Raw genomic sequence first — 87,834 nt, forward strand, 5'->3', positions numbered from 1 at the left:
TGCAAAAACTTATGGCAAATATAGCAGAAATATTCTCACCACTTATTCCTGCTATCATTGTTGGAGGTCTAATTTTAGGTTTTAGAAACATTATTGGTGACATGAAATTATTAGAAGGCGGAACTAAATCGTTAGTTGAAGTATCTCAATTTTGGGCTGGTACAAATAGTTTCTTATGGTTAATTGGAGAAGCAATATTCCACTTCTTGCCAGTAGGTATAACATGGTCAATTACAAAGAAAATGGGGACAACCCAAATTCTAGGTATTGTACTTGGTATTACATTAGTTTCACCACAGTTATTAAATGCTTATGCAGTTGCAGGAACAAGCCCTGATAAAATTCCTTTCTGGGATTTTGGCTTTGCTCAAGTAAGAATGATAGGATATCAAGCTCAAGTTATTCCAGCAATAATGGCAGGTTTCACATTAGTATTCCTAGAAAGAAGTGTTAGAAAAATAAGTCCTGCTTCAATATCAATGATATTAGTACCATTCCTTTCATTAGTGCCAGCAGTTTTAATTGCACATATTGTAATAGGGCCTATAGGCTGGGCAATTGGTTCTGCTATTTCAAAAGTAGTATATGGTGGTTTAACTTCTTCATTTGGAATGATTTTTGCAGCGATTTTTGGATTCCTTTATGCACCACTTGTTATTACTGGACTTCATCACATGACAAATGCAATAGACCTACAATTAATGGCTCAATTTGGAGGAACATCGCTTTGGCCAATGATAGCTTTATCTAATATTGCTCAAGGTTCAGCAGTACTCGCTATGATATATTTACAAAGAAAGAATCAAGAAGCCCAGGAAGTAAATGTACCAGCATGTATATCAGCTTACCTTGGAGTAACTGAACCAGCAATGTTCGGTGTTAATTTAAAACATGGTTTCCCATTCTTCTGTGGAATGACAGGTTCAGCCATAGCTGCAATTATTTCAGTTGGTAGTGGAGTAATGGCTAACTCAATTGGTGTTGGTGGTTTACCTGGTATTTTATCAATTAAACCTGCATTTATGGTGATATTTGCAATAGCAATGCTGGTTGCTGTAGTAGTTCCGTTTGTACTTACAGTAATAGTTGGAAAAAGAAAATCAATTAGCTAGGCGAGAAAGGATATAATATCATGAAGGATTTTAAGAAAAGTACTGTCTATCAAATATATCCTAAGTCGTTTTACGATACTAACGGTGATGGAATTGGAGATTTAAATGGAGTAATAGAGAAACTAGATTATCTAAAAACTTTAGGTATAGATTATATATGGCTTACTCCTTTTTATCCTTCGCCTCAAGTAGATAATGGATATGATATTGCTGATTATTATAATATAGATCCAAGCTTCGGTACCTTGGAGGATTTCGAAAAATTAGTACAAGAAGCCAAGAAAAGAGAAATATATTTAATGTTAGACATGGTTCTTAATCATACATCTACAGAGCATAATTGGTTTAAGAGAGCATTAAATGGTGAAAAGAAATACAAAGATTTTTATATCTTTAAAAAATCAGTTAACCAAGAGTCGCCTACAAATTGGCAATCTAAATTTGGTGGTAATGCATGGGAATATGTAGAGAAATTCGATGAATATTACTTACATCTTTTTGATAGAACTCAAGCCGATTTAAATTGGGACAACGAAGAGGTAAGAAAAGAGATTTACTCTATAGTCAACTTTTGGATAGAAAAGGGAGTAAAAGGATTAAGATTTGATGTGATAAATTTAATATCAAAGCCAGAGAAGTTTGAGAGTGATTTAGAGGGTGATGGAAGAAGATTTTACACTGATGGTCCGAGGATTCATGATTATCTTAGAGAACTTAATGAAAATACCTATGGAAAACAAAAGGATATAGTGACAGTAGGAGAGATGTCTTCAACTTCCCTTGAAAATTGTATAAAATATTCTAATCCTGAGGAGAAGGAATTATCAATGGTATTTAATTTTCATCATTTAAAAGTTGATTACTACAATGGTGATAAATGGACAGTTATGGACTTCGATTTTGTGAGGTTAAAAGAACTTTTTAAAACCTGGCAAGAGGGAATTCAAAATGGAAACGGCTGGAACGCACTTTTTTGGTGTAATCACGACCAGCCAAGAATAGTATCTAGATTTGGTAATGACAAGGAATACTTAAATGAAAGCGCAAAAATGCTTGCAACAACTATCCATATGATGAGGGGAACTCCGTATATTTATCAAGGAGAAGAGTTTGGAATGACTAATCCATACTTTAATTCAATAGATGAGTATAGAGATGTTGAATCAATTAATTACTACAACATCTTAAAGGAACAAGGAAAAGCTGAGGAAGAAATTCTAGAAATCCTAAGAGAAAAATCTAGGGATAATTCAAGAACACCAATCCAATGGAATGCTGAAGAAAATGCCGGATTTACTAAAGGAACGCCATGGATTCCTATTTGTAATAAATATAAGGTGATAAATGCACAAAATGCATTAGAAAATAAAGATTCAATTTTTTTTCACTATGAAAAATTAATACAATTAAGAAAAAATTATGATATAATTTCAGAGGGAAAGATAAAATTTATTCTTGAAGATAATGAAAGAGTATTATCATATGTAAGAACTCTGAATAATAAGACGTTAATTGTAGTAAATAATTTTTTTAGTGAGGAAGTTATGATAGAATTACCAGAGGAGTATTTAAGGAAACCTTTAAATAGTAAAATTTTAATTTCAAATTATAAGAATAGCTGTAATTTGGATAAAAATATAACTTTAAGAGCATATGAATCAATTGTATATTATATAGAAAATTAGAGAAATAGTAGCCCTTTTTATAGAAAAGGGTTACTATTTTTAATTATCTATTATAATATCATACATTTTACTAGTAGTTTTTTTGAAAGAAATCACAAATAAATACAAGAAAAAATAATGTAAACGTATTAAAAAAAATACTAATAACTAAAAAAAGTACAAATATTAATTATGATAACATAAAAATAGTACAAATTCATACCAAGATAGCAATAACGTTTACTATATTATAGATGCTATAATGTAAACAAATACATAACTAATATTAAACAGAAAAAGTTACTTATGTATGAAATTATTTTTAAGGGGGATTCATTTATGAAATTTAAAAAAATTATGGCAGCAGTTGTAACTGGTATGATGGCATTTAGCTTGATGGCATGTGGTTCATCTTCAAGCAGCAGCAGTAGTACTTCATCATCAAGTAAAGGAAAAGATGATAAAACAATCACTATTTGGGCTTGGGATGATACCTTCAATATCAAAGCTGCAAACATGGCAAAGGAAAGATATTTAAAGAATCATCCAGATGTAACAATTAATGTTGTAAGTATGGCACAAGATGACGTAGTACAAAAATTAAATACAAGTCTTTCTTCAGGAACATATGACGGACTTCCAAATGTAGTATTAATTGAAGATTATAGGATTCAAAATTACCTACAATCATATCCGGGTGAAATAAAAGATTTAAGTGGTAAGGTAGATAAAACTAAATTTGCAGACTATAAATTAAATGTAATGTCTGATGGAAGTAAATTCTATGGAGTGCCATTTGATAGTGGTGTAGCAGCATTGTTTTATAGAACAGACTTAATAGAACAAGCAGGATATAAGAAAGAGGATATGAACGATCTTACTTGGGAAAAATTTATTGAAATTGGTAAAGCGGTAAAAGCTAAAACTGGAAAAGCAATGTTAACAATCGATCCAAGCGATTTAAATCAATTAAGAATCATGATGCAATCAGCAGGTTCATGGTATGTAAAAGAAGATGGTAAAACAGTAAATATCTCTGGTAACCAAGCATTAAAAGATGCTATCAACATATATAAACAAATGGTTGATGCAGGCATTACAAAACAAGTTTCTGGATGGGACGCATTTTTAGCAGCATTCCAAAAAGGTGACGTTGCATCAGTACCAAGTGGATGTTGGATTTCTTCTTCAATACAAAAATCAGAAGATCAAAAAGGAAAATGGGCAGTAACAGCTATTCCAAAATTAGGGGCTAATTCAAAATCAGTAAATGCATCTAATAGCGGTGGTAGCAGCTGGTATGTTCTTGATAAGGTTGGTAATTCAGATTTAGCTGCTGACTTTTTAGCAAGCACTTTTGCTTCAGATAAAGATTTAATGAATGATCTAGTGCCAGCAATCGGATTAGTAAGTACATTAAAAGAAGCAAGCACAAGTGACAATTATAGCAAACCTGTAGATTTCTATGGCGGTCAAGAAGTATTTAAAGATATGGCAAATTGGACTACAAAAGTTCCAGCTGTAAACTATGGTCTTTACACATATCAATTAGAAAGCGTTATGTCAGAAGGAATGCAAGCTATAGTTGCAGGGGCTAATGTAGATGAAACCCTTCAAAAGACTCAAGCACAAGCAGAGGCTGCTGTAAGTAAATAGTTAGAATATTAAATTAAAAAATTATAAGCACTATTTGTTAAAAATTTAAATAGACATTTAGGTTTATGAAAGGAAATAGCAAGTCAAAAATGCGATGTATATTTTGTATTAAGACTAGGTGCACCTGAGGGTACATTGTGCCCCTTGAGGGTACATTGTACCCCTTGGGGGTATAAGTTTAACTAGCTTTAGGCGGAATGTTAATTCTACTTGGAAAGTTTCACTTTATGTCAGGTGAGGAGGTAATGCTAACCTTAGAAATATTAGGTTAAATTACAGACGCAGTATCACGCAAAATAGACATGTAGATGATGACTTGCTATTTTTTGAATATACCTTAGCCATAGTCTTTATAAATCTTAAAGGAGATGAGAAAATGAAGCGTAAAAGTGTGGCAGGCCTTAATAGTAAGGAAAATTTATGGGGATGGATTTTCGTATCATTAGGTACATTTTTAATTGGATTATTTGTATTTTATCCCATGATAGAATCTTTAATAATGTCACTTCAATCAGGTAAAGGAAATAATTTAAAGTTTAGTGGTGTAGATAATTATATTAGAATGTTCTCGGATGCAACTTTGATAAAATCAATAGGAAATACTTTTATATATTTATTAGTTCAAGTTCCAGTAATGATTATTTTAGCACTTATTATTGCCTCTGTTCTTAATGATAGGACTTTAAAATTTAGTGGATTTTTTAGAACAGCAATTTTCTTACCTTGCGTGGCATCTTTGGTTGGATATTCAGTTATTATTAAAAGTATATTTGCATCAGATGGATTAGTAAATAAAATGCTTATGGGCATTCACTTAATTTCAGCACCAATTGAATGGGTTACACATCCAATTTGGGCTAAAGTACTTATTATAATTGCAATTACTTGGAGATGGACAGGCTATAACATGATATTTTATTTATCAGGTTTGCAAAATATAGACCATTCAATTTATGAAGCAGCAGAAATTGATGGGGCATCACCATTAAAGAAATTTACATCCATAACAGTACCATTATTAAAACCTATAATACTATTTACAACTATTACTTCAACAATCGGTACACTTCAATTATTCGATGAAGTCGTAAACATCACAAAAGGTGGTCCTGCTAATGCAACAACTACTATTTCAAAATATATTTATGATTTATGCTTCACATATACACCAGATTTTGGATATGCAACAGCAGTAGCTTATCTAATTGTTGTTATAGTAGTAATATTAGCTATAATCCAATTTAAAATAGGAGGCGACAAGAATGACTAATAAATTTTATAAAGTAATTAAGTATATATTTTTAAGTGTAGCATCCTTTGTTTCTATATTTCCGTTTTTTTGGATGATAATTAGTGCTACTAATAAATCAGTAGATGTAACAAGAGGAAAGTTGCTTCCAGGAAGTAGTTTTATGGAAAATTTGAATAATCTTTTCAAACCAGATTTAGGCTTTGTCACTTCATTGATTAATTCAGCAGAAATTGCAATTATAACTACCGTACTTGCATTACTTGTGTCATCTATATCAGGTTATGGTTTTGAAATATTTAGAACAAAAGCTAGAGATAGGGTATTTAATATTTTACTTTTATCTATGATGGTTCCATTTTCAGCAATAATGATTCCATTATTCAAATTCTTTTCAGGTTTGAAAAATTCACCTTTAAGCTTTTTGGGGGTAAACACATTGGCAGCTGTATTTTTACCAAGTGTATGTACTGCATTCCTAATTTTTTTCTTTAGGCAAAATACAAAGTCATTTCCTAAAGAAATTTTAGAAGCAGCAAGGATAGATGGATTGGGGGAATTTGGGATTTTCTTTAAAGTATTTTTCCCAACAATGAGAACAACTTATGCAGCAGCGGCAATTATTACATTTATGGGTGCATGGAATGCTTACTTGTGGCCATTAATTGCACTTCAATCACCAGAAAAGAAAACTGTTTTGCTTATAATTTCAAAATTAGCATCAAGTTATTCACCTGATTATGGCTTAATTATGATGGCTATAGTAATTACAACATTGCCAACTGCATTTGTATTCTTTGTAATGCAAAAGCATTTCGTTGCAGGTATGACAGGTTCAATTAAATAAAAATAATGTGTGAGAATGTTGGAGGAAAGCTTATGGATAAAGAATTTCCAGTACTAAATAGTAAGATAAAGGGTTTTTTACATGGAGGTGATTATAATCCGGATCAGTGGTTAAATTATCCTGAAGTTTTAAAAGAAGATGTACGACTTATGAAGCTGGCAAATTGTAATTGTGTTTCTATTAATATATTTGGATGGAGCGCAATAGAGCCAGAAGAAGGAAAGTATACTTTTGAATGGTTGGATAAAATTATGAATGATATGGCAGCAAATAATATCTATGTAATTTTGTCAACACCAAGCGGTGCAAGACCTGCATGGATGTCAGAAAAATATCCAGAAGTCTTAAGAGTAAATAGTGATAGAACGAAAAACCTACACGGTCAAAGACACAATCATTGTTTTACTTCGCCTGTATATAGAAAAAAGACATATGAAATAAATAAAATTCTTGCTGAAAGATATAAAGATCATTCTGCATTAATAATGTGGCATGTTTCAAATGAATATGGTGGAGATTGTCACTGTGAATATTGTCAAGAAGCATTTAGGAACTGGCTTAAGAAAAAATATGATAATGATTTGGAAAAACTAAATGAAGCTTGGTGGACTGGTTTTTGGAGTCACAGATTCAATAGCTGGTCACAAATCGAAAGCCCGTCTGAAAAGGGTGAGATGTTTGTACATGGACATAATTTAGATTGGAAGAGGTTTGTTACAGACCAAACAATCGATTTCTACAAAAATGAAATTGTACCTATTAGAGAAATAACTCCAAACATTCCTGTAACAGCTAACTTCATGGGAAATTATCCACGTATGGGTTTATTCATAGGCTTGGATTATTGGAAATTCGCAAAGGAAGTTGATGTTGCAACTTGGGATAACTATCCTGCATGGCATAATGATTTTGAAAGTACAGCAGACTTAGCTTCTAATGTAAGCTTTGTCCATGATATCTATAGACCATTAAAAGGTGGACAGCCGTTTTTAGTAATGGAAAGCACTCCAAGTCTAGTAAATTGGCATGATACAAATAAATTAAAGCGTCCTGGAATGCATCTATTAGCATCAATGCAAGGATTAGCTCATGGAGCAGACTCGGTCTTATATTTCCAATGGAGAAAAGGAAGGGGAGCTTCAGAAAAATTCCATGGAGCAGTGGTGGATCACTGTGGACATGAAAACACTAGAGTATTTAGAGAGGTAACGGAAGTTGGAGAAACTCTAAATAAAGTAAAAGAAATTCAAGGCTCAATTAAAGAATCCAAAGTAGCAATAATATTTGATGTTGAAAATTTATGGGCAATTGATGATGCACAAGGCTTAAAGAAATATAAAAAATGTTATGAAGAAAGCTGCCAAGATGCATATAAAGTTTTTTGGCAAAATGGAATATCAGTAGATGTTATTAATATGGACTGCGATCTATCAAGTTACAAACTTGTAATAGCTCCAATGCTTTATATGATTCGTCCAAATGTTGCTGAAAGAATTAATGAGTTTGTAAAAAATGGTGGTACTTTTGTAACTACTTATTTTAGTGGAATTGTTGATGAAAATGATCTCTGCTTCTTAGGCGGATTCCCAGGACCACTTCGTGAAGTTACTGGAATTTGGTCAGAAGAAATAGATTCTCTATATGATGATGAAGTAAATTATATTGAATTTAAAGATAAAGAAATTGATGGATTTAAGAAATGTTATGCAACAAAAGATTACTGTGATTTAATTCATGTAGAAACAGCAGAGGTTCTTGGAGTATATAAAAATGATTTTTATGCTAATATGCCTGCACTAACAGTTAATAACTATGGAAATGGAAAAGCATATTATATTGCAGCAAGAACTGGAGAAGATTTTAATAGGGATTTCTACTCAAAACTTACTAAGGATTTAAATATTAAGGGTGTTATAGACGGATGCTTACCGCAAGGTGTTACCGCCCAAATGCGTTTTAATAAAAATAATAAGTATATCTTTATTATGAATTTTACTGATGAGGAAAAGAAAGTAGATTTAGGTAAAGAAGAGTATGTTGATATGATCTCAGGTGAAAAAATAGGTAAAGAAATTATATTAAAGAAATATGGATTGAAAATATTAAAACAATAGCATTAATTAATAAAAAAGGGATTAAAATGGATAAGTATATAGCCAAAATATAAGTAGTAAGATCACTATAAATCTATTAGATTTATAGTGATTATTTTAAATAAGAAAAAGACATATCCTAAAACAACTTTTACATAGTAAGGAGTGGATATTTATGAAAATTAAGGCGAAATTGGTCTTAGCATTCATTATAATTGTAAGTATTATATCTATGAGTACATTTGTTGTAATTAATACTAATATTAATAAAATAGCTTATGCTAATTATGAAAAGAATGCAACAACAACAAGCAGGCTTGGATATATATTTTTAGATACTAAATATACCGGCAACTGGAAAGTCACTGATGGAAAGCTTTATAAAGGGGATATGGAAATCAGTAATAATAATCAAATAGTAGATTCAATAAAAAATGATAGTGGAGTTAATATTATTAGTATATTTCTAGGTGACACGAGAGTTGCTACAAATGCTGTGAATGAAAGCGGTAACAGAGCAATAGGCACAAAGGCGCCTGATGAAGTTGTAGATATGGTAATAAAGCAAGGAAAACCATATATCGGGAGAGTTAATGTTTTAGGTAAAGATACTTTATGCCAGTATACTCCTATTAGAGATAATTTTAATAAAGTTATAGGAATATGGGCTGTAGGTATAGATTACAGTATTATTTCTCAATATATATTTAACATAATTTCAGTTATAGCTATTATTATGTTAATACTTACGATTATTGGAGTAATTATATTTAGTAAAATAGGATCTATTATTGTTAAGTCAATTCACAAGTTTAACGATCATTTGCTGGGGATCTCTAATGGTGATTTTACAAATAGTATTGATAATAAATTATTAAATGCAAAAGATGAAACTGGAAGTATGTTTAAAAATTTAATGCTTATGCAAAATAACATAAAAACAATACTTAAAAATGTGGAAGGGCAAATAGGTTCGACTTCTAATACAAGTAAAGAACTTTTAGAAACAGTTAATGAATTAAGAATAGTTGTAGAAGAAGTAAGCATTGCTGCGGAACAAATTGTAGCTGGACTAGAAGAAACAGCCGCATCAACTGAGGAAATAAGTTCTACAACTAATGAAATGGAAAGTTCTGTTGAAAAAATAACTGATACAACTAAAAAAGCATATATGCATTCAGAAGAAATTAAGAATAGAGCTGATAACTTTAAAAATGATTCTGTAAATTTGAAAAATGAGACCATTAAATTATGCAATGATAATAGTAGTAAGCTTAAAGAGGCTATAGGAAAATCAGCTAAAGTTAATGAAATAAGTAATCTACTTGATGCAATTTCTAGTATTACTAGTCAAACAAATCTTCTTTCACTAAATGCAGCCATTGAAGCTAGCAGAGCAGGCGAGGCAGGAAAAGGATTTGCAGTTGTTGCAGCAGAAATTAAAAAATTAGCAGAGGAATCAGATATTACTACAGAAAGGATTAAAAATATAATTACTCATGTAATACAAGCAGTAGATTATTTAGTAAATACATCTAATGATATATTAAAGTTTATTGATGAAACGGTTATGGAAAATTATAAACAATTTTATGAAATGAGTAATTCTTATAGCAGCGATGCAAATTACTATAACACAATATCCAAGGAAATTGAGGATGCAGCTAGACAACTATTATTAGCAACAAGAGATATTACCTCTGCTATTAGTAATGTTGGTATTGCTTCCTCCAACGGTGCTAATGATGCAATAAGTATTGCAAATAAAATTAGCTTATTATCAGATAAATCACAAGATATAGTAAGAAATTCAAAGCAATGCGAGGAAGTATCCATAGAACTAGGTAAATCAGTAAGTGAATTGAAAATATAATATCTTATCTTATAGATAAACATATGTAGTAGCTTACCGAAATAATAAATATTTTATAACTTTAAGGGTCACAATGTTTTGATGGAATATGAAAATATCGATAAAGGTTATAAGTTGTAAGTTGCACTAATTTAGCATGCTCCTGCTTTCAGATTGGCAAGCTAAATCAGAGTAACTTTCAACTAAATAAGAACTTTAACAGCTTATTATCAATATAAATTATATTTTTACGTAGCTAATATTCTAAAAATTCCTTTTGGGCTGGAATTACTACTTTTACTGTGGTTCCTTTATTTGGCTCACTAGTGATTGTAATTCCATACTCATCTCCATAAAGAAGCTTGATTCTATCGTTAACATTGTTGATTCCAATGCTAGTAAAATGTTCATGTTTTTTAGATGGTTTTCTAAGGATTCTTCTAATATCTTCATTTGTCATTCCTACACCATTATCGATAATTTCACAAATTAAATTTTGATTTTGTTCATTTATAAATATATGAATGGAGCCATTTGTCTTATCAGTAAAACCGTGAAAAAATGCATTTTCAATAAATGGTTGAAGTATTAATTTAGGTATAATATATCCTTCACAATTTGGCATTATGAAAAAATTCACGTTGATATTATCGCCATATCGCGTATGATTAATTAAAACATAATTCTTTAAATTTTGGATTTCCTCTTGAATTGTTATCATTTCATTGTTATTGCTAATTGTATTTCTAAGCAGACATATAAACGCATCAATGGTCTGAGTAGATTTTTCGACGTTTCCCTGCCACATTAGCCACTTAATTGAAGCAAGAGTGTTATAGATAAAATGAGGATTTATCTGCATTTGTAAAGCATGTATTTCAGCTTTTCTCTTTTCTCTTTGCATTTTAATCTGCTCTTTAACATAATTATTTAAACCGTCCAACATGTAGTTAAATGCAGCAGATAATTCACGGACTTCATAGCTCCCCGCAATAGGAATATGATTATTAAAATCACCGTAAATTATTTTTGGCATTGTTCTTGCAAGAGCCGAGATTGGTTTTGTTGTTCTACGTATTACAAAAAATGTTATAAGAATAAATACAAGGGCAATTACTATGCTTGTTCCTAAGATTTCATTAGAGTCATAAATTTCATTTAAAACTATATTTTTATCAATAGTACCTACTATATTGAAATTATAAGTAGGTAAATGTTTTGATAACACTGTAACATCAGATGAATTTAATTTTGTATTAATATATTTTAAATTATTACTTATCATAGCACTGGAGATGTTGTATAGATCTATATTCTTAGAGCCAATTGTAGAAGTATTACTAGAAGAAACAATAGTACCGTCACTTGACATAATTGCTATATTATTGCCATTACCTACAAAATAATCATAATATTTATGTAAATTATTTTCATTAATGAGGACATAAACAAAACCATAAGGCTGTCTTGTGAGTGTATCACATAATACTTTTATAGCTACAAGTGTACTGGAATTTTGCGTTAATTTCGTAAAACCATGATCTAGATATTGATAAAAAATAGTATTCTTATTAGCTAGTGCCTTCTTTGTAAAATCGCTATTTAAGATCTCATCCGAATTTGGAAGAATATGATCATAATTACTTGCTGCATAGGTATTTCCATTAAGTCCTATAGCTATAACAGTAATATCATAAAAATCTTTATCGGGAATCATTTTCTTTAAGCCTTCATGCATATTATAGATTGTTTTGTAATTTTGCTGAGGAGTTAATTCTTTTTCTGTAAAATATCTTTGAAAATCTGGAATATAGTCAATTGCATTCATAATATTAATTATATTATCATTTAAAGTATTTAGATTATTTGTAATTTGCGTTAGAACCTTATAATTTGATTTACTAAAAGTATCAGCTAATATATCTTTGGAAATTTTTATTGTAATAATGCCTATAGAAATAGATACTAAAATAACGCTTATAAGAACAACCGAAGCAACTCTAAAGAACAATGTAGTAGAATGAATAAATTTTGGTGGTTTAAACATATATTTTGTTCCTTTCTTAATCTAGGATTTTAATACCGCTTTTCCTAAAATTGCTTGGTGTAAGGCCAGTGAATTTTTTGAATACCTTACAAAAATAACTATGATCAGAATATCCAACCATACTGCTAATATCGGAAATAGGAATATCTTGTTTTAAGAAATCGCAAGCTTTTTTTATTCTTATTTTATTAAGAAATTCATTAAAGCCCTCTTCATTGTGAGAGCTGAAGTAAGCAGATAAATAAGAATAATTAAAATTAAATAATTTAGACACTTCAGCTAAAGTAAGCTGTTCATCATAGTGATCATGGATATACTGAATTATTTTATTAATCATGTGAGAATTTATTCTATTTTCGTGTTTATCTATTATCTCATTTAAATGACTCAATAAAGATTCATAGGCTTTTATTAAATCCTCAGCATATTTAATACTATCAATTTTATGAAAACAATCCTGCTTTAAAGAATTTAATGCATTTGAATCAAAATTTAAATATTCTAAAGATGTAATTACATTATAGAAGGAATTCTGAATTAATGTCTTAAGTTCGAATTCAGTCAGTGCCGTATTATTAATTGCGTCTTGTATATATCTAGTTAACATTTCAAAAGCGTTTTGAAACTGCATAATTGAAACAAATTCTGAAAAGCGCTTAAAGTTAAATTTATCTATTTGCGGAGGCGCCTTGAAATCTTGAGAACATAATAAAGGAGTACTTCTATGGTAAAAATATTGCTGTGTTAATAACAAAAATTCTTTTTCATATATAGACTTAACATTATTAATAGAATCAAAATTATTAGTCATGACAAAAAATGTTTCATAAAAACTATTAGAAACTAATTGTGAAATTTTGTTTATTTTATTCAGGATATCTCTATAAGAGTTATTATCAAAATTAATAACTGTAACGATGATTTCGTTTTCAATATTGGCCGTTTGAATACAGTAGCTTATATCTAGTTTATTTAAGGAAAATTCATTATTTATTACTGAATCAGTATAACTAATAATATCTTGACGTTTCTCATAATTATCATATATTTTTTTTGCATTTAAGCCAAATAAACAAAAGTTTGAATAAACAAATAAATTGTTTAAATAATCAATATCAATATTAGTATCGAAACCTAGAATAAGTCTGCTTAAAATATTATTTGTGTTTCCTTTGTTACTTTTGGTAGAAGTATTACTCTTAAGTTTATTAGATAGTTTTTTTAATGTTTTTAGTATTTCTGTTGGATTTAAAGAAGGTTTTAATATATAATCAACAGCACCGTTTTGAAAAGATGATTTTACATATTCAAAATCACTATAGCTACTCAAAATAATTATTTTAATTTGAGGATATTTATCCTGTAGGAATTTAGCTAATTCAATTCCATTTATTTGAGGCATTACTACATCAGAAATTATAATATCAGGTATATTTTCTTTTATCATATCAATAGCTTCTTGGCCATTAGAAGCCTGACCGATAATTTGAAAACCTTCCTTTTCCCAATCAATCATATGAGTTATACCTTGTCTCATGATGAATTCATCATCAACTACTAAAATTTTACTATATTCGTTCAATAGCCAGCACCCCTATTCTAAAATTACCCTTTATAAAAAATTTATCTCAATACTGATTATACCTTAAAAATTAAAGGTTTTCAATGCGTAAGGAAATTTGCTAGTAAAGTTTAGTAAAATAATATTGATTTTTTAGTAAAATAAGAATAAAATATAAATAAAGATTTTACTTAATCATATAGGTAAGCATCAAAGATTAAGTTAATTATAATATTATATGTAATTGATTACGATTATACTATGTTCTATTTAGTTCAGCCCATAATTATTTATCTCATAATTCTCATACAAAGTATTGGCTAAGAACATTTTGGTTAAATGAATGTACTTAGCCAATATAATTAAATTAAATCTAATCAAACATTAACTTTATATAATAATGAAAGTGAGGGAATATGATGAGTAATATTAAACCATCATTAGATTGGCTAGAAAATCCAGAAATATTTAGAGTGAATAGAATTGATGCTCATTCAGATCATTGGTTCTATGAAAAAATAGAGGATATTAAATTAGAAGATAACATGCCTCTTAAACAAAGTTTAAATGGAAAATGGAGATTTTCATATAGTGAAAATCCAGCGTTAAGAATTAAGGATTTTTATAAAGACGATTTTGATATTAGTGAATTCGATTATATTAAAGTGCCGGGCCATATTCAGCTTCAAGGTTATGATAAATGCCAGTATATTAATACCATGTATCCTTGGGAAGGCCATGATGAATTAAGGCCACCATATATTTCAAAGAATTACAATCCAGTTGGAAGCTATGTGACATTTTTTGAAGTAAAAGATGAACTTAAAAATAAGCAGACTTTTATTTCTTTTCAAGGTGTAGAAACGGCATTTTATGTGTGGATTAATGGAGAATTTGTTGGGTTTAGTGAAGATACCTTTACTCCATCAGAATTTGATATTACTAATTACTTAAAAGTTGGAGAAAATAAACTTGCTGTTGCGGTTTATAAGAGAAGTAGTGCGAGTTGGATAGAAGATCAGGATTTTTGGAGATTTTCAGGCATATTTAGAGATGTGTATTTATATGCAGTCCCAGAAACTCATGTAAATGATATATTTGTAAAGACAGATTTACATGATGAATTTAAAAATGCAAAGTTAAATGCAGATCTTAAAATGATAGGGAATTCTGAAACTACAATTGAAACATATTTAGAAGACAAAGAAGGAAATAAAATAGCTGCTTCTGAAAAAGTTCAGTTTTTAAATGAATTGACTTTATCTTTAGATGTACAAAATGTGGAATTATGGAGTGCTGAAGAGCCAAATCTATATACATTATATATCTTAGTAAAGAAAAAAGATGGTACTTTAGTGGAGATTGTAACTCAAAAGGTAGGTTTTAGACATTTTGAAATGAAGGATAAGATTATGTGTCTTAATGGAAAAAGAATTGTCTTTAAAGGTGTAAACCGTCACGAATTTAGCGCAAGAAGTGGACGATCAATTACAAAAGAGGACATGTTGTGGGATATTAAGTTCTTGAAACAACATAATATTAACGCTGTTAGAACCTCACATTATCCAAATCAAAGTTTATGGTACAGGCTTTGTGATGAATATGGAATCTATTTAATAGATGAAGCAAATTTAGAAAGTCATGGTTCATGGCAAAAGATGGGACAGATTGAACCATCATGGAATGTGCCAGGAAGTCTTCAAGAATGGCAAGCTGCAGTTTTAGATCGTGCATCATCAATGTTAGAAAGAGATAAAAATCATCCATCCGTTCTTATTTGGTCATGTGGTAATGAATCTTATGCAGGTGAAGATATTTATCAAATGTCAGAATATTATAGAAAAAAAGACCCTTCTCGTTTAGTGCATTATGAAGGAGTAACTAGATGTAGAGAATTTGACGATACAAGTGATATGGAAAGTAGAATGTATGCAAAAGCAGCCGAAATAGAAGAGTATCTTAATGATAATCCAAAGAAGCCATATATTAGCTGTGAATATATGCATTCAATGGGCAATTCTACTGGAGGAATGATGAAATATACTGAACTTGAAGATAAATATTTAATGTATCAAGGCGGTTTCATTTGGGATTACGGCGATCAAGCATTATATAGAAAGCTTCCAAATGGAAAGGAAGTTTTAGCTTATGGAGGAGACTTTACTGATAGGCCAACAGATTATAATTTTTCAGGAAATGGTTTAATATATGCGGATAGAACTATATCCCCAAAAGCCCAAGAAGTTAAGTATTTATATCAAAATGTAAAATTAAAGCCAGATGCAAAAGGTGTAACTATTAAGAACCAAAATCTTTTTGTAAATACAGATGAATTTGAATTATTCTATGTAGTTGAAAAAGAAGGAAATTTACTTAAACAAGGAAGGCTAAAAGTATCTGTGGCTCCAGGTGAAGAAAAATATGTAGAACTTCCATTAGAAAAATATGACTGCTCAGAAGAAATTGTACTTACAGTTTCATTAAGATTAGCGCAAGCTACACTTTGGGCAGATAAGGGCCATGAAATTGCATTTGGACAAAAAGTTATTAAAGAAAAAGAAGAAGTAAATAAATTCAGTTCAGATTTTAAAATGAAGGTTGTTCACGGAGATGTAAACATAGGTATTCACGGAAAAGATTTTAAGGTTATATTTTCTAAACAAGAAGGTGGAATTGTGTCCTTAAGGTATAATAATAAAGAATTTATTACAAGAACACCAAAAACCTTTTATTGGAGAGCAACAACAGACAACGATAGAGGAAACAAGCATGAATTTAGATGTAGTCAATGGCTTGCGGCTACTTTAGGACAAAAGTGCGTTGATTTTTCTATGGAGGAATTTGAAAATAGAATAGTTTTATACTATACTTACGAATTACCAACAATTCCATCTACAAAAGTTAATATAACCTATGAAGTAGCTGAAGATGGAGTAATCAAGGTGGATGTAAAATATAACAGAGTTACAGGACTTCCTGAGCTTCCAGTGCTAGGTATGAATTTTAAATTGCTAGCTGAATTTGATTCATTTAGTTGGTATGGAATGGGACCAGAAGAAAATTATATTGATAGATGTGAAGGTGCAAAGCTTGGAATATTTGAAAGCACATCGATAGACAACCTATCAAGATATTTAGTTCCACAAGAATGTGGTAATAGGACAGGAACTAGATGGGTAATTGTTAAGAATGCTAAAAATGAAGGTCTTAAATTTACTTATGATAAAGCACCATTTGAGTTTAGTGTTTTACCATATTCAAATATGGAATTAGAAAATGCCTTCCACGTAGAAGAACTGCCACCTGTTAATTTTACACACGTAAATATAATAGGAAAACAAATGGGTGTTGGTGGAGATGACAGCTGGGGTGCACCAGTATTACCAGAGTTTTGCATAGATTCAAGCAAAGATTTAGAATTTAGTTTCCAAATTTGTGGAGGGAATTATATATCATAAACTTAAATTAATAAAAGAAACTATAGATTACTAATTCAAGTTTAAGAAATTTGCAATTAGTAATCTATTATGTTGTATAATCATAGAAGACTACATAGAAGCTATTGGCTATTCTTGATAGTAAAAGATTAGAGGTTAGGGAGTAGCAATAATTTGGATTTAACGGGGGGGGAAAATGCAAAATATATTTCTTTTTATTTCAACTTTAGTAGCTTATTTAGTTAAAGCTATAACTGGATTTGGAAACACACTTGTTATGGGATCATTATTTTCGTTTGTAGTACCAAATAGATTAACTACACCAATTGATTTAATTTTTAGTATTCCAACTAATATTTATATAGTATGGAGGGAACGAAAAAATATTTCACTTAAAGTTGTTATTCCATTATCACTAATGCTGTTAGCTGGTATTGTACCAGGGACACTTTTATTAAAGATAGGATATGACTGGATATTAAAATCAATTTTAGGAATAGTAATAGTTGGCATGGCAGTAGAAATGCTTACACGAAAGTCAAATCAAAATATTAGTAAGAAAAGCAATCCTGTGTTTCTTACAGCAATTGGGATAACTTCAGGTGTTTTAGCAGGGCTTTATGGAATTGGTGCTCTTTTAGTTGCATATATCAGCAGAACATCAGATAATAAGAGCCAATTTCGAGGAAACATATGCTGTGTTTTCTTAGTGGACAATATTTTTAGATTCTTTTTATATTTGTTTACTGGAATTTTAAACAAAGAGGTTTTTACATTAACACTTCTTCTTTCACCAGCAGTGTTGATTGGGATGGTTGTAGGAGTTAAAGTTGACTCTAAAATGAAAGAAGAAACAGTAAAAAAGGTTGTAATAGCATTGCTTATAATAAGCGGAACAATTTTATTTGGAAAAAGTATTTTGAGTTATTAATATATTGTACATAGCTATACAAAAGCTTAGTATATTTCAATAAGTAAGTACATAATGGAGAGTTATATCTAGTAAAAGTTATGAATTATATAATATAACATATTTATTAAAAAAATCTTACAATAAACAAATACAAATAAAATCCATATATAATAAATTTATGAATAAAATTATTAAATTTGAAATAACAAAAATAAATTTTAGGGGAAATGAGTTTGAAGAAATTTTGTGATATTATATTGGGTATATTGTTGATTTTTTATGTAATAGCTATAGATATGATGAGTGGTTTAATAGTTGCGTTTAGTTTTCCAGTTCTAATTTTAGGAATACTGTTAATTATATATCACTTTGTAAAACATAAGATGAAAAATAGTCCATTTTTTCCTAAAGGATTAAATATTATAAAAATATTTTTATGCATTGGTCTTATAGTTTTTTTAGGAATTGAGACTGTAATAATAAGTTACCCCAAACATAATGAAAAAAAAGATGATTACATTCTTGTTTTAGGAGCTGGACTTACAGATAGAACAATTCCAAGTGCAATTCTTAAGGCAAGGCTTGATACAGCATTAGAATGCTTTAAGCAAAATAATACAGCATATATTGTACTTTCTGGGGGACAAGGGAATGATGAAGACATTCCAGAATCCCATGCAATGAGTAAATATTTACAGGAAAAGGGTATAGATAAGAATAGAATAATACTTGAGGATAAGTCAAGAAATACAAATGAAAACTTTAAATATTCTAAGGAGAAAATAGAAGAAAATGGTCACAAATCCTTGGATAAAGTTAATGTTAAAATAGTAACAACAGATTTTCATGCCTTTAGAAGCAGTATTCTGGCTAAGAAAAATGGGTATATTAATTTTGATAATTATTCTAGTCCTACAATCTGGTATTTAATTCCTATAACATATACTCGTGAAGCATTTGCCGTTATAAAAAGCATATTGTTTGATAAATAAATTTGAGTTATTATATATTTCTAGAAAACTATCAAAGAGCATAGAACTTATGAGGAAGAAGGTACTACCAAATGGGTAAAGAAACATTATTCTCAAGCTGTTTTAATGAAATGAAAATAATATTAGATAATGTATTAAATGAGGTAATTGCAGTTGATCCTGAAAATAAGGTGATTTTTGTTAATAAGGCTGCAAGCATTCTTTTTGGGATAGATAGCAAAGATAGTTTAGGCAAGTATGTTAATAAATTAATGTATAGTTTTGAATTAACTCGCTTTTTAGCTTCCAAAAAAGAGGAACTAAAGAAACCTATAGTCATTAATAATTTAAATTTAATTTTAAGCATTATACCTTTATATGAGGGTAAAGTTGCGGCAGGTTCAGTGTTGATTTTTAGTAATATACCAAATTACAATGAATTGCTTCATAAGCTTGATGAAGAAAGAAACAGCAGTGAAATTTTAAATACTGTAATTGAGACAGCTTATGATGGTATGGTGATTATTGACAAGATGGGGATAATTACTATGATGAGTAAGGCATATACTGATTTTTTAGGAATAAAAAGAGAGGATGCTGTGGGTAAACATGTAACTGAAGTTATTGAAAATACAAGAATGCCAATAGTACTTGAAACAGGTAAGGAAGAAGTAGCTCAGCTTCATAAGATTAAAGGGAATTATATGATAGCCTCGAGAATACCTATTATAAAAAATGGCGAAATCATCGGAGTTGTGGGAAAGGTATTATTTAGAAATGTAAAGGAATTAAATAGTCTTTATAAAAAAATTAGTGTTATTGAAAAAGAATTAGAGAACTATAAATCAAAACTTAAAGAATTTAATAGAGCCAGCTATTCTCTTGAAAATATTATAGGTGAAAGTGATTCGATTATTTCGGCTAAGGAAATAGTAAAAAAGGCTGCTCATACCAGCTCAAATGTACTTATTTTAGGAGAAAGCGGTACTGGAAAAGAAATTTTTGCACATGCAATACATTCAGAGAGTAACCGTTACGAAGGTCCTTTTGTCAAAGTTAATTGCGCAGCTATTCCAAGCGATTTACTTGAATCAGAATTATTTGGTTATGAGGCAGGAGCTTTTACAGGCGCAAGAAAAGAAGGGAAAATCGGAAAATTTGAGATTGCAAATGAAGGCACGATATTTTTAGATGAGATAGGAGATATGCCTCTTCATATGCAAGTAAAGCTTTTAAGAGTTATTCAAGAAAGAGAATTAGAGAAGGTTGGAGGAGTTGCAACTAAAAAGATTAATATTAGAATAATTGCTGCAACAAATAGAAATCTTGAAAAATTAGTTTCAGAAGGTAAATTCCGAGAAGATCTTTATTATAGGCTTAATGTTGTAACAATTGAAATTCCGCCTTTAAGAGAAAGGGGCAATGATATTATACTTATTTCTAATCATCTTATTAAGAAGCTATCAATTGATTTAGATAAGAAAGTTAGAGGAGTATCAAAGGAGGCTGAACAATATCTTAAAAGCTATGAATGGAAAGGCAATGTAAGGGAATTAGAGAATATCTTAGAGAGGGCAATTAATATTATGGGAGATAGTGAAATAATTGAAGTAGATGATTTGCCAAAAGAAATTACAGGTAAAAAGGCTTCAATAGTTCCTAAAAGACTTCAGGATATTCTTGAAGAAAGCGAAAAAAATGCTATTATTCTTGCCCTTAGAGCAACAGATGGAAATAAAACAAAAGCAGCAAAAATTTTAGATATTGGACGTACTAGTTTATATGAAAAAATTGAAAAATATAAAATTCAAATATAGTTGTTCGCATTAGCGTACAACTACTTTTTTTATCTAAAATAATTGTGCGGAAATTCGTACAACGTGTAAATGTTTACTTGAAATTATGTACGAAAATCCGTACATAATTTTAAAATATTGCAGGATTTATTTATTATTTACAATGGACAAAGCCCCAATTCTACGTTTATATTATCTCTAAAATTTTGGCATGAGTCTTGCTTATATAAATAAGTGTAAACGAAATCATTATTAATTATTACACTCTTGCTTTATGGAGTATGTAAAAAGGAGGACAAAATATGAGCAAGATAATGTCAGTTGAACAAGCGATTTCCTTAATAAAAAGTGGATACACAGTAGCAGTTGGAGGATTTATTGGTGCTGGACATCCTGAGGCGATTACTAGGAAGCTTAAGGAAATATACCTTGAGAAAGGTAGTCCAAATAATTTAACTCTTGTTTATGCAGCTGGTCAAGGAGATGGAAAAGAAAAAGGCTTAAATCATTTAGGTCAGGAAGGTCTACTTTCAAAAGTAATAGGAGGACATTGGGGGTTAGCTCCTAAGGTTCAAAAGCTGGCAATCGAGAACAAGATAAAAGCTTATAATCTTCCTCAAGGAGTAATATCAAGTCTTTACAGAGATATTGCAGCAGGAAAGCCAGGAACAATTACTCATGTGGGTTTAAAAACTTTTGTAGATCCAAGGGTTGAAGGAGGAAAATTAAATAATTGTACTACTGAGGATATTGTAAAGGTAATTGAAATTGATGATAAAGAGTATCTCTACTATAAAGCTTTCCCTATAAATGTGGCTATAATTAGAGCTACCTATGCAGATGAAGAAGGAAATGCAAGCCTTCAAAAGGAAGCTGCAACTCTTGATGGCCTTGCAATGGCTCAGGCAGCCAAGAATTCTGGTGGAAAAGTTATTCTTCAAGTTGAGAAAATAGTTTCAAAAGGAAGTTTAGATCCAAAGCTAGTAAAAATTCCAGGAATACTTGTTGACGCTGTAGTTGTAGCTAATGCTGAAGATCACATGCAGACTTTTGCTGAAGCATTTAATCCAGCTTTCTGCGGAGAAATAAAAATGCCTGTAAATTCTATTAAATGTCTTCCAATGGATGAAAGAAAAATAATAGCAAGGCGATGTGCAATGGAGCTTGTGCCCAATGCAATCACTAATCTAGGAATTGGAATGCCTGAGGGAATTTCAATAGTAGCAAATGAAGAGGGAATAGGAGATACTATGAGACTCACAATTGAATCTGGTCCAATTGGAGGAATACCAGCAGGCGGCTTGAGTTTTGGAGCGGCTATTAATCCAGACAGTATAATAGATCAATCATCTCAATTTGATTTTTATGATGGTGGAGGCTTAGATGTAGCATTTTTAGGACTTGCCCAATGTGATGAAAAAGGAAATATTAATGTAAGTAAATTTGGTCCTAAGATAGCAGGATGTGGAGGATTTATAAATATAACTCAAAATGCAAAGAAGGTTATTTTTTGTGGAACCTTTACTGCAGGAGGACTTAAAATTAATGTTTCTGATGGTAAGCTTTTTATTGAAAATGAAGGTAAGTCAAAGAAATTTATAAGAAATGTTGAGCAGATTACTTTTAGTGGAGATTATGCAAGAGACGTTAATCAGCCAGTTCTTTATATAACTGAAAGAGCAGTTTTTAGATTAACTAATGCTGGGGTGGAACTAGAAGAAATAGCTCCAGGAGTGGATTTACAAAGAGACATTTTAGATCAAATGGATTTTAAGCCAATAATATCTGAAAAATTAAAGATAATGGATAAAAGAATCTTTGAAGATAAATTTATGAATCTAAAGTAATGTATTAACTCAAATAAAAATTAGACATGGATAAAGCGGTTAATAAAGAAAAAATAAAATAATGGAGGTTTTGTATATGGCAGTTATAGGAATTTTATTAAGTTTAGCGTTATTAATGATTATGGCTTATAGAGGGTTCTCAGTTATTGTTTTTGCACCTATATTTGCAATTGCAGCAGCTATATTTTCTGGAATGGCAGTTATGCCAACTTATACAGAAATATTTCTACCTAACTTGGGGAACTATGTAAAAGTTTACTTTCCATTCTTCTTGCTAGGTGCTGTATTTGGTAAAGTTATGGAACAATCTGGTGCAGCAAAATCTATTGCAAAATTTATAGTTGAAAAATTAGGCAAAAAGCGTGCAATGTTATCTGTAATTTTGTCAGCTGCTATTTTAACTTATGGTGGTGTAAGTCTTTTCGTTGTTGCATTTGCAGTATACCCATTTGCAGCATCTATATTTAAAGAAGCAGATATTCCAAAGAGACTTGTTCCTGCGACCATTGCTGTTGGTGCTTTCACATTTACTATGGATGCACTTCCAGGAACACCTCAAATTCAAAATTCTATTCCAATGAAGTTTTTCAATACAGACCTTTATGCAGCTCCTGTATTTGGAACATTAGGTGCAATTCTGGTTTTAGTTTGTGGTGTATCTTATCTTGAGTGGCGTAAACGTAAAGCTCAAGCAAATGGGGAAGGTTATGGAGAAAATCATAAAAATGAACCAGTACTTGTTGAAGATGGAAGTTTACCAAATCCGTTTATATCTGCATTGCCACTAATATCTGTACTTGGAGTGACTTTAATATTACAAAAATTAATATTTCCTAAATGGGATATTGTTTCTTGGGTTACTAAAGCTCCTTATAATATTCCTGAAGCAAGTGTTGTAGGTTCAATGAATAACTGGGCTTTAATGATTGCACTTGTATTTGGTATTCTTCTTGCAGTTTGTATTAATCCAAAGCGTATGAAAGGTAACTTGGCTTCAGCAATTAATGCTGGTGCAATAGGATCATTATTAGCTGTTATGAATACTGCATCAGAAGTAGGCTTTGGTAATGTTATAAAAACTTTACCAGGATTTCAATCTATAGCTCATGCATTAACAAACATTAATCCAAATGGAAGTCCATTACTTTCAGAAGCAGTAACAGTAAATACTCTTGCTGGGGTTACAGGTTCTGCATCAGGTGGAATGAGTATTGCACTTGATACTTTTGGTAAGGAATATTTAAGCTGGGCAAACAGTGTCGGAATAGATCCACAATTGCTTCACCGTGTTGCTGCAATGGCATCAGGTGGAATGGATACATTACCTCATAATGGAGCTGTTATAACTTTACTTGGAATTGCAGGCTTAACCCATAAACAATCATATAAAGATATATTCGTAATTACTTGTATTAAGACAGGAACAGTATTTACATTAATAGCATTGCAAAGTATATTCCACTTTGTTTAATAGAGATTTAAAAGCACATTAAATTATTTTGGTTATATGCATTATAAAAGGAGGAATAGCAAGTGAAAGGCTTAACTATAAAAGAATTAAATATTGGTGATAAAGCATCTTTTCAAAAGACCATTACTGAAACTGATGTATACTTATATGCTGGTATAACAGGAGATTTGAATCCAGCACATATTAATCAAGTTGAGGCAGAAAAAACAATGTTTCAAGGAAGAATTGCTCATGGTATGTTAACAGCTGGTTTAGTGTCAGCGGTACTTGGAATGCAATTGCCAGGTCCAGGTTCAATATATCTTGGACAAGAACTTAAATTTATGGCTCCTGTGAGAATTGGTGATACAATTAAAGCAGAAGTTGAGGTTATAGAAAAGTTTGAAGATAAGAATAGAATAAAATTAAGTACTATATGTACAAATCAAAATGGTGTTGAAGTACTAGTAGGTGTTGCAACTATAATGCCGCCAAAATGAAGACAAGCCTTCTGATAAATAGTGTAAATTTCATTTGTTTGAGATTTACACTACTTTTTTATGTGTATCCGCATGTTAATTAAAAATATAGAAATCAGATATATTTGTAGCTAGAGTAAGAGGAAAAACAAAATGTAATTTTTAAAATGTGAATAATTTATATTCCAAGTTCAAACAATAACTAAAAAATTGTTATCGTTTTAAGGGGAGTTTTATTTATGAAAAAAATATTCACTTTTATTGTTATTATAAGTCTTATTGTAATAATAATTGGATGTGATACGCATAACAGTAAGATTACAACAACAAATATTGCACCAAGTAAGGATAGATTGGAAACAATAAAAGAAAAAGGAGTATTAACTTTTGCCTCAGCGAATGACCCACCTTTTGTCTATATAAATACTGAAGCAAATAAGCTTAGTGGAATTGATGCTGATATCATAGCTGAAATTACAAAGCGCCTTGGAATTAATAAAGTTGAGCTAAAGGAAATACCATTTGCAGACCTATTAAATCAACTAAATGCTGATGAGAGTATAGATCTAGCTGCAGATGGAATATATATAACTCCCGAGCGCCAAGAGATAGTATCATTTACTCAACCACGATATAAGGAGACAGAAGCTGTTATTGTTCCAAAAGCCTCAAAAATTAATTTTAAGGATGATTTGAAAAATGCAGTAGTTGGAGCTAGAAGAGGCACAAAATTTGCAGATTTGGTAGAAAATTGGAGAAAAAATAACTTAATAAAAGATGTAGTGATTTTCGAAGATACTCCTAAATTACTGAATGCTTTAAATAATGGAGAAATTGATGCAGGAGTATCTGATTCTACTTTGGTAAAATATTCTTTAAAAAACAAAAGCTTTAATTTAAAGACGTTAAGAGATTATACTCCTGAACTGGAATAGCAGTTAAGAAAAGCGATATTACATTATTAAATGCTCTAAATGAAAAAATTAATGAGATGAAAGCTGATGATACGTTGTATGCTATTCTTATAGAGAACGGCTTAGATAAAAATGATATGGTTTGAAGCTAGTGACACAAGAATATACAAAAATAATGTTCTTAGAAAATTGAATAGTGTGATATCTATATGTATATTATAATTATTAATAAATGAGTACTTTTTTTAAAGTTTGAAGGAGGAAAATAAGTGCGAATAGGATGGATAATTATAATTGCAGTTTTAATACTTGTTATATTTAGAGCATTAAAAACTCATTTTGTGTGCCCTAAATGCGGTGAAAATTTTAAGATAAGCATTTTTAAATATATATTTACCATACATTTACTGGGTAAACGTATGGCCAAATGTCCTAACTGCGGACATATTGAATTTTTTATCCCGAAGTGGGATAAAAAATAGCAAACCATATATTGGCATTATTTAAATGCAGAAAGGATTTATGCAAAGTATACTTATTTGAAAATTGAGTAATGAGATATTTACTAAATATGTTATAATTAATATAGGATAGTAACTATAAGATCAACTATTAATTGAGTAGTTGTATGTTTTATGAAAGGAATGATGAGAATGGCAGAAGTAACAATGTGTCAAAGTTGTGGGTTGCCGTTTAACGAAGAACACGCGCATTTCATAGCAACAGAACAAGATGGGAGTAAGAGTATTTACTGTACAAATTGCTATAAAGGCGGGAAATTTATTGAACCTGATATATCCATGGAAGAAATGATTGAGATAATTGTGCCTATTTTAGGAAGAGCACTAGGCGAAGAAGAAGCAAGAAAAGAAATGACAACTTTATTGCCAACTCTTAAGCGTTGGAGATAAGCATAATCCAAGAAAAACTTAATACATAATATTCATTTATATTATAAATAAATATTAATAGTAATTGTAAAGTCGCATTGTTCAAAAGATTGGATTTGCGATTTTTACTGTGCAATTTATTAAATGTTTTATATAGGGGTGATGAGATGAAATCAATACCTAATTGCATATCAGCCAGTAGAATAATTTTCTCTTTTGCTCTTATTTTGGTTAAACCATTGAGTGTAGATTTTTATATAATATATATCATTTGTGGATTTAGTGATATCATGGATGGACTTATTGCTAGAAAAACTGGTACAACAAGTAAAGTTGGAGCAAAACTTGATTCTATAGCTGATATGATTATGATTGGTATATTATTGTTTTTGCTTTATCCGATTATAAATCCCAAAATTGAAATTATTATTTGGGTTATTTTAATTGGCATTATTAGACTAATAGGGATTAGTGTGGCTCTAAAAAAATATAAGACATTTGCAAGTATTCATACCTATGGAAATAAAATCACTGGTATGATTTTATTCATATTTCCAATTTTATTTCCATATATTCATACAAGTATTTTAATTTATATAATTTGCGTTGTGGCAAGCGCATCAGCAATTGAGGAATTAATTATTCAGCTGACATCATGTGAGCTGAAATTGAATAGACAAAGTATATTCAAGAAATAAGTATAAGCTATTACTTAAATCATATATATTCCTCTTTCTTACTAAATGATTTATTTAAAAGGAGAAATAGCTACTTCTCCAGTACCGAGCACTACCCCAATATCTCCTTCGTGAAGAGTTCCTAGTTTTAAAATTTCATCCGTTTCATCTAAGTGTATAAATTGCATAAGCTTACCGCTACTATCAACTGTTATTAAAGTAGCAGTAGTATTTGGATTTACAAGTTTAGCATTGACTCTATACCCATCAAATAAAGAAAGTGAATAGATACCTTGTTTATAAGTAGTTGAAATAGGGAATATTTGTTGTTCCGAAACTTCAGCAATCGGAGATGGTTGTATTTCTGAAATTATAGTAAAGGTGAATACATATATTAAAAATACCATTAAAAGTTTCTTTGTTTTCATAACACATACCTCCGTTTATTATTATTTTGCTTTTTTATCAAAATATACACTCCATGAACAGATAAATTATTAAAACTGTGATTAGTTAATATCAACATAATATTTTAGAAGTATAGCTTTAGGTATAGTAATTTGTCATATTTTTTATACGCAGTTCTACTGTGCGACAAGAAGTCGCTAAATAATAGCGTTTCCATAGGAAACTATGCTAGTCATTGAGCACATTCCCGCTCAAAACTGCGTTTCGAGTAATTGAAATGTGGGTTGCATGAGAGTTAAATGCCTAATGTAGAACATAGTCACATTGAACTACAGGGTTAGGGAAAGAATGAGAATGTGTAAACAGTTGTTGAACCTTTGTAATTTTCGTAATGCGTAAATAGGCCAAAGTGACTGATAGGCTTATATTATGGATAGGAAAGGGTGAATAGTAGTTCAACCATGTAATGACCCATATATCCATCGGAATATAGAAGGACACTTAACTCATTCGTATCTATTATTAGTGGAACTTGGTAAGCCCTATGTGCTCCTTTACTAGGTAGGACAATCGCAAGAAAGTCACAATGTGCAGAGGGTATGGGAGTGTGGAGAAAGCGAACGCCGACAGGACGAAAGTCCAGAGAAATAAATAACTCGTTGGATAGGAGTTCAAAATTTGCTCTAACTTGAAAGAGTGCAGACTTCCACATGGTCGTCAACATGATAAAAAAAACGGAAAGTAATTAATTTAAAATGAGGAGTTTAGTTATGGAAACTTATATAAAATTTAATAAGTCGGCTACTGCTCCACAGGTTTACGATTGGAACTCTATTAACTGGAGGAAAATCTATAAGTATGTGAAGAAATTGCGACAACGGATTTTTCATGCCGAACAGTTAGGACAAAAAAGGAAAGTCAGAAAACTTCAAAGATTAATGATTAGAAGTAAAGCGAATTTACTTCTTTCGATTAAAAGGGTAACTCAAATAAACAAGGGTAAACGAACCGCTGGAATTGATAAGATGATAATAATTAATGATAATGAAAGAATTAAACTATACAATCTAATTAAAAATTATAACGTTAAATCTATAAAAGTCAAACCAGCAAAAAGAACTTACATACCTAAGAAGAATGGGAGATTAAGACCATTAGGGATACCAATAATCAAAGATAGGATATATCAAAATATTGTTAAAAATGCACTGGAACCACAATGGGAAAGTAGATTCGAATCTATTTCTTATGGCTTCAGACCGAAACGAAGTGCACAAGATGCAAGACAGCAACTTTTTATCAAACTTCGTGCCGGAACGAAAAGGCAATGGATATTTGAAGGAGATTTCAAAGGGTGTTTTGACAATCTAAATCATGAGTACATAATATCATGTTTAGACAAGTTCCCATGCAAAGAAACCATTTTAGAATGGCTTAAAGCTGGATATATCGATAATGATGTATTTAATGAGACAATAGCCGGAACGCCTCAAGGCGGAATAATATCACCATTACTTGCAAATATAGCATTGCATGGAATGGAGGAAGAATTAGGGGTAAGTTATAAGCACAGTACAAATGGATATTACTTAGAACCGAATTCCATAGGAATAGTGAAATATGCTGATGACTTTATAATACTATGCAAAACTGAAAAAGATGCTAAATCAATGTATGAGAAATTAAAGCCCTATTTAGAAAAGAGAGGTTTGACTTTAGCTGATGATAAAACTAAAGTTACTCATATAAATGAAGGTTTTGATTTTCTTAGTTTTAATGTAAAGAAATATAAAACAATGCGAGGAACGATATTATTGATTAAGCCATCCAAGGCAAGTATTAAAAAGGCAAAACAAAAAATCAAAGAAGTATTTGATAGATACAAGGGTAATCCGGTTGGAGTTATTATAACTAAACTAAACCCAATCATAAGAGGTATAGGAAACTACTGGTCAAGCTTTGTATCAAAAGAAGCATTTAAAAAGATAGACTATTACATATGGATTAAAGTAAGAAAATATCTGAAGTTCATGCACCCTAAAAAACCGTGGAAATGGATTATTAAAAAATATTTCAGCAATGATATACATGGCGTAAGCACTGCAAAATGGTTATTAACAGATAAAAGCATGAAAAATTGCCAACTGATGAAAATGCAATGGATACCTATAATAAGACATCAATTGATTAAATATAAGAATAGTCCGGATGATGGAACATTGAAAGAATACTTCATGAAAAGAGATGAAAAAGAATTTAGTAGAAACAATATTTTGAGTAGGCAAAAATTAGCAAAAAAATGCAGACATCAATGTAGGATTTGCAATCAATCATTATTCAGCGAAGAAAATTTAAAAATCAATCAAATCGTACCCAAGGTACTTGGCGGAAAGGATGTTTACAGAAACTTTGAGATATTACATGAAAGTTGTCATGCCCAACATCAAAAATTATTGAAAAAATATGGTGGAAACAAACAACTTAGTAAAATCAAGAAATTTTTTAAGGATAGACAGATAGAGCCATCAAGTAAAGAAGGTATGAAATTGATGAGAGAACAATTTAAGCGTTTTGAATATAACTGTTAGGATAAATGATGGCTTGAGCCGTATGTGGTGAAAGTCACAAGTACGGTTCTTAGGGGGGAAAGAAACCGAGAGGTTTCCGACCTACCCGACATGGCTAGTAGTTTGTAGATTAGATGCAAAAATTCACAAAAGTGTTCTTTGAAAATTAACTAATGGGATGTTTACAATATATGCTATAATTTTATTATAATGGATGATGTTATAAATTAATAAAATGATAGGGGGAATACTTAAAATGGATATTGAAAGACACTTCATTCAAGGTAATGGGTTTGAAATACCAAGTATTATATTAAAACCAAAAAATTCAATAGGTTCAGCTGTTATTGTACATGGATACGGTGGTTGCAAAGAAGAACAACTTGGCTTAGCGTTGAGAGTAGCTGAAATCGGAATGACAACATGTGTCATAGATCTTAGAGGTCATGGGGAAAACGAACTTCCTTTAAATGAAAATGTACCTTTAGATGTTGAAACTGCAATTAAATACTGCCGTTGTTTTGGAAAAGTAGTTGCAATAGGTCATTCTTTGGGAGGACGTCTTTCACTTTTGAGTGGCGCAAATTATGTTATTGGTGTATCACCTGCATTAAATAAAACGTTTAGCAATCAAACAAAAGAAATATTAAAATCATTAAGAAGTTATAGAGTAACAGAAATAAATCCTAATATAAATTGGGATATTCTAAACAAACTTGCTGAATGGAAATATGATAGTAATAAGCATGTTCAAATTATTTTTGGTTCTCGTGATGTTCCAGATATAATATCTACATGCAATAAGTTAAAAGAAAAAGGAGTTCCAATAGTACAAATAGATAAGGCATTGCATAATGATATTTTTTTATTAAATGAGACTTTTGACAATATAGTTAATCAATTAAAAGAATGGTTTCAATAAAATAAATATTAGACTATAAAATTGCATATCAAGATTTGCGACTTTTTATTGCGAAATTCTAAAATGTTGAGTAGTTTGTAGATTTGGTGTAGTAGTTTTAACTTAAATTAATTACACTTTATTTGAAATATGTTATTTATGAGCTAATAATCACTTAAAAGAACTTCAATATTAATAAGTTAAAGGGGGATTCAATATGAAAAAGTTAGGAGTTTTATTGATTATAATTATATTAACATCAATGATTGGATTTGGATGTAGTAGAGCAAGTAATTTGTCTTCAGATGATACTTCAAGCAAACCTTCGACAGAATTAAAAGAAGGTAATGATTCAACTGAAAAAATAGTTGATGAGAACCTAGATAAGTATTTCGAGGGGTTTGATGGCTGTTTTGTTTTATTTGATCAAAAGAAAAATGAATATTCCATTTATAACAAAGAAAAAAGTGAAAAGCAAATTTCTCCTTGCTCGACGTTTAAAATCGTTAATTCCTTAATAGGACTTGAAACTAATGTTTTACAAGATGAGAATACCACCTTTAAATGGGATGGAACAAAATATCCAATCGATACGTGGAATAAAGACCAGACATTACAATCAGCAGTTTCAAATTCAGTTGTATGGTATTTTCAAGAGGTTGCATCAAAAGTTGGAGAAGAGAAAATGAAAAGTTATCTTGATAAATTAAACTATGGTAATAAGGATATATCTGGCGGCATAACAAAGTTTTGGTTGCAATCATCTTTGAAGATTTCTCCAAAGGAACAAGTTGATATGTTAAGAGAATTATATAATAACAAGCTTCCTTTTTCAGATAAAAATATTAATGTTGTTAAAAAGGTTTTAATACTTTCAAACCAAGATGGTGTAATTTTTTCTGGTAAAACTGGTTCAGGTACCTTTGATAAGAAAGGCATAAATGGATGGTTTGTAGGTTATGTTGAACGAGATAATAATGTATTCTTTTTTGCAACCAATATAGAAGGTAAAGATAATGCATCTGGTGCTAAAGCGCAACAGATAACTACGCAAATATTAAAAGATAAAAATATCTTATCATAGATTTACAGACAGGGCATAAAACGAAAGGTTGCAATAACAGTTTTTTCAGCTTAGGGTTGAATGAAAACAAGAAATATTTGACAATGGAACGTATGTTTGCTAAAATTATTTTGAAAGTATAATAATATATTTCATACTATCTATGAAGTTAAATATAAATAGTTAGGAGAATAAGAATGTCAATTATTAAAGTAAATGGAATAAATTTAAACGTTGAAGTTCAAGGTTACGGACAACCTTTAATACTTATACATGGGCTTGGCTGCGATAATACTCAATGGGAGCGCGAAATAAAAAGACTTTCTAAAAATTTTAAAACTATTGCATTAGACTGTAGAGGGCATGGGAAATCAGATAAACCTACGAGTTATACATTAAATGATCATATTCAAGATATTTTATCTATAATGGATACTTTTGAATTTTCAACTGTAAATCTTTATGGAGTTTCAATGGGAAGTTATATAGCTCAAGGTGTAGCAATCTCACAGCCTAATAGAGTAAAAAAGCTTATTTTGACAGTTCCTAAGTCAAATGGATTAACATCATCAACTCAGAGGCTGATACAAGAGCATGAAGATGAATTAAAGAAATTAGATGAGCTAGAAAAATTAAAGTTTTTTTATAAGTTTATATCATATAATCCAGATGACATATTTTCAAAATACCCTAATATTCTCTCAAGTACATTGACCCCTGAACAAACTTCAGCAGCAAATAAAGCATTAGCTGGATTTGATTTTAGGAATAAATTACATTATATAAAGGCAAAAACGCTCGTTATAAGTGGCAAATATGATTGTTTGAATCCACCTTCTGAAGGAAAGTTATGTGCATCATTGATACCAAATGCAACCTTTATAGAGATGCAATATTCAGGTCATATACCTATGATTGAGGAACCAGAAAAATATATTAAAATTATTGAAAAATTTCTAAGTAAATAAATAAGGAGTGAATAGAATATTATGAAAGTTATGGACTAATTGCTTTGGAAATGTTATAATAGTTTTGGACTAATCGTTCCAAAAATGTCACAATTTATTTAAGAAGGTGGAAAACAAATGGCAAGACCAAGAGAATTCAACAAAGAAGAAGCTTTGAAACAAGCTATGAAAGTATTTTGGAGAAAAGGCTATGATAGTACTAGTGTTTCCGATTTAACTAAAGCCATGGGGATAAGTCGTTCAAGCATGTATGAAACTTTTATAGATAAACAAAACTTATTTATTGAAACAATGAACTATTACTCTCAGTTAGTTGGTTCGAGAAGAACTGTTATTTTTAATACTGTCAAATCGGTAAAGCAAGGCGTGAAGGACTACCTTGATGAACGAATCAATATGGCTTTAGATGAAGAATATCCAGGAGGATGTTTTATCACCAATACTGCTACATCTCTTGAAACTGCTGATGAGAGAGTTAAAACTGCAATTAAACTTAGTACAGAAAAAATAGAAAACGAATTTTTTGCTTTTCTGGAACTGGGAAAAACTAAAGGCGAAATTGGAGGAGACAAAGATACACGCGCCCTTGCAAGATTTCTCTTAGGATTGACAAGCGGAATTAATGTTGTTGCTCGGGTGCAAAAAAACCGTAAGGTATTGGAAGATATGGTAAAATGCTCATTGGATATATTGGGGTAATTTTTTATACATTATGGAATGATTGGTCCAAAATTATTTTATAATCAAAAAAGGAGGTCTCTAGATGAGTTTTCTTTATGTTGATAAAAAAGATGTAACAAGATGGAATATGTACTTTAGGTTGTCCGTATGGGGTTATCTATTTAAGTGAAAAGAGTGGGTATCCTAAGCAAGCAGATGATGCAGAAGAATGGTGTATGGCATGTGGTCATTGTGTTACCACATGTCCCACAGGAGCCTTGTCAATTTCAAAACTTTCTAAGGAAAACTGTTCTGAAACTAAAGACGAATTAGATATTTCAAAGGATGCAGCATTGCAGTTTCTAAAGTCCCGGCGTTCAGTTCGAGCATATAAAGAAAAAGCTATAAACAATGATATTCTTTTTAAAGTTTTAGACACAACGCGATGGGCAGCTTCTGCTGGTAACTTTCATTCTGTTCACTGGTTGATGATTGAAGACACAAATGAAGCACGAAAATTGGCAGCTCTAGTTATAGAATACCTGCGAAAAGAGGAGCCGAATCATAAATTCATACGTGCATGGGAAGAAGGGCATGACATGGTTTTTCGAGGAGCACCACATATAGTTGTTGCTCATGCTTCAAAAGATAATCGTTATGCTGCAGTAGAATGTATCATAGCTACCACTTATATGGAATTGGCAGCTCATGCATTTGGACTTGGTGCGTGTTGGTCTAGTACTCTTCAGCGAGCTTTTAACGGTTCAATAGCTGTACGGGAATTTTTTGATCTTCCACTTGAACATAGTGTGTATGGTACTCTTATGATTGGATATCCAAAAGTTAAATATCGAATGATTCCTGAGCGCAGCCCAATTAATGTAAAGTGGAGATAAGATTACTTTTAAGGAATAGCCTGCTAATTATTTATAACTTTTGAATTTAAGCTAATATAATCCACATCAAAATACGAAAATTTTATTGGGGGAATGTATAATGAATATTAACCGACAATTAATCCAGGGTAATGGGTTTACAGTTCCTAGTATTCTAATAACACCTTTAAATTCTATAGGTGCTGCAGTAATAATTCATGGAATTGGTAGTTGCAAAGAAGAACATCTTGGGTTTGCTTGGAGAATGGCAGAATCAGGATTTACTACTTGTGTTATTGACCTTCGTGGTCATGGTGAACATAAACTTGAATTTGACGAAAATATTGTTTTAGATGTGGAGGCTGCAATTGAGTATTGCCGACGTTTCGGGAAGGTAGTTTCCATTGGTCATTCTTTAGGTGGGCGTCTTTCGCTCATATGCAATGCTGATTATTCTATTGGAATATCTCCTGCGATTTATAAAACTATATGCGATCAAACGATAGAAAACCTGAAAATATTTAGAAACCATAGAATACGCCAGACTTTTTCTAATGTTGAGATCTTTAATAAAATTCCAATGTGGCAGGTAAGTGAAAATAAACCCACAATGATATTTTTTGGCTCACGCGATTCCCAAGATATTTTATTGGCATGTGATAACTTAAAATCCACAAATGTATCGGCTATTAAAATAAACGGGGCATTACACAGCGATATTTTTTTACTTGAAGAAACTTTCGATAAGGTAATAAAGAAGTTGAAAAAATGGTTTTGAAAATTTACTTGCTGTAGCGAGACAATTAGGAAAAATGCTTGCTTGTTGTTAAGTTTTCTGATTAATGTAATACAAATCTTAAATACAATTGCTGGATTTCTATTAATTTGTTTGGGTATTAAAATGTGTAAAGTTATTATATTAATTTGTAATACTTTTATTCATAATATTATCATGGTAAGTATTTTGTGGATTTGATAAAGTAAATTAAAATAAAGTCTTTTAAAACGGAACAGTATGAAATTTACAAAATATTCTATAATTAACTGGAAGATAAGTGGTGATTTATGCTGCAAAATTTTGAAAAGAATATTTATATATTATGAAATATGAAGAGGAATATTATTGTGAAAGAATTATCTGAAATGACATTAGAAGAACTACAGAGGTTATTGCCTATCATTCTTAAAGAACATAATTTTGACTATAAAGTTTGGTATGAAATAGAAAAGAGACAATTAATCGATAAATCTGGTGAATTGATATTAAGGATAAATCATATTGGAAGTACTGCAGTAGAAGGACTGATAGCAAAGCCAACAGTTGATATACTAATGGAGATTTCCCGAGATAGTAATATTGATGAATTAAAAGAAAAACTTTTATCTATGGATTGGCTATTAATGAATTCAGCAATTTCTTCTAAATTTAAACAAACATATAATAAAGGGTATACTAAAATGGGGTTCGCAGAAAAAGTGTACCACCTACATGTTAGATATCAGGATGATTGGAATGAACTATATTTTAGAGATTACTTAATTGAATATCCAGAAGTAGCAAAAGAGTATGGCAAATTAAAACTTGGATTTTGGAAAAAGTTTGAGCATGATAGAGATGGATATACGGAGGCAAAGAGTGATTTTATTTCAAGTGTTACTGATAAAGCAAGAAAAAAATATGGAGATAGATATGCTTAACAAATTTTATTGTGCAATTGAACAATATCCAGGTTGCGATGAACTAATATAGTGGATATCAACAGTATTAAGAATACATTTATTGGGGCATCAAATTAAAGAAAAAGAGAAGTATGAAAGAAAAATTATAGCATGGCTTGAACTTGTGACAGCAGGCACTAAAGAAAAGACTGCTTCAATGGCAAAATTAGATTTAGCATCAATGTATAGGGAGAAAAAAGAGTATGAAAAGGCCCAGGAAGTATTAGATAAAATTCCGGAAATAAAAGTAGATAAAAAACTCAACAAGCATTATTACTTGAAAGTAGAGGTGAAATTGATGAAGCTTATGGCATTTGGGAAAGCAAATTATGGGGAAATGCTCATGAAACATTGATTACATTATCTTTTATAATAAAGCTGCTATATAAAGAAAAGAAATTTAGTGAGGAATACATAGAGCGTGCTAAAAAGGCTGCTGAAGTATTTGATTTTGGAGCATATCATAAATATGAATTAGATTTATGGAGTGCAATAGAAAAACGTGATGAAGAAAAAACTATAGAAATGATTATAAATATGGTAAATGAAGCGGGTACCATGGATGATTCTATGAAATCAAAACTATATAAGCATATGAAATTTGATGTGGCTCATAATATAAGTAAAGATAAATATAAAAAGTTAGTAAAAGGGGCATTAAAAAAAGAAAGGATATTGATTTTGTCAAAGATGATTCTAGGATAAAATTTCTATTGGAATAGCGCTAATGAACTTATTAATTCAAAATCAAATAAATTTATTAATTAATAAGAAATTGTGATGAAGTCTACAGTATACTCACCTGGTTTATTATATTACAAATAGAAACTAACAAATTAATTAGATAAATTGCATACTTTAAGGAGGAACTAAGAGTAAGATATTTTTTATTGGAGATACTCATTTTGGACATAGTCAAATTATTGATTGTGAGAAAAGACCTTTTGTTAATGTTGAAGAGATGGATAAAGAATTAATTATTAGATGGAATTCTGTTGTAATGGATGAGGATACGGTTTTTATGGTAGGAGACTTTTCTTTTCATGATAAGGAAAAGACAACAGAGATATGTAGTAGTTTAAAAGGAAGAATGATATTAATTATGGGTAATCATGATGATAAGCAAGAAGAGCATTACACAGATTGCGGTTTTCATAAGGTATATGAATATCCAATAATTTTAGAAGGATTTTGGATGGTTTCTCATGAGCCATTATATTTAAATAAGAATATGCCTTATGCTAATATTTATGGTCACGTGCATGGAAATGAGATGAATGTAGATTATTCAAAACACTCATTTTGTGCATGTGTGGAACGTATTAATTATACTCCTATTGAATGGGGCGAAATAAAGGCAAGAATTTCTAGCATTAAATAAAATAATAAAATTCAATGCAGCTTTAGCTGAAAAACTGGGGTATCATTTTGATAAAGAGTATATAGCATATGAAATCGCGAACTATACGGTACAAGAATTTTGTTACGTCCTCATAAATTTAATAATAGCTTGCACTTTCATGGTATTTGTTGACTATGTTTACATATTGTATTATATTAAAAATAAATGAAAAACTTTGCGAAATTCTTAATAAATATTTAAAAATATTAAGAATTTAATTACTGGGGGGCTATAAATGAAAGAGATTAATATGAAATATGGACAAGGGAAGATGAAGGCTTTTATTAATGAGAATAATATTCTTGAAGTAATTGAAAGCAATGCTTTTAAACAAGATAAGACTGAAAATGAAATTATTTCTGAAGCATTGGATAATCCTATTGATAGCGATAAACTAAGAAATATAGTACATGAAGGTGAAACAGTTTGTATAATAATTTCGGATATTACAAGAAGTTGGCAAAAACCACATGAATTTTTATATAAAATTGTTGAGGAGTTAAATGCTGGTGGAATTAAGGATGAGGATATTTTATTCCTATCTTCGCTGGGGACTCACAGAAAGCATACTAGGGAAGAACACGAAATACTTTTAGGGGAAAAGCTATCAAAAAGATTTGAAGTTTATGATCACGATTGCTTTGATGAAGAAAGCATGGTTTATCTAGGTGATACAAGTCATGGAACACCAGTTATAGTAAACAAAAAAGCCGTTGAATGCGATCATATTGTTATTACAGGAGCTATTATTTATCATTTCCTTGTTGGCTGGTCTGGAGGGAAAAAATCAATACTACCTGGTATTGCGTCATTTAAAACAATATCAATAAATCATTCACTTTCTTTAAACGATGGCTTTGGAAGTGGGACAAGGGCCAGCGTATGTTCAGGTAATATTATAGAAAATCCTGTGCATGATGATATGATGCAGGCAGCTGCCATGGTAAAACCAAGCTTCATGTTTAATGTAGTAATGGGACCAGATGGAAGTATTGCTGGTGCAGTAGCTGGAGATTACATAACAGCTCATGAAGCAGGAAGAAAATTAGTTGATAGTATCGATGGTGTTAATATAAAAAAGAAATCAGATATAGTTATTGCCAGCGCGGGAGGAGCACCAAAGGATATAAATCTTTATCAATCTATAAAAACTTTAATAAATGCAAAGGAAGCAGTAGTTGACGGAGGTACAATTATAATACTTGCTGAATGCAGTGAAGGTATTGGAGAAGTTAAAGATATTAATGATATGATATTGAATTTTAATAATATGCTTGATAGAGAAAAAGAACTTAGAGAAAATTATACTATCTCAAAATACGTTGGATACTTTTTTTGCGAGACTGGTGAAAAGTACAAACTAATTTTAGTTTCAAAAATTGATCCTTCATTGCTTAAAAATACAAAGATTATTTTGACTGAAACATTAGAACAGGCACTTGAAATTGCTTATAAAGATCAAAATAAAAATCTTACAATTAACCTTATGCCTCACGGAGCTAGTACACTTCCAAAATTAGCTTCAAAATAATTTTATTATTATAGAAAAAAAGGGATACCAGCTTAATATATAGGTATCCCTTTATAATATATACTTAATAATAAAGTTAAATTATGCATGTCCAAAATTAGTTAGCTGGATATACTAAATTTTCTTCTTTTATGTTTAATAAAACTTCGTTAAGGAACTTATTTGCTAAATATTTTGCCATTGGTAAGTTCATGTCTAAATAATTGCCGCAATCTCTAGCGGAAGCGCCAGGAATGTCTCCTTCAAATTCAGCCATAAATTTATATAGTTCTGTAAGTAGAGGAACTATATCTTTAGATTTATAATCTCCATGTAAAATTAAATAAAAACCTGTTCTGCATCCCATTGGTCCAAAGTAAACAGTTTTATCTGCAAACTCTTTGTGATTTCTTAAGAATGTTGCAGCTAAATGTTCAATTGCATGCATTTCTGCAGTATTCATAGTTGGCTCATAATTAGGCCTAGTCATTCTTATATCAAAAGTTGTAAGAACTGTTTCACCAAACTTATCTTGTCTTGATACATATACACCTGGAATTAGTTCTAGGTGGTTGATTGTAAAACTTGCTATTTTTTCCATTAATCTCACTCCTATATACTAGTTATCAATAATAAACTATTTAATTGTAGTTATTGAAACCTTATTTAGATTTCTATTATTAAATTTTAGCATTTGTAATTTCCTTTATCAATATATTGTTTACGAAAAAAATTTAAAGTTATTACAGTATCATAAGATATAAGGGAAGATTTGTAAGAATTATAGTATAATAAGAAGAGGTTATTTTTAATTACAAGGGAGTAAATTCACATGGAAAGAATGACAAAACATTTGATTGTAATATCCTTTGATGGATTATCAACTTTAGATTTTGAATATATAAGTTCTTTATTTAATTTTAAAGAGTTTATTAAAGATTCATCCTATTGTAAAAAAGTTTACAGCGTGTATCCTTCACTTACTTATCCAGCTCATGCCACAATAGTTACTGGAAAATATCCTAAAAATCATGAAATAATAAATAACACATTGCTTCAGCCTGGCCGAAAATCTCCTGATTGGTATTGGCAAAGGAAATATATTAAGGGAGAAACTTTTTATGATACTGCAATTAATAATGGAATGAAAGTTGCAGCACTTCTTTGGCCTGTAACAGCTAAGTCAAGAATACAATATAATCTGCCTGAAATATTTGCAAACAGACCTTGGCAAAATCAAATTATGGTTTCTATTTTAAATGGAAGTCCATTATATCAAATTAAACTTAACAATATGTTTGGTGGCTTGAGGGATGGAATAAAGCAGCCAAATCTTGATAACTTTACCCATCAATCTCTTTTGTACACAATAAAAACGAAAAAACCAGATATAACATTAGTTCATTACACAGATTTGGATACTATCCGTCATAAGTATGGATTTTATTCTAGGGAGGCAAAGGAAGCACTTATAAGGCATGATAGCAGGCTGGGAGATATTGTTGAAACCTTAGTGAAAAATAATATGTATGATCAGTCAACAATAATAGTTTTAGGAGATCACAGCAGTTTAGATGAAGATATGGTAATTAATTTGAATGTACTTCTTAAAGACAATGATTATATAAAGGTTGATGATTCAGGAAATATAATAGATTATAAAGCAATCGTAAAAAATTGTGATGGTTCAGCTTATTTATATGTGAAAGATAGATCAAATCAAAAGCTTATTTCTGAAATTAAAGATTTAATTAATAATTTTAATAAAGAACATGAATGCATAGAAGCAATTTTTACAAGTAATGAAGCTAAGGACTTTGGTGCAGACCCTAATTGCGCATTAATGCTTGAGGCAAATAAAGGATATTATTTTTTAGATAATTTAAACGGTGAGGTAATAAAGAAAATTCAGCCTCATGAATCTGAAAGTGAACATGATATTACAAGTTCAACTCATGGATATTCTCCATTTAAAGAGGATTACACAACAGTTTTCATGGCTAAAGGTTGTGGAATCAAAAAGGGAACTGTTATTGAAAAAATGAATTTAATTGATGAGGCACCAACTATAGCAAAGTTATTAGGTTTCGAATTAAAAAATATTGATGGAAGAGTTATTGAAGAGATTTTAGAGTAAGTGAATGCCTGAATTTTTAAAAAAGTAAATTTATTCCAGGTTTGTAATATACAATTAACATATGTATGATAGAATAAAAAATTATGGGAGGAGGGAAATAATATGATTAAGCTAAATAAAACTGAGAAAAGCTGGGCTCTGTATGATTGGGCTAATTCTGCGTACAGTATGACGATAACATCAACAATTCTTCCTTTATACTTTAAGCAGATATATGAAAATTCAGGAGGAAGTCCAGCAATGTCAACTGCCTTTTGGGGATATGCAAATTCCATAGGAACACTTATAATAGCAATTCTTGCTCCAGTCCTTGGAACAATAGCTGACTATAAGGGATATAAAATGAAATTCTTTAATATATTCCTTGCTATAGGCATAGCATTTACTGGGCTCCTTGCTACAGTGCCTACTACATTATGGAGCATACTATTATTATTTTATATACTAAATTCAATAGGATACTCTGGAAGCAATATATTTTATGATGCATTTTTAGTTGATGTTACAACGGAAAAAAGAATGGATAAAGTATCAACTATGGGTTTTGCTTTGGGATACATAGGAAGTACAATACCTTTCATAATTTGTATGGCAATTGTTATATTAGCCCAATATAATTTAATACCTATTTCCACGTCTGCAGCTTGTAAAATATCTTTTGTTTTGACAGCAATATGGTGGGGATTAAATACCATACCGATGATAAAAAATGTGAAGCAGGTATACGGTATAGATATCGAACCCAAGCCTCTACAAAGCAGCTTTAGGAGGCTAGGAAACACTTTAAGGAATATAAAGGAACATGAAAAATCCTTCTTATTTTTATTATCATATTTCTTTTATATAGATGGAGTAAATACGATTATAACAATGGCTACTTCATATGGTTCTGATTTAGGTATAAGTAATACAAGCCTTTTGGTGATATTACTGTTAACTCAGTTTGTAGCTTTTCCTTTTTCCATCCTTTATGGTAATCTTGCTGAAAAATATAAAGGAAAGATAATGCTTTATGTTGGAATTATAATTTATATTTTCATATGTTTATACGCTAACTTTATAAGAAATGCTCTTGACTTTTGGATTCTTGCTATGCTGGTAGGCTCATCTCAAGGTGGTATACAGGCACTAAGCAGATCATATTTTGGGAAACTTGTACCAAAAGAAAAATCTAATGAATTCTTTGGGTTTTACAATATATTTGGAAAGTTTGCAGCTATATTAGGTCCATTTTTAGTGGGAATAGTAACTCAAATAACAGGAAAGAGTAATTATGGAGTTTTAAGTTTAATACTTTTATTTATTTTTGGAGGAATAATATTATTTAAAGTACCAGATAGAGATAGTAAAAAGGAGAATATCTCCATTGATAAAAATTTATGAAATTTAAATATATTAAGAAAGATATTACGTTGCACAAGACGTAATATTTTTTTGCTTCAATAGAAAAATTATAGAATTTTGATAGAAAATTTATTAAAAATAAGATGAAAAATTGAGTTGAAATTTATGTGGTTTTAATGCCGTAGAATTTAAATTATAAGGACTAAATTTTTAAGGAAATGATTTAGGCATAAATGCATTTAGATATTTTACTAAGAAAATTTCGCAAAAAACCTTTACAAAATAAAAAAAAGAGTATAGAATGAGTTTGTAAACAGTTACTAAGATTTTAAACATAAAACCAAAACCGGTTTCGTATTTCGAAGGGGATATTAAACTTTTTATTTTGTAAATATCCGAAACGGGTTTCGAAAGAAACTCAATTAAAAACATTTTTTTTTACTATAATTCGAAACTGGTTTCGAAAAGATAAAAGTAAAAATTCTTTTGAAAACAAAACTAATTTTGTACATGTTATTTTTTAGTAAAAATTATTTAATTATAGGGGGAATATCTTATGAGACTTAAGAAAGTAATGTCGCTTGTTTTATCAGGTCTAGTAGCAACTTCATTGATTGCATGCGGATCAAGCAGCAAAACAGCTGAAGCTGGAAAATCAGATCAAGGAAATGGAAAAATAGTAGTATGGACATTGTCCGACGATTTGAAGCAATTTGCAGATCATTACAAAGAACAAAATCCTGGAAAAGAGGTTGAAGTTACAGTAATAGCTCCAGCAGACTATCCAACGAAGGTTACTACAGCACTAAGAGGAAAAGCTGAAGTTCCAGATATTATAGTTGGTGAACCTCAAATGCTTCCAAACTATTTTGAAGCTGGTTTCTGCGAAGATTTAACTAAGGAACCATATAATGTTGGTCAATACAAAGATCAAATTGTAGAATATGCATATAAAGCTGGTACAGATTCAGCAGATGGTAAAGTTAAAGCTTTAAGTTATCAAGTTACTCCAGGTGGAATTATTTATCGTAGAGATATAGCTAAAAAAGTTTGGGGAAATGACGATCCAGCCTTTGTTGCACAAAAATATAAAGATGTAAGCACAATAACTCAAACAGCTAAAGAATTATCAGACAAAGGATACAAAATTTTTGCTGATACAGGAAATTTAAGATGGTTTGTTTATGGTAAGGATCCTCAACCATGGGTTAAAGATAATAAATTAATGATGACTCAAGATAGGTTAGATTATGTAGATGCGGCAGTTAATTTATATCAACAAAAGTTAGTTGCATTCGCGCCAGAATGGTCACCAGCTTGGTATGCATCAATGGCTGGACCAATTCCAATAGATGCTGGTGGAGGAGATCTTAAAGATGTAGATCCAAGTGCAGCTAAAACAGAAGTATTCTCTTATGCATTACCATCATGGGGAAGTCTAATAGTTAGAGATAATGCAAAAGATAATATTGGTAAATTTGGAGTTACAACAGGACCTAACTCATACTTTGCTGGTGGAACATTTATGGCTATTAGCAGCTTTAGTAAAAATAAACAAGCAGCTTGGGATTTCATTAAATATTGCACACTTAATAAAGATACGGCACAATGGTGGATTGAAAAATCAAAAGGTGATGTTGTTTCAAATATTCCTGCATTAGAAGCTAACAAAGATATGTCTAATGATGCTTTTGGAGGCCAAAAGACTTATGCATTCTGGTTAGAACAAGCTAAAAAAGTTGATTATTCACTAGTTACAAAATATGATGATCAAATTGGAAAATTCTTTGGACAAGCAATTGAATCAATTCAAAAAGGTGAAATGAAGAAAGAAGATGCTTTAAAAGATTTCTATAAAAATGTTAAGACTGTTTATCCACAAATAGAAGTACCTAATTAATGATTAAAAGGTGAGGATTTTCCTCACCTTTAAATAAAGATTCATCATAGAAATTTAATAGAGGTGAGGAATTTGAATTTAGATATAGCAAATGTAGAAGAAGAGAAAATTAGCATCACAAAATTTAAACATAAGAGAAAGAAGAGCATAAAAGATGTAAATAAGTTTGGATATTTGTTTATTCTTCCATTCTTAATAATTTTTTTAATATTTAGTATTTATCCTATTTTTAGAACTTTATATTTAAGTTTTACAAGTTTTAATGGATTCGGTGAGCCCAAATTTATCGGATTAGATAACTATTCTCGTGTTATGGGAGATAAACTCTTTTGGGCAGCTTTCTTAAGTACGTTGAAAATTTGGGGCATTAATATAATTTTGCAATTAGGCTTAGCATTCTTATTAACTATAATATTTAGTGATATAAAATATAAAATTAGAGGATTAAGTCTTTTTAGAGCTTTATTTTATCTACCTAATTTAATTTCAGCAGCATCAGTAGCCTTCTTATTTAAAAATTTAATGGATTGGCAATTCGGATCCTTTAATCAGATTTTAGTTCAATTTGGAATAATAAATTCAAAAATAGATTGGCTAGGACAAGCAGGGACAGCACCCCTTGTAGTTTCAGTTATTGGAGCGTGGATGTGGTTTGGAAATTCTTTTATAGTAATTATGGCAGGGGTTCAAGGTATATCAAAAGATTATTTTGAAGCAGCTACTATTGATGGAGCAGGAAGATGGACAACATTTGGTAAAATAACTTTACCGCTTTTAAAGCCAATCTTACTATATGTTGCTATCACTTCACTTATTGGAGGTCTTCAAATATTTGATATTCCATTCTTAATTACAGACGGTCTTGGAAAACCATTTGGTGTATTAAATACTATGGTTATGTATCTATATAATACTGCATTTAAATATAATAGCGTAGGTTATGCTGCTGCAATTGCTTATGTAATGTTCCTTATAATAGCAGTATGTTCAGCATTTACGTTCAAGTCAATGTATGGTTCAGCTAAGAAGAAGGGGGCAAAATAATGGGAACAAAAATTAAGAAATATATTATTTATGCATCGTTAATTATTGTAAGTGTTTTGTGTTTATGCCCATTTTTAGTAATGATAGTTAATGCAACTCGTGATAGTAAGGAAATAATGTCAGGGTTTACACTTATTCCAGGACATTCAATAGCCGAGAACTGGAGAACTATGTCTGGATTTTTCAATATTTTTAGAGGTCTTGGTAATAGTTTATTCATCGCTGTATGTACTACATTTTTAACTGGATATTTTTCAGCTTTAACTGCATATGGGTTTGCAATATATGAATTCAAAGGGAAAAATTTTATTTTTACTATAATATTGATATTAATGATGGTACCTGCTCAATTAGGCCTTTTAGGATTTTATGATTTAGTAAACAATTTAAATTTAATGGATAGCTATTTACCAATTATTATACCGTCTATAGCAAGTCCATTTATAGTATTTTTCTTAAGACAATATTTGATTTCAGTATTACCAATGTCAATAATTGAAGCAGCAAGAATGGATGGAGCAAATGAAGTAAAAACATTCCATAAGATTGGTATACCAATTATGATGCCAGGTATAGCAACAATGTCAATTGGGGTATTTATAGGATCTTGGAATAACTATTTAATACCATTAGTATTATTAACTTCTCCAGAAAAATTTACTTTACCAGTTATGGTAGGTTCATTAAGTGCATCAAAAGATATTACTACTAACTTGGGAGCAACATACTTAACAGTAGCAATATCAGTTCTACCAGTTATGATAGCCTTTACATTTTTCTCAAAATATATAATTAACAGTATATCGGCAGGTGGAGTAAAAGAATAAAATTAATGAATTTGTATTTAATTCATTAATTATTGAATTAAGTAAGAGGTGTTTTATGAAAGTAGAAAATGAAATAAAAAATGATTATATAGACGAACTAGGATTTTACGTTATAGAAGATTATGATAGAAAAGCTCCTTTTGCAAGCTTTTTATCAGGAATAGCTGGAGTAGAGGGAATACCAATGTGGTCTTTTTATGTTAATAGGGGCCAAGCTATAAGCAGTATTGGAATAAGAGATAAAGATAATTGTATAATGGAATTTTTCCCAGCTAATGAAGCTTATAAAATGATATACAGCAATGGATTTAGAACATTTATTAAATTTTTAAATGATAGAGAAGAAGTTATATTTGAACCTTTTTCTATAGCAACAAGTGATAATATAAAAAGGACAATTAAAATTAAAAATAATGAAATAAAATTAATTGAAGTGAATAATGAGTTAGGAATTGAAATTGAAGTTATTTATTTTACACTTCCTAATGAAGATTTTGCAGCCTTAGGTAGAAAGCTTGAAATAAAAAATATATCTAAAAAGAGAATTCAGGTAGAAATATTAGATGGATTAGCGGCAATATTACCTTATGGGTCTACTAATGAATCTTATAAGGTATTTGGAAATACTTTAAGAAGTTGGATGCAGGGAGAAATTAAAGAGGATAAAGCAGCTATATATAAGGTTAGAGCTTCTACGGGAGATACTGCAAAGGTTGATAAAATTGAAAATAGTTATTTTTATGCGGCCTTCGATGAAAATGAAAATATCTTAAATCCAGTAGTTGATCCAGAAAATATATTTGGATATGATACATCATTAAAGAAGCCTATAGAATTTCAAAAAACTAATATTAAAGAATTGGTAGACAAAAATAAAGTTTGCTATAACAAAGTACCATGCGCATTTTCAGGAAAAATAATTACTTTAGAAGAAAAGACTTCGACTTACATTTATAGCTATATGGGTTATATGAATAATAGCGGAGATGTAAGTAAATCATTAAACAGAATATGTAATGTAAATTATTTTAATAATAAGATCAATGAAGGAAATCAAGTAATTGATGAAATTAGCAAAAATGTTGAAACTAAAACTGCGTATCCTTTATTTGATCAGTATATTAAACAATGCTATATAGACAATGTTTTAAGAGGAGGATATCCATTAGAGTTTGGTAAGGAACATAAAAAGATATATTATGTATATTCAAGAAAACATGGAGATTTAGAAAGAGATTACAATTTCTTTAGTATAGAGCCAAATTATTTTTCACAAGGGAATGGAAACTTTAGGGATGTTAATCAAAATAGAAGAATGGATATATTTATTCACCCATTTACTAAAATCGAGAATATTAAATTATTTAGTAATTTGATACAGCTTGATGGTTATAATCCTTTAGTCATTAAAGGGAAAAGATTTTATATAGATGAAAGTAATAAAGAAAATGTACTAAATTTAATAAGCGAATATAAAAGTGAAAAACTAATAAAATTATTAGATGATAAATTTACTATAGGTGAATTGTACTCTTTAATAAAAAATACAGAAGAATTTGAAGATGAAAAAATAATGGAAGCAGTTAATAATATCATTGAAATATCATGTGAAGATATAGAAGCTGATTTTGGAGAAGGTTTTTGGATAGACCACTGGACATACAACCTTGATTTAATTGAAGAGTATTTAAATATTTATCCAGATAAAATTAAAGAGTTATTAATTGAAGATGAAAATTATAAATTTTACAACTCACCAGAATATATTCTGCCAAGAAGTGAGAAATATGTATTAGATAATGGACAAGTTAGACAATATAAAGCTTTAGGAAAAAAAGAGAAAATGCAAAGTAACTGGGTTAACGATAAAAATGGAAATTTGTTTAAAACGAATTTAATGGCAAAGCTTTTAATTCTTTCGGGAGTTAAATTCATGACTTTAGATCCTATGGGCATTGGAATTGAAATGGAAGCAGGAAAACCAGGTTGGAATGATGCAATGAATGGGCTTCCAGGCTTACTAGGCTCAAGCTTCGCAGAAACATCCGAATTGAAAAGAATCTTACTATTTATAAAAGACAACTTACATGTAATTGAAGATCCAATAAAGCTTCCAGAAGAATTTTATAAGGCAATAGATCAAGTAGACGAAATACTTGGTTTGGAAATGAATGGAGAGTTAAGTGAGATTGAGTATTGGGACAAAGTGTCTAGTATACGAGAAGAATATAGAGATAAAATTAAATATTCAGTAAGCGGAGATATTAGAGAATTAGATGTTGAGTCCATTAATAATATTGTTGATAAAATGATTTCTAAAATTAATTTAGGCATTAAAAAAGCTAAGAGTATTTATAAAGGTAAAATTCCTACATTTATACATTATGACGCGGAAGAATATGAAATTGATAGTGATAATAAAATTAATCCATTAAAATTTAAAATTATTTTCTTGCCATTGTTTTTAGAAGGACCTGCCAGATATTTAAAGACAGAATTAAGCGAAGAAGAAAAAAAAGAGCTTTATAAGTGCATTAAGGACAGCGATGTTTATGATAAAAAATTAAAGATGTATAAGACCTCAGAGTCTCTTGAAGATGTATCCTTTGAAATTGGAAGAGCAAGAAGCTTTACAGCAGGATGGCTTGAAAGAGAGTCAATATTTATGCATATGGAATTTAAGTATATTCTGGAGCTAATAAAAAACGGACTATATGAGGAATTTTTTGAAGATATAAAAACAGCAATGCCTCCATTTATGGACCCTAAGGTATATGGAAGAAGCATACTTGAAAATTCATCATTTATTGCAAGCAGCAGTAATCCAGATGAAAGAAATCATGGAAGAGGTTTTGTTGCAAGATTGAGTGGAACAACAGTAGAAATGCTTAACATATGGAAATTAATGATGGTGGGAGAAAAACTATTTGCATATGAAGATGGAATTCTTAAATTTAGATTGAGTCCTATTTTGACTAAAGATTTCTTTAATAATGGGAAGCTAGTAACTACTATATTAGGGAATATCAGACTCATTTATTTAAATCAAAACAATAAAAATACTTTTGGAGCTGATATGGGAGTAATAAATGAAATTACTTTAATAGATAAAAATGATAATACATTTGTTATTAAAGGAAATAAAGCCCGTGGGGAATTTGCAGAGAAAATTAGAAATAGAGAAATAGTAGAAATACAAGCTATTATTTTATAGTACAGGAGGATAGAAATGAAACAATTTAATGTATATGTAACAGCTAAAGACTCAGGTGAAAGATTAAAGCAATATAAATTGCAAAATTTTATTGCAGACAAAGAGAAAAATAGCATAAATAGTGTTAAAATGGATACAAGAAAAAAATATCAAAAAATCCTTGGATTTGGAGGGGCGTTAACAGAAGCAAGTGCATATGCTCTTTCTAAGATAAATGAAAATGAACAGAGAAAGGTGTTAGAATCTTATTACCATAAGGAAAATGGCATAGGTTATAATTTTGCAAGAGTTCATATAAATAGTTGTGATTTTTCTTTGGAGAATTATAGTTACGTAGAAGATGGAGACATGACATTAGGAACATTTACCTTAGACAGAGATGAAAAATATGTATTGCCTTTAGTTAGAACTGTTAAAGAAATGACTAGTAATAACTTGAATATATTAGCAAGCCCATGGAGTCCACCGAGTTATATGAAAACTAATGGTGAAATGAATAATGGTGGAAAGCTTAGAGAAGACTGCAAACAATTATGGGCAGATTACTTTGTAAAATATATAAATAAAATGAAAGAAAAAGGTATAGATATTTGGGCAGTTACAGTTCAAAATGAACCTGCAGCGCATCAAGTATGGGATTCTTGCCTCTATACTGCCGAAGAAGAAAGGGATTTTGTAAAAGACTATTTAGGGCCAACAATGCATAAAAATGGCCTTGATGATAAGAAAATAATAATTTGGGACCATAATAGAGATATAGTATATGAAAGAGCAAAAGCTGTCCTTGAAGATAAAGAGGCTGCTAAATATGTATGGGGGACTGGAATACACTGGTATATGTCAGAAGAATTCTCTAATACATCAAAGATTCATGATGAGTTTCCAGATAAACATATAGTATTTACTGAGGGATGCCAAGAAGGTGGAGTAAAATTAGGTTCATGGGATACTGGAGAAAGATATGGAAGAAATATAATTGGAGATTTAAATAATTATATTGAAGCGTGGATGGATTGGAATATTGCTCTTGATGAGACAGGCGGTCCAAATCATGTAAACAATTTGTGTGATGCGCCAATAATAATAGATAGTAAAACAAAAGAAGTACATTATAATAGTTCATTTTTCTATATTGCACACTTTAGTAAATTTATAAAGAATGCTGTAAGAATAAATAGCAGCGTTATGGGTGATAAGATTTATGCGGTTGGTTGTTTAAATGAGGATAATACTTTATGTGCAGTAATTATGAATGAAGAAAATGAGGATAAGTATATTAACTTACAAATAGATGATGAAAGTTTATTAATAAAATTAAAAGCACATTCTATTTATACTATTGTTGAAGAAAAATAGTATATAGGTGTTTCTGAAAAAGAGAAGGAGAGAAATAAAGAAATGAGTACAATTTATGAAATAGCAAAAATCGCAGGAGTTTCGCCAACTACAGTATCAAAAGTAATAAATAACTATCCCGATGTAAGTGATAAAACTAGAGCCAAGATAAAAAAGATACTTGAAGAAGAAAACTTTTTACCAAATTCTCAAGCTCAATTTTTATCTACAAAGAGGACATGGACATTAGGAATAGTATATTTTGAAGATCTTGGAGTTGGACTAAATCATCCTTTCTTTTCAGGCGTAATTGAGGCCTTTAAAAAACAGGCAGATAAACATGGTTACTCATTACTATTTGGTTCTAAGAATGATAGATTAAAGAACGATACTTTTTTAGAGTATTTTAAGTATAGATGCGTGGATGGAATTGCTATAATCTGTACAGATCCAAATGATAAAGAAACTTTGGAGTTAATAGAAAGTGATTTTCCAATTGTTGTAATAGATATGTTCAGTAAGAATACATCAACAGTAACTTCAGACAATTTAGAAGGTTGTAACTTGGCCATAAAGTATTTATATGATTTAGGTCACAGAAGAATTGCTCATATAACAGGGGCTAGTCAATCTGATAACTGGCCAAGTCATATTAGAAAAGAAGGATATATCAAAACTATGGAGAAATTGAAATTAAAAATAAAAGAGGGATATATTGCAGATGGAGTGAATTTTGATGTTTCTGGTGGATATAAGGCTATGAAAGATTTGCTAAATCTCAAAGATAGACCCACAGCTGTATTTGCAGCCTGTGATAAGATAGCCATTGGTGCCATAAATGCAGTAAAGGATGCTGGTCTTACAATCCCTGATGATATATCAATAATTGGTTTTGATGATATAGAGATTTCTGAATACTTAACTCCTAGACTTACAACTATAAGGCAAAACTGTGATGAAATTGGAAGAACTGCTGTAGACCTATTGGTTGAACAAATTAATGAAAAGGAAAAACTAAAAATTAATAAAATAATATCAGTTGAACTGGTTGAAAGAGATTCATGTAAAAAAATAAAATAATGAAATTGATATGAGTAAATTGCAAATAAATATTATAGAAATATTGTAAAGGTGGTTTCACGTTATGGCTAATTATGAATTTTTAAATAGCAAAGGAACTTTCAGGCTTAAAAATCCTGAAAATAATAGTTATATGTATTTTCCCCTTGCAAATGAGGCAGGAGTTATGTCTAGTATAACTCCTACTTTAAATGGTGATTGCAAGATGGGGCAAAACACATTTTTACTCGCTCCAGTGAGTAGTGAGGATCTTCACAATAACAAGTCCTCAAGAAATTTTTGGGTATATATTGATGGAGCAGGAGCTTGGTCAGCTAGTGGCATTTCAGCGGCGCAACAATCTGAAATATTCAGTGAAGATAAAGAAGAAACCGAGTTAGAAGCGGGAATAATGTGGCACAAAATGATTAGAATATCAAAGAAGTATGGCATAAAAAGCGAAATAATATCATTTGTTCCAGCAACAGATGATAAAGTAGAGTTAATGAAGGTAACAGTAACGAATATGGACAATGTGCCTAAGAGAATAACACCAACAGCAGCAATACCGTTATATTGCCGTTCAGCAGATAATATTAGAGATCACAGACATGTAACCTCTCTTTTGCATAGAATAAAAACTACTGAATATGGAATAGTAGTAAATCCTACATTAACCTTTGATGAAAGAGGACATAAAAAAAATACTGTAGTTTACGGTGCTATGGCTGCAAAAGGAAATGGAGAAAAACCAATTGGATTTTGCCCACTAGTAGAGGATTTCATTGGAGAAGGAGGTTCATTTGAAATTCCTCAAACTGTAGTACTTAATGAGGAGTTTAAAGTTAAAGCAAATAGTAATATAGAAGGTTATGAGGCAATTGGAGCAATACGTTTTGAAGATGAAATAATTGAAGCGGGAGAATCAAAAACTTATATTGTAGCTATTGGGTTTGGAAATTCTGAATCTGACTTCAGCAGCATTGTTGATAATCATTTAACAGAAACCGCTTTCGATGGATTCTTAGAGGAAACAAAAGCATATTGGAATAAAAAAATTAATATTTCTTATGAAACTAAGAATAAGCAATTTGATAATTGGATGTATTGGGTTAATTTCCAACCAATGCTTCGAAGAATTTATGGATGTTCATTTTTACCTCACCACGATTACGGAAAAGGCGGACGAGGTTGGAGAGATTTGTGGCAAGATTGCTTAGCATTATTAGCTATGGATCCAAGTAATGTTAGAGGAATGCTTTTAGATAATTTTGGTGGAGTTCGTTTTGATGGTACTAATGCAACAATAATCGGAACAAAGCAAGGAGAGTTTATTGCAGATAGAAACAATATAACTCGTGTTTGGATGGATCATGGAGCATGGCCGTTCTTAACAACAAAACTTTATATAGAGCAAACTGGAGATATAGAGTTTCTTTTAGAAAAACAAAGTTACTTTAAAGACCTTCAAGAGGGAAGAGGGACCGAAAAAGATCTTTTATGGAATGCAAAGCAAGGAAATAAAATGCTTACACATGAAGAAGAAGAGCATAAAGGAACTATCTTAGAACACATTTTAATACAACACTTAACTGCTTTTTATGATGTTGGAGAGCATAATAACTTAAAACTTCGTGGAGCTGATTGGAATGATGGCTTGGACATGGCTGATGAGAAAGGAGAAAGTGTTGCATTTAGCGCTCTCTATGGTGGAAACCTTTCAAACATTGCAGAGCTATTAAAATACTTAAGATATGAAAAGAATATTAAAAATGTAGAGCTAGCTGAAGAACTGTTAGTGCTATTAACTGGAAATCATGAACTTTATGAGAATATAGAAGAAAAGAGGAAAGTGTTAGAAGAGTACTGCTTAAAGTGCAGACATAATATTAGTGGCAAAGTTATTGGTATAGATTGCGATGAGTTGATTTCTAATATTGAAGGAAAGGCAGAATGGCTTAAGAATCATATACAAAAAAATGAGTGGATTATTAACAAGGAAGGTTATAGATGGTATAACGGCTATTATGATAACAATGCTAGAAGAGTTGAAGGTGATGGTGAGCATGAAACCCGTATGATGCTTACAGGCCAAGTATTTACTATAATGAGCAGTATTGCTACAGAAGAGCAAGTAAAGAGTATAGTTAAAGCAGCAGATAAATATCTTTACGATGAATCTGTAGGTGGCTATAGATTAAATACTAACTTTAATGAAGTAAAAACTGATTTAGGAAGAATGTTCGGTTTTGCTTATGGGCATAAAGAAAATGGAGCTGTATTTAGTCATATGGCAATTATGTATGCTAATGCACTTTATCAAAGATGCTTTGCTGAGGAAGGATTCAAAGTTATTGATACACTTTATAACCACTGTAATAACTTTAAGGTAAGTAGAATTTACCCAGGCGTACCTGAATATATAAACCAAAAAGGCAGAGGTATGTATCATTATTTAACTGGATCAGCTAGCTGGCTTATACTTACAGTATTATCCGAAATGTTTGGGGTAAAAGGCGAAATGGGTGACCTAGCATTCAATCCAAAGTTATTAGAAAAGCAATTTAATGAAGAAAATAAAGCAACAATAGAAATGACTTTTGCTGAAAGAAAGCTTAGGATTGAATATGTAAATGATAATAGGAAAGAATACGGAAACTATAGTGTAAACAAAATTTATATTAATGGGAAAGAGTATAAATTTAATGGAAAATCAGCTATAAACAGAGCAACAATAATAGAGTTAGATAAGAACGGCAAACACATAATAAAAATTATTCTTAATTAGCAAGATGAAGTCACAAAGACTATATTGTTAATATTCTAAGAGGAGGAAAATTATGAATAAAGAGTTTATTGAAGTTTCTGAATATACTGAGGAAGGATACAAGCCTTTAGTTGATTATAAATCTTGGCGTGTTGCCGTACTAAATTATATAGATGAATTGCTACCTTCACAAATAACCTCAATGCAAAAGCATGATGAGACAGATGAAATATTTGTATTGCTGTCTGGAAAATGCATATTGTTTTCAGGTGGAAATTCAACCGAGATTGGTGAAATAGATGCTATAGATATGGAACCTTTAAAAATATATAATGTTAAGCGTTCTACATGGCATACTCATACATTAAGTGAAGAGACATCGGTTCTAATTGTTGAAAATTCAGATACTGGAGATGATAATTCTCCAACTATCCCAATGAACGATGAACAGAAAATGAAAATAATGCAATTAGTTAAAAATTTGTGGAAATAGTGTTATATGATTTGAGTAATTTGTTAGAAGCAAAGTTTGTCAGAAATACAATATACTCAAATCATATAGTATTAATTGAAAAATTGTTCTATTATAGCTAAGTTAAAAAATCAAAATGAAAATATATTACTAAAGTTTAAGGAGCGAATAAATTTGAGAAAGTATATGAAAATCAACATAAAAGATTTACCTTTGCGAAAAAAGCTCTTTAGATCATTTATGATAATAACTATTCTAGGAAGTTTGTCTTCAATTATTAGTTTAGTCTTTTTGCAGTTAATAACTGTTGAGTATAATCATGCTATAAATAATTATGGTTTTTCTCAAGGTGAAGTTGGGAAACTAGGGATAAAAGTAGAGAATTCATATTCTATTGTAAGAGATATAGCAATGTCAGAGGACGAAAGTTTTGATGAAACACGAAAAGCAAATGTTAGAGATTCAGTTAGTAATTATTCAGAGGAAATTAAACAGCTATTAATATCAATAGAAAAAACTAATACAACGAGTATAGAGAAAGAAGAATTTGAAAAAATAAAAAATGATATAAGTGAGTATGAACCTATTAGAGATAGAGTTTTAGAACTTGGATTAGAAAAGAAAAACAGGCAAGCCTCTCAAATAATGAAATCGGATGTAAGTCCTAAAGTAGAAGTCCTTACAGTTGATATTTCAGAATTATTACAAACTAAAATTGATAACTGTAATGAGCTGGTTAATAAATCAAAGACGTTAAAGATAATCTCAATTATAATTATTTTAATATCAATAGGATTAACTTTGGGTTTAACTATATTTTTATCTAGAAATATAACTAATTTTATTAGTCAGCCTATAGAAAAGATGAACAGAATTGCAAGACAAATGGCAGAGGGAAATTTGGAAGTAGCTATAGAAGTGGAGTCTAAGGATGAAATTGGAGAATTAGCAAACTCTTTTTCAGAAATGTTAAAGACTCTTAAAGCATATATAAATGACATATCTCATGTTTTAGGTCATATATCTATAGGTAACTTAAGTGTTTCTACAAGGGAAGGATATAAAGGGAATTTTGTAGAAATAAAAGAATCTTTACATAATATTTTAAATTCCTTTAATGAAGTTTTTTCAGAGATAAATGATGCAACTCATGAAGTTAGTGGCAGTTCAGATAAAGTTGCCAGCATAGCTAAAGTGCTATCTAAAGGCACAATTGAACAAGCTAGTTCTATAGAACAACTTTCCGCATCAATGATAGATATTAATGAAAAAGTGCAAAGTAATGCTAAAAATGCAAATAATACAAATTATATTACTACTACTTTAGTTGAAAATATTGAAAAAAGTAATTATCAAATGAATGAAATGTTAGTGGCAATGAATGAAATTGAAAAATCATCTAAGGATATTAAAAATATTATAAAGGCTATTGACTACATTTCCGAGCAGACAAATTTACTAGCATTAAATGCAGCTATAGAAGCAGCAAGAGCAGGTGAGTCAGGCAAAGGATTTTCAGTTGTTGCTGAGGAGGTAAGAAGTCTTGCGAATCAAAGTACAAATGCAGCAAAGCAAACAACACAGCTTATTGAAGAAGCTATAAAAGTGGTTAATCAAGGTAAAACATTAGCTAATAATACTGCACAGGCTTTAAAAAATGTTGTTGAAGATGTAAATAGAGCAATAGAATTGGTCTCGAGTATTGCATCAGCATCTGAAGATCAAGCATATGCTATAAAACAAGTAAATGATGGAATAATTCAGATAACAAATGTTGTTCAATTGACTTCATCAATAGCAGAACAAAGTGCTGCTGCTAGTGAGGAATTAATTAATCAAGCAAATAATCTTGATAAAATGATTGAAAAATATAACAAATCTTAGGATTAAGTTTTATTAAGAATATCTGTAATTACAACAAAAGATATAGAAGATAAAATTGCAAATTTAATTATTAATAAAGTCAATTATAAATAATCTAAAAACAATAATATATTTAAGAGAGGAATTTTATCCTCCCTTAAACTTTAAAATTCGAAACATAGATTACTAAAGGTGCCGTTTTCATAATTTCTATTAATGACTTTAGGTATTTTATTCTCATCACCACTTCCCATAGCTATAAATAAAGGGACAAAGTGCTCAGCCCTTGGAACTGCAAGATTAGCATAAGGTGCAAGGGTTAGATAAGAGTTTAAAGAGTCTAAATCCCTTTTTTCTATATGCTCAATTAACCAATCATCAAAGGCTACTGCTTCAGGTTTAACACTTACTTCACCAGGAAAGATCCAATTTAAATTATGTACTGTTGTTCCACTACCTATAACTAAGATATCTTCTTCTCCAAGATCACGCAAAGCAGCACCAATATTATATTGTTCTTTTATGCATAAAGAAGGATTAATAGAAAGTTGAACAACGGGAATATCTGCATTCGGATACATGTGTCTTAACGCAACCCATGAACCATGATCCAGGCCTCTCATCATTTCTATCTTTGTTTTAATGTTTTTTTTCATAAAGTTTTCTTCGAGAATTAATGCTATTTCCGTAGATCCTTTTGCGGGATACTTAACTTCATACATCTCTTTTGGAAAGCCATAATAATCATAAATAGTATCTAGAACATCATCAGTATATGTTAAGGACAAAACTTCACATTCCCAATGAGCACTAAAAATAACTATTGCTTTAGGGGAGATGCGTTTACCAAGATTATTAAGGAATACTGTATACTTATTTGTTTCTATTGCTAGGTTGGGAGAGCCATGACTTAGAAATAATGACGGAACCATTTGAAAATCCTCCTAATATAAAAACTTATCAATTTTTTATATTAGTTTTATTCCTTTTTATTAGAAATATTCAGTTTCAATTACGTCTTATATAGTTAAATTTGTTGAAGTGTTTAGAATCTAATGAATAACTTAGCAGAGAATATGGGATTATATATTAGAATGGAATAATGGAACTAATTTTTTAAAAGAAAGGAGATTTAATTTTGATAATATCGGAGAGTAAAATGGATCCTTATTTAACAGAAATATCAAATGAAGATACTCTTGTTTTTTCAGATGTAACAAGAGAAAAGGGCGGTAGTGGAAAACACTTTAAACCATTTGATTTATTATGCGCTGGATATGCGTCATGCTTAAATATCACTACTAGAATGGTACTCCAAAAAATGCATTTAGAATATGAAAAAGTAATAGTTAAAATAAATCTAAATAACAATGATGAAGAAAAAGCAATTTTTGAATATGATATTGAGATTATTGGCAACATTGATGACGAAACAAAAGCTTCAGTCATTGCTAAGGCAGAGAAATGCCCAGTTAGAAAAACATTATCAAAGCAAATAGAATTTAATAGAGCAAAATAAAGTAATTTATTCATATGATACTTTTATAAATATTCTAGATTATTTGAACTGACCACAATTTTGTGGTCGGCAATTAATTATTGGAATGGAATTGCATCTATTGATATCATAAGGATTAATCAGAATTTTATGGAAAATCTAATAATTGGCAAGAAAAAAGAGTAATTGACAGATTTGAATGTAATAATGCTATATCTCAGGATATATGTGGATTGTTGGCGATTACTAAAGGTGTTATAATAAATTTATCAGGGGATGATAAGGGGGAAAGGTTTAATAAACCGAAAATGTATGAAAAATAGAGTTTTAGCACTTTCTTTAGTAATTATTATGACATTTGGTAGTTCTATATCAGCATTTGCTGCACCCGACAATGGGCAACTAAATGCTTCAAGACAAAAATATGCAGAAATTGAAAACAGAATAAAAGATATTTCAAATAAAATAGATGAGTTAAGTGCTCAAATTGAGCCTTTAGAAGCAGCTGTAGAAAAGAATAAAAGTGAAATTGAAAATATAAATAATGTAATAGATTTGACAAAGAAAGATATTGATAAATGTAAAAAAGATATAAATGATTTAGATTTGGCTTTAGGACAAAGAGTTAAAGCTATGTATAACTCAGGAGATTTAGAATTTAATTATTTAAAGTTTTTATTTAGTTCTGATTCAACCAGCGATTTTTTTTCGAGGGTACAAGCTATAAGCGAAATTGCAGGAAAAGACAAGTCTTTTATAGAGAATATTACAAGTAAAAAAGATGAATTAAATAATAAAGTAAAGTCTTTAGATGATAAAAAAGAAGAAATTAATAAGCTTAATAAAGAAATTCAAAGTAATTTGAGTGAATTAGACAGTAAAAAGAAGAGTCAGGAAATTCTAGCACAGCAGGCTAAAGCAGAAAGAAGTAAATTTGATGCTGAATACTTATCACAATTGGAAAGAGATACTGTAAAATCACAATTTGATACCATAGATAGTGCTGATAGTACTTATGCAGATGTTCAAGGCGCTATTAGTCAATTAACAAGTATTAGGGATAATCAAATAAAAAGCCCAACAATTATTAGTGAAATTAATGCTAAACTTGATAAGGCAAAAACAGTAGCAAGTCAAAAAAAGGCAGCAGAAGATAAGTTAGCCGCTGATAGGCAAAGACAGGCCCAAGCAGCACAAGCTTCTTCTTCAACTTCAAATTCAGGTGGCAAAAAATCAAGTTCTTCAAGTTCTGTATCAGTTCCATCAGGAGGAAATGCTCAAGCAATTTTAAATGAGGCTTATAAACATTTAGGAGCATCATATGTCTGGGGAGCTACGGGGCCTAGTACTTTTGACTGCTCTGGATTTACATCTTATGTATATAGTCATGCGGCAGGAATTGATATAACAAGAACAACGTATACGCAGATAAATGAAGGACAACCTGTTAGTCAAGATCAGCTTAGACCAGGAGATTTAGTATTCCCCAATCCGGGACATGTGGGCATATATGTTGGAAACGGGCAAATGATTCATGCACCTCAAACTGGGGATGTTGTAAAAGTAGGACCTGTATATAATTTCTATGCAGCAAGAAGAATATTGTAGTATTATAAGAAAACTTTAAAATACATAACTAATAATAAGGTTAGAAAAGATTTTGATTTTCTAACCTTATTATTATAGTTAATTATTTGCTCTAAAAGCGTTTAAGGATTACGAAAATACTATCAGAATATCAATTCAATAATATAACCTTCTAGGTTAACTAAATTATTAAAAAGATAAAGGGTGAGAAATAAATGAAATTAAAATATAAGTATTTAGGTCTATTCATAAGCTTACTTATAATTGAAATATATATAGGACTTTATATACATGATAATATCATTAGGCCTTATATTGGAGATGTTTTGGTGGTTGGTGTTATTTACTTTTTGTTAAGGGGGATAAATTGTAAATCGAAATTCTTAGCTCTATATGTTTTTATATTTGCTTGTTTAGTTGAAATAGGTCAATATTTTAATTTGGCTTCAGTATTACATATAGATAATTTCAAGCTTGCTAAGGTTATTTTAGGCTCAACTTTTGATTTAAAAGATATATTATGTTATTTTATGGGGACAATAATAATATTCATATACGAAAGAATACAAAGATTTTAGAGTAAAATATTGTACAGTTAGAGAAAATACTGTATGATTAAGAAAATATTTAAATATGGTTAATAATTTCAATTGAGCCAAGTAAAGGAGAATAAATTATATGTATTCACACGAAATTGATTATTCTATTTATGGTGATGATATGCAATATGTGGAGATTGAACTTGATCCAATGGAAACTGTTGTAGCAGAAGCTGGTGCTTTAATGATGATGGCTCCATCGATAGAAATGGAAACAATATTTGGAGATGGATCAAAACAAAATACTGGCGGATTTATGGATAAAATTTTCTCGGCAGGAAAAAGGGTACTAACAGGAGAAAGTTTATTTATGACGGCATTTACAAATGCAGGACAACTAAGGGAAAAAGTATATTTTGCAGCACCTTATCCAGGGAAAATACTTCCAATGGATTTAAGGGCTTATGGCGGTCAATTAATATGTCAAAAGGATGCTTTTTTATGTGCAGCTAAAGGTGTATCTATAGGCATAGATTTTAGGAAAAAATTAGGTGTTGGTTTCTTTGGCGAAGTTATGTGATAAAAATCAAGATTTATAAAATAATTAAAAATGTCCAGTATATACTATAAGATATTTAAAATAAAGAGTTTATAGTATGTACTTTTTTTATGTTTAAATAAATTAATATAGTGCATGTCCAATAAATGTTTTATAATAGATAATAATAAAATGTCCAATGGGAATCGTAATGAAAATTAAGAAGTGGATTAGGAAGGTTTTATGTATGTATAGGGATTTGGGTACTTTGAATTTAGATAATGACGATATAGTAGATAGTATAGAAATTGATGAATTGAGATTTTTTATTAATAGGAAAACAAATTCAAAAGGATTAGATATTATTAACCTAAGATCTAAAGAATTTCGAGGAGTAAGAATAAATGTACTCGTAGGTGGAATTTATAAAACTTTTTTTGGAATCAAAGAGGAGAGTGCAAAAGGTGTTCACGAATTTACAGATTTTTTCTATGATGATTTTGGTTTAGCTGAAATTAAAATTGGATTATCTGATAAAGCGTCAAATACTCTTAATAATTATTCAAAGCCTTTAATAAAGTTTTTAAATTACATATACAAACAAGGAATTAAAAACATAGAGGAATTAGATAAAGATATGATAAAAGAATTTTTAAACTTATATTCATATAACCTATTACCAGATGATTGCAAATCAGATACATGTAGGTCAAAAACGGAAGTTAATCGAGTAAATCAGGTAATAACTAAATTCATTTTTTGGTTATTCACATCTAAAAAAACAGCAAGAAATAAAAAATTAAAATATAATATGAAGTACTTTGAAGCAAGTGATTTTAAAACTATGCAATATTCAAGAAAGCTGAAAAGTGGTGGGATAGAATATAGATATAAATTACGGGATATAGTTACTGTAAACTTGGATAATTCAAATAATGGCCAAAAGCGAAGCAAAGCAATTAGAGGTACTTTATACACAGTAAAAAAGCTTATAGAAGTGTCCAGGATAATAGATCCAATGATTACGTTTGCCATCATTCTTGATTCGTTTGCTGGGTTAAGACTGGGTGAAGTTATGCAGATGCATAATGGACGACTTAAATTAATTGATTCTAGATTTAAAAGTTGTAGTTTATATATAGATTTAACATCAGATTCTAGACTACGTTCTGACAGGGTCAAGACAGGAGAAATTAAAGTGAACAGAGAACAACCAATATTTGAGGTGTTTGCTGATGTTATAAGAGACGAATATTTAGAGCACCAAGAACTTTTATTACAGAAAGGATTTTTAATGCATAAATATGGTGCTTTGTTTATTAATGAGGAAGGAAAAGCTATGACTAGTGATAATTACATGAAAAGATTTAGAGCTATAGCTGAGCAAGCTATTATCAATATAAAAATTGAAGCCGCAAAAGGAAATGAACTAGCCATAAGAGAAGAACGGTTGCTTGAGGGGAAAATAATAACACCCCATTCTTTAAGATATATTTATAGTCAATTTATAAAAGAGGTTGTAGGGGAAAGAACTGCAGTGGCATACTTTCGTGGTGACCAAAATATAAAAAGTCAAGATACATATATACCAGAGACTAATTTAAAAAAGGCTAAAGAGCTATTTATGAGCTATTTTGTCTAGGAGGAGTAATGAATAATTATAGAGTTCTAGAGATATTTAAAAATAAAGATCTTAGCTTTGATTTTTCAGGTGAATATATTAGTGTTGAGGAGTTGGATAGAGAATTTTTTACAATAGAATCTATTGTAAAAGAAACAATGATTAAAGATAGACTTGGATTAGCGAAAAAGATTAAAGAAGGGGTTATTACTGGATTAATATGTGCGAAAAGCAATGGTGGGAATCTTTTTGTGAAAAAAATATATGTTTACAAGAAGGATTTTAAATACGTATTGGAAGAATTCAATAAGAGCACTATTGAGTTAGACGTTTTTTTAGATAGTTTATACAAATTAGGTTATAAAAGAATTACCCGCAATAGGGCCAGAGATATTTTTCAACGAATGGGCATGTTTGTTACCAATCCATTGAACAGAAGAATGAGGCATTTGGACATAGTTAAAGCAGAAAACTATAAAGCAAAATTTATAGAAATTAATGAAAACTATAAAAGTTATGAATGGGTTAAAATTGAGATAAGAAAAAAATATTTAGGGTATGAACCTAATATATTGAGTGAAATTAGATTTGCAGAATTCTTTGGAAAAAATAACTTTAATGTTTTGGAGTTTTATAGTGATTATAACTTTTTCGGGAAACAATTGTATAGTAGGAAAGGATGCGTTGCTTACATAAAACATTTTATGAAAGATAAAATATCATATATTAAAGGAGATAAACAGTTTTTTCGTACTATTGATACTTTAAAAGAAGAAGATATAAATACACTATATTATACATATGAGCAATTAAAACAATTAGTAAATGAGATAGGTGAAGAAATTCCGAAAAAAAATAGTTTTGATTGTTTTAAAAGATATAAAATAAATGTAATTAGATTTATATCATTAATGACCTCAAGTCAACTTTTTTTCAGAAGAGAAGAAGTTGATAAGCTTATAATTGAATCTAAAAAGTATATTAATAAGGAACAAATAAAAAAAGAATTAACTGAATTAACGGATATGACGATAAATGTTTCATTCCTGAAAAGAAGAAATATAAATGTGTATAAAGCTCCTACAAATTTGCTTAAAGAAAGCCAAATATATATTAAAAAATCAGAATTACTAATGTTAAAGGAACAGTTAATACGAGAAAATGAAATAAGAAATGCAGGTAGTATTTATTCAATTTATAAAATCAAACTATCCCATGAGAAGATACTACTTAAGAATATAGATATAATAAAGATATTTGATGAATATGTTCTCGATAAAAGTAATAAATCAGAAACAAGAGATATTGTGAAAATGGCTAGTATTTACGCTAAAGTTTGTACAGTGATAAATCATAATATTGATGGTAACGTTATGCAGTTACCACTAGAATATAAAATTGAAAAAGCAAAGCAATTGATGCAATTATCCCTAGATATTTCTGATGAAGTTATTAAATATTTAAGCATTTTTTTAAAAACACATTTAATACCCAATGTTAAGTTATCAGTTATTAAAGAAGAAAAAATTAAGGATAAGGTTGATAAATATAGCGATGATGATTTTACGACTATTTTGATATCAATATTAGGCATATTAGATGATCCTATTAAGTTTAAAAAATTAATATATTATAGAACAGCTTCATCTGCAATATTATATGTTTTAATTCATTTTGTATTTGCTTGGAGAAGAAATGATATTATAGAACAGTTGCCAAAACCAAATCTTAAACTCATTGGATATGATGATGGAATAAAATTTCTAGAAGATTTAAAAAATGACATGTTCATTTTTGAAGAATATCATGGAGAAAAGATTTGTAAGGATATAACAGAGTATGTTTATAGAATGGGGCTAGTATCAAATAAAAATAAACAACAATTAGAAGCAAGTATACAAGCAAATATATATAAGCATTTAGGATTATTAATGTGTATTTGTGAGGGTAATAGACAATATTGCAAAAAAATTGAAAGGAAACGTCAAAATACAGAAACACTGATAAGTCCAGGAAGTGTCAAGACACGATATATAAATGAAACATTTTTATATTTTGGAATAGATATAGTAGGCATACTTAGAAAGCCTTTTAGTAATCTTAGGGGAACTAAATCATTTTTCAGCGTTTTAGGTGAACGATTTGAGGAACTTGAAATATGTGTTTTAAAGGCTGTTAGCGAATTAAGGGCACATAAGAATGATAAAGAAAATATATCAAATACTGGTAGTAAGTATTATCTTCAAAAGGATATCAGTAAAGCTACAGTTGAGATATTTTCAAAAGAAACAATGGGAAGTGTTAAAGATTATATTCTAAAGCTAACTGATGATGATTACGATTTATTAGATGATAATAAGCAAATAGAAAAATTTAAGGCTTTAAAATTAAAAAACATAGATATAGAAAGAATTCATAAAAATTTATATAAAACAAGTAATATGTTAGAAGAGTTCTTCAAAGATTTCTGTGAGGATAAGGAACTTGCACAGAAGTTCCTTAGAGAGCTATTATATGGGAAGGCATATGCTAAACATGCTAACTGCAAATGCTTATTGAAAGTAAAAATTAATGTAGTTAACAGCATCATACTTGAAGATGAAACTGAAATAAAAGGAAAAGTAGTATGTCCGATTAGAATTGATAATTGTATTGGATGTAGCTATCTTGTTGCATTAAGATTGTTTATATATGAGTTTAAAGAATTACTCCGTAATTTTTTTATACAATTTGAGAATTTACTGGACATTGAATCAAAAATATTGTTTGCAAAAGTTTTTAATAAAAAGTATAGGCCACTACTTTCAGCATTTAAATCAGAGTTAGGCGAGAATATATTTAATAGAGTGTTAGATGCTGAACAATATAAGGCATTTAGCAGACAAATTGAAGAAGTGAAGAATATTAAAAAGGAGGGAAATAAATGAAGGTAAAACAAAAGTTATGGATAGAAAATGTAGAACAGTTCCAATTATCTAAGTTAAATAAATATATTAATAAATTTGAAAAATTAAAAGATGATGGATACATAGCAGCTAATATTAAATTTGAAGATAGGATTTGGCGTGTTAAAATCATTGGAGTAGAGTTAAATTTAAATTTCTTAAATAACATAGAGTTAATGAATGCGTCAAAAGAATTAAAAATATCACAAGATTTTATAGATAGTAGTATTAAATCATTCTTATTAGATTATATTGAAAATACATCTCAAGGAAATATCAAGATTAAGTTGAATTATTTAAAATCACTTATAAATAGAGAATTAATAGAGAGGTATGCATTATCTGTGAATGTTTATGATTTTACGTTTTTCTGTAAATTCAATGATTTTATAGGTGGGATTTGTTCAGAATATATTGAATCAATCACTGAATATGCTGTAGAAAGAGATTATAAAAATAAAAAAATACCTAGCTTTGTAAGTGTGTTTAAATTTGACGATGTAATAGAGGAATTTTATAGAAGAAATAAAAATAATATAAAAGTACTTTTAAAGTGGTATCCGATTATTGTTTGGTGGAAATTAACTTCAGTTATACCTTTGAGACCTTCTGAACTTATAAATATGGATCGATTGTGTATTGATGAAATTAATGGAGAGTACTTTATTATTGTTAAACGGAGCTTAGGCAAAATAAGTGGTTTTAAATTGGTTAATTCGTCCAATGAAAATGAGTGTTATTATAATGATAAAATAAATATTGATGAGAAAATGTATAAATTTTTAAAAAAGTATATTAAGGATATGGAAAACTATGGTGGTAAGTATCTTTTTTCAAAAGAACTATATATGTCATATAATTTAATACAGCCCAATTTGAATAAAAATAAATTTACAGTTGCAAATTTGACTTACTTGCTTAATAGGTTTTATGATGATTTTATACAACACAAAAAGGGATATGTAATTTGCAATAGATATGAAAAACCATTTGAAACATTAGAAGAAAAAGAGATAGAGAGGCTTTCATTATATGATTCAAGGCATATAGCTATTATAAATGCAATATTTTTAGGATATGATATTCAGACGGTTCAGCGTCTTGCTAGACATAAAGTAGTTAATACTACTTATGGTTATTTTAGGCATGAGCATGAATATGCGAAATCTTTTGCTCTTTCTTTTTCAAAAAAGATGTTACATAAAAATGACTTAAAAAAAATTCCCAATATAAAAAGATCCCATAATCATGGGAGATTACTTGCAAGTGTTGTGTTGGGAATAGATGATGTTATATCAGTTAATAGAAAAGACTTTAAATCATGTGGTGGATATTGTGAATATAATACAAATAAGGATATTTTATTTTGTATGAAATATCTACCTAATCATGTTTTATGTCCTAAGTTTATACCATATGATGAAGATGTTCAAATTGGACAAGCAGAAAAAAAGTTAGAAAATTGTATAAAAGTTCTCTGTGACATAGTAAAAGACAGGGAAACAATTGCAAATTTTGATGAAAAAATGTCTATTCAACGAGATGCCATGCTTAATAATACTTATGAATTAGCTCATCTATTGGCAAAAAAGGAGAAGTAATATATGTCTAAGAATCATAAAAAATGTTCAGAAGAAACGTTGATTTCAATCGTAAAAGACTATATTGAAAATGCTGTTTTTAAGAAAGTTAAATATACAGATTTAGCTGAATATGCAAAAGAAAAGGGGTATGAGAGTGTTGAGAGAAGGGATTTTTCTCGTAACAAAAATATAAGTAATCTAATTAATGATATTAATGAAAAAAATCTTTTATCAGAAAAGGCTTTGAAACTTGAGAATATGCCATTTAAATCATTCTATATTGATATAGATTTTGTAGAGAAAATTAATAAGAATAATAGATTACAGTACTTAAATTATTTTAATAAAGCGCAAACCGATATTATTAAAGAAAACGAAAAACTAAAAAAACAAATTTCAGAATTAAAAGTATTTATTGATACCTTAAAGACAGATAAAATTGTATTGGCAAATAAACTAAGAGAAAAACAATCAGAAAATAGAGAACTAAAGAAACTATTAATTAGAGAAAATTCTAAAAGAGATATTCTATATGAACTAGAATTATTCGAAAAACTTAGGGGGTCATTAAAAGTAAAAAATTTTGCAGAACATACCTATGTAGACTTTTATAATAAATACTGGAATGAAAAACAGACAGATATATTGGATATTACAGATATTACAAACGAGAAACAAAACCAAGAGAACATTAGAAAATTAGAAACTGAAATATATACAAGTACAAAAGCGTTGCTACATGAAAATGTAAAAGAAGCTGAGGATGATAGTTTGAATTTACCAAGTTATGATGACTTTTAACATGGGAGCTCAGATTTTTATTCACTTTTGAATTTTAATAATAATGCAGAGTTTATACTAACATCAACAGGCCCTAAATTATGAACTAAGGCTCCAAGAACTGGATTTGAAATGTCTGTCATTGCAAGTATTATAGCTATAAAATTTAGCAACATGGAAAGAGATAAGTTTCATATAATTTTAGTTATAGTTTTTGAGACAGACTTAATAAATGGGGGATAGATTTAAAATATCATCACTTACAATAGCAATGGCTGCTGCATCAACAGCAATATCACTTATGCCCCACATTGCAATACCTACATATGCTTTCTTAAGAGCAGGGGCATAATTAATTCCATTTCCAATCATGCATATAATCTCATTTTTTTTGATATTCTTCAATTACAAACAGTTTATCTTTTGGTAAACATTCAGAGTAAATATTTATAATACCTATATTATTAGCAATATGAGAAGCAGCTTGTGGATTATCTTCAGTTAATTAGATACTTTCTACAGTGATTAAACTTAGCTTTTTAATCATTGATTTAGAATCTTTACGTAATTTTTAAGCTAGTACTATAAAACCATATGGTTGAGCGTTGATAACTACATAAATAACTGTACAGTTTTTGTTTATATAAGTTGACGCATTGTCAAATATTCCTTTTGATATTTCTATAGAATTTTCAGTTAACAATTTACCATTTCCTGCAAGAATTGTATTGGATATAAATACTGAATGTAAAAATACGATGTTTTTAATCTAAGATTTAATTTATCTTCAATGGCAATAGATATAATATGCTAAGCTATGATTTAGTAAAACCATTAAACAGTAGCAAACATGTCATTGAAAATAGAAAAATAAGTAGATAAGAATAGTTTGCAATTAATATACAAATAATTTATATTATCAATTGATATTGATGCTTAAGTATTGCCTTATAATATAAATATAAAAATTAAATTTAGCATTAGAAATTAATCCTGTGTATAAATGCCATGAAACGTAATGATAATTTAACAAAATGAAATTATAATAGATATTTACAACTGAGAGTTTTAGACGTATAATGAGTTGAACGTATTATCAATTGAAAATAAAAAGATAATATATTTAATATTTATAAAATTTAATAAAATTGTTAGGTGAGGCTCCTATGTACAGGATATACGCTACTGCCCAAAAACATCGAGAGATGCCAATGGGTCAACAGATACTGCCGAAAGTTAAGGCTTTATTTAATGTAGCTGAGTTTAACTCAAAGCCACATAGTGCTAAAGCTCAACAAAAAGTAATATATTATTTTTTGCGGGCTTTTACGAGCTCTTTTTTTATTGCATGAATCACTTTTTATATGTTCATGTAATAAAATGTATGAAAAGTATATTAGAATCTAAACTAGGAGGAGTGATAAGTTTAATGGATGGAGACCCGTATGATAAGCAGAATAGCATAATAATTAAAAATTATCAGAAAATATGATTAGGGTGTACTGACATTAAACTATGAATTGTGCACTCTAAAAGAAAAGGAGAGTGTACAATGAAATTTAAAAGTGTTTATTTAAGCAGAATATTAGATAAAAAAATATATACAACTAGTAACGAAGTATTGGGAACTTTAAAGGATTTAGCTGTTGATGCAAAATTTAAAAATCCCAAAGTTACTATAGCTGTTATTAAGACAAAAGATGGAATAAAATATATTGATTTTGAGAATATTGATATTTCCAAGGAGAAAAGACAATATAAGTTAGTTTGCAATGAAGTCAAAGAGTCCAATTTGGGAAATTTATTATTGTTAAAAAAGTATGTTTTAGATAAGCAGATTATTGATGTTAATGGTAGAAAGGTAGTTAGAGCTAATGATGTTAGATTAATTATCCTTGATTCAGGTATGTTTATTGCAGCAGTAGATATCGGAATGGAGGGCATATTAAGAAGAATTGGAATAGCTAAACCATTAAAAATATTAGGAGTTAAAGTGCAAAGTAAATTAATGCTATGGGATGAAATTGAAACAGCATTTGCTTCAGAAGATATTTCACTTTCAAAATCCTATAATAAGCTCCATACACTTCATCCATCAGATCTAGCAGATATAATTGAAGATTTTGATGCAAATACTGGTGCAATTATTTTTTCAAGATTAGATACTGCTAGGGCTGCAGATGTATTAGAAGAATTAGAAGAGGACGTACAAGTAAGCTTGCTCAGAACACTGTCTATAGAGAGAGCAGCAGATATTCTTGAAGAAATGCCTGCAGATGAGGCTGCAGACGTGTTAGATGGATTACAGGAAGATAAAGCAGAAGAGCTGCTTAGCAACATGGAAAAAGAAGCTTCAGATGAAATAAGAGAACTTATGGAATATGAAGATAATCTAGTTGGAAGTATTATGACTACTGATTTTATATCATGTCCAATTGATTATACAGTAGCGGATATAATTAATGATATTCGAAAAGCTGATGAAGAAATTGAACAGTTTTATTATGTTTATGTTGTAAATGATGCAAATAAACTTATGGGAGTAGTTTCATTAAGAGAATTAGTTATTTCTACTCCTGATAAAAAAATAGAAGAGTTTATGAGTAAAAAAGTTATATATATAAAGGATGAAGAAAAAATAAGTCATTTAGCAAAAGATATAATCAAATATAATTTACTTGCTATGCCTGTAGTTGATGAAGAAATGCATTTAATTGGGAGTGTAAGTTTAATCGATATTGTTTATGAAATTGCAAAGCATAATAAGAGGTTGAAATAGGTGGAGGTGTAGAAGATGAATGCAAAAAGAAAAACATGGATAGCAAATTTATTAATATTTTTAAGTGTTTTAGGCCCAGGAATTATAACAGGTAGTGTAGATAATGATGCAGGTGGTATTACAACATATTCTGTAGCTGGTGCGACTTATGGTTATAACTTGCTTTGGTCTCTAATACCATGCTTCGTTGTACTTCTTGTAGTACAAGAAATGAATGCTAGGATGGGGATTGTAACAGGTAAAGGACTAGCAGACTTAATTAGAGAAAATTTTGGGGTTAGGATAACTTTCTTTATATTTGTTGGATTAATTATTGCAGATATAGGAAATACAGCTACTGAATTTGCAGGGGTTGCAGGAAGTATGCAGGTATTCGGTGTAAGTAAATATATATCTGTACCTCTAGCAGCTGTAGCAGTATGGATTTTGGTTGTAAAGGGGACTTATAAAACTACTGAAAAGTTGTTTTTGGTTTTTAGCTTATTTTTATTATCCTACATTGCTTCCGCATTTCTTGCTAAGCCAGACTGGAGTGAAATAGGGAGTGCTATAATACATCCAACCATCGAGACAAATTTTGAATATATAGGTACAGTTATTGGTATTGTAGGAACCACTATTGCTCCGTGGATGCAGTTTTATATGCAATCAGCAGTTATAGAAAAAGGTCTTAAGGTAGAAGACTTTAAGTACGAAATTTGGGATGTAGTTGTTGGTAGTATTATAACAGTAGTTGTAGCTTTCTTTATAATTGTAGCCTGTGGAGCAACACTTAACAAAAATGGAATTAAAATAGAAGAGGCTAAAGATGCTGCATTAGCGCTTAAGCCACTTGCTGGAGCTTTCGCTTCTCAAATTTTTGCATTTGGACTTTTTATAGCGTCTATTTTTTCAGCAACAATATTACCTTTAGCTACAGCATTTTATATTTGCGAAGCTTTTGGTTTTGAAGCTGGAATAGATAAAAAGTTAAAAGAAGCACCTGAGTTTTTTACGTTATTCACTATAATTATAGTAGTTGGAATTGCTATTATTTTGATTCCTGGAGCACCTTTAATTGAGATAACATTGGGATCACAAGTTATAAATGGTATATTATTACCGGTAGTCTTAATATGTATGATGCTTATGGTGAATAATAAGGAAATTATGGGTGAGTATGTAAATAATAAAATTAAAAATGCAATTGGTTGGGGAACTATTATAGTTTTAATTGCACTAACAGCGATTTTAACTTTTGAACCTTTAATAACTATGCTTACATCATAACAACTGATAATATATAATTTATTAGGGGAGAAACTATAGATTATCTAATTTATAACCATAAACGTCAAATATTTTTTTGACAAAAAAATAATTACTTTTCAGTGTCTGATATGGATGATTTTCATCCACTGGTTTATAAGAAATAAAATGATTGCGGCAATAAAAAATTAGACCATCTAATTTATAAAATTAAGATGGTCTAATTTTATTTTGAATATAATTAGTTTAGTTGCAGTGATATTTTGCATTCATCACAAGTGCATATTTTCTCACAAGATTCTAAATGTATCATAATCTCAGAATAGTTTAAATCTTGCTTAATATCATGTTCAATTTTATTACATATATCATGTGCATCTTTAATTGATTTGTCTTCTGGAAAAACTAGATGTAATTCTGCGTATCTTATTCGCCCGGATTTCCTTGTTTTAAGTTTATGGTAATTACAAAATACAGAAGAATATTTATTAATATTATTTTTAATTATTTCAATTTCTTCGTCAGATAATTTTATATCTAATAAAGGGTTAAAAGCAGATATTAATAATTCAAAAGCTTCTTTTAATATGAAGATAGCAACTAAAATTGCAACAATAGGATCTAAGTAATTTAAGTTAGTAACCCATATAAGAAATAATCCTAAACCTACACCTAATGACGTGTATACATCAGCTTTTAAATGCAGTGCATCAGCTTCTAATGCTATAGAATCTTCTTGTTTAGCTACTTTATATAATTTTTTAGATACTATTAAGTTAACAGCTGAAGAGATAAACATTACGATAAAACCTAGCCCAACTGATTCGATCTCTCCAGGATTGAATATTTTTTTTATAGCTTCAACTATTATCCAAATAGAAGCGACTAGTATGAGAAGTGCCTCAATTACGCCAGAAATGTTTTCTACTTTTCCATGCCCATAGGGATGGGCTTCATCCGCTGGCTTGTCTGATATTCTTACAGAAAAAAATGCTATTATTGCGGCTAACAAATCCATAGTTGAATGTATAGCTTCGGATATTATACTTACTGAACCAGTAGCAAGACCAACAAATAATTTAAGAACAATTAAAGTACTATTTGATAGTAATGATAGCCTAGCAACTTTAACTTTTGCATTCATACAAAAACCTCCAAATTCTAAAAATCAGTTATCATCTGATAAAACAAATTAATACTATAATATAACTAAATATCTTAAAGGTCAAGGGATAAAAAGGCTAGGACATATTATCAATTGATAATATGTTCCAACATATTTATATTTGTAACTGATAAGAATTGGCAATTTGAAATTTTAGCAGCATTTAATTATTAAGTATATAAGTTAGTTAAAAAATAATAAAAAAATATTCAAAACTATACTATATAGATTTATTCTAAATTCAATGATAAAATATAATTTATTTAATAATTTGGAGGGAAATAAATGATTTTGTTTGGACATTTAGGATTGACAACTGAAGTAATAAAGTTGTATGAAGTGTTTTTACATAAAGATAAAAAGTTAAGTGATAAAGTTTTAGTTGATTACAGAGTTGTCTTGATTGGTTCGATACTACCTGATATTATAGATAAACCAATTGGTGCTGGTTTATTCAGAAATACATTTCATAACAGTCGCATTTTTGGGCATACGTTAATATTCTCTCTTTTATTGATATTGATGGGTTCATATATGTTAAATAAACGTGGCAAGAACAGTATCCTAATATTGGGGATTTGTAGTTCCATTCATTTAATATTAGATAGTATGTGGTTATATCCTGATATATTGTTTTGGCCATACTTTGGATGGAGGTTTCCTGAAAGACCTGAAGGGAATTGGGTAAGCAGTGATTTGGTGAGACTTATTACAGATCAAAGTTATTACTTGCCTGAATTAATAGGATTTATAATTATTGTGTTTTTTTTAATAAGGCTTTTAAGAAGCAAACAGATAAAGTATTTTATAAATCAAGGAAAATTATAGATTTAATATAGATGTAGAGAATGGGGCAGTCACAAATTGACAGCCCTTATTTGTTAATAGATATATTTAAACATTGCCAGTAAATGTTAGATATAAGAGAATAGCATTTAATACTATTATTATAGTGGCTATGAGGGCACCAAAAAATCTTACAAGACTTTTATTAACTAAAATGCCCATTAAGTCTTTACGTTTAGCTATAATTAGCATTTGAATTATTGGGAATGGTAAAATAAAGCTAAGTGCAACTTGGCTTAAAATAAGAGCATTCATTGGATTTATTCCAAGTGCAATTATAATTAGTGCTGGGGCCATAGTTATAATTCTTCTAATATTAATTGGTATGCTTAAATTAACAAATCCTTTCATAATAGTTTGACCTGCCATTGTTCCAACAGCAGAAGAAGACAAGCCTGACGCAAGAAGTGCTATTCCAAAAGCGCTACTCGATAAAGAACCTAATAATGGTTGCAATGAAGTATGTGCTTGTTCCATTGTATCAACTACTAATCCATTTCTGTTAAATACAGCAGCAGATACTACAACCATTGCAGCATTTATTATAAAAGCAATATTCATAGCAATTGTAACATCAATCTTTTCCATTTTTAAATGTTTCAATTTTCCTTCATTAGACAAATCAATACTTCTATGCTGAACTAATTGTGAGTGTAGATATATTACATGAGGCATAACTGTTGCTCCAAGCATTCCTACGGCAATTAACACTGCTTCACCATTAGGCAATGATGGAATTATTGTGTGTATACCCACCTGAAACCAATTTGGTTTAGCAAGAAAGAGTTCTAATGTATATGCAATACATATTATTGCTACTAGTACTGATATTATTAATTCAACAACCTTTTGACCGTATTTTTCCATATAACAAATTATATATGTTATGAGTCCCGTTATAAGTCCTGCATATATCATTGGTATATGAAATAATAAATATAAGCCTATTGTCCCTCCGAGAAATTCTGCCAAATCAGTTGCCATAGCACCTATCTCTGCAATAATCCAAAATATCCAATTAGCACTCCTAGAAAATACCTTAGAGCACATTTCGGGAAGATTATGTTCTGTTGCTATTCCGAGTTTTGCAGACATTATTTGAAGGAATATAGCCATTAAATTACTACATAAAATAACCCAGATTAGTGTATAACCAAACTTTGATCCACCACTAATATTAGTTGCAAAATTACCTGGATCTATATAAGCAACGCTTACAATAAAAGCAGGACCTAAAAATTTTAATAATTGTCTTGATTTTATTGAATTATAATTAATTTCTTTTTTAAAATTTAAAAGTTTAGATAAAGATACACTAGTACTTTTATAATTTCTTTTGTTCTCCAATATAATACATCGCCTTTCCTAATTTTATTTTAACTACGATTAAAATAGTTAGTTTTATTTAATATTATTAGCCTCAACTAAATCTTTTTGATACTTTAAACTATGAAGTAGTTGTATAAATGTTACATTAAAATCTTAGTTGCATTTTTTTATTAAGTACATAAGTTATCTAATAAAGGAGTTATTTTACTATGTGGAAAGCGGTTGTATAATGTAATTTTGGGAGGTTAAAAAATGGATAGAGAAACTTCTAGACAATCGGATAATGTATTCAAAAGAAGTGGAAAAAAATTGCTTTTACAATAATTGGCATAACAATAATCTTTGTGGGTAAATTTATTGGTGCATTTATATCTAAAAGCCTTGCTCTTTTTAGTGATAGTTGGCATTTATTAACTGATATAGCTTCATTAATATTAAGTTATTGGGGAGTAAAGGTTGCGCTAAAGTCTGCAAATCATAAATATAATTTTGGTTATTATAGATTTAGCATATTCACAGCATTAATAAATAATCTTTCACTAATTCTTATTTCCGTATATATTTTTTATAAAGCAATATTAAGATATTTTAATCCTGTAAATGTAGAGCCATCTGGAATGATTATTTTTTCTATTCTTGGTCTTACAGTAAATACCATAGTAGTATTAAATCTTAGAAATAATTCAAACAATATGAACGTGAAAAGTGTATTTTTACACTTCATGGTGGATGCATTATCAGATATAGGAGTACTAATAGGAGGTATAATTATTTATTTTACACATTTGCCTGGTGTTGATACACTTCTTAGTGCAATATTAGCATGCCTTATTTTAAGAAATGCATTTAAGATGACTATTGAATGTATTAAAATTCTTTTGGAAGCGGCACCAGAAGATATATCCATTGATGAATTAAAGGAGTCAATTAAGGATTTAGGAGGGATAATTGAAATAACTGATATTCATATTTGGAGCTTATCTAAAGAAATTTTATCAATGACAGCACATATTTCAATAAAAGAATGTAACATTGAAAATTGCGAATCAAGATTACATGAAATACAACATTTATTAAAAGATAAGTTTAATATAGACCATTCTACAATACAATTCGAAAAGTCAACATGTGGAAGCTGTTTTCATAGTAAGCCTGATCACAAGCATTGTTGCAATATGTGTATTGATAAATGCGGAGATGAGAAACATCAAAAAATTATTAATATATAGCGGTAGAATTGGATTAGTAAAGAAAATGGAACTTTAAATTAATTAAGAATTATGAAGTAATATAAAATAACTCTTGGCTAAACATCGTTAGCACAAGAGTTATTTTATATTATAAATTCAATAATATTAATTAAATAATTCAATAATACCAAGTATTATTAGCAATATGCCTGAAATTAATGGTGCATATTTTCCTAAAAAATTACCTAGTACATTATTTCCGATAGTTTCACCAAGTTTAAGTGTAACTATACTTAAGATGAATGTAAATATGACAGTAAATTGAATGTTAACTCCTGTTATACTTGCAGCGATTCCAGTACCTAAGTTGTTAAAGGTTAATGCAAATGCTACAAGGACAGCTTCTTTTATATTTATATCACCAGAGTTATCTAAATCCGATTTTTCTGCATACTCAAGCATATCACCAATGTTTTTCAAAGCAAGCTCTTTTGAATTTTTATTGTTTAAAAGTTTTGTTTTGCTTTTGATTACAAAATATCCTCCCAAAATAATAATAACACCAGCGCCAAAGCTATTTGATATATAATCTGGTAAGAATTTTGATATATATATTCCAACTGACATTGCTAAAAGTGTACCTGTAGAGGTTATGAGTGCTATTATAAGATTTGGAAGTAGTCCAATTTTTATTTTCTTTAGGCCATAAGCGGTACCGACAACTACATTATCTAAATTGGAGGATAAGCTAAACAATAATGCAGATAAAAATAAAGTCATACATGTATTTTCCTTTTTAGTATTTTTATTTTAATATATGACTGTAAATTTATATAGTGAACAAGAGCTCGTAAGTTACTAGGTAATAAATTAAAAAATAGCGTGAAAATTAATATAAATAAATTTGTTGACAAATTTCGCATAAGTGCATATACTAATTTTGTACAAAGTAATCATAACAATTGAATAAGAATCGGTAGGTGAGGTTACCATAGGGATACGGGTTGCTGCCGCGGAGTAGTGGAGACACTATGAGAAGGTTAGCAGAATACGTCGAGTTTAAGGCGTATTTTAACGCAATTTCATTGCCCTATGAAGCTAAAGCTTGAACGGAATAAATAATACATTATTATTTAATTAATAGCGTGCGTTTTTACGTCCTCGTTCGGTTTTAGCTGAGCGAGGATTTTTATTTTTATTGAAATAATAAGAAGTAGAGGTAGGTGAAAATAAGTGGAATCTAGTAGTAGGTGCATTGGGATAGACGATGATTACCCCAAGCAGAAATATTTTTTTGACAATATAAATTATGTGAGAATCTTTAAGGATGCTAAAATATTAGCTAAGCATCTACAACTTGAAACTGCTTATTTTTAATGTCAGAATAATATTTCTTATGGGAGATAATTTTTAGTAGAGATTAAATTTTTACTTAAGTCTATTCCAATGTCGCATAAAAATTTTAATTTTAATTATGCAGGGGGAATAGAAATGAAATTTTTTGTAAACAAAGAGAAATTAAATAAAGCAGCTATAGAAAAAAATATTAACAGAGATAAAATATCTAATAAGTTACTTCAATTAGGATTATTAGAAAAAGATGATATGTTAAGAAAGCTTAATGCAACAGTTGAGGGACTTACAAATGAAGAAGCAGAAAAGCGATTAGAAGAACATGGGCATAACGAAATAAACCATGCTAATAAAGAGACATTAGTTAAGAAATTAATTAGTGCATTTATAAACCCATTTTCTGTAGTGTTAATTTTACTTGCAACAGTATCTTTTATTACAGATTATGTGATTGCTTCACCAGAAGATAGAAGTTTGAAGACAGTAATAATTATAGGAACAATGGTTACAATAAGCGGAAGTCTTCGTTTTATTCAAGAAGGCAGATCTAATAAGGCTGGAGAAAGATTAAAAGCTATGATTAAAACTACAGCCATGGTAGTGCGTAATGGAATAGCAAATGAGATTTCTATATCTGAACTTGTACCAGGAGATGTAGTTCATCTTGCAGCAGGAGATATGATTCCAGCAGATGTTAGGATAATTTTTGCGAAGGACTTATTCATTAGTCAGTCTTCAATGACAGGAGAGTCTGAACCTGTTGAAAAACATGGGCAGTTACATCAAGCTACAAGGGATAAGAATTTATCAAGTCACTTAGAGTTAGAAAATTTAGCATATATGGGAACAAATGTTGTTAGTGGAACTGCAACAGCAATCGTTATTTCAACAGGAAATAACACATGCCTTGGGACTATGGCAGATTCAATTACAGAAAAAAGAGAATCTACAAGCTTTGATAAGGGTGTAAATTCAGTAAGTTGGGTATTAATTAGATTTATGGCATGTATGGTGCCAGTTGTATTTATAATTAATGGAATTACAAAAGGTGATTGGCTTGAATCATTTTTATTCGCATTATCAGTGGCAGTTGGACTTACACCAGAAATGCTTCCAATGATTGTTACTACAAACCTTGCAAAAGGTGCAGTAATGATGTCAAAGCGCAAAACAATAGTAAAAAATTTGAATTCAATACAAAACTTTGGAGCTATGGATGTTTTGTGTACAGATAAAACTGGAACTCTTACAGAAGATAAAATTATTTTAGAACGTCACCTTGATATTCATGGGAATGAAGATGTTAGAGTATTAAGACATGGTTATTTAAACAGCTATTTTCAAACAGGACTTAAAAATTTACTTGATATAGCAATACTTGAACATGGTGATGAAGAGGGTTTTGAAAATTTAAAAACAATGTACGAGAAGGTAGATGAAATTCCATTTGACTTTGCACGTCGTAGAATGTCAGTAGTGTTAGAAGATAAAAATGGAAAAACGCAGTTAATTACTAAAGGTGCAGTAGAAGAAATGTTATCTATATGTACTTTTGCAGAATATAAGGGTAATGTCGTTGAACTCACAGGTGATGTAAAAGATGAAATTCTTGAAACTGTAGATGAACTTAATGCAAGCGGAATGAGAGTTGTTGCAGTAGCTCAAAAAACTAATCCATCACCAGAAGGAGTATTTTCTATTAAAGATGAATCAGAGATGGTGCTAATGGGGTATATTGGTTTCTTAGATCCTCCAAAAGAATCATCAACTCAAGCAATAAAGGCTTTACATGAAAATGGTGTTGATGTTAAAGTTCTAACAGGGGATAATGAGAAAGTAACAAGATATGTTTGTAATAAGGTTGGTATTCCTACAGATAATATTCTTTTAGGCTCAGATATTGAGATGATGAGCGACTTACAGTTAAAAGAAGCCGTTGAGAAAATTAATATATTTGCTAAATTATCTCCACAACAAAAATCTCGAGTAGTGTCAATTTTGAGAGATAATGGACATGTAGTAGGATTTATGGGAGATGGAATTAATGATGCACCAGCAATGAGAAAAGCTGATGTTGGTATTTCTGTAGATACTGCTGTTGATATAGCAAAAGAATCAGCAGACATTATTCTTCTTGAAAAAGATTTAATGGTGCTTGAAAGTGGTGTAATTGAAGGACGTAGAACTTTTGCCAATATTATTAAATATATTAAAATGACTGCAAGTTCTAATTTTGGGAATATGTTTAGTGTATTAGTTGCATGTGCCTTTCTACCATTTTTACCAATGCTACCTGTTCAAATTCTAGTACTAAACCTTATTTATGATATTTCATGTATATCAATTCCATGGGATAATGTAGATTCAGATTATCTTAAAAAACCACGTAAATGGAATGCTTCTTCAATTGGAAGTTTTATGAGATGGATAGGGCCAACAAGTTCAGTATTTGATATTACAACCTACATTCTTATGTTCTTTGTAATATGCCCAGCAGTTTGTGGGGGATCATATGGCACACCAGGTGTAGATAATGTATTATTTATGGCATTATTTAATGCAGGATGGTTTGTTGAATCATTATGGTCACAAACTCTTGTAATTCATATGATAAGAACACCTAAAATTCCATTTATTCAAAGCAGAGCATCTATGCCAATATTGACTCTTACAACTATTGCTATTATAGTAGGTACAATAATTCCTTATACTAACGTTGGTCAAATGCTTGGAATGTCACCTATGCCAGCAGTATACTTCTTGTGGTTAATAGCTATGATATTTGCATATATGATTTTAGTAACAATATTAAAAAAATTATATATAAGAAGGTATGGTGAATTTTTATAATATTTAATAATTATAAAAGTCAAAGATTTTGTTAAAATTCAGATTACTAAAAAGTCGCTAATTTAATATGCAAATTAACGACTTTTTTTGTTTATTATTTTAAATTTAATTAATTTGGGATTTTGCATAATTAAAAATATAACATTAATATACAATATATAGTAATATAAATCGAAGTGTATACTGTATGTTGATAGGAACTGATAAGTAACTTAATTGTGAAATTTCATAAAATATAAAACAAGGAAGAATGAATAAAAATATATTTTAATATGAAAAATAACTGGGTAACATATTTAAGAAGAATTCGTATGAAATGAGGTGCAGGGATTGAAAAAAAGAAGTTCTATACGAAGTGTTTTCTTTGTTTTTATAGTTATTTTTATATTTAATATGTGCGAATGCTCAGTAGAGGCATATTCAAAAATTAATTCCAATGAAAGTTTTGCTATACTAGTAGATCTTACAGAAGAAAGACTTTATTTAATTAATAAAGATAAGAATATAATCGTAAAAAAATATAGTATAGCTAGTGGAAAAATGGAAACGCCTTCTCCAATAGGCACGTGGAAAGTTGTTGGTATGTCCAAATGGAGTGGAGGATTTGGCACAAGGTGGATTGGGTTGAATGTTCCGTGGGGGATTTTTGGAATTCATGGAACTAATAAACCAGGATCAATTGGATCTGAGGCATCTCATGGATGCATTCGAATGCTAAATAGAGATGTTGAAGATCTATATGAGTATGAGGAAATAGGAATGATTGTAGCAGTATATGCAGGGCCATATGGTCCGTTTGAAAAGGGGCTAGTAACTCTAAAACCAGGTGATAGAGGGGCAGATGTTTTTAAGGTGCAAAGAAAGATGAAGGAAAAAGGATATTATCCAGGAAAATTAGATGGTATCTATGGAGAGGGTATGAAAGAGTATGTAATGAAATATAAAAAAGATAATGATCTAAAAGTTAACAATAATATTGATTATGAGCTGTATAAAAAACTTGGAATAATATTAGTAGATTAAAAAAGAGAGGAGTTTATTTATGGTTACTACGGATAGAAAAGTTAAAGTTGCTCTTTTGTCAATTATATCAAACACAACACTCATAATATTTAAGATTATAGCAGGCACTTTAAGCGGTTCAGTAAGTATTATTTCAGAAGCAATACATTCAGGTATGGATTTATTAGCATCAGTAGTAGCATTTTTCTCTGTTAGGCAGTCTTCAAAGCCAGCTGATAAGAAACATCCTTACGGCCATGGAAAAATAGAGAATATATCTGGTATGGTGGAAGGAATTTTAATTTTTATTGCTGCTGGAATGATTATTATTGAAGCTTTTAAGAAAATATTTGAACCTACTGCAATAGAACAAGCAACTATAGCAATTGGAGTTATGGTTGTTTCAGCACTTGTAAATTTTTTTGTGTCAAGAAAGTTATACAAGGTTTCGAAAGAGGAAGATTCCATGGCTCTTGAAGCAGATGCTCTTCACTTAAAAACTGATATCTACACATCTTTAGGCGTAGGTATTGGAATTCTTCTTATCAAGGTTACCGGATTAATTATACTAGATTCAATAGTTGCGATACTTGTAGCACTACTGATAATTAAAGAGGCATGGGTACTTTCTAAAAGTGCCTTCGATTATCTTCTTGATGCAAGGTTATCTGATGAAGAAGAAGCAGAGATAGAAAAAGTAATAAGAGAACACAGAGATCAATTTATAGATTACCACAAGCTAAAAACAAGAAAATCAGGTAATATGAAGCATATTGATTTTCATATTACCGTTGCTCCTAATTTAACAGTCGAAGAAACACATGATATTATTAGAAAATTGAAAAAGGATATGAATGAAAAAATTAAAAATACTCAGATAAATATTCATATTGATCCTTATAAAAAAGAATGATTTTTAGTTAAATAAGTTATTCAGTGTAATTTTTTCTTTTAATGTAAATTGGTAAAAGTTATCAATCAAATTATATTATCAATTGATAATATAATTTGATTAAATTATTTTTTATGTATTGTTGACATATAACGGGTTATAGCGTATTATAAAAATATAAAGTAAATTCTTAATTGATAACAACTGACATATATTAGTAAAGAATGTTTTGAAAAGAGGTGTATTTAATGGGTTTTTTCTCAAGATCATCAGGAAAAAGACACTATGAAGATAAGCATCGAGGTAGTAACTATTATAAAAGAGAAGGTTTTTTAAGTCGTATATTTAAAATGTTTGGCTCATTTTCTAGTTCAGGCAAGAGGTATAACAAACATCATTCACATGATTCTCATAAGAACTATCATTCTAATGAAAGACACTATTCAGATCAAAGACATTATTCAGATCACGGGCATCATAAAAGAAGATATAAAAGTTCGTGGTCATAATGCCATTTTTTAAAAAGAAGGTATATGATCCAGGAAGCTCAGTTGGTAAATATAAGATTATAAGATTAATAGGTGAGGGAAGATTTGGTGTATGTTATTTAGTTGATTTTAATGGCAAAGAATATGTACTAAAGGTAATAAAGTCCAAAGCCATTAAGAAGAGTGGTAACAAAATTATATTTGAAGAAGAGATACTTTCAATTATTAATTATCCTTTAATTCCTAAAATAGTAGATACAATTAAAGATGATAAGATCTATGCATATATTTTGGAATATAAAAGAGGAAAGACAATAGAAGATATGATTTTTGGAGATAAGCATATATTTACCCCAGATGAAATTTTTAATATAGGAATTAAGGTAATAGAAATAATAAAATATCTTCATGAACGTAATATTGTGCATAGAGATATACGGGTGCCTAATGTAATTATTAATGGTGATGAGGTTTATCTTATTGATTTTGGTCTTGCAAGAATAATAAACAATGATAAATACATTCCACCAGTTGATTTTTTATATTTAGGGCATTTACTTATTCATTTATATTATTCTTCTTTTGAAAAAACTAATAAAAAATCAAAACCTTGGTATGAAGAACTGGAATTATCTAAAGGGGAATTAAAATTTCTGAGAAAGTTATTAGAATTAGATGATGCATATAGAAGCATTTATGATGTAGAAGGGGATTTCAAGGAATTAAAAGTTGTACAAGATCACTAAAAGGATTATAGATATATAATTTAACTAAGCAGGCCATGAACTTGTAAAAGGTTTGTAGGCTGGGCCTTAATTGGCAGCAGGATAGTAATGAACCTGTGGGACAATAAAATGTTCCACTTTTTTTTATATCAATTTTAAAAATCCCCCCAATTTAAATATCTGGAGATATTTAAAAAAAGTAAAATGGAGGTAATTATTATGAGTAAACAAAAAATACAGGATTATCAAGGACTTACCACTTCTAAAGCAAAAGAACTTCAGGAACAGTTTGGTAAGAACGAGCTTGTGGCTGAAAAAAAGGAAAGTTTTTTACACAAGATTTTCCATGTCATTAGTGAGCCAATGTTTGTATTGTTAATTGTAGCATCTATAATATATTTTATTTTAGGAGAGCCAAAAGATGGTGCTATTATGCTTGTTTTTGTTGTTGGAATGATTAGTATTGAGGCAATTCAAGAATGGAAAACGGATAAAACATTAAATGCTTTAAAAGATTTATCAGCTCCACATATAAAAGTTCTTCGTGATGGAGAGGAAAAGATAATTAATAGTGCAGATTTAGTACCAGGAGACATTATGTTTATAGCTGAAGGTGTTAAGGTGCCTGCAGATGGCGCAGTAATAAAAGCAAGTACTCTTTGTGTTGATGAGTCATCGCTTACAGGAGAAGCTGAGGGGGTATGGAAGACTAGTGATGGCAATAATAAAAATATTAATGCTGATTATTGGCGTAATGATTATTGCTATGCGGGAACTCTTGTTACTCAAGGTACAGGTACCATATTAGTGGACAAGATAGGAGCAGGAACTGAATACGGAAAAATTGGACAAAATATCGTGTCCGCTCCTGAAAATCCAACACCACTTCAAAAGCAAACTGGAAAATTGGTAAAATTATGTGCTGTAATTGCTGCTGTTTTATTTGCGTTTGTTGGTGTTGTTACGTATTTTAATATACCAGATCATAATTTTAGAGACAGAATCATAGAAAGTATTTTATCTGGAGTAACTTTAGCCATGGCTATGATTCCAGAGGAATTTCCAGTTATTCTAACAGTATTTTTATCAATGGGTGCTTGGAGACTTGCAAAAAAACAATCTCTTGTTAGAAAATTACCATCAGTTGAGACTTTGGGTGCTGTTTCTGTTCTTTGTGTTGATAAAACAGGTACAATAACAATGAACAAAATGACAGTTAGAGATATTTGGAGTATAGAAAGTGATACGAAAAAAGTGACACAGATAATGGGAATGGGATGCAAATCGGATGCTTATGACCCTATGGAAAAGTCGATGATATCCTATTGTGAAGAACAAAAAATTACAAAAGATATTCTTTTTGGTGGACAATTGATTAAGGAATATGCTTTTACTGATGAAACAAAAATGATGGGCAACGTTTGGAAAAATAGTGATAGCATTGTGGTAGCAGCAAAAGGATCTCCTGAACGTATATTAACACTATGTAAATTGCCAGATTATGAAAAAAAAATAGTGGAAGATAAAATAAGAGAAATGTCTAGCCAAGGGCTTCGTGTTATTGCGATTGGACAAATGTTATTAGACAGTGAAGAGGATATACCTGATACAATTAATGACTGTAGCTTGCAGCTTTGTGGAATAGTTGGTCTTGCTGATCCTCCAAGGGAGTCAGTAAAAGAAGATATTGAAACATGTACTAAAGCTGGGGTTAGAGTTGTTATGATAACAGGTGATAATGGAATAACTGCTAGTTCTATTGCTAAACAAATTAATATGCCCAATTGTGATAAAATAATCACTGGGGATGAGATTAATAAAATGAGTGATAATGAACTTCAAGAAAGGGTTAAAGATGTAAGTATTTTTTCTAGAGTTGTTCCGGAGCACAAAATGAGAATAGTTAAAGCATTCAAAGCAAATGGAGAAATAGTTGCAATGACTGGCGATGGAGTTAATGATGCTCCTGCTCTTAAATATGCGGATATTGGTATTGCAATGGGAAAACGTGGCTCAGAAGTTTCAAGAGAGGCAGCAGATTTGATTTTACTTGATGATAATTTTTCAACTATAGTTGACACTATTAAAGATGGCAGAAGAATTTATGATAATATTAGAAAAGCAGTTGGATATGTATTTACTATTCACATTCCGATTGCGTTTGCTGCATTGCTTGCACCTATATTAGGAATAAATCCTGCAAGCCTTCTATTACTTCCATTACATGTTGTATTGCTTGAACTTGTAATTGATCCAACTTGTTCAGTAGTATTAGAACGTCAACCTGCTGAAGGTGATATTATGAAGAGAGCACCACGAAATCCAAATGAAAAGCTTATAACAGCAAAAGGTCTTTTCAAAAGTGTTGCACAAGGCTTTGTTATATTTGGAGCATCATTTGGAACTTACTTTGTATTTTTAAACAATAATATAGATAATGCGCCATTAGCAAGAGCAATTGGATTAACAATTATATTACTCTCTAATTTATTATTAGTTCAAGTAAACAGTTCTGATTCAGAATTTGCAATTAAATCATTTATTAAACTCAAAACGGATAAGGTGATGTGGCTTGTTAGCTTAGGCACTATTATTGGTTTAATGTTAATATTATATACTCCTCTAAATAATTTTTTAAAACTTGCACCATTATCTTTTAGTCAGTTAATTATGGCATCTATCATATCAATAGCATCTGTTTTTTGGTATGAAATTGTAAAAGTATTTAAGTATATTAAAAACAAGTGAGTTAAATAAAGCGTTCATAGCAGAAATTACAAATAGTTAAATATAATTAAAGGACTAGAATAAGGTTATTGATTAAAATCTTATTTTGGTCCTTTTTCAGTATAGTCTATATGTATAAAAATGATTATAGTTTCATCATTATAATCTATTAGGAAATGAATAGTTAAGAATAAAATAACACTATATTTTCATTGGATGGATGTTTGCATAGTATGTTTATTTGTATATTAATTAATGGTGTCTCCAGTTCTAGTTTCCATAACAACTTTATCATAGACATTTTAATGAGTATGGCTATGGTGATGAAAATGTAAATATCAAATGCGTATTTATGGTTGTAATAGGTGCACCAAAGCACAATTTATAAGACTAAAACATAATATGATTTTGAAATACTAAATTAAGGAAGAAAAAATATGTATAATGATAGAATGTATTCAGTAGATTACTATCCTGAAATATCTGGTTATGACTCAGATGATATATGTAAGGAAGATATTAGGAAGCAGGCTAGTTCTTTTGAAATGGCCGATGACTCCAGACGAAGCTCTTAAAATTAACAAAGAAGAATTAAAATGGCTACTTATGGGATATGAAGTTAGAACTAAGTCTAAATTTAAGCCAATTGAAGTAAGAAA

General features: G+C 29.9%; 69 protein-coding genes, 2 pseudogenes and 3 riboswitches (1 of these 74 cut by a window edge). Of the genes and pseudogenes, 60 read left to right on the forward strand and 11 right to left on the reverse strand.

Annotated elements, in window-relative coordinates:
• The 7 genes from treP to COL3_RS03620 form a co-directional block, all read left to right on the forward strand.
• Positions 1 to 1,112 carry the 3' portion of a PTS system trehalose-specific EIIBC component gene (gene treP, locus COL3_RS03590; RefSeq protein WP_008419292.1) on the forward strand. 304 nt of this gene lie to the left of the window's left edge, so only the last 1,112 of its 1,416 coding nucleotides appear in the window; the start codon falls outside the window, past its left edge; the stop codon is at positions 1,110 to 1,112.
• 20 nt (positions 1,113 to 1,132) lie between these two features.
• Complete coding sequence (treC, locus tag COL3_RS03595; RefSeq protein WP_008419291.1) at positions 1,133 to 2,797, forward strand: alpha,alpha-phosphotrehalase; 1,665 nt, start codon at positions 1,133 to 1,135, stop codon at positions 2,795 to 2,797.
• 318 nt (positions 2,798 to 3,115) lie between these two features.
• Positions 3,116 to 4,432: an extracellular solute-binding protein gene (locus tag COL3_RS03600; RefSeq protein ID WP_008419290.1), complete on the forward strand. Its 1,317-nt coding sequence runs from the start codon at positions 3,116 to 3,118 to the stop codon at positions 4,430 to 4,432.
• Positions 4,433 to 4,808: 376 nt separating this feature from the next.
• Positions 4,809 to 5,702, forward strand: a complete 894-nt coding sequence (locus COL3_RS03605) for a sugar ABC transporter permease (protein ID WP_008419289.1) — start codon at positions 4,809 to 4,811, stop codon at positions 5,700 to 5,702.
• Positions 5,695 to 6,528 (forward strand): carbohydrate ABC transporter permease, encoded by an 834-nt coding sequence (locus COL3_RS03610; RefSeq protein WP_008419286.1) that lies wholly within the window; start codon positions 5,695 to 5,697, stop codon positions 6,526 to 6,528. Before COL3_RS03605 ends, COL3_RS03610 begins: the two co-directional genes overlap by 8 nt.
• 32 nt (positions 6,529 to 6,560) lie before the next feature.
• On the forward strand, positions 6,561 to 8,642 hold the full coding sequence (locus COL3_RS03615; protein ID WP_008419284.1) for a beta-galactosidase: 2,082 nt from the start codon (positions 6,561 to 6,563) through the stop codon (positions 8,640 to 8,642).
• A 154-nt stretch (positions 8,643 to 8,796) separates the two neighbouring features.
• Positions 8,797 to 10,494 carry a methyl-accepting chemotaxis protein gene (locus COL3_RS03620; RefSeq protein WP_008419283.1) on the forward strand — a complete coding sequence of 566 codons (1,698 nt, stop codon included), beginning with the start codon at positions 8,797 to 8,799 and terminating at the stop codon, positions 10,492 to 10,494.
• Between the two features lie 235 nt (positions 10,495 to 10,729).
• Here the strand turns inward: COL3_RS03620 and COL3_RS03625 are convergent, their stop codons facing one another.
• Positions 10,730 to 12,520: a sensor histidine kinase gene (locus COL3_RS03625; RefSeq protein WP_008419282.1), complete on the reverse strand. Its 1,791-nt coding sequence runs from the start codon at positions 12,518 to 12,520 to the stop codon at positions 10,730 to 10,732.
• Between the two features lie 16 nt (positions 12,521 to 12,536).
• Positions 12,537 to 14,102, reverse strand: a complete 1,566-nt coding sequence (locus COL3_RS03630) for a response regulator (protein WP_008419281.1) — start codon at positions 14,100 to 14,102, stop codon at positions 12,537 to 12,539.
• Positions 14,103 to 14,500: 398 nt separating this feature from the next.
• Here COL3_RS03630 and COL3_RS03635 point away from each other — a divergent pair, with 398 nt between their 5' ends.
• The 11 genes and pseudogenes from COL3_RS03635 (at position 14,501) to COL3_RS03685 (ending at position 27,476) form a co-directional block, all read left to right on the forward strand.
• On the forward strand, positions 14,501 to 17,539 hold the full coding sequence (locus tag COL3_RS03635) for a glycoside hydrolase family 2 TIM barrel-domain containing protein (protein WP_008419280.1): 3,039 nt from the start codon (positions 14,501 to 14,503) through the stop codon (positions 17,537 to 17,539).
• Positions 17,540 to 17,714: 175 nt separating this feature from the next.
• A complete protein-coding gene (locus COL3_RS03640; RefSeq protein ID WP_008419279.1) occupies positions 17,715 to 18,449 on the forward strand; it encodes a sulfite exporter TauE/SafE family protein in 735 nt (244 codons plus the stop codon).
• Positions 18,450 to 18,664: 215 nt separating this feature from the next.
• Positions 18,665 to 19,423, forward strand: a complete 759-nt coding sequence (locus COL3_RS03645; RefSeq protein WP_008419278.1) for a YdcF family protein — start codon at positions 18,665 to 18,667, stop codon at positions 19,421 to 19,423.
• A 71-nt stretch (positions 19,424 to 19,494) separates the two neighbouring features.
• Positions 19,495 to 21,219, forward strand: a complete 1,725-nt coding sequence (locus COL3_RS03650) for a sigma 54-interacting transcriptional regulator (RefSeq protein ID WP_008419277.1) — start codon at positions 19,495 to 19,497, stop codon at positions 21,217 to 21,219.
• Positions 21,220 to 21,500: 281 nt separating this feature from the next.
• On the forward strand, positions 21,501 to 23,045 hold the full coding sequence (locus tag COL3_RS03655; RefSeq protein ID WP_008419276.1) for an acyl CoA--acetate/3-ketoacid CoA transferase: 1,545 nt from the start codon (positions 21,501 to 21,503) through the stop codon (positions 23,043 to 23,045).
• 76 nt (positions 23,046 to 23,121) lie between these two features.
• On the forward strand, positions 23,122 to 24,516 hold the full coding sequence (locus COL3_RS03660) for a GntP family permease (RefSeq protein ID WP_008419275.1): 1,395 nt from the start codon (positions 23,122 to 23,124) through the stop codon (positions 24,514 to 24,516).
• Positions 24,517 to 24,578: 62 nt separating this feature from the next.
• On the forward strand, positions 24,579 to 24,995 hold the full coding sequence (locus COL3_RS03665; protein ID WP_008419273.1) for a MaoC family dehydratase: 417 nt from the start codon (positions 24,579 to 24,581) through the stop codon (positions 24,993 to 24,995).
• Positions 24,996 to 25,213: 218 nt separating this feature from the next.
• A pseudogene (locus COL3_RS03670) lies at positions 25,214 to 26,034 on the forward strand (ABC transporter substrate-binding protein).
• Between the two features lie 123 nt (positions 26,035 to 26,157).
• Entirely contained in the window at positions 26,158 to 26,370 is a 213-nt protein-coding gene (locus COL3_RS03675) for a hypothetical protein (protein ID WP_008419271.1), read from the forward strand.
• Between the two features lie 153 nt (positions 26,371 to 26,523).
• Complete coding sequence (locus tag COL3_RS03680; protein ID WP_242982094.1) at positions 26,524 to 26,799, forward strand: zinc ribbon domain-containing protein; 276 nt, start codon at positions 26,524 to 26,526, stop codon at positions 26,797 to 26,799.
• Between the two features lie 146 nt (positions 26,800 to 26,945).
• Entirely contained in the window at positions 26,946 to 27,476 is a 531-nt protein-coding gene (locus tag COL3_RS03685) for a CDP-alcohol phosphatidyltransferase family protein (RefSeq protein WP_008419269.1), read from the forward strand.
• Between the two features lie 50 nt (positions 27,477 to 27,526).
• Here the strand turns inward: COL3_RS03685 and COL3_RS03690 are convergent, their stop codons facing one another.
• A complete protein-coding gene (locus COL3_RS03690; RefSeq protein WP_099716554.1) occupies positions 27,527 to 27,883 on the reverse strand; it encodes a hypothetical protein in 357 nt (118 codons plus the stop codon).
• Positions 27,884 to 28,633: 750 nt separating this feature from the next.
• Here COL3_RS03690 and ltrA point away from each other — a divergent pair.
• The 12 genes from ltrA (at position 28,634) to larA (ending at position 39,549) form a co-directional block, all read left to right on the forward strand.
• Positions 28,634 to 30,451, forward strand: coding sequence for a group II intron reverse transcriptase/maturase (gene ltrA, locus COL3_RS03695; protein WP_008419260.1), 1,818 nt, complete (start codon positions 28,634 to 28,636; stop codon positions 30,449 to 30,451).
• Between the two features lie 235 nt (positions 30,452 to 30,686).
• Positions 30,687 to 31,352 carry an alpha/beta fold hydrolase gene (locus tag COL3_RS03700; RefSeq protein ID WP_008419257.1) on the forward strand — a complete coding sequence of 222 codons (666 nt, stop codon included), beginning with the start codon at positions 30,687 to 30,689 and terminating at the stop codon, positions 31,350 to 31,352.
• A 196-nt stretch (positions 31,353 to 31,548) separates the two neighbouring features.
• Positions 31,549 to 32,415 carry a class D beta-lactamase gene (gene blaOXA / locus COL3_RS03705; protein ID WP_008419255.1) on the forward strand — a complete coding sequence of 289 codons (867 nt, stop codon included), beginning with the start codon at positions 31,549 to 31,551 and terminating at the stop codon, positions 32,413 to 32,415.
• Between the two features lie 176 nt (positions 32,416 to 32,591).
• The gene (locus COL3_RS03710) at positions 32,592 to 33,362 is read left to right on the forward strand and encodes an alpha/beta hydrolase (RefSeq protein ID WP_008419254.1); all 771 of its coding nucleotides are present in this window, start codon (positions 32,592 to 32,594) and stop codon (positions 33,360 to 33,362) included.
• A 117-nt stretch (positions 33,363 to 33,479) separates the two neighbouring features.
• The gene (locus COL3_RS03715; protein ID WP_008419253.1) at positions 33,480 to 34,061 is read left to right on the forward strand and encodes a TetR/AcrR family transcriptional regulator; all 582 of its coding nucleotides are present in this window, start codon (positions 33,480 to 33,482) and stop codon (positions 34,059 to 34,061) included.
• 107 nt (positions 34,062 to 34,168) lie between these two features.
• On the forward strand, positions 34,169 to 34,918 hold the full coding sequence (locus COL3_RS29110; protein WP_278286619.1) for a nitroreductase family protein: 750 nt from the start codon (positions 34,169 to 34,171) through the stop codon (positions 34,916 to 34,918).
• 100 nt (positions 34,919 to 35,018) lie between these two features.
• Positions 35,019 to 35,675: an alpha/beta fold hydrolase gene (locus tag COL3_RS03725; protein ID WP_008419251.1), complete on the forward strand. Its 657-nt coding sequence runs from the start codon at positions 35,019 to 35,021 to the stop codon at positions 35,673 to 35,675.
• Between the two features lie 347 nt (positions 35,676 to 36,022).
• Positions 36,023 to 36,595 (forward strand): GrpB family protein, encoded by a 573-nt coding sequence (locus tag COL3_RS03730; protein WP_008419250.1) that lies wholly within the window; start codon positions 36,023 to 36,025, stop codon positions 36,593 to 36,595.
• A gap of 82 nt (positions 36,596 to 36,677) precedes the next feature.
• Positions 36,678 to 36,971 (forward strand): hypothetical protein, encoded by a 294-nt coding sequence (locus tag COL3_RS29215; protein ID WP_008419249.1) that lies wholly within the window; start codon positions 36,678 to 36,680, stop codon positions 36,969 to 36,971.
• Positions 36,968 to 37,321, forward strand: coding sequence for a hypothetical protein (locus COL3_RS29220; RefSeq protein WP_008419248.1), 354 nt, complete (start codon positions 36,968 to 36,970; stop codon positions 37,319 to 37,321). The genes COL3_RS29215 and COL3_RS29220 overlap by 4 nt, the downstream gene beginning before the upstream one ends.
• A 184-nt stretch (positions 37,322 to 37,505) precedes the next feature.
• Positions 37,506 to 37,997, forward strand: coding sequence for a phosphoesterase (locus COL3_RS03740; RefSeq protein ID WP_278286620.1), 492 nt, complete (start codon positions 37,506 to 37,508; stop codon positions 37,995 to 37,997).
• 256 nt (positions 37,998 to 38,253) lie between these two features.
• On the forward strand, positions 38,254 to 39,549 hold the full coding sequence (larA, locus tag COL3_RS03750) for a nickel-dependent lactate racemase (protein ID WP_008419246.1): 1,296 nt from the start codon (positions 38,254 to 38,256) through the stop codon (positions 39,547 to 39,549).
• 97 nt (positions 39,550 to 39,646) lie between these two features.
• Here the strand turns inward: larA and COL3_RS03755 are convergent, their stop codons facing one another.
• A complete protein-coding gene (locus COL3_RS03755; protein ID WP_008419245.1) occupies positions 39,647 to 40,129 on the reverse strand; it encodes an S-ribosylhomocysteine lyase in 483 nt (160 codons plus the stop codon).
• 231 nt (positions 40,130 to 40,360) lie between these two features.
• Here COL3_RS03755 and COL3_RS03760 point away from each other — a divergent pair, with 231 nt between their 5' ends.
• From COL3_RS03760 to COL3_RS03810, 11 genes are all read left to right on the forward strand, one after another.
• A complete protein-coding gene (locus COL3_RS03760) occupies positions 40,361 to 41,665 on the forward strand; it encodes an alkaline phosphatase family protein (RefSeq protein ID WP_008419244.1) in 1,305 nt (434 codons plus the stop codon).
• 102 nt (positions 41,666 to 41,767) lie between these two features.
• A complete protein-coding gene (locus COL3_RS03765) occupies positions 41,768 to 43,048 on the forward strand; it encodes an MFS transporter (RefSeq protein ID WP_008419243.1) in 1,281 nt (426 codons plus the stop codon).
• A 517-nt stretch (positions 43,049 to 43,565) separates the two neighbouring features.
• Positions 43,566 to 44,909, forward strand: coding sequence for an ABC transporter substrate-binding protein (locus COL3_RS03770; RefSeq protein ID WP_008419242.1), 1,344 nt, complete (start codon positions 43,566 to 43,568; stop codon positions 44,907 to 44,909).
• Between the two features lie 72 nt (positions 44,910 to 44,981).
• Positions 44,982 to 45,953 (forward strand): sugar ABC transporter permease, encoded by a 972-nt coding sequence (locus COL3_RS03775; protein ID WP_008419241.1) that lies wholly within the window; start codon positions 44,982 to 44,984, stop codon positions 45,951 to 45,953.
• On the forward strand, positions 45,953 to 46,780 hold the full coding sequence (locus COL3_RS03780; protein WP_008419240.1) for a carbohydrate ABC transporter permease: 828 nt from the start codon (positions 45,953 to 45,955) through the stop codon (positions 46,778 to 46,780). Before COL3_RS03775 ends, COL3_RS03780 begins: the two co-directional genes overlap by 1 nt.
• A 55-nt stretch (positions 46,781 to 46,835) precedes the next feature.
• Positions 46,836 to 49,994 carry a hypothetical protein gene (locus tag COL3_RS03785; RefSeq protein WP_008419239.1) on the forward strand — a complete coding sequence of 1,053 codons (3,159 nt, stop codon included), beginning with the start codon at positions 46,836 to 46,838 and terminating at the stop codon, positions 49,992 to 49,994.
• Positions 49,995 to 50,009: 15 nt separating this feature from the next.
• The gene (locus COL3_RS03790) at positions 50,010 to 51,350 is read left to right on the forward strand and encodes a glycoside hydrolase family 30 protein (protein ID WP_008419238.1); all 1,341 of its coding nucleotides are present in this window, start codon (positions 50,010 to 50,012) and stop codon (positions 51,348 to 51,350) included.
• 42 nt (positions 51,351 to 51,392) lie between these two features.
• Complete coding sequence (locus COL3_RS03795) at positions 51,393 to 52,409, forward strand: LacI family DNA-binding transcriptional regulator (protein ID WP_008419237.1); 1,017 nt, start codon at positions 51,393 to 51,395, stop codon at positions 52,407 to 52,409.
• Between the two features lie 64 nt (positions 52,410 to 52,473).
• Entirely contained in the window at positions 52,474 to 55,176 is a 2,703-nt protein-coding gene (locus tag COL3_RS03800) for a cellobiose phosphorylase (RefSeq protein WP_008419236.1), read from the forward strand.
• Between the two features lie 52 nt (positions 55,177 to 55,228).
• The gene (locus tag COL3_RS03805; RefSeq protein WP_008419234.1) at positions 55,229 to 55,648 is read left to right on the forward strand and encodes a hypothetical protein; all 420 of its coding nucleotides are present in this window, start codon (positions 55,229 to 55,231) and stop codon (positions 55,646 to 55,648) included.
• A gap of 153 nt (positions 55,649 to 55,801) precedes the next feature.
• On the forward strand, positions 55,802 to 57,511 hold the full coding sequence (locus COL3_RS03810) for a methyl-accepting chemotaxis protein (RefSeq protein ID WP_008419232.1): 1,710 nt from the start codon (positions 55,802 to 55,804) through the stop codon (positions 57,509 to 57,511).
• A 143-nt stretch (positions 57,512 to 57,654) separates the two neighbouring features.
• Here COL3_RS03810 and COL3_RS03815 read toward each other — a convergent pair whose 3' ends face one another.
• Positions 57,655 to 58,422 (reverse strand): class III extradiol ring-cleavage dioxygenase, encoded by a 768-nt coding sequence (locus COL3_RS03815; RefSeq protein ID WP_008419231.1) that lies wholly within the window; start codon positions 58,420 to 58,422, stop codon positions 57,655 to 57,657.
• Between the two features lie 227 nt (positions 58,423 to 58,649).
• On the opposite strand from COL3_RS03815, the gene COL3_RS03820 reads away from it, so the two are divergent.
• The 8 genes and pseudogenes from COL3_RS03820 (at position 58,650) to COL3_RS03855 (ending at position 68,602) form a co-directional block, all read left to right on the forward strand.
• Positions 58,650 to 59,009, forward strand: coding sequence for an OsmC family protein (locus COL3_RS03820; protein ID WP_347474365.1), 360 nt, complete (start codon positions 58,650 to 58,652; stop codon positions 59,007 to 59,009).
• A 291-nt stretch (positions 59,010 to 59,300) separates the two neighbouring features.
• On the forward strand, positions 59,301 to 60,596 hold the full coding sequence (locus COL3_RS03825; protein WP_008419229.1) for a C40 family peptidase: 1,296 nt from the start codon (positions 59,301 to 59,303) through the stop codon (positions 60,594 to 60,596).
• Positions 60,597 to 60,790: 194 nt separating this feature from the next.
• Positions 60,791 to 61,153, forward strand: a complete 363-nt coding sequence (locus tag COL3_RS03830; protein ID WP_008419228.1) for a DUF2809 domain-containing protein — start codon at positions 60,791 to 60,793, stop codon at positions 61,151 to 61,153.
• A gap of 100 nt (positions 61,154 to 61,253) precedes the next feature.
• Positions 61,254 to 61,682 (forward strand): annotated as a pseudogene (locus COL3_RS03835) (AIM24 family protein); the annotation flags it as partial.
• 217 nt (positions 61,683 to 61,899) lie between these two features.
• Complete coding sequence (locus COL3_RS03840; protein ID WP_035282362.1) at positions 61,900 to 63,294, forward strand: hypothetical protein; 1,395 nt, start codon at positions 61,900 to 61,902, stop codon at positions 63,292 to 63,294.
• A gap of 8 nt (positions 63,295 to 63,302) precedes the next feature.
• Positions 63,303 to 66,200, forward strand: a complete 2,898-nt coding sequence (locus tag COL3_RS03845; protein WP_008419225.1) for a hypothetical protein — start codon at positions 63,303 to 63,305, stop codon at positions 66,198 to 66,200.
• Positions 66,197 to 67,819: a site-specific integrase gene (locus COL3_RS03850; RefSeq protein ID WP_008419223.1), complete on the forward strand. Its 1,623-nt coding sequence runs from the start codon at positions 66,197 to 66,199 to the stop codon at positions 67,817 to 67,819. Before COL3_RS03845 ends, COL3_RS03850 begins: the two co-directional genes overlap by 4 nt.
• Before the next feature lie 3 nt (positions 67,820 to 67,822).
• On the forward strand, positions 67,823 to 68,602 hold the full coding sequence (locus COL3_RS03855; RefSeq protein ID WP_008419221.1) for a hypothetical protein: 780 nt from the start codon (positions 67,823 to 67,825) through the stop codon (positions 68,600 to 68,602).
• A 17-nt stretch (positions 68,603 to 68,619) separates the two neighbouring features.
• Here COL3_RS03855 and COL3_RS29225 read toward each other — a convergent pair whose 3' ends face one another.
• The 3 genes from COL3_RS29225 to COL3_RS29500 form a co-directional block, all read right to left on the reverse strand.
• Positions 68,620 to 68,757: a hypothetical protein gene (locus tag COL3_RS29225; protein ID WP_238475946.1), complete on the reverse strand. Its 138-nt coding sequence runs from the start codon at positions 68,755 to 68,757 to the stop codon at positions 68,620 to 68,622.
• Positions 68,758 to 68,806: 49 nt separating this feature from the next.
• Positions 68,807 to 68,986: a hypothetical protein gene (locus tag COL3_RS29230; protein ID WP_242982095.1), complete on the reverse strand. Its 180-nt coding sequence runs from the start codon at positions 68,984 to 68,986 to the stop codon at positions 68,807 to 68,809.
• A 166-nt stretch (positions 68,987 to 69,152) separates the two neighbouring features.
• On the reverse strand, positions 69,153 to 69,284 hold the full coding sequence (locus COL3_RS29500; protein WP_275051651.1) for a hypothetical protein: 132 nt from the start codon (positions 69,282 to 69,284) through the stop codon (positions 69,153 to 69,155).
• Between the two features lie 437 nt (positions 69,285 to 69,721).
• Positions 69,722 to 69,891: riboswitch (M-box (ykoK) riboswitch) on the forward strand.
• A gap of 242 nt (positions 69,892 to 70,133) precedes the next feature.
• Between COL3_RS29500 and COL3_RS03870 the strand changes: the two genes are divergently transcribed.
• Both COL3_RS03870 and COL3_RS03875 read left to right on the forward strand, forming a co-directional pair.
• A complete protein-coding gene (locus COL3_RS03870) occupies positions 70,134 to 71,360 on the forward strand; it encodes a CBS domain-containing protein (RefSeq protein WP_008419212.1) in 1,227 nt (408 codons plus the stop codon).
• A gap of 15 nt (positions 71,361 to 71,375) precedes the next feature.
• The gene (locus tag COL3_RS03875) at positions 71,376 to 72,629 is read left to right on the forward strand and encodes an Nramp family divalent metal transporter (RefSeq protein ID WP_008419209.1); all 1,254 of its coding nucleotides are present in this window, start codon (positions 71,376 to 71,378) and stop codon (positions 72,627 to 72,629) included.
• 220 nt (positions 72,630 to 72,849) lie between these two features.
• Here the strand turns inward: COL3_RS03875 and COL3_RS03880 are convergent, their stop codons facing one another.
• On the reverse strand, positions 72,850 to 73,752 hold the full coding sequence (locus COL3_RS03880) for a cation diffusion facilitator family transporter (protein ID WP_008419207.1): 903 nt from the start codon (positions 73,750 to 73,752) through the stop codon (positions 72,850 to 72,852).
• A 306-nt stretch (positions 73,753 to 74,058) separates the two neighbouring features.
• Here COL3_RS03880 and COL3_RS03885 point away from each other — a divergent pair, with 306 nt between their 5' ends.
• A complete protein-coding gene (locus COL3_RS03885) occupies positions 74,059 to 74,601 on the forward strand; it encodes a metal-dependent hydrolase (RefSeq protein WP_008419205.1) in 543 nt (180 codons plus the stop codon).
• 66 nt (positions 74,602 to 74,667) lie between these two features.
• On the opposite strand, the gene COL3_RS03890 is transcribed toward COL3_RS03885, so the two are convergent.
• On the reverse strand, positions 74,668 to 75,966 hold the full coding sequence (locus tag COL3_RS03890; RefSeq protein ID WP_008419203.1) for an Nramp family divalent metal transporter: 1,299 nt from the start codon (positions 75,964 to 75,966) through the stop codon (positions 74,668 to 74,670).
• 326 nt (positions 75,967 to 76,292) lie between these two features.
• Here COL3_RS03890 and COL3_RS03895 point away from each other — a divergent pair, with 326 nt between their 5' ends.
• Positions 76,293 to 77,177, forward strand: coding sequence for a cation diffusion facilitator family transporter (locus COL3_RS03895; RefSeq protein WP_008419201.1), 885 nt, complete (start codon positions 76,293 to 76,295; stop codon positions 77,175 to 77,177).
• A 126-nt stretch (positions 77,178 to 77,303) separates the two neighbouring features.
• On the opposite strand, the gene COL3_RS03900 is transcribed toward COL3_RS03895, so the two are convergent.
• On the reverse strand, positions 77,304 to 77,918 hold the full coding sequence (locus tag COL3_RS03900; protein WP_008419200.1) for a manganese efflux pump: 615 nt from the start codon (positions 77,916 to 77,918) through the stop codon (positions 77,304 to 77,306).
• A gap of 185 nt (positions 77,919 to 78,103) precedes the next feature.
• Positions 78,104 to 78,260: riboswitch (M-box (ykoK) riboswitch) on the forward strand.
• Positions 78,261 to 78,629: 369 nt separating this feature from the next.
• Here COL3_RS03900 and mgtA point away from each other — a divergent pair.
• The 7 genes from mgtA (at position 78,630) to COL3_RS28560 (ending at position 87,750) form a co-directional block, all read left to right on the forward strand.
• The gene (mgtA, locus tag COL3_RS03905; RefSeq protein WP_008419197.1) at positions 78,630 to 81,341 is read left to right on the forward strand and encodes a magnesium-translocating P-type ATPase; all 2,712 of its coding nucleotides are present in this window, start codon (positions 78,630 to 78,632) and stop codon (positions 81,339 to 81,341) included.
• A gap of 321 nt (positions 81,342 to 81,662) precedes the next feature.
• The gene (locus tag COL3_RS03910) at positions 81,663 to 82,364 is read left to right on the forward strand and encodes a L,D-transpeptidase family protein (RefSeq protein WP_238475947.1); all 702 of its coding nucleotides are present in this window, start codon (positions 81,663 to 81,665) and stop codon (positions 82,362 to 82,364) included.
• Between the two features lie 19 nt (positions 82,365 to 82,383).
• Positions 82,384 to 83,256: a cation diffusion facilitator family transporter gene (locus COL3_RS03915; protein WP_008419193.1), complete on the forward strand. Its 873-nt coding sequence runs from the start codon at positions 82,384 to 82,386 to the stop codon at positions 83,254 to 83,256.
• Positions 83,257 to 83,483: 227 nt separating this feature from the next.
• Positions 83,484 to 83,744, forward strand: coding sequence for a hypothetical protein (locus tag COL3_RS03920; protein WP_008419192.1), 261 nt, complete (start codon positions 83,484 to 83,486; stop codon positions 83,742 to 83,744).
• Positions 83,744 to 84,469, forward strand: coding sequence for a protein kinase family protein (locus tag COL3_RS03925; RefSeq protein WP_008419189.1), 726 nt, complete (start codon positions 83,744 to 83,746; stop codon positions 84,467 to 84,469). The genes COL3_RS03920 and COL3_RS03925 overlap by 1 nt, the downstream gene beginning before the upstream one ends.
• Before the next feature lie 15 nt (positions 84,470 to 84,484).
• Positions 84,485 to 84,575, forward strand: a riboswitch (NiCo riboswitch).
• A 92-nt stretch (positions 84,576 to 84,667) separates the two neighbouring features.
• Entirely contained in the window at positions 84,668 to 87,196 is a 2,529-nt protein-coding gene (locus COL3_RS03930) for a cation-translocating P-type ATPase (protein WP_008419187.1), read from the forward strand.
• Positions 87,197 to 87,612: 416 nt separating this feature from the next.
• The gene (locus COL3_RS28560; RefSeq protein WP_008419185.1) at positions 87,613 to 87,750 is read left to right on the forward strand and encodes a hypothetical protein; all 138 of its coding nucleotides are present in this window, start codon (positions 87,613 to 87,615) and stop codon (positions 87,748 to 87,750) included.
• Positions 87,751 to 87,834: the final 84 nt, after the last annotated feature.

This window comes from Clostridium sp. LS, assembly GCF_002760435.1.
Lineage (GTDB): Bacteria > Bacillota > Clostridia > Clostridiales > Clostridiaceae > Clostridium.

What these genes read in the sequence shown, in the direction of transcription:
- COL3_RS03920 (WP_008419192.1), top strand. Translation starts at nt 83,484, where the DNA reads ATGGGTTTTTTCTCAAGATCATCAGGAAAAAGACACTATGAAGATAAG.
- COL3_RS03625 (WP_008419282.1), bottom strand. Translation starts at nt 12,520, where the DNA reads ATGTTTAAACCACCAAAATTTATTCATTCTACTACATTGTTCTTTAGA.
- COL3_RS29225 (WP_238475946.1), bottom strand. Translation starts at nt 68,757, where the DNA reads ATGTTGCTAAATTTTATAGCTATAATACTTGCAATGACAGACATTTCA.
- COL3_RS03690 (WP_099716554.1), bottom strand. Translation starts at nt 27,883, where the DNA reads ATGAAAACAAAGAAACTTTTAATGGTATTTTTAATATATGTATTCACC.
- COL3_RS03880 (WP_008419207.1), bottom strand. Translation starts at nt 73,752, where the DNA reads ATGAATGCAAAAGTTAAAGTTGCTAGGCTATCATTACTATCAAATAGT.
- COL3_RS03875 (WP_008419209.1), top strand. Translation starts at nt 71,376, where the DNA reads ATGAATGCAAAAAGAAAAACATGGATAGCAAATTTATTAATATTTTTA.
- COL3_RS03820 (WP_347474365.1), top strand. Translation starts at nt 58,650, where the DNA reads ATGGATCCTTATTTAACAGAAATATCAAATGAAGATACTCTTGTTTTT.
- COL3_RS03650 (WP_008419277.1), top strand. Translation starts at nt 19,495, where the DNA reads ATGGGTAAAGAAACATTATTCTCAAGCTGTTTTAATGAAATGAAAATA.
- COL3_RS03635 (WP_008419280.1), top strand. Translation starts at nt 14,501, where the DNA reads ATGAGTAATATTAAACCATCATTAGATTGGCTAGAAAATCCAGAAATA.
- COL3_RS03805 (WP_008419234.1), top strand. Translation starts at nt 55,229, where the DNA reads ATGAATAAAGAGTTTATTGAAGTTTCTGAATATACTGAGGAAGGATAC.
- treC (WP_008419291.1), top strand. Translation starts at nt 1,133, where the DNA reads ATGAAGGATTTTAAGAAAAGTACTGTCTATCAAATATATCCTAAGTCG.
- COL3_RS03785 (WP_008419239.1), top strand. Translation starts at nt 46,836, where the DNA reads ATGAAAGTAGAAAATGAAATAAAAAATGATTATATAGACGAACTAGGA.
- COL3_RS03900 (WP_008419200.1), bottom strand. Translation starts at nt 77,918, where the DNA reads ATGACTTTATTTTTATCTGCATTATTGTTTAGCTTATCCTCCAATTTA.
- COL3_RS03620 (WP_008419283.1), top strand. Translation starts at nt 8,797, where the DNA reads ATGAAAATTAAGGCGAAATTGGTCTTAGCATTCATTATAATTGTAAGT.
- COL3_RS03885 (WP_008419205.1), top strand. Translation starts at nt 74,059, where the DNA reads ATGATTTTGTTTGGACATTTAGGATTGACAACTGAAGTAATAAAGTTG.
- COL3_RS03915 (WP_008419193.1), top strand. Translation starts at nt 82,384, where the DNA reads ATGGTTACTACGGATAGAAAAGTTAAAGTTGCTCTTTTGTCAATTATA.
- COL3_RS03845 (WP_008419225.1), top strand. Translation starts at nt 63,303, where the DNA reads ATGAATAATTATAGAGTTCTAGAGATATTTAAAAATAAAGATCTTAGC.
- COL3_RS03600 (WP_008419290.1), top strand. Translation starts at nt 3,116, where the DNA reads ATGAAATTTAAAAAAATTATGGCAGCAGTTGTAACTGGTATGATGGCA.
- COL3_RS03655 (WP_008419276.1), top strand. Translation starts at nt 21,501, where the DNA reads ATGAGCAAGATAATGTCAGTTGAACAAGCGATTTCCTTAATAAAAAGT.
- COL3_RS03790 (WP_008419238.1), top strand. Translation starts at nt 50,010, where the DNA reads ATGAAACAATTTAATGTATATGTAACAGCTAAAGACTCAGGTGAAAGA.
- COL3_RS03770 (WP_008419242.1), top strand. Translation starts at nt 43,566, where the DNA reads ATGAGACTTAAGAAAGTAATGTCGCTTGTTTTATCAGGTCTAGTAGCA.
- COL3_RS03855 (WP_008419221.1), top strand. Translation starts at nt 67,823, where the DNA reads ATGTCTAAGAATCATAAAAAATGTTCAGAAGAAACGTTGATTTCAATC.
- COL3_RS03765 (WP_008419243.1), top strand. Translation starts at nt 41,768, where the DNA reads ATGATTAAGCTAAATAAAACTGAGAAAAGCTGGGCTCTGTATGATTGG.
- COL3_RS03710 (WP_008419254.1), top strand. Translation starts at nt 32,592, where the DNA reads ATGTCAATTATTAAAGTAAATGGAATAAATTTAAACGTTGAAGTTCAA.
- COL3_RS03755 (WP_008419245.1), bottom strand. Translation starts at nt 40,129, where the DNA reads ATGGAAAAAATAGCAAGTTTTACAATCAACCACCTAGAACTAATTCCA.
- COL3_RS03700 (WP_008419257.1), top strand. Translation starts at nt 30,687, where the DNA reads ATGGATATTGAAAGACACTTCATTCAAGGTAATGGGTTTGAAATACCA.
- COL3_RS03685 (WP_008419269.1), top strand. Translation starts at nt 26,946, where the DNA reads ATGAAATCAATACCTAATTGCATATCAGCCAGTAGAATAATTTTCTCT.
- COL3_RS03815 (WP_008419231.1), bottom strand. Translation starts at nt 58,422, where the DNA reads ATGGTTCCGTCATTATTTCTAAGTCATGGCTCTCCCAACCTAGCAATA.
- COL3_RS03830 (WP_008419228.1), top strand. Translation starts at nt 60,791, where the DNA reads ATGAAATTAAAATATAAGTATTTAGGTCTATTCATAAGCTTACTTATA.
- larA (WP_008419246.1), top strand. Translation starts at nt 38,254, where the DNA reads ATGAAAGAGATTAATATGAAATATGGACAAGGGAAGATGAAGGCTTTT.
- COL3_RS03925 (WP_008419189.1), top strand. Translation starts at nt 83,744, where the DNA reads ATGCCATTTTTTAAAAAGAAGGTATATGATCCAGGAAGCTCAGTTGGT.
- COL3_RS03795 (WP_008419237.1), top strand. Translation starts at nt 51,393, where the DNA reads ATGAGTACAATTTATGAAATAGCAAAAATCGCAGGAGTTTCGCCAACT.
- COL3_RS03930 (WP_008419187.1), top strand. Translation starts at nt 84,668, where the DNA reads ATGAGTAAACAAAAAATACAGGATTATCAAGGACTTACCACTTCTAAA.
- COL3_RS03840 (WP_035282362.1), top strand. Translation starts at nt 61,900, where the DNA reads ATGTATAGGGATTTGGGTACTTTGAATTTAGATAATGACGATATAGTA.
- COL3_RS03660 (WP_008419275.1), top strand. Translation starts at nt 23,122, where the DNA reads ATGGCAGTTATAGGAATTTTATTAAGTTTAGCGTTATTAATGATTATG.
- COL3_RS03680 (WP_242982094.1), top strand. Translation starts at nt 26,524, where the DNA reads ATGAAAGGAATGATGAGAATGGCAGAAGTAACAATGTGTCAAAGTTGT.
- COL3_RS28560 (WP_008419185.1), top strand. Translation starts at nt 87,613, where the DNA reads ATGTATAATGATAGAATGTATTCAGTAGATTACTATCCTGAAATATCT.
- COL3_RS03800 (WP_008419236.1), top strand. Translation starts at nt 52,474, where the DNA reads ATGGCTAATTATGAATTTTTAAATAGCAAAGGAACTTTCAGGCTTAAA.
- ltrA (WP_008419260.1), top strand. Translation starts at nt 28,634, where the DNA reads ATGGAAACTTATATAAAATTTAATAAGTCGGCTACTGCTCCACAGGTT.
- COL3_RS03610 (WP_008419286.1), top strand. Translation starts at nt 5,695, where the DNA reads ATGACTAATAAATTTTATAAAGTAATTAAGTATATATTTTTAAGTGTA.
- COL3_RS03640 (WP_008419279.1), top strand. Translation starts at nt 17,715, where the DNA reads ATGCAAAATATATTTCTTTTTATTTCAACTTTAGTAGCTTATTTAGTT.
- COL3_RS03780 (WP_008419240.1), top strand. Translation starts at nt 45,953, where the DNA reads ATGGGAACAAAAATTAAGAAATATATTATTTATGCATCGTTAATTATT.
- COL3_RS03760 (WP_008419244.1), top strand. Translation starts at nt 40,361, where the DNA reads ATGGAAAGAATGACAAAACATTTGATTGTAATATCCTTTGATGGATTA.
- COL3_RS03605 (WP_008419289.1), top strand. Translation starts at nt 4,809, where the DNA reads ATGAAGCGTAAAAGTGTGGCAGGCCTTAATAGTAAGGAAAATTTATGG.
- blaOXA (WP_008419255.1), top strand. Translation starts at nt 31,549, where the DNA reads ATGAAAAAGTTAGGAGTTTTATTGATTATAATTATATTAACATCAATG.
- COL3_RS03715 (WP_008419253.1), top strand. Translation starts at nt 33,480, where the DNA reads ATGGCAAGACCAAGAGAATTCAACAAAGAAGAAGCTTTGAAACAAGCT.
- mgtA (WP_008419197.1), top strand. Translation starts at nt 78,630, where the DNA reads ATGAAATTTTTTGTAAACAAAGAGAAATTAAATAAAGCAGCTATAGAA.
- COL3_RS03725 (WP_008419251.1), top strand. Translation starts at nt 35,019, where the DNA reads ATGAATATTAACCGACAATTAATCCAGGGTAATGGGTTTACAGTTCCT.
- COL3_RS03850 (WP_008419223.1), top strand. Translation starts at nt 66,197, where the DNA reads ATGAAGGTAAAACAAAAGTTATGGATAGAAAATGTAGAACAGTTCCAA.
- COL3_RS03825 (WP_008419229.1), top strand. Translation starts at nt 59,301, where the DNA reads ATGAAAAATAGAGTTTTAGCACTTTCTTTAGTAATTATTATGACATTT.
- COL3_RS03615 (WP_008419284.1), top strand. Translation starts at nt 6,561, where the DNA reads ATGGATAAAGAATTTCCAGTACTAAATAGTAAGATAAAGGGTTTTTTA.
- COL3_RS03870 (WP_008419212.1), top strand. Translation starts at nt 70,134, where the DNA reads ATGAAATTTAAAAGTGTTTATTTAAGCAGAATATTAGATAAAAAAATA.